This is a genomic window from Sphingomonas sp. BL-S-25 (assembly GCF_055521555.1).
Genome location: NZ_CM145486.1, coordinates 57,672 through 173,014, shown reverse-complemented (window position 1 = coordinate 173,014; position 115,343 = coordinate 57,672). Strand labels below are relative to the sequence as shown.

Sequence of the window (115,343 nt, the reverse complement as noted above, 5' to 3'; positions counted from 1 at the left end):
AGCAGGTGGGCCGAGGCGTGGAAACCTTGTCAAAGAGAGCCGTAGACCCGGTCCGAATCAGTTTCGGCCGGGAGGCGGACGCGTATGTCCAGGGCCTTCGGGCCTAAAGGCGTTCGCGCCTGTCTCTTTGCAGGTTTCCAACTTCCGGCTTTCGGGCCGGCACCGCCTCGACAACAGGGGCGGTGCCGCCGGCTGGAGCCGACCGGCACCGACGCGAACGGGGGTTCGAGCGTTGGGTGTTCAGCGACGGAAGCGCGATTACCGCGCACACATAGCGAATATGTCGGTGATTTCGGCGGGGCTGCTGTTGGCCGCCTGTGGTGGCGGTGGTGGCGTAAACTCGGGCGGTTCTACCGCACCGCCAACAGCAACTCCGACCCCGACACCGACACCGGCACCCAGCCCAGCACCATCGCCGACATCGTCCGCAGAGAGCGCCGAATACAAGGCGTCGAGCGCGGTGGTAATCGCCAAGGCGGCCTACGCCTATGACCGTGGCATCACCGGCAGGGTTGTGACGATCGCGGTAATCGACACGGGCATCAACCGCGCGACGCCAGAGTTCGCCGGCCGCATCTCCGCCGACAGCACGGGCTTCGAACAGCGTGTCGCGCGGTGCGGCACCTGTCCGGTGGAGACGGTCGCGCCCTATGCGATCGACGACAAACAGGGCCACGGCACGACCGTCGCCTCGGTCGCGCTGGCGGCGCGTAACGGATCGGGGCCGCAAGGCGTCGCGCCCGAGGCGACACCGCTGGCGCTCAAGATTGTCGGTCCCGACCTGTCGGGCCAGACCGCTGGCAGCACCGGGCTGATCCCGGAGAGCGAAAGTGCGAACCCGATGCTGATCGCGCCGGCGATCCGCTATGCGGTCGAGAAAGGTGCGTTCGTCAGCGTCCTGTCACTCAACGGCGTCGGCACGGGGCAGATCGCGCAGGACCAGCGCGCCGCGATGGATCAGGTGCGCATCGCCGACGGGCTGCTGATCAACTCGGTCGCCAACGCGACGGGGCAGGACAGCTTCACCGGCCAGTTCGCGGAGAACTTCGTCGGCACCGACCACGCCAACAAGGACTGGTTCCTGTTCGCAATAGGAGTCGACCAGAATGGCAGCCCGCGCAGCGCCAACGGCAACGCCGGCCCGCTCGCCGACCGGATGCTTGCCGCCGGTGGCAACAACGTCCAGGTCGTCGACAAGGACGGCAACGTCGTCAGCGTCACCGGCAACAGCTTCGCCGCACCCGCGGTCGCCGGGGCGGCAGCGCTGCTCAAGCAATATTGGCCGCAGCTCGGCGGCAAGGCAATCAGCCGCATCCTGCTCGATACCGCCACCGATGCGGGCGCGCCGGGCGTGGATGCCGTTTTCGGCGCGGGCACCCGCGTCGTCCTTCGCCGCCGCCGATGCCGTGCTGACGCGCTTCGCGTCGTTGACGACGTCGGCGCCGTTCGGTGGATCGGCCAAAGCGGGAGTGCTGACTGGACAGGTAAGCGCCATGACGGTGTTCGACCGCTATGGTCGCGATTACAGGATGACGGGTTCGACCGGCGTGCGCACCCGTGGGTCTGGCCTGCTTGCCGGCGTGATGGTCGGGCAGACGGATGTGCCATGGCGTGCATCGCAGGTTGAGGCCGCCCGCTTCGGCTTCGCGACCAACGTCGGCGCTTATTCAGGAACGCGTTCTTCCATGCCGGCCGTGGTCACCTTCGCGCCTGCCGCCGGGCAGCAGGTGACGTTCGGCACCAACGTCGCGGTCGGGAACGGCAACGGGCTGGCGGGTTCGCCGCTGCGCGGCATCGCGTCGATGCCGGTCGGCAGCATGTCCGCGTGGTCCGGCGGGGGTTGGTCGGCGTCCTTTTCGAGCGGCGCGTCTCGGGACGGGCGCTTGCGCCAGCAGGTCATCGGTTTCGCCATGCCGCTGGGTCTCGGGTTCGAACTGTCCGAGCTCGCGGAACGCGGTCAGGTGCTGGGCATGCGCGGCGACGCGACGCTCGGTCTGACCGGCGCCCGCACCACGCTCGCGACGCTGACCTATCGCCGCAGGCTTGCCGGCATCGATCTGACCGCCCGCGCCACCGCATCCTCGACACGGGCGCAGGGCGGTTCGGACCTGCTCCGCTTCAATGGCCCGCTGATCGGCAGCGCCTTCTCATTGGAGGGGGGGCGTAAACTGTTCGGTGGCCGCGCGACGTTCGGCCTGTCGTCGCCGCTACGGGTGGAACGCGCCTGGGCGGTGCTGCTGGCGCCGGTGTCGTTCGATCTCATTAGCCGCGCGTTGATCACGCGCGCGGTCGCCGTCGATCTCGCCCCCGACGCCCGCGAGCTGGATCTGGAGCTGGGCTGGTCGATCGCGCTGTCGCCGACGTCCTCGCTCCGGTTGGGCCTCGCGCGCGCCTGGGACGCCGGACACGTGGCCGGAGCGACCGACACCGCCGGCTTCGTCGCCATCGCAATCCGCTGAATGACCCGAGGGAGTAGACCAATGAGCAAGACGTTCGCCGCTGCCGCCATCGTGCTGGCGACCGCATCTGCGCCGGCATCGGCGCAGACGCTTTTGGACAAGGTCATCCAGCGGATTGCAGCGCGGAAGCCCGCACCCGCGACCGTTCCGCGCGATGCGACGACGCAGGAGATGGCTGGCGGCGCGGCGGCACCGTCAGCCGCGTTCCCGCTCGACGTCGCTGGCGTCCGCCTAGGTATGTCGGCGGATGCGGCGCGTGCCGCGCTGGTGAAGGCGGGCTATTCAATCCCGTCGACGGGCGGCATCAGCTATGGTCCCAGCTTCGTGGCCCAGGTTCGCTCGGAGGCGGCAAGGCGGCGAACGGGCGCCGCCTCGTCACCGGCCATGACCGATCGCGTGGTGACGCAGCTGAGTGGCTACGGACCCAACCGCGAAACGATCAACGTGAGCCTGGTCGCGATCTCGTCCGGCGGTTCGAGCGTCACCGACGTCCAGTTGAGGGTGTCTCAGGACGTGATGACTGGCGACGCCTTTCTTCGTCAGGTCACGGCGAAGTACGGCCAGCCGGATGGCAGGAGGGATCAGGGCATGACGCTCGCCTGGTGCACCGCGCCCCTGAAGCCCGTCTGCGGCTCGATCGCGCCCTTTCAGCGTCGACCGGGGGCGCTGCCGAATCTGACCGCGTCGGTGATCTTGAACAAGAATGCCATCAGGCTGGCGGACGGCACCGATCAGGACCGCGAGCGCGAGCGGGCCTATGCTGCCGCCGTCGAGCGCGCGGCGCCGAAGACCGACCGCGTAGCGTTCTAAGGACCACCAGCAATGATCGCTGTGATCGGTGCCGTCGCGATCGTCGCGCTGCTGATGCTGGTCGGCGTGCTGAACGCCACCGGCTTCTTCCGGGCGCTGCCGCTCCTGCTGCTGCTGTGCGTCCTGTCATTCGTTGCCGCGATGGTTGCGAAGGTGAACCTCGGCCCTGAGTGGACGGCGTGGGCCGGGATCGGCGCGCCTGCTGCGCTGCTGCTGTGGGCGGCGTGGCGGCCGGGATCGTCGCGCGCGAAGCTGTGGGTCATGAGCGGGGCGTCGTTTGCCATGAACAGCCTGAAGTGGTTAGCGCTGATCGCCTGCGGGCTGACGCTGCCGGCTAACGGGTTTCACCTCGACGTGTGGCTGACGCGTGGCTGGCCGTGGGCGGTGCTTGCCGCTGTCGCCTGGGCCGTGCAGGTGTTGGTAGACTGGGTGACCGTCCGATCGATCAAGCGGGAGCCGGGCGCGTTTGATCGGGTCGAAACGTTGTAGAGCAAATCGCGTCGACTTGATGCAGGGGAAAGAGATATGTCGATCATCATCGCCGCGCTGCTGCTGGCAGCCGGAACCGCATGCGACGGCTCGACGACGCGGGATGTCGAGCAATGCCTCGCCGCTGAGCTCGACCGCGCCGATGCCGAGCTCAATCGATATTATGCGGCGGCAACGAAGCGATTGAGGGAGCAACAGGATATGGCCGCGTTGGCGAAGCTGCGCCTGGCCGAACGGGCATGGATCGCATACCGGGACGCTGAGTGTGACGCGGTCTACGAATCGTGGGGTCGCGGCACAATCCGCGGTGCCATGAATCTGGGCTGCCGGATCAGCCTCACCGAAGCTCGCACCACGACGATTTGGCGCAACTGGCTTACCTACGCCGACAGCACGCCGCCCATTCTGCCGAAGCCGAGGGCTAGTGATTGACCGCCCTTCGGGGCAGCTCGCGAGTATCACTACGGATATCCGACGCGCATTCACTGCGAATTATGGCCCCGCTTTCGTGTCGATGTGGTCCCAGCTGGACCGTCGATCGGGTGGGGACGGGTCTAGTCCGAGCAATTGGTCGATCAACGGCGATACGCCCATGACATTCGATTGCAGGCTAATTACCCATGACCTCGGCGATCGCGTCGGCCACATCTTCACCGGCGATAAGAGACGCTAGTACAGCCTCCCGCTGCGACGGCAGCAGCGCTGTCGGATTGTCTTTCGCGTAGTCCCACAGCAGACGCTTCGCCTCCTCCCGGCTTCGCTTCGGTCGGTTCCGCGAAGCGATCTCCCGCTCGTGCTCACGGACGAACGCATCGAACTCGGGTACGGCGCCCGTCCAGTCGAACGCCATCACCTCTGCCCGCTTCTCTCGTGGATCGAACTTGTCGGAATAGGCATCGCCGACCTCACCCGTGCCGGCGTTCAGCACGAGACTGGACAAATCCGGGTAGCCGAGTTCGTCGGTAAAGCCTCGAAGCACGAGAAGGCGGCGACCAACGGCCCGGGGAATCAATGCGGCTATGATGTCATCGTTGGGGTTGCGGGCTTTGGCCTCATCGACGAGGGCACCGTAAGTGGTGGTGCGGCACTCGCGGGCCAGGTCGAGCAGGATCGGGTAGAACGCCTTCGTCACCCGCATGTCCCTGATCGTCATCGCCATACAGCTCACTCCTGAAGGAACTCCTGATCCACCATTGCCGATAGATATGATGCTGTCGACGGGCGGCAGAAGCGAGCGAACGCGGCCGACATGCCGAGAGCGGGTAATCCTAAGATTGCCATATAGCGGCAGCTGATCGTATCGAGATCGGTATATGACCGAGGCGACCATTCATGACCGCGTCCTTCGGCTCTACAGCCAGGTGAACAAACTTTGGTTGGAGCATCAAGACGACTTGTTCGGCGGTGCATGTGGCTTCAGCGTGCTGAGCGGTCCGCCGATCGAACGCCCGCCGGTAATGATTATCGGAGCCAACCCGGGATTCGGAGCCGACGACGACCGACCCAGCGTAGAGGAAACATGGCCGCCTAAATCGTACATCCAAGATGCCGAATGGTCTTTAGCACGCAAGATCAGGGACATCTTCGCGCAGGCCGGACGGTCATCGGATCTCGATCGCGCCGTCCAGACCAACTTCCTCTTCTTCAAGAGCAGCACGATCAAGGTCGCCGACAACAGCCGCTACCCATGGGAGGCTGTCGCATTCGGCGTGCGGAAGAAGCTCGAGCGCTGGTGCGGCCATGAGGTCGAGGAGCTTATCAGCGTCCTTCAACCCGAGATCGTCTTAGGCGTCGTGGACAAAGGGTAGCCATAGCTTGATTGAAGCGAGCACGACGAAGCCGAGGTAGGACTCCTTGGTTTTGTCGTATCGGGTGGCAACGCGGCGCCAGTTCTTGAGCTTGCTGAAAAGGCGCTCGACGAGATTGCGGCAGCGGTATTTCACACGATCGTGCGGAATGGGGATGTGCCGATTGCTCTTGGTGGGGATGACCGCTTCGACACCGGCTGCGGCAAGTTCCGCGCGGATGGCATCTGCGTCGTAGCCCTTGTCGGCGAGCAGCGCTTCGATGCGGTCGCCGAGCATCCGGAACAGCGGGCCAAAGCCCTTTACATCGTGCGTCTGCCCCGGCGTCAGGACGAAGCCGAGCGGCCGGCCGTGTCCGTCGCAGCGGGCGTGGAGCTTGGTGGTGAAGCCGCCGCGCGACCGGCCAAGCCCCTGGGCCTCTTGATCCCCTTTTTTAGCCCGACGGCGCAATGATGCGCCCGGACCACGGTGCTGTCGATCATGTCGGCGCTGGTATCGCGTTCCACCATCTCGGCCAGCGTCTCCAGCAGGGCATCGAACACCCCCGTCTCCACCCAGCGCCGATACCGCCGGAACACGCTGTTCCACTTGCCATAGTCGTCTGGCAGCAGGCGCCACTGCGCACCTGATCGCGCCATCCACATCATGCCTTCGAAGTACCGACGGTTGTCGCCCGCAGGCCGACATCCGCGACCATGTTCGGGTGGAAGCAACGGGCCGATCAGCGCCCACTCTTCGTCCGAAACCCCAACACGCTCGCCCAACGCCGCCTCCAAAACGCAGCCTTGAATCAACCTGCGAGCCTCAGGTCAAGCTTTGTCCACGATGCCTAGTTCTTGGTATAGCTCGCTTCGACGTGCATGCCCGTGATGCGAGCACCGTGCTGATGGATCGATCGCGTCGGCGGCGGCTCCTTGTCGCAGGACAAATAGCGGGACGGCCGGCCATCGGCATTCTGCACCCGACCGGGGCGCGGGTCGCCGGCGCGGACTGGTCGCGGGTTTCCGCAGTGCTTGCGGAACGGCTCGGGTAAGGATCGGCGGCGTCGAACCGACCGATGCCATTTGCTGCAAGGCGCGCCACTTGAGGTTGAAGAGTGTCGGCAATCGGAAGCGCTGCAGCTGACGCCGGCGGAGATGTTCGACGGCGTCCTTCACGTCGATGGCGTTCTCGCGACGATCGGTCGGTGGGGCTCTATGGAGAAGCGCCTCGTCAACCCGGAGGCCGTGCGGGACCTGCTAGGTCGTGTTGACAAAGTGGATTCCCAAACGACCTGATCTCTGATTCAAGGCTGCTCTTTGCAGGGGGCGGCGATGGCGCGTGGCGATCTGACGGACGAGGAATGGTCGGTGCTCGAAGGGCTGCTGCCGTCCGAGCGAGGCCGAAAGGCGCGCCCTGCCCATGACAATCGGCGATTTCTAAACGGGATGCTGCATGTACTGCGGGTTGGCTGCCCCTGGCGCGACATGCACGAGCGCTACGGCAAGTGGAACTCGGTCTATGTGCGGTTCCGGCGTTGGGCGGAACAAGGCGTCTGGGATGCGATGCTGGCCACGCTGGTCGAGTTCGGGCTGACCGACGACTGGCAGCACATGATCGACAGCACCACGGTTCGCGGCCATGTTTCGGCAGCGGGCGCTAAAGGGGGACTCATAAGGAGGCTTTTGGTCGATCACGCGGCGGCTTTACGTGCAAAGTCCACGCCCGTTGTGACAATCAGGGACGCCCTCTTGGCTTCATCCTGACTGGCGGGGAGGCATCGGATTATAGCGCTGTCGATGACCTCATGGCGTTGCCTGTCGACAAGCCCAAGGCGCTGCTGGCCGATAAAGGGTATGACGGCGATGCGGTCCGGGCGAACCTGTTGATGCGCGGCATCCTGCCGATCATCCCGCCAAAGGCCAACCGGCGCGAACACATCGCCTGCGACTTCCGTCGATACCGAGACCGTAACCGCATCGAGCGCATGTTCGGCCACCTCAAGCATCAACGCCGCATCGCCACCCGCTACGACAAAACCGCGCTGTCGTTCGCCAGTTTCCTCAATCTTGCCGCTATCCGCAGGTGGTTGCCTAACTTTGTCAACAGCGCCTAGCCGAATACCAGGACGAGCAGCGTGGTGGTTCGCTGCAGATGCTGGCACGCGGCAATAGAGATATTCTCGGCACGAACCGCGGTAGTAGGGACGCATGAACTCGGCTACGCAGAGCGAGCATTCGCCCACGGGTAGGTGAGCGTCAATTTAGGCGAACTGTCTCACCAGGCCGTGGCAAGCGGGATTGATTTTAGAATAATCGTAAGAGTGGGGGTGCGTTGATGATCGGGCGAGGGATCTGCAAAAGCAGTCGGCTAAAGCGCTTAATAGCTCTCTGTTCGCTAACCTTGGGGTTGGCGATCTCCGCATCCGCGCAAGCCCAGGATAATTCAGAGCCACGTGATGAGGATAGCGACCCTAACGTTTTTAGCACGGTGCCAACGGGGCCAAAAAGGCCTTGGGGAATATTTTTGATAATGTGCAGATCTTCCATAGATCTGAGCATTTTCGATTACATTAAGAAAGATGGGCAATCCGCCGGGTACTGTGCTGGCTTTATCGACTCGAAATTGGGCCGTCTAAGCGGTGCGCAGTTGGCGTCATTCAATGCGAAGGCATCTCGTATATCAATAGCGGATTTGAGTCCGACTTATGATATTATGGCGGTTCTACGGTCATCTGCATTCGCCAATAATGGCTATGAATACAGCTCACGCGTTGCACGCTCTAATACGGTCGAAGAATTGCTTGACTATGTTATCGATGATCTTCTGTATAAAAACGGTGGCCGCTGACATAATGACTTAATGTTGTTCACCGCGGCGTAACGCCTCTTACGCCCTACGCTGTTGCCTAAAGATCATGCGTGAATGCTAGTTGGGTGCATCGTATAGCTCAGCGATCTTAGCCCCGTCAGGTCGGCTAGCTTACGCATACGTCAGCACGGATCGGGGCTAGCCCAGTGCGAAGCGCCGAGGAACGTCGGTATTACGAGAGGATGATGTATCGAACCGCGCGCCAAGCCGTGGCGGCCGGCGCGCGATTGAATTCATGCGTCGGCAGAAGCCTTGGCCCGCGGCTTACGCGCCGTCTTCGCGGCTTGTGCAGGGGTGCTTGCGCTGCGTGCAGCGCGGCCCTTGGCACCCAGGCCGATCTTGTGCGCCATCGCGCGGCGCGCCTCCGAGTAGTTTGGCGAAACCATCGGGTAGTCAGGCTTCAAATTGTAGCGCGCGCGATACTCTTCTGGTGTCATGCCGTGCGTTGAGAGATGGCGGCGGAGCGTCTTATACGGCTTGCCGTCGATCATCGAGATGAGGTGATCATCCGATGAAAGCGATTTGCGGACTGACACTGCCGGAATGTACTCCGGCTCAGGGGGCGGACTTTCGCCGGTTGGTGTCGCGCCGGAGTCAGCGAGTTCGCTCAGCGTTGCATGCATAGTGCGCAAAAACGCTGGCACGTCTTCCGATGCGATGCGATTGTTTTGATTGCTCAGCCAAGCAATGGTCAGTTCCGTCGCAAGCTCGACGGCGTTCAGAGTGATTTCTTCAGACATTGGCGACCTCCCTATTATCGTTCTGGCACGCGCACTCTCGCAAGATGCGCAGAAGCATTTTGTGTGTGTATCAGCCACGCATTTAAATCAAGCAGTTGCTTATTCCGCGTGGATCATCTTTGGGGGAGAGGGTCATCACCAAGAACGTACACCTAAGGGCCGTTGACCAAATTATGTAAGCTTAAGCTCAAAAGGGGTGTGAGTGAGCCACGGCCACCTTGCTCTTCATATCTTTGCGGATGGTAAAGCTTGCAATTCGCTGTGAGCGGTATTCCTGGGATCGTTCGGTATCACTGCAACCCGGCTCGAGCAGATTGATACTCATAATGGACGATTCTCTGATGAACGACGGGTAGGGTCCGGCGTTGAAAGGCGGTGCTTGGTGAGCAGTTCCGCGTTGTTGTGGAGGTCTTCGATGCCAAATCAGAACCATCCGGTCGAGAGTCCTTGGGCGGGATCGGTGCCGTTTGCAGTTGGGCAAGCGAGCAACGTGAGGATACCGATTCCGGGTACTAATGGTTTTGCGGTCGAGTTCAGGCCGCGCCAATTTAAAGGCACATCTACATCGACCTTATTTTTCCAAGATGCTAAAACAAAGCGTCATTTAAGGCTCGATTACGGGTTCAACCTCAGAAGTAAGACGATCGACTATCACTGGAATCACAAAGGCGTGGCCGCCATTTTCGGGATTACCAATCATCAGACCACAGGGCGGTGGGGGCGGGCCGGCTATTACGCTGCCAAAGCTTTTCGTTTCGCGGGCCGGCCCTTGTTGATCATTGGAGTTGCCGTCGATGCCGTGTCGATCGTCCGGGCGAGCAAGCCGCTGCAACGTGCGACCGAGGTGGTAACCGCTTGGGCAGGGGCGTGGGCAGGGTGCAAAGTGGTCGGTGGGGTCGGAGCTCTCGGAGGATCTGCCGTCGCTCTCGGGCCAGGCACCGCTATCGGCGCAGTCGGGGGATGCATCATCGGCGGGCTTGGCGGCTATTTCGCTGGTGAAGCGGTCGGTCGATACGTCTATCAGTGGGCCGAAGGCACAATATTCACGCCGTTGCCGGAAATTCGTCAGTGACTGCTTCTTTGGTGATCTTCCATGCCGGTCCCGCGCCTGCTTATGCGGAATTGGGTAAGACTGGCGATCCAGGCTGCGGTTGGCTGGAATGGCCGGAAGCGGAACGATCAGACGACGATGTTGTCCCACTGGTGGTTCGTCGAGTCCTCGCTAATGCGCTGTCGCGGGTTGGTTTGGTAACTTTCGTTGTCGACGAAACGTATCCGGCCATGCGCGTGTCCGAAATCCGCCAGGGCGTCGTGTCAAAGATCTTCGGGCGCAAGTTTCATCAAGGATCGTCTCGCGATCCGGCTGCCATCGAGCAACTGTTTGAAGATCCGCTCCAGGCGTGGTGGCTTGGAAGCGCGGCAGCTGTGATCACGGCGTCCGATCAGATGCCATCCTTAGAGGTGCGTGATTGGAGAGCGTTGGCGGACGATAATTGGGTCAGCGTAGCGAGGGGGCATCCGGAAATCGACGCTGTGTTTCGCGCCGGGACTGATGGCGAAATGGCGGGGTGGTGGAGCCGGACTTCAGATTTGCAAGATGAGTTTACGATCGCGATCGAGGAAGCATCGAGACACATCTAGATCGGTGATCTCCCTTGGCCGCGATCTAATCGCGCGTTAGAACGGCACGGAAATGGAGAAGCTGGGCACGAAATAGCCACGGCTGTGCCTGCTGCCCGGATCGTTCGACCAGCGCGTCTGGAACTGCCCGGCTAGCTCGAAATCCATCTTCGGAAGTCCTTTCGGGATCACCCCGTTCAAGTTGATACCGCCTGTCAGCCGTAGCCGCGTATCGCGGCGGCGGTCGCCGCTGGCGACGCGAATGTTGGGAAAGAAGGCGCCTGCCAATTCTCCTCGACCGAACAGGCGAAACCCACGAGCCAGCGGTCGACTATACACATCAATCTGCGCTGAAGGTGCAAAGCGCCGCCTGCCGTGATCGGTCGACTAGATGTTCGCCGCCTCAATGCGGCCTCCCCAGTAGAATCCTGCTTTGGCCCCGTTACAGGAAGCAACCGAATCGGTCTCGCGGGGGCTGGACCTATCGCACATGAGCCCGCGGAGATCGCGATAGCGAACGCCGCCTGCGACCTGATGTTCATCGCGAACCCAGGCATCAAGCAGACCGGATTGTGCATTGGTGTAGCGATATCTGCCGTACACGCGCAGCGAGTCTTCATCGTCGTTTGCCCTACGGTAGATTCGTCGCCTCACTTGCGCGAACGACAGCGGAGTGTCGCCGACCGTGGCCTCGGCATAGAAGCTGCTTTCGGCGGGTTCGCCATCAAACCATTGCGGTCCATAAGCGATGCCGCCTTTCAGCTCTAACTGAGGCAGCCGATCGTCCCGCTCGCGCCGGAGCGCGAAGCTGGCGCCATATTCGCTTTCGTCCACTTGATCCTTGTCGACCGAGCCTGGAAGCCTCTGACGTGACCCCGGCTTTCATCCAGCGGCGACCAGAGACCGACCGTTGTTGTCGCGCCCCGCCCACGCCATCACGCCGGAGCGGTAATGAGTTCGCAACGCAGCTGCCACGAGTGTTAAGGCTCAGCCCTCTCCGCGTTTATCCGGATTTCAGTTGAAATTTGTTCCTCCTTTGTTCTAGCCGACCGGCGTTGCGTGAATCGGTACTAGGTGGCGGAGCTAAAGCATGACCGATGATCTTCCCTCTCGTCCGCCCCCCCCCGTGGGGTCGAGCGTTGGGCAGTCCCCGGCGGGTCCGGGGCCGGGTCGGTCTTTTCCCTGCGATGAAGGATCGTCGATCGCGACGGACGACTGGGGGTGGAGCGGTTGCCGGAATGGGTGGCGGGAATGAGTGACCCGGTCGAACGCATGAATTGGCTCGCGCATCGCTGGCCGGTCACGCTGGAAACATTCCACTACGGGACCTGGCTGGTCCATGTCGGGAAGGTCGAGGGCCACCGGATTGCACAGGCGACCTCACGCGAGGAATATGACACCTGGCTCGCCAGTGCGCGGCCGCTCTGCCTCGCCCGGTTCATCGCGTCACGGCCCGCGCTTCACCCCGCTGTCGCCCTGGTCACCGCGGGCACCTACCGGCTCGGGCGCATCCCGGCCGAATTATGGTGCGGTTATGACGTGACGCCCCTGCTCGACATGCCGGTTTCCACGCTGCTCTCGGCCAAGGTTCGGGCGATGTTCCCGGCCTGGCCCGGCGCCCTCATCCGGGTGGTTCGCCAGGACCAGCTGGGATCGCTCGACCTGCAGCCCGCCCCCGATCTCCAGGGGCCGAGGCTCAAGGTGGTGGGATAGCGATGGGCCGATACGATCGCGAGGGCGGACAGGTGCCGACCACCTTGTTCGAGTGCGCGGCGTTTCACCGCACGGTCGAGGTGAAATGTCCCGGCTGCGATCGCACAGAAGTCTTTCATGCGGCTGCCTTGTGGTGGCTGTTTCACCGCAAGCGCTGGCGTGATCATCTCGACTTGGTAGCGCCCCGGATGCGCTGCACCAGCTGCGGCAGGCGCGGCGTACCGGTGCGACCGAGCCGCCAGCCGCCGACAATCGTGCATCTGCCGCTTCCTGAGGATAGCGAATGGAAGCGCGCGGTCAGCCGCTTCCGATCATAACAGGCCGGCTTGAGCTGCTGCGGCGGCAGGCTTGCGCCAGGGCTCGCTGGTGCGATCGACGACGATGAGATCATCGGGAAAGCAGCGTTCCTGAAACCCGACGATCTCGTCGGAGCTGCCGTGCAGCCATCGATCATGGTCGTCGCGGTGCAGCAGGACCGGCATGCGATCGTGAACCGGGCGGATCGCCTCGTTGCAGTCGGTCATGACGCCCGAATAGACGGGCCCCCATTCGGCACTGTCGCGCCACAGCCCGGCCCAGGCGAAGACCGGCTCGTCCGCAACCGAGAACCATGTCCGGGTCTTGGTACCCTTGGCGCCCTCGGCTTCCGCGAAGGCGGTGAGAGGGATGAGGCAGCGCCATTCGGGCTTTCGTGCCAGGCCGATCCACATGTTCTTGTGCAGGTCGGCGATGTTGTTGACCGGCTTGGGCTTGGCGGTCGGGCTCATCGTCTTGAGCCGGAGTGGAAACCCCCAGGTCATCGACTGTATGATCCGACGACCCTCCGCCTCGCGGATGACCATGCCGGGATAGCCGGGATAGACTTCCTCGCCGGCATTGGACTGGACCGGCGTGTCGACCCCGAAATGGGCGGCCACCTCGGCTGCGGACTTCCGGACGGTGTAGAGGTTGCACATGTCGTCCAGGCTAGCCTGTGTCGGGTCGAATGCGCAACGCGCAGCCTTCGACTTGCGCGATCACAGCAGTCCCAGCTGCTCACCCTCGGGCGGTGGTCCGCCGCCGCGCCATGGGTCATCGGTCACGATCCGGTCGATCCGGTCGGCGTCGACCGGCGCGCGAAACTGGAATCGGATGACATCCTGGATGCCGCCGTGCAGCCAGCGATCATGTTCGTCGGGCTCGAGCAGCACGGGCATGCGATCATTGGTCGGCGGGATCGCTGAATTGGCTTCCATCGTCATGCCAGCGTAGCTCGGGCCGATATCGGGAATGTTGCGGCAGAAACCGGCCCAGGCCATGATCGGCCGGTCCTTGAGTGAGAACCAGGTACGCGTCCTGGCACCGGCGTCGCCATCGGGATTGCCGAAATGGGTGATTGGAATGACGCAGCGGTAGCGCGGCTCGACGACCATCTGTTCCCACATCGGATTGGTGAGATCTGCGACCAAGCCGATAATGTCCGCTTCCTTTCCCTGCAGCCTCAGGTCGCGAATATGCCTTGGGAAGCCCCACCGCATCATGCGCAGGCGGCGCCGTTCGTTCGCCACGAACATGACCAGCCCCTGCCTGCCTTCGGTCACATCCGGCGGGACCGAGATTGGCTCGTGCAATTCGACACTGAGGAAAGCGGCGACCTGTTCGACCGACGCGCGGAGGCTATGCAGTCGGGACATGGCACTGGCCTTCGGTTGGACTGCTGAAGCTGTGCGCCATCAAAATACCGTATCAAAGCGCGTAGTTGATCAGAAAACCTTTCTGATGCTGAAGCTGACAAATCGTCCGAGCGGATCGAGATATCCCGGTTGATAGCTGAGCGGCGTTGATTCCAGTCGATCACGAACCGCCTCACGCGCGTTGAAAAGATTCGTAATGCCCAGGGAAACGCGTGTTCCCTTCAGCCAATCGGGTGCTGCAGAACCACCGAAACGATCGGCAAGGTTGGCGAAAAAATGGAGGTTAACGGTCGTTAGATCGGAAAAAAACAGGTCCCCGTCACCGGCGCTGCGGATCATGGTTCCGCTTTGCCACGCCAACGTCATCCGCGCACCCAGCCCGGTTTTGAATGCACCTGCCTGGAGTTCGACTGTGTGACGCCGACGTCCGCCACGTAGGTCGAGCGCCGAGCCGTCGAGCAAGTCCAGGACAGGAAGGTCCTGGCGCGTGATGACCTCGTCCTGAAAGCGCCAGCTGTGATAGACATTCACGTAAAGTCGGCTGGACATGTTCTCCAGGCGCCGCGCGATCGCGCTGCCCGGTTGGGCTAAAACGACCGGCCGATCGGGATATGCTCGCCTCGCGTCGCTCTCGTCAGAGAAAACGCGTACAGGGGCCGCCCGCATTCCCAGCGGGACCTTGCCCAATGGCCGCACGAAATTGAATCCCCATCGCAACTGCTTCTGGCGGGCGCCCCCAAAATTGAGCGGCCTTGCGTCAATGCTCAACAGCCGACCGTCGGCGTCGCGCGTGAAGCGATCGGGAAACGCGGCTTCGATCTGAGGGGTGATGATTGGGAAGGACGTGATCGGCTCATCGATCCGGGTCGATACATAGTCGGCGCTGAGCGTCAGATCGATCGCGGCAAACGGTTTTGCGGTAAGCCCGACCCTGACCAGATGACGATCATCGGACACCAGGTTCGGGTTTCCTCCAAAGACGCCAACGATGTCGACAACCTCCCGGCGAGCGAAATCGAAGGTACGGAGCCCAGGGGTGGCGACGACAGGTGCGCCGAGCTGCTCCATCGTTGGCGCGCCCTGCTCATGCGTGGCTGACGCGATGAAACTGATCGCCTCGACTGGTGACCAGTTGACGCCATACCCAATGGTGCGCAGCGCCCCAAGATCGGAAAGTTGTTCGATCGCCATATTCACGTTGAGCGACAGGTTTCCGAGAAGGCCCGAGGTCTTGCCTCGTCGGCTCGCAAGCGGCAGGTCCAGGTTGGCGCGGGCGGTGAACCGGTCGCGCGCAATGTCCGTGCGTTGCACTGTGCCGCCGCGCACGGAACTTCCGTCAAGATCGCGTCGCTCGGCTCTGCCCCCTATGCTTGCCGAAAGCGGGCCTGCCGGCAGGTTCAAGATCGGCCCGCTCATCACGAGATCAGCATTCGCGAAGGCGCTGACCGACCTCGCCACTTCAGCCTCGGTCGCCTCGTCTAGTCGGGTTGAAATATCACTAGTCGTGCGGTCGTAATTGCTGGTGAAGGTCCAGAACCACTTTCCTGCGGCGCCGTGCAGCGAAGCTCCCAGGTGGGCCGTGCGACTTTCGGTGTCGCGCCGCCAAGGGGCTGCCACGCCAGGCCCTAACAGGCTGCCGCTGGTGTTCAGCTCCCAGCGACCGTTGAGCGTCCCCGCGATGTCGCCGAACAGGGGGCGGCTGACGACGCCGTTTAGCGCCAGCCGTTCGGTCTCCGGCAGCAAGGTCCGAAACCTGCCAGCTTCGACCGAAGCGGCTTGGCGGATATCGCGGTCGGTTTCGAGCAAGGCGGTCGACCGGCCGTAGTCTGCGGCTAGGTCCAGGCGTGTATCACCCCGGATCGTGAAATAGCTTGTCCGGATATCGACGGTGTTATTACCTCCCTCGGTCGGCACCGCATAGCCGAGCTGGCCAAGCTTTGAACTGAACCGTTCGAAGGTCACGATGTTGACGACCTTCTGATCTGCACGATAGCCGTATTTGAGCGCCACTTCCTCGGGAAACACCTCCATCCGTTCGACTGCCTCGGTTGGAATCTGGGCAATTTCGGAGAAGCTCGACAGGCGTCGCCCATTCAGCAAGACGACGGGGCCACCCTCGTCTCGTCCGCGGCGGCTGCTTACCTGCGGCCCCAGCTCCTGGATGAGTTCACCAATATTGTTTGCGCCATAAGCGCGGACCTCTAACTGGCCGAAGGCCAGCTCCGGCGGTATGTTGCCGACCACGGATCCCCGGGGGCGTTTTGCCGACACAAGGATTTCTGACTCGTCGGTAGCCGGCTGAGTTTCTCGGGGCGCCGTGCTTGGCACGGTGTCCTGAACATCCGGCGTCGACGGGCGCTTGCTTGTGAGCTCCGCGTCCAGCTGCCGTTGCACGTCGGCAGGCAATGGATTGCCCTCCATGTCGAGAAACTCTGTCTTCGCCGGAACCTCACCAGGGTGCGGAGCAGATTCCTGTTCAACGGGGCGCGGATCGGACCCGGTGCGATTCGAGGTCGATTGTGCCTTCGCGGTGATGGGCATGAGAGCCACGACCCCGGCCAAGAGTACGACTTTCAGAGCGTTCGGCCGCGTCATTGCAGGTGGAAGCGATCGTGTCATGGAAGCTGTGGTCGTCAAGGGAGGAGCCGAGCTGGAGGTGTTCCCTTGCCGCCGTAGCGGGGATCCGTGTCCAGCCAGGATAGGAAGGCTGCGTTCAGCGCGTCCAGACCTGCTGCACTGCGATCATGTCCGGTGCGAGCCAGCAGCCAAGCGTCCAAGGCCTCTCCTCTACGGAACGCTGCTGCAAGATCCGCGATGATCGATGCGCTTCCCGTATGCTCGACGAGAAACTCATATAGCGCGGACGTCATCGCGTAAAATTGCCGCGTGTCGCCGGATATAGGCTCTCTTGTCGAAAAGGGTTGAGACGACAATCCGTCAGAGCCCACCGGCGCTTGTCCAGTGGTAGGGAATTCGGGGTGTGTCATGGAAAAGTATCGTCGAAGGGACGGCAACAGATCATCGGTCCGATAGCGAACGGCTTCGCGACGGCGTGCGATACGCAAGCTTTCATTCTCGAAGGCAATTCCAGCCATTTCGTCCAGCCAGTCCGGTGCGTCTCCGCCATATTGGCTGGTCCTGGTACTAGGCACCAAGTAGCGAATGAATAAGTCGTGTCCGACTTCATGTCCCATCAAGTACAATGGTAGAAGTATCGGACCGCGACGATCTTCTCGTTTGAAGGTCCATGGATAGAGGACGACACCGTCGACCTCGGATCCCCAGGCGCATGTTGTGAACCTGGCGTCGATGAGCGCGATCCGTATATCAGGTAGCGCTAGCGCAATTTTAGCGGTTCGATGGATCTCCCGAGCAGCATCGAAGGCTCTGATACTGTCTTGGGGGTCTACGAGCACATAGCCGAACTCGGCGTTGGTTCTTGTTGCTCCATCGGGACGGCTAGGCACCTGAGGAGCAAGGCACGCCAATGCGCCGAGCACGAAAGTGGCAAGTGAGAGCGGCATTGCTAAGGCTTGCGCGTTGCAACGAAGGGTGCCGACGCAACCCCTTCGACCGTTACCTCCCCGGCTAGTTCTTGCTTGGATGGATCGAAGTCCAGGTCAAAGCTCACCTTGGGCTTCAACTCAAGGGTGAATGAGGCAGCGCGATCGGTAATGACAAGGTCGTTGATCGGATGCCATTTTGCTCCCTTCGACGTCATATAGCGTCCAGACCAATTACCGTCCCGCTTCGTGAATTCGAAGGTCCACTCCGTTTGAAGAAACTCGCCTGTCCAAACGCCTTCCAAATGTGACTCGGCCAGCGCATGCGATTGAGCAGCAGTCGGCGGATAAGAAGACGAATAAGCAAGGGCGATCAGGCAAGACGCTAAAACACTAAGCATAGGGTCACCAAGGCTAACTGCAAAAGTTCATGTTGGGGGAGGAACCGCGACTGAAACGCGATGTGCCGCCCCCAACCCCAAAAAATTACCAGTTCCCGCCGGAGTCCTTGATACAGATCGCGCCTTCCAGCGGCCCGTCAGGTCCGTCGATGATAATGGGGATGCAGTTCGCCTGCTTGGTGGTCGGCGTCGTGGCTTGTGCATAAACAGACACCGGTGCGAGCGAAGAAAGCACGAGTGCGGCAAGTACGGCACGTTTCATGATCGTCTCCAAATGGTGAGATGTGTATGCCGATATTTCAGCTAGCTTTGCGCCCGATCGCATTGAATATTCTAAACATTACCGGGTCAAGAATTTACTGGGCCGAATCCGAACGATATTATTTTTGGCGTCCCGTCGGGCGGGAGTGGGATGTGTCGATGTGACAGGCTTGCGTGCCGAGTCCGCGCCTTGAGTGCCAACTTTCGTTCATAGAGCCGGCGGTAGCGCGCTCCGACGCTGATCTCAGCCGTCGGCGTATTGCTAGGGGAGGCGACCATAGCTCGCTGGAGCGTTTCAGCGGCAATCGCCTGCTTCACAAGATCGAGCGTGTGAGGGGCGGCCCAGACGATCGCACTGCTCGTCGCTCAGTCAGAACTGTCCTGGCAACTCACCCTTCAGATAAACGAGGAGGGCGAGTCACATCTCTTGCGGCAAGGGAATCTCGTTTATGGTCCCAGCCATAACGCTTGGTCTCTAATGCGAACAATCTTTGCTTGACACTGTGCCAATGAACTGTGCCAATGGGCTGTGCAGGCGCCGCCTGCATGTCAGTGATATCAAGCACTTAGCGATGGCTGGAATTGGCTGGGAATCCTGCCGCCCCAGCCAGGGTTTGTCAGTGACTTGCGATTGATCGCAGCGTTTGCTCGGCGATCATTCCGCAGCGTGTTCCGCAAGTCGGCGATGGAAGCAGACCGCATTCGCCCGTATAGCGGCGGCTTGCCGATACGGCCCAAAAACCATCCCGATTCCAGCCATCCGCGCGCCGTGATGCTGGCCTGAGCCGGATTTTCGCCCTAGCACTGGCCGCGGACGGAAAGGGAGCGCGCGTGCCGATACTCGACTGGATGACCCGCGGCGAAGACGTGGTGGCGGCGGCGCGGGTGCCGTATCGGATGCTGGAGCCGGTGCCGGCGCTGGACGGCGGTGACGCCGATCCGGCGAACATGCTGATCCAGGGCGACAATCTCGACGCACTCAAGGCGCTGCTCCCCTATTATGCGGGGCGGGTGAAGTGCATCTATATCGATCCGCCCTATAATACGCGCAGCGCCTTCGAGCATTATGACGACAATCTCGAACATGCGCAGTGGCTGGCGATGATCTATCCCCGGCTGGTGCTGCTGCGCGAGCTGCTGGCCGAGGATGGCAGCATCTGGGTGTCGATCGACGATAATGAGGGGCATTACCTCAAGGTCGTGATGGACGAGGTGTTCGGGCGGCGGAATTTTCTCTCTACAATAATCTGGCGTAAAAATTACTCGCCAAAATCTACAGCTCGTCATTTCTCTGAAGATCATGACTATATTCTTGTCTACGGCCGAGACGGCAACGCCTGGCTCCCAAATCTGATGCCGCGAACTGAGAAACAAGATAAAGCCTATAAAAATTTGGATAATGATCGTCGCGGCCCGTGGAAAACGAGTGACCTGTCCGCACGTAATTTCTACAGCAAGGGAATTTACGCGATTGTCACTCCGGGCGGTCGATTAATCGAGCGGCCACCAGGTGGGAATTATTGGCGGGTGTCTGAGGAAAGATTTTGGGAACTCGATAGAGAAAGCAGGATTTGGTGGGGTTGCGATGGCAATGCCATACCGCAAATTAAGCGCTTTCTTTCTGAGGTGAAGCAAGGCGTCGTTCCGCAGACATTCTGGTCTTATGAAGAAGTCGGGCATACCCAGGATGCTAAAAAAGAAGTGCTTGCTATATCCTCATCTGACGTTTTCATCACTCCGAAGCCCGAGCGGCTAGAGCGGTTTCCACACGAACTGACTCGACGGGGATTCCCATTTGCGGCCTGATGTGATTCAGACTTCCTGCTGGTGGCAGGAGGCCAGCATGGATGGCACGCACGCTCTCACAGGATCTTCGGGACAGGGTTGTGGCCGCGATTGAGGGCGGCCTGAGTTGCCATGCCGCGGCGGCGCGCTTTGGTGTCAGCGTGTCGAGTGCGATCCGCTGGCGTCGTCTTGCGTTGGAACATGGCCGTGCCGTGGCCAAGCGACGCGGCGGCGACCGGCATTCGGGCAAGATCGAAGCGCACGGCGACTTCATCCGGGAACTGATCGCCGAGAAGGGCGACATGACCCTGGTGGAGATTCAGGTGCGGCTGATCGAGCGCGGCGCCAAGGTCGGGATCGGGACGGTGCATCGCTTCTTCGTCCGTCACGGGATTACGCGCAAAAAAAGACTGGGCACGCGATCGAGCAAGACCGTCCCGACGTCCTGAGGCAACGCCAGCGCTGGTTCGACGGCCAGATCGACCTCGAGCCCGAACGCCTCGTGTTCATCGACGAGACTTGGACTGCGACAAACATGACCCGCAGCCACGGGCGCTGCGCCAAGGGCGAGCGATTGCGGATGGGCTTCCCACATGGCCATCGCAAGACCACAACGCTGGTCGCCGGCCTGCGCATGACCGGCATGGTCGCACCTATGGTGCTGGACGGGCCGATCAACGGCGATTGGTTCGAAGCCTATGTGGCGCAGGTCCTGGTGCCAGAGTTGCGGCCCGGCGACGTCGTCATCATGGACAACCTCTCCAGCCACAAGCGGGCCGCCGTGAAAGAGCGGATCGAAGCGGCCGGAGCAACCCTGCGCTTCCTCCCGCCCTACAGCCCCGACTTCAATCCCATTGAAAAGGCCTTCTCCCGCCTCAAGGCCATGCTGCGCAAGGCGGGCGAACGAACCGTCAGCGGGCTGTGGGGGTTGATCGGCAGGCTCGTTGACATCTTCCAGCCCGCCGAATGCGCCAACTACTTCAGCTCATGCGGATATGAACCGGAATGAGTGGAAACAGCTCTAATCCAACGCATCCTCCACATCGCCTCCAACCCCGGTGACCTCGTCCTCGACAGCTTTCTCGGTTCCGGCACCACGGCGGCGGTTGCGCACAAGATGGGACGGCGGTGGATCGGGATCGAGATGGGCGACCATGCCGAAACGCATTGCAAGCCGCGGCTCGACAAGGTGATTGCGGGCGAACGGGGCGGCGTGTCGGCCGCGGTCGGCTGGCAGGGCGGGGGCGGATATCGCTACTACCGGCTGGGCCCGCCGGCGTTCGACGCCAGCGGACGGATCGATCCGGAGATCGGGTTCGACGCGCTGGCCGCGCATATCTGGTTCGCCGAGACGGGGCAGCCTGCCGCGTCTGCCGGCGCTGGAGACGCCATGCGCTCCCCGGTGCTGGGGGTGCAGGACGGCATCGCCTATGCGCTGCTCTACAATGGCGTGCTGGGCGACCGGCGCCCGGCCGGCGGCAATGTGCTGACGGCGCCCGTCATGGCCCATCTGCGCGAGGTGCTGCCCGGCCATGCCGGGCCTTGGGTGATCTATGGCGAGGCATGCCGGATGAGCGCGGCGAAACTGGCCGGCGCGGGCGTCACCTTCAAGCAGACCCCCTATGACGTGAAGGCGCGCTGATGCAGCTCAAGGCCTATCAACGCCGCGCGCTCGATGCGCTCGACGCGTTTCTCGAAGCGGCGGTGACGCGTCCGCATGCGGTCGCCTACAACATCGCCTGTCAGGTGGGGGAGCCGGGCTTCTACGCCAATGCCTATGAGCCGCTGCGCACCCTGCCGCGCGTGCCCTATTGCTGCCTGCGTCTGCCGACCGGCGGCGGCAAGACGCTGCTGGGCGCGCATGCGGTGGGCATCGCGCACCGGCACCGCGTGGACGGTCCGGAATATCCGGTGGCGCTGTGGCTGGTGCCCTCCAGCACCATCGCGGATCAGACGCTCGATGCGCTGAAGACGCCCGGCCATCCCTATCGCACCGCGCTGGAGTCGGCCTTCGGCGGCAATGTGCGCGTGCTCGGCATCGATGAGCGGCGGCAGATCACGCCGCAGGACCTCGCCACCGCCGCGCACGTCTTCGTCGCCACCGTACAGGCGTTTCGCGTGGCTCAGGCGGCGCAGCGCAACGTCTATAAGGACGACGAGAATTTCGAGAGTTTCTTCAAGGGCCGCGCGCTGCCCGACGGACTGATGCGCAATGCCGACGATCTGGCGACGCGCCCCGGGGAGGTAAGCTGGTCCTTCGCCAATGTGATGCGGCTGGTGCGTCCGGTGATGATCGTGGACGAGGCGCATAATTTCGTCACCGGCCTGTCGGAGGAGACCGGTGCGCGGCTGGCCCCCTGCGCAATCATCGAGTTCACCGCGACGCCGGTCCGCTCCAACGTCATCGTATCCGCCACCGCCGACGAGCTGAAGGCGGAGCAGATGATCAAGCTGCCGATTCATCTGACGCAGCATAGCGGGTGGGAATCGGCGATCGTCCATGCGCTGCAACAGCGCGCGGGCCTTGCCCGCATCGCGCGGGAGGCAAACGAGCCGATCCGCCCGATCGCGCTGTACCAGGCGCAGGCGCAGACCGCCGGTGCGGAGGCGACGGTCGAGGTGGTGAAGACCAAGCTGATCGAGCATGGCGTGCCCGAAACCGCCATCGCCATTGCGACCGGCAACCAGCGCGAGCTGGACGGGATCGACCTGTTCGCACTCGATTGTCCGATCGAGCATGTCATCACGGTCGAGGCGCTGCGCGAAGGATGGGACTGTTCCTTCGCCTATGTCTTCTGCTCGGTCGCCAACATCCAGTCGGCGACTGCGGTGGAGCAGCTGCTCGGCCGCGTGCTGCGGATGCCCTATGCCACGCGCCGCCCGGTCGAGGAGCTCAACCGCGCCTATGCGCATGTCACCGGCGTCGGTTTTCACGCGGCCGCCAATCGTTTGAAGGACAGTCTGGTCGCGATGGGCTTCGACGAGCGGACCGCGCGCGACGAGATCATTGCGCAGCAGGCCGCCGATGCCGCTGCCGCGGTGCTGCCGCTGGCCGATCGCCCGCGGATTCCGCCGGTGCTGCTGCAGGTCCGACCCGACCTCGCCGCGCTGCCGCTCGCCGTGCGCGATGCGCTGACGATGATCGGCGAAGGCGACGCCGTGTCGGTCATGATCAACCCGGACGCGAGCGACGCGGTGCTGGAGCAGCTGGGCGAACTGCTCGCGCCTCTGGCCGGCGGAGAGGATCCGCGCCCCGCCATCGCCGCGCATGTCGAGCGTCGGCAGGCGGCCGCAACGCCCTCGCAGCGTGGCCTGAGCTTCATTGTGCCCGGCCTGGCGCTCGAACAACATGGCGAGCTTGATCTGGTCGAGCCGACGACATTGCTCGATCTGGCGGGCTGGACGCTTGCCGGCATCGACCCGGACCTGCCCGATTTCCAGCTGGCCGAGACGCCCGACACGGTGATCGTCGATGTCGACGAGGGGCAGGTCCGCATCAGCCGCGAGGCGGCGCAGATGACGCTTCAACTGGAGGATGAGACCAGCTGGACGCCGGCGCATCTTGCCCGGTGGCTCGATCGTCAGGCGCATCAGCCGGACGTGTCACAACCGGTGTTCCTCGAATATTGCCGAAGCGTCGTGACGCATCTCGTCGAGCATCGCGGCATGTCGCTTGCCGCGCTGGTGCGCGCCAAGGATGTGCTGAAGCGCGCGATCGCGCTGCGCGTCAGGGAATTGCGGACGCGGGCGGGGCAGGCCGGCATGCAACTGGTGCTCGGCGATATCAGGCCGACGCTTGGTCTGGGCGAGAACGGCTTCGCCTTCGCCGAGGGGCGTTACCTGCCGACCAGGCCCTATGTCGGCAGCTACCGCTGGCGAACGCATTTCTACCCGCGACCCGATGATATCAGGGAGGGTGGCGAGGAGTTTCGCTGCGCCGTCGCGATCGACGATCATCCGACGGTCAGGCACTGGATCCGCAACATCGCGCGGGGACCGCATGCCTATTGGCTGCCGACCTCGACCGATCGCTTCTATCCGGACTTCGTTGCCGAATTGACCGACGGCCGCTTGCTCGTGATCGAGTATAAGGGCGCGCACCTGGCCAATGATCCGGACACGCTGGAAAAGGCCAATATCGGTGCGCGCCTGGCGGAAGTGAGCGGCGGGCGGGTCCTGTTCTGGATGGCGGAGCGGTCGAACGCGCCCGACTTTGCCGCCCGGCTCGATGCCGTGATCAGAGGGACGGCGTGATCGCCGGTTCCGCCTGATCCGATCCTGACACGAGCGGGTTGTGCCCGCTCAACTGCGGCGTCGCCGCCACCAGGCGAGGACGCGCTCCCACCAACGCCGGCGTTCGGTCGGGCCTGCGCGATACGCCGTGCGCGCCGGCACCAGGATCGAGACCGCCGTCCCCTTGCCTGATGCGCCTGTGATGGTCAGGCGCCCGCCGATGCGAGTGGCACGCTCGCGCATGCCCGTCAGGCCGAAATGGCCGGGGCGCTCGCCGCGCTCCAGCACCGCGTCGGGCATGCCGCAGCCGTTATCGCGAATGGACATCGACAGTCTGCGCCGGTGCCAGGCTAGGCCGATGTCGATCGACCCAGCGCCCGAATGATGGACTGCGTTCCGGATCGCCTCCTCGGCGATCCGCTGCAATTCCTCCCGGACCAGCGGGTCGAGGTTGCGCGGCTCGCCTTCGATGATCAGGCGAGTTGCCATTCCCGTTCCAGCGGTCAGGTTCGCCGCCAGCGCTTCCAAGGCCTTGGAAAAGTCGGCCGCGGATCCGGTGCCTCGCAGGTCACGCACCCGATCCCTGCCTTCGACGAGGACGCCCTGGGCATGAGCCAATGCCTGTTCGAGCGGCCGGCGGGGCGCCGCACCGTCCGGGAGGGCGTTGGCGGCAATCTTCACGTGAAGAAGCAGGGCCTGAATCCCCTGCAGCAGCGTATCGTGCAGTTCGCGAGCGATCCGTTCGCGTTCCACGAGCTGGACCTCGAAGCGGCCACGCATGCGCCGCGACACCTGCCTCAGGCGCAGGAAAAAGATCAGCGCGAGCAGCAGCACGGCCAGGAGGCCGAGGAGCAGCTTGAACCAGATCGACTGCAGGAAGGTCGGCGGGATGGTGAGGTCGAGCGACGCACCCTCTTCGTTCCAGACGCCGTCATTGTTCGAGGCGATCACCTGGAACCGATAGGTGCCGGGCGCGAGATTGGTGTAGAAGGCCTGGCGCCTGCCGCCTGCCTCCACCCAGTCGGTATCGGCGCCGACCAGGCGATAGCGGAAGCGGACGCGCTCCGGCGCGGTCAGGCTCAAGGCCGTATAGTCCAGCTGCAGGCTGGAGGTGCCCGCCGGTAGCTGGACCGCTCCCGGATCGCGCACGCGTGCGCCATGATGGGTGAGGGCGACGATGCGGACCGGCGGCGGAAGCCGGTTGTGCGGAATTTGCGCCGGGTCGATCGTCACAAGGCCGCGGGTCGTCACGAACCACAGCGTGCCATCGCCGCCGCGCACCGCGCCATTCCTCGAATATCCGACTGCGGCGGGTCCGGGCATTCCATCCGCGAAGCCGAAGATCCGGGGGGTCAGGATATGGCCGGGATTCACGAACGCCTTTTCGAGCTCGCCAGCGCTCAACCGCACGACGCCGGCTCTGGTCAGCAGCCAGATCGTACCGTCGGCGGAGTCCGTTATGCCGGCGATGCCGCTGAGCCAGTCATAGTCGCGCGCCAGGACCGTGATGCGGCCCTTTTCGAGCATGGCCAGGCCAGACGCCGTCCCGATCAGCACCCCTGTGCCGATGCGGTGCAGGACGTTGATATCGCGGCCGGGAATATCGGCGGATTTCCAGATCAGGTGCGTCCCACGAGACGTCACCCGGTGCAGCCCGTCGCGGCGAAGATGGACGAGGATGCTGCCATCGGGCTCTGCGAGCATGACGGTTGCGATCGCCGATCCGGCATAGGGTGACGCGGCCCATGTGTCGCCAAACCGACGTTGCAGCCCTCCGAGCCGGCTGAACCAGATGCTGCCGTCGCTTCCGACGATGCAATCAAGATAGGCGCCCTTTGTGGCATTGGGGATGACGGCCGGGGGGCGGTCGGGCGAGATGATCCTGAGTGCGTCGTTGGCCCCGACCCAAAGGCCCCCGCGGGTGTCCTCGCACAGCGTCTGCGGGTTATCGATGCCCGAGGCGAGGCGTCTGGCCGTCCCGCCGGCGGGGACCCTGTAGATGGCCTCCGAGTCCGCCGCATAGATCGACCCGTCGCGTCCCGAGACGACGATGTACCCAAGTCTCGATTTGCCGGGAATGTCGAACACGCGGGTCATTGCCGGGGTGCTGAACCGGTCGATTCCGTTGGACGTGGCGATCCAGATATTGCCCTCGCGGTCCTCGATCATCGCCTGGGCCTGGTCGGAGGACAGGCCATCGGTTTCGGCGAACCAGTCCTCCCGCGGGTTGCCCCCGCTCGTGACCGTGTCGGGCCGGGCGATGCGGAACACCCCCGATGTCGTCGCGCCCCACAGGTTGCCGTCGCGGTCGAAGAATATCCGGCGACGCTGTCGTCCCGGCTTGGCGGATGGAATCCTCGCGTCCTGGTTGGCCGCGGCGATCGTTCCCGCCGCCGCCACGATCCTGGTTCCCGTGGTCGAATCCGACGCCCAGATCGTGCCATCAGGTGCCTGGCCGATCCCGATATCCTGCCGCTGCGGCGCCAGCGACTGAAAGCGATTGGATCCGGGCGCGAGGACCATCAGGGGGCCGCCCGTCGGGCTCGCCCACAGGGACCCGTTCCGCGCCGGCATCAGCGCGCCGGTGGTGCCCCATGGAAAGCCCCAATCCGGGCCGATCGTCTGCCAGCGCTTTCCCGCATATCGATAGAGGGGGCGGGGGGTGGTTCCCGTGGATGCCCACACGGCGCCGCTTCGATCCTGCACCAGTTGCCAGACCCACCGCTCGCTGCTGGCAGGCGAAACATCGACGAGACGGCCGCGCCGCAGCACCGCAATCCGGCCCGACTGATAGCCGATCCACAGGTGACCGTCCCGGCTGGCGAGGAGCGCCGACACCGCTTCGTCCATGGCCTTGTGATGATACAGCCCGGGCATCCGCTCGAACCGGATCCCATCGAACCGGAACAACCCGGTGTCGCCGCCGACCCAAAGAAACCCGTCCGGCGTCTGCGCAAGCGCTCGCACGCCGTAGGGCGCCCCGTCGGTCATCGTCCAGCGCCGGTGGTTCAACTGCGCAAGGCCGAGGCTGGGGTCGAGCGCCTTCGCCGGCGGCCCCGCGATCAACGACACAAGGACGAGCGCGCCGAGCAGAAACAGTTTCGACAGCTCTCGCACGCTCTACCCCCGCTGAGCCCCGACCGGAGTCGCGGTTATCGCCCGCCAGGCAGCGGAATGAACAGGCCTAAATCTATTTTCCGCGACACGATCTCTTTGAGTCAGTGCGCTGACCCATTTGCGTTGGTCGGCGTTGCGGACGGCGGGCGGGACTCGCCGGCGGGATCGAAGGCCCGTACTCCAATCGCCCGTTGATCGCGCTGCGCCGACGCGCTATCGGCGGCGGCACATCAAGAGTCGGGTCGACGCCCGACACCAACCTGCTCCCCGAGCAAGGTGGTGCCTCCATTTTCAGGGAGGGATGTGGCCGGACCGGCAACCAAACGGGACTCAGCCAGGCGTCGATCTGCTCTCCGGTAGGAACCAGGAAGGACAGTGACGCGATGCCCCGGACCGAACAGCAATTCGCCAGTGACAATTATGCCGGGATCTGCCCCGAGGCGTGGCAGGCGATGGAGGCGGCCAACGCAGGATCGGCCACGGCCTATGGCGAAGATGCGTGGACGCAGCGCGCGTCGGACGCCTTCCGCACGCTGTTCGAGACGGATTGCGAGGTGTTCTTCGCGTTCAACGGCACGGCGGCGAACTCGCTCGCACTGGCGTCGCTGTGCCAATCCTATCACAGCGTCATCTGCTCGGCGCAGGCGCATGTCGAAACCGACGAATGCGGCGCACCGGAGTTCTTCTCCAACGGCTCGAAGCTGCTGGTGGCGCAGACCGAAAGCGGGAAACTGGACCCGGACGCCGTCCGCCGCGTCGCTGGAAGCCGGAGTGACATCCACTTTCCCAAACCGCGGGTGGTGACGATTACCCAGCCGACCGAAACCGGGCAGGTCTACACCGCGCCCGAAATCCGCGCACTGTCCGAAGTCTGTCGCGAACTCGGGCTGAAGCTGCACATGGACGGCGCCCGCTTCGCCCATGCCTGCGCGACGCTGGGATGCTCGCCGGCCGAGATCACGTGGCGGGCGGGCGTGGACGTACTCTGCTTCGGCGGCACCAAGAACGGCATGGCGGTCGGCGAAGCCGTGCTCTTCTTCGATACCGCGCTGGCGCAGGACTTCGACTATCGCTGCAAGCAGGCGGGGCAACTCGCCTCCAAGATGCGCTTCCTGTCGGCGCCCTGGGTCGGGATGCTGGAATCTGGCGCCTGGCTCGCCAATGCGCGACACGCCAACAGCTGCGCGCGTCGGCTGGTCGACGGTCTCGCGGATCTGCCCGGCATCGAGTTGATGTTCCCGGTCGAATCCAACGCGGTGTTCCTGAAGGCACCGGAGGTGGTGCTGGAAGCGCTGCGTGCCCGAGGATGGCGCTTCTATACGTTCATTGGCGGCGGCGCCCGCTTCATGTTCGCCTGGGACGCCGACCCCGACCGCGTCGATCAACTGGCAGCGGACATCCGCGCCGCCGTGCACACGGGCGCGCAGACCGGAACCGCCGAGCTTCAGGCAGCCTGAACGCGCACGACCGATCGGACGCCTACGCGGCGCGAGGCAGTGGCGTCCGTTGGTCCGTGCGGTCGTGACTTGGGTTAACGACATAGCTGCTGAGATCGCAAAATCGATCGATCAGCAAAGCGGATCAATCGATTGCAAAATTCGATTTCCTGAAACGACCCCTCTGCGTCCATGACGCACATGTCCCGTCGAACATCGGCCCGCATCGCGAGAAGCCGGTCGGCGGGGACGAACATTAGGAGGGGGATTGAAGATGGGTCTCACCAGAACGCGGCTGTCTGCTCGGGTCAGCCTGGTAACGCTCGCCATTGGATTGTTCGCCGCATCCGGCGCGATGGCGCAGACCGCCGAGACAGGCGCTGGCCCCGTCGTCCAGACGCAGGAGGACCCGGTCCCGGTCGAGGACACGCAGGATCTCGATCCGGCGACGGTCGAGGAAATCATCGTCACCGGCACCAATATTTCCGGCGTGAAGCCGGTCGGCAGCGAGGCGATCACGCTGGACCGCGAGGCGATCCTGGCGACCGGTCAGACCAATGCCGCCGACGTCGTCCGCACGCTGCCGCAGGTGCGCAACCTCGGCGAGTTCCGCGAAGGCGGCACCCAGGGCGGCAACAACAACCAGCAGGGTAACGCGATCAACCTGCGTGGCCTGGGCCAGGCCTCGACCCTCGTGCTGATCGACGGCCACCGCATCACCAATACCGGTGCGTCGCAGACCTTCACCGAGGCGAACGCGATCCCGCTCGCCGCGCTGGAGCGGATCGAGGTGATCGCCGACGGCGCCTCCGCCGTCTATGGCTCGGACGCGGTCGCCGGCGTGGTCAACTATGTCATCCGCAAGGACTATCAGGGCCTCGAAATGTCGGTCCGCGTCAGCAACAACAATGGCGGGCTCGAAGTCAGTCCCTCCATCACCGCCGGCACAAACTGGGAGATTGGCGGGGTCGGCCGCGGCAACATCCTGATCAGCTACGAGTTTTCGCAGCGCGACGCCTATCGCCGGGGTAAGAACCCCTATCTGCGCCAGGATCTCAGCCGGTTCGGCGGCGTCGACGACCGACTGAACGGCACGACCGCAACCGCTGGCTTCAACGGCAACCTCGTCGTCGCCAACGCCGATCCGGATGGTCCGTTCGGCCCGCTTCAGCCGCCGCAGAACAGCCTGTTGCCGCGCGCCGGTGCCAACACCTATTACGGCCTCCCTGTCGGCACCAACCGCGACCTGAGCGTCTCCGACCTGCTGCTGAACCAGCCCAATCTGCTCGATTCCGCCGACTTCAACGACTATACCGGCGACCTGCGCCGCCACCAGGTGGCCGCCTATATCACCCAGAAGCTGGGCGATGCGGTCGAGCTGTCGTTCCAGGGCACCTACAACAACCGCCGGACCCTCTCCTCGACCGCGCAGGGGGTGATCAGCAACGTCCAGCTGCGCCGATTCCTCTACGATCCGGTCACCAACACGCCGACAACGACCCCGAACCCCTATTATATCGAGGGTCTGGCCGCCGATGCGCTGACCGTGCAGTACAACATGATCAAGAGCGTCGGGCTGAACAACTGGACCGGCGAGAATGAGTCCTACAATCTGACCGGTGGCGTGAAGGTCAGCCTGCCGTGGAGCTGGCGGGGCGAGGCCTTCTATACCTATGGCCGCGACAAGGCGTGCAACTATTGCCAGCTCGGCACGAACATCAACCTGACCGCGCTGCAGTACCAGATCGACATCGGCGCCATCAATCCGCTCGATAATGTCTCCGGCCTGTCGCCAGCGCAGATCGCCACCTTCACCGGCGACAATATCCAGCGCAGCGGCAGCGGCATCGACGATCTGCTGGTCAAGTTCGACGGACCGCTGTTCGCCGTGCCTGCGGGCAAGGTCCGCGCGGCATTCGGTGGCGAGCGCAACAAGGTCTATAACTACAACATCAACGGCGCCAACCGGCCGTTCAACAACGAATTCCAGCTGGACACCGATGCGAGCACCAGCCGCGGCGCGCGCACCATCCTGTCGGCCTTTGCCGAAGTCTATGTCCCGCTGGTCTCGGACGACATGGACTTGCCCCTGATCCGCACGCTGACGATCAGCGGCGCGGTGCGCTACGACCATTATTCGGACGTGGGCGAAACGACCAACCCGAAGCTGAGCGGCACCTGGGAAGTGTTCGACGGGCTGACGATCCGCGGCTCCTGGGGCACGTCGTTCCGCGCGCCCAACCTGCCGGACGTGAACCCCCGCGCCATCTCGTCGGGCGGCGTGTTCAACTATTTCTACCTGGGGCAGGATCCCCGCATTCCGCAGGGGCCGATCCTGGCGGCCTATGTCAGCGGCGCCAACCCGAACATCCGCCCGGAAGAGGCGACCACATGGCAGGTGGGCGCCGACCTGGAGCCGCTGCGCGGGCTGCGGCTGTCGGGCACCTATTACAAGATCAACTATAACAACCGGATCGCCAGCCCGGACGTGTTCGGCGCATTCCTCAACCCGACCACCTATCCGAACTATCTCGGCTATTCGGACTTCATTTTCCCGATCGACAATCCGGCGGGCTGCGTGAATGGCAATCCTGCGACCTATGACCCGGTGCTGGCCGAATATGCCGGCCGCACGATCCTCTATGGCGGCGGCATCCTCAATCCCTGCTCGGTCGAGATCCTGCTCGACGCGCGCAACACCAATCTGGCGGCGACCAAGCAGGACGGCATCGACGCCACGATCAACTACATCTACGACTTCGACGGCGGCGCGATCCTGTTCAACGCCAGCGTCAACAAGGTGCTGAACAACGACCAGCAGGTGAAGCCGGGCGATCCGTTCATCGACCGGACCGGCTTCTACAGCTCGCCGATCGAATGGCGCGGCCGTGGGTCGATCGGAGTCAATTATCGCGGGTTCAATGCGATGCTGTTCGCCAACTATACCGGCTCCTACACCAACGACCAGGCGGTCGACCGGCTGGGCCAGGCGGTGCTGCCGGTGCGGATCGACTCCTACACGACCTTCGATCTCAACATCGGGTACAGCACCGAGTTCACCGGGCGCGATCGCAGCTTCATGAAGAGCCTGCGCGGGTCGCTCAACTTCCAGAACGTGACCGACAAGGCGCCGCGGCTGGTCTATACCAACAACGCGGTGTTCAACGGGGCCTATTCGAACCCGTTCGGGCGCACCGTGACCTTCCAGCTGTCGGCGGGCTTCTGACCGCAGAGCACCGGCGGGCAGGTGCGCGCCGGTGCCGACCGATAGAGAGACCAACGGAGAGAATGAACATGCGGACTTCCTCGATCACGGCGCTGCTGCTCGGCGCCATCGCGATCGCGTCGCCGGTTGCGGCCTTCGCCCAATCGACCCAGGTGAAGATCGACAGCGGCGAGATCCGCGGCAGCACCGAGGAAGGGGTCGACAGCTGGAAGGGCATTCCCTTCGCCCAGCCGCCTCTGGCCGAACTGCGCTGGCGCGCGCCGCAGCCGGTCAAGCCGTGGAAGGGCGTGCGCGAGACCACCCAGTACAGCAGCGACTGCATGCAGATTCCCTTCCCGAGCGACGCCGCGCCGCTGGGCACCACGCCGGCCGAAGATTGCCTCTACGCCAATGTCTGGCGACCGGCGGGCGCCAAGGGCAAGCTGCCGGTGATGGTGTGGATCTATGGCGGCGGCTTCGTCAACGGCGGCGCGTCGCCCCCGACCTATGCCGGCGCCAACCTGGCGCGCGAGGGGATCATCTTCGTCAGCTTCAACTACCGCCTGGGCCGCTTCGGCACCTTCGCCCTGCCGCAGCTGACTGCCGAAAACCCCGACGGAGGCAGGCTCGGCAATTATGCGGCGATGGATCAGGTCGCGGCACTGCAGTGGGTGAAGCGCAACATCGCTGCCTTTGGCGGCGATCCGTCAAACGTGACGATCATCGGCGAAAGCGCGGGCGGCATGTCGGTGCACAACATGCTGACCTCGCCGCAATCTCAGGGCCTGTTCCAGCGCGCGGTGGTCATGTCGGGCGGCAACGGCCGGACCGAAGAGGCCAAGACGCTCGCCCGGGTCGAGCAGGTCGGCGAGAATTTCGCCCGCCGATACAATATCGATCCCAAGGCGCCCGATGCGCTCGCCAAGCTGCGCGCGCTGACCGCCGAGCAGGTCACCGACGGGCTGAGCATGATGGCCCGCGGTTCCGGTCCGGAGACGGTGGCCGGGCCGTTCCCCGACGGCAAGGTGCTGGTGGACCTCGACGAGGCCTATAAGTCAGGCAAGTTCGCTCGGGTGCCGGTGATCGTCGGGGCGACCAGCGCGGATATCGGCGGCAAGAGCGGCTTCATGGTCGCCGGCGCGCGCGAGGCGTCGGGCGTGTTCGCCGACCAGAAGGTGCCGGTCTGGTATTACCGCTTCTCCTATGTCGCTGAATCGGTCGCCCAGCCGGGTGCGCAGCACGCAGCGGAGATCCCGTATTTCTTCGACAATACGAAGATCAAATATGAGTCGGCGACGACGGCGCGCGATATCGAGATGGGCAAGCAGGTCAGCCGCTATCTGGTCAATTTCGTGAAGACCGGCGATCCGAACGGATCGGGTCTGCCCGCCTGGCCGAAATTCACCAAGGCCGGCGACGAGATGATGGATTTCTCCGAAGCCGGGAAATCCGTGCCGCAACGCGATCCCTGGGCGGCCGATATCGACCGCGAAAAGGCGCGGATGGAGGCTGCGCGCGCATCGGGTCATTACAGCAGCCTGATCACCCCGATCGGCGAACTGCTTGACGACCCCGCGGCCAATGCCGTGCTGAAGAAGCACCTGCCCGAGTTTGTCGGGAACCCGCAGATCAACATGGCGCGCGGCATGACGCTGAACGCGATCAAGGGATATATGCCGCAGGTGCTGACCGACGCGAAGCTTGAGGCGCTCGACGCCGATCTGGCGAAGCTTCCCCGCAAGACCCCTTGACCCCGGAGCCTGGTGCCGACGCGGCCTGGCCGCCTCGGCACCATTTTTTCCGGACCGGCATGCGCCGGGCGGCGACTGAGAGGATGATAGGATGACCAAGACGATCGCCACCCGGATGCTGGCCAGCGTCGCGATCCTGGCGGCCGGTGTCGTGCCGTCCGCGGCGCCCGCGCAGCAGCAGCAGCAGCAGGCCGCCACCGACCGGCCATGGATGAACGCCCGGCTGGACCCCGATCGCCGGGTCGCGTTGCTCCTGCCTCGGATGACGCGGGACGAGAAGCTGACGCTCGTCTTCGGCTATTTCGCCACGGATTTCCCGATGCGCCAGCACAAGGCACCGGCCGAGGCGCGCAACGGATCGGCCGGCTATGTCCCCGGCGTCCCACGTCTGGGCATTCCGCCGCAATGGCAGGCGGACGCGGGCATCGGCGTCGCGAGCCAGGGCGGGGCGCCGCGCAAATGGGAACGCACCGGGCTGCCCTCGGGTCTCGCCACTGCAGCAACCTGGAACCCGGCACTGGCCTTTGCCGCAGGGGCGATGATCGGCGAGGAGGCACGCGCCTCCGGCTATAACGTCATGCTGGCCGGCAGCGTGAACCTGATGCGCGAGCCGCGCAACGGCCGGAACTTCGAATATGCGGGTGAGGACCCGCTGCTCGCCGGCACGATGGCCGGGGCGCACACCTCGGGCGTGCAGTCGAACAACATCATTTCGACGGTGAAGCACTTTGCCGTCAACGACCAGGAAACCGACCGCAACGCCGGCAATTCGGTGATCGACCCGGTCGCCGCGCGCATGTCCGACCTGCTGGCGTTCCAGATCGCGATCGAGAAGTCCGATCCCGGATCGGTGATGTGCGCCTATAACCGCGTCAACGGGATCTTCTCGTGCGAGCAACCTTGGCTGCTGACCCAGGTGCTGCGCAGCGATTGGGGGTTCAAGGGCTATGTGATGTCCGATTGGGGCGGCACCCATTCGACCGCGCCCGCAGTCGCCGCCGGGCTCGACCAGCAGTCGGGCTATCCGTTCGACAAGCGGCCTTATCTGGGCGCGGACCTGAAGGCGGCGCTCGAAGCCGGCGAAGTGAAGGAAGCGGCGCTCGACCGGATGGTATCGCGCATCCTGTACGCCATGTTCCGCCACGGCCTGTTCGACCACCCGATCACCGCCGCCCCGGACGACCTGCCCGAGGCACTGCTGGCCAAGAGCGCGGCGACGGCGCAGCGTGATGCGGAGGAAGCGCTGGTCCTGCTCAAGAACAGTGACGCGGTCTTGCCGCTGACGCCGTCGGTCAAGCGGATCGTCGTCATCGGCGGCCATGCCGACAAGGGCGTGCTGTCCGGCGGCGGCGCCTCCTCGGTCCATCCGCGGGGCGGCAATGCGGTACCGGGGCTGAAGCCGACCTTCTGGCCCGGCCCGGTCGTCTATTATCCCTCGTCTCCGCTCGAGGCGATGCGGCGCCAGGCACCCGGTGCCGACATCCGGTTTATCGACGGCACCGATCCCGCCGCGGCGGCCGCGGCAGCGCGCGACGCAGATGTCGCGATCGTGTTCGCGACGCAGTGGGCAGGCGAATCCTTCGATGTCTCGCTGACGCTGGCCGACGGCCAGGATGCACTGATCGACCGTGTCGCCGAAGCCAATCCGAAGACGGTGGTCGTTCTCGAAACCGGCGGACCGGTCTTCACCCCCTGGGCGGACAAGGTCGCGGCGGTGGTCGCGGCCTGGTTCCCCGGCACCTCGGGCGGCCCCGCGATCGCCAATGTCCTGTACGGCAAGGTCAATCCGTCAGGTCATCTGCCCGCAACCTTCCCGCGCAGCCTCGATCAGCTTCCGAAGCCCAGCGCACCGAACAAGGGCGACACCGTCTATAACGAAGGCGCCGCGGTCGGATATCGCTGGTTCGATCTGAAGGGTCATGAGCCGGCTTTCCCCTTCGGCCATGGCCTGTCCTACACCAGCTTCGGCTATTCGGGGCTGAGCGCCAAGGCGTCGCAGGGAACGGTATCGGCGAGCTTCACCGTCCGGAACACCGGGGCGCTTCGCGGCAAGGATGTCGCCCAGCTCTATGTCGCGGGCGATGGCTGGGAAGCGCCGAAGCGGCTGGGCGCGTTCCAGAAAGTCGATCTGGCCCCCGGACAGTCGCGCCGCGTCACGCTGAGCGTCGATCCGCGGCTGCTGGCGATGTTCGACGGCGCCTCGAACCGCTGGAAGATCAGGGGCGGCACCTACCGCGTAATGCTCGGCACCTCGTCGCGCGACATCGTCCAGACGGTGTCGGTCAAGCTGCCGGCGCGCGAGCTGCCGGTCGGCTGGCGGCCCAAATGACGGTCCTAGTCGGCGGGTGTCGCGCCCGGGCGCTTGTCGGCCTGGGCATGGCGCGCCTGTGCCATGAAATGCCGCGCGAAGGCCGCTGCCGCCGGCGGCAGGGTGCGGCCTGCCGGATAGGCCAGGCCGATCGTGCGCGACACTATCGGCTCGCGCAGCGGGCGCAATTTCAGCCGGTTCGGCTGGAGCATGGTGGCGGCGGATTCGGGCAGGGCGGTGATGCCCAGGCCCGCCTCGATCAGCGCGCGGACCGTCGCGAGCTGGGCACATTCATATAAGGGCTGCGCGGTCACGCCGGCCTTGATCATCGCGGCGTCGGTCAGTTCGCGCACGCTGCTTCTGGGGGCCATGGCAATGAAGGGGTGTTCGCCAAAGATTGACCAGGTCGCCGTGGTGCCGTCGTCGAGCGGGCCGCCCTCGCGCACCGCCAGCACGACCGGATCCTCGAACAGGGGCTCAAAGATGAACTCGCCGCGATCGGGCGGGGTGGTGATCGCCAGGTCGATCTGCCGCTCCTGCATCTGCTGGTACAGCGTGCCGGACAGCTGGTCGCGGATGATCAGTTCGACATGCGGGTTCGAGTTGCGGAAGCCCGCCATGGCCAGCGGAAGCACGCCTGCGGCGATCGAGGGCAGGGCGCCGATGATGACCCGGCCGCGTTCGCCAGCAAAGCTGAGCGCCAGCTCGGTAAAGGCGTGGTCGAAATCGGCGGTCAGCCGCTCGACGATCGGCAGCAGTGCCTCGCCGGCGCTGGTCAATGTTACGTTGCGCGAATTGCGGTCGAACAGCCGAACCTCGAGATTTTCCTCCAGCAGGCGGATCGTCCGACTGAGCGCCGGCTGCGAGATGTTGGCCACCCGCCCGGTCTCGCTGAAGCTGCGATTGTGCGCGACCTGCATGAACAGGCGAAGGCTGGTGAGACTGGGTTTGCGGGGCATCGGCGATCCAGCTGCTATACAGGATATCAATCAGGCTTATTCATGCAAATCGTGATCGTTCCATGTCAAGCACATGCAATGCCTGCACGGACACGATCATAATCAAAGTCGATCGATGATTCTGATCTTTCGATAAATGTTGATCGCCAATCCGGCTACTCAGCTTGGAACGGTGACGGAAATTCGGAGAGACGGCTCCATGTGCGCTATGAGTATCGAGGGGCGGGGGGCGGCAGGATGCTGACATTGCTGAAGGGGATCCGTGTCGTCGATCTGACCACGGTCGTGCTCGGTCCCTATGCGACGCGCCTGCTCGGGGATCTCGGCGCGGATGTCATCAAGGTCGAACCGCTGACCGGCGACATCTTCCGGTCGGTACGGCCGGGCCACAGCAAGACGATGGGCGCGGGCTTCATCAATTCGAACCGCAACAAGCAATCGATCGCACTCGATCTGCGCGATGCCGAGGCGCTGGCCGCGCTCCACGCGATCATCGCGGGCGCGGACGTGGTGGTCCACAATATGCGTCCGAAATCCGCCGATCGGCTGGGGGTCGGGTTCGAACAGCTTCGCGCGATCAATCCCGGCCTGATCTATTGCTACGCTCCCGGATTTGGCCAGGACGGGCCACTGGCCGATGAATCCGCCTATGACGACACGATCCAGGCGGTGTCGGGCCTTGCCTGGCTGAACCAGAATGCTGCCGGCGAGCCGCGCTTCCTGTCGACGATCATCGCCGACAAGGTCGGAGGGCTGCACCTCGCCATCAGTGTGCTGGCGGCACTCGCGGCGCGCAATCGCGACGGCAAGGCGGTGTCGATCGAGACGCCGATGTTCGAGAGCCTGGTGTCGTTCCTGATGGTCGAGCAGCTTGCCGGGCGCAGCTTCGATCCGCCGCTGGGCGGGATCGGCTATGACCGGCTGCTGTCGCCCTATCGCAAGCCCTTCCGCACCGCCGACGGCTTCGTCTCGATCATCCCGTACAACGCGGCGCACTGGATCGCCTTTCTCCGCCTGATCGGCCGCGACGACCTGACCGACGATCCCCGCGTGACCGACAGTGTCGAGCGGAGCCGCAATATCGACATGCTGTACGCGCTCATCGAGGCGGCAACGCCGGAGCGGACGACAGCCGACTGGATCGCGCAGCTGAAGGCGCGCGACGTGCCCTGCGCGCAGGTCAACCGGCTGGAGGAGTTGTTCGATCACCCCCATCTCCAGGCGGTGGGACTGTTCGGGCGCGAGGAGCACCCGACCGAAGGGACGCTGAATGCGGTCCGCGCGCCCTTCCGCGTCGCCGGGGAGACCGACGAGCCGGACCGCGCGACGCCGGTACTGGGCCAGCATTCGCGCACGGTTCTTGCCGAAGCGGGATTGGACCCGGCCGCGATCGACGCGCTGTTCGAGCGCGGCGTCGCCTTGGATGGAGCGATGGAGGGCACGGCATGAGGCTTGGTTACGCAGCGGTGTTGGCGGCGCTCGCTGCCCCGGTCGCGGTCCATGCACAGGTGCCTGCGGTCGCGCAGTTGCGCGCCGATCTCGACAAGGCGGTGGCGGCGCGGGAAATCCCGGGCGCCACGGTCGTCATCATGCGCGGCGACCGGGTGCTGGCCGATGTCACGACCGGCTGGGCCGATATCGACAAGAAGCAGCCGCTAAGGCGCGATGCGATCTTCCGTTTCTATTCGATGTCGAAGCCGATCACCTCGGTCGCGATCATGATGCTGGCCGAACGGGGCAAGCTTCGCCTCGACGACCCGGTCTCGAAATATCTGCCCGAGCTCGCGAACGTGCGGGTCTATGTGTCGGGTGGGGTCGATGACATGGTGACCGAGCCGGTGCATCGGCCGATGACGATCGCGGACCTGCTGACGCATCGATCGGGGATCACCTATCATTTCGCCGGCACGACGCCGGTCCATCAATATTATCGGAAATATGGCGTCATGCGCGACACGCCGGTCGGGCGGATGCCGGGCGACGGCCCGCCGGCCAGGTCGCTCGACGAGCTCGTCGCGCGGCTCGGCAAGGCACCCCTGCTGCATCAGCCGGGTGAGACGTTCGCCTATAGCTATTCGACCACCGTACTCGGCGCGGTCGTCCAGCGAGTGACCGGCGAACGGCTCGACCGCTATCTTCAGCGCACCATTTTCGCGCCACTGGGCATGAAGGATACCGGGTTCCATATCTCCGATCGCCAACTGCCGCGTTTCACCACGCTGTACGGGCCGGGCATGGCGGTGGTGGAGCGGCCCGAGACGTCCGACTATCGCGACGCCGCACGACTGCTCGATGGCGGCGGCGCGATCGCCGGCACCGCGAACGACTATCTGCGCTTTGCCCGGATGCTGGCCAATGGCGGCACGCTGAACGGCAAGCGCCTGCTCAGCCAGCAATCGGTCGATGCGATGTTCGTGCCGCGCACGCCGATGGCCGGCATGGGGCCGCAGGCGATGCAGTTCGGCTATGGCTTCTCGATCGGCGACACGGCCAGCGAGGCGTCGGGCATGCAGCCCGCCGGCACGGCAAGCTGGTCGGGATCGGGCAATACCTATTTCTTCGTCGATCGCCGGCGCAAGGCGGTCGCCCTGCTGATGACGCATGTCCTCGGCAATCCGGTCGGCGTCCGGGCCAGCGTCAATCGTGCCGCGATCGGGCTGATCGGCAAATGACGCTCGCACTTGCCGGCCTGGCCACGATCCTGCTGGTGCTGGCGGCGATCCTGTCGAAACGGCTGTCGGCGATCGTTGCCTTTCTGGTGATCCCGCTCGCCATGTCGCTGCTGCTGGGGCAGGGCGCCAATGTCGGCAAGTTCATGCTGGACGGCATGACGACCGTCGCCGCGATGGGCGCGCTCTTCCTGTTCGCGATCCTGTTCTTCGCGATCCTCGCCGATGCGGGGTTGTTCGCGCCGATGGTGCGCGGGATCGTCCGGCTGACGCGCGATCACCCGCCGTTCGTGACGATCGGCACCGCGGTGCTGGCGACGGTGGTTCAGCTCGACGGGTCGGGGGCGGTGACTTTCCTGGTGGTCGTGCCTGCGCTGCTCCCGGTCTATGACCGCTGCGGCATCGATCGGCGCGTGCTCGCCTGCGTCACCGCGATGGCGGCCGGGGTCGGCAACATGCTTCCCTGGGGCGGCCCGACCATTCGCGCCGCAACGGCTTTGCAGATGCCGGTGATGGAGCTGTTCGGCCCGATGCTGCCCGTCTGGGGTATCGGCACCGCGACCGTGCTGGTCTTCGCCTGGTGGCTGGGCCGCGGGCAGTTGGGGCGGACGCCGGGCGGCACGGGGGTGATCCTGTCCAATCCCGTCGCCACGGAACCCGTGCAGCCACTCGGCTGGCGCTTCTGGGCGAATCTGGCGATGGCGGTCGCGGTGCTCTCGGCGATGCTGATCGAGATCCTCCCATCGGCTCCGGCCTTCCTGATCGGCACGGTGCTGGCGCTGATCGTCAATCACCCGCGACCCGACGACCAGCGTCAGGTGGTCGAAAGGCATGCGCCGCCCGCAATCACGATGGTCGCGATCCTGCTCGCCGCCGGCGCCTTTACCGGGATCATGAAGGGCACCGGCATGCTGTCCGCGCTTGCCCAGGCCGGCGCGGCGCTCTTGCCGGGCGGATCGGCGGAACATCTGCCGGTGGCGCTGGCGATCACCTCGATGCCGCTCAGCCTGTTGTTCGATCCCGACAGCTTCTATTTCGGTGTCCTGCCGGTGCTGGGCGAGATCGCCCAGCATGGCGGCGTGCCGCCGGTCGAGATCGGCCGCGCGGCGATCCTGGGCCAGATGACGACGGGCTTTCCCGTCAGCCCGATGACCCCAGCGACCTTCCTGCTGGTCGGGCTGGCCAGGATCGAGCTGGCCGATCACCAGCGTTTCACCATCCCCTGGCTGATGGCGATCACGCTGGTGATGACGGTTGCCGCGCTGCTGATGGGAGTGATCCGGCTGTGACTGCGGCGATCGAACTGGTCGAAGTCTCCGCGCGCGACGGGCTGCAGAATGAGAGCGTGCTGCTCAGCACGGCGCAGAAGATCGAACTGATCGAGCGATCGGTCTCAGCAGGCGTCCGCCGGATCGAGGTCGCCAGCTTCGTCCATCCCCGCCGCGTGCCGCAAATGGCCGATGCCGAGGCGGTGTGCGCAGGATTGCCTGCGCTGGACGGCGTCACCACGATCGGACTGGTGCTGAACCGCCGCGGGGCGGAGCGTGCGCTGCTGACGCGGGTCGACGAACTTGGTGCGGTGGCCAGCGCCAGCGACGGCTTCGGTATCGCCAATCAGGGAAGGAGGTCGGACGAGACGGTCGAGGATGCGATCGACATCGTGGCGCTCGCCCGCGATGCGGGGCGGCGGGCGCAGGTGACGATCTCGGTCGCCTTTGGCTGTCCGTTCGACGGTGAGGTTGCACCCCAGCGGGTTGCAGCGATCGCGCGTCGTCTCGCCGAGGCTGGGCCGGTCGAGATCGCGCTGGGCGACACGATCGGCGTCGCCACGCCGGCGGATGTCGCACGCGTCATGCGCGCGGTGGGCGCTGCCGTGGGGGATTTGCCCATCCGCTGCCATTTCCACGATACCCGCAACACTGCCGTCGCCAATGGCTGGACCGCGCTCCAGCATGGTGCGGCAACGCTGGACGGAGCGATCGGCGGCATCGGCGGGTGCCCCTTCGCGCCCGGCGCGACCGGCAATGTCGCGACCGAGGATCTGCTCTACATGCTCGGCCGGGGCGGGGTGGTGACCGGCGTCGAACTCGATCGCATCGTCGATACGGCGCACTGGCTGTCCGGCGTGATGAGCCGGCCACTGCCCGGCCGTGTCTCACGCGCGTCGGCCTTTCCCGGGACGAGGAAATGAGGCTGGGCAGGGGAGCGGTCGTGGCCGCATCACTGCTGTGCGCCGCCCCGGTCGCGGCCGCACCCTGCGATGCGCTTCGCCAGTTACGCATCGACGGTCTGACGTTGCTCTCGGCATCGGTCGTTCCGGCGGGCGCGTTCAAGCCGGCCCAGATGCCCGGGCCGGCACCGGCTGCGATCACGCTCCCCGGTCATTGCCGCGTCCGCGCGGTGGCGACCCCGGTGCGCGGGTCGCGGATCGGCTTTGAGCTCTGGCTGCCCGAACAGGGCTGGAACGGCCGCTTCAAGATGTACGGCAATGGCGGATATTCCAGCGCGCTCCCGCTCGGTCAGCTCGCCCAGGGGCTGAAGGCGGGCTATGCCGTTGCCGCCACCTATACCGGGCATCAGGGGGACGATCCCGAATTTGCGGTCGGGCTGCCCGAGAGCATTGTCGATTGGGGGCACCGCGCGGTGCACCAGACCGCGCGCCATTCTAAAACGCTGCTCCGCAACTTCTACGGCCGCCCCGCCGCCCATGCCTATTTCGAGGGTTGCTCGACCGGCGGACATCAGGCGCTGATGAGCGCGCAGCGTTATCCCGGCGATTTCGACGGCATCATCGCCGGCGCGCCCGGCAATAACCGCACGCGGCTCAATATCGGCTTCCTGTGGCAATTCGTCGCCAATCGCCGGCCCGGCACTGCCGAGCCCATATTGACCGCCGCCAAGCTGCCGCTGCTGACCAGGGCCGCACTCGACCAGTGCGGAACGCCAGCCGAGCGGGCGCAGGGCTTTCTCGAAAACCCGTACTCCTGTCATGTCGATCTGGCGAAGCTGCAATGCAGCGCCGACGGGAAGAGTGACTGCCTGACTGCCGAAGAAAGCGTCGCCGCGGCGCGCCTGTATCAGGGTGCGACCAATCCCCGCACCGGTGAGCGTCTCTACCCGCCCTGGCTCCCGGGCAGCGAACGCGGATGGGCCGGCTATTGGGCCGATCCGCGAGATCCGAGCCAGCCGGCGCGCGCGGGGTTCTTCCGCTTCTGGGCCTTTCATGATCCCCGATGGGACTGGCGAAGCTTCGATTTTGATCGCGCACTTGGACGGATCGATCCCGCCCTCCGCCGCGCGATCGACGCGGTCGATCCGAACCTGTCGGTCTTTGCCCGGCGCGGCGGCAGGCTGATCCTTTATCATGGGCTGGCCGATCCGGTGGTCAGCCCCTGGGATCTGCGCACCTATTACGAGGCCGTCGATCGGCGCACCGTCGGCGGCGCTGCGTCCTTCTCTCGGCTCTTCTTCGCCCCGGGCATGGGCCATTGCGGCGGCTGGCCGACGCCAGATGCTGCGGCAACCCAGGCCGCGCTGGAGCAATGGGTGGAGCAGGGGCGAGCACCGAGCCATCTGGCCGCCGGGACCCGCAATCTATGTCCCTATCCCGCGATCGGTGGAGCGTGCCGCCCCGAATGATAGCGATCCACTTTCGCTATTGATCTATTCCGAAGTTCGATTTCCCAAAAGCTTCAGTTAGCCGCTAGCCACGAATTGTGGGCCATCGGTGCCGAAGAGCGCCGGGACCAAATGGGGGAAGGGGTGCCATGTCGGCGAAATCGCATATCCGTGGCCGCGACGCCGCACGCGGTCGAACACGACCCACGCGGGGCAGGCATCGGTGCCGCCTGTCGGTCATATGACAGAAAATATTCGATGCAGAGCCGCCGGCCGTGCTGGGTGGAAGCAGCGCGATCGTTATGCGTAATGCTAATCTCTCTGACCCGATCGTGCAGCTCGCGCTCACGAAAACCTTCCGTTGAGGATCGAGATCATGGACATGTTTCGCACGTTGATCGCCATATCGGCGCTGTCTCTCTCCACTGCGGCCGGTGCGCAGACCGTGACGATCGACGCCGGCAAGGTGTCGGGCAGCACGTCGGACGGCGTGTCGAGCTGGAAGGGGATCCCGTTCGCGGCCCCGCCGCTGGGCGAGCTTAGGTGGCGCGCGCCGCAACCGGTTGCGAAGTGGAGCGGCGTGCGCGCCGCGACCGAATATGGCCATGACTGCATGCAGGTGCCGTTCCCCAGCGATGCGGCGCCGCTCGGCACCCAGCCGGCCGAGGACTGCCTGGTCCTCAACGTCTGGAAGCCCAAGGATGCCAAGGGCAAGCTGCCGGTCGTCTTCTGGATCTATGGCGGCGGCTTCGTGAATGGCGGCGCGTCGCCGCCCACCTATTCGGGCGCGAACCTGGCCAAGCAGGGCGTGATCTTCGTCAGCGCGAACTACCGCGTCGGCCGCTTCGGAACCTTTGCCCATCCGCAGCTGACCAAGGCCGACCCCGATGGCGGGCTGCTCGGCAATTACGGCCATATGGATCAGCTCGCCGCGCTGAAATGGGTCCAGCGCAACATCGCTGCATTCGGCGGCGATCCGACGAACGTGACGATCATCGGCGAAAGCGCCGGCGGCATGTCGGTCAACAGCCTGGTGACCTCGCCGATGACCAAGGGGCTGTTCTCGCGCGCGGTAATCATGTCGGGCGGCAACGGTCAGGGCATGGGTCCCGGCGGCCTCGCCGCGACCGAGAAGATCGGGCTCGACTTCGCTGCCAAGAACGGCATCGCCGCCGACGATCCGCAGGCTCTGGCGAAGCTGCGCGCGCTTTCGGCCGATCAGGTCACAGACGGCCTGAACATGATGGCGCTGTTCGCGCCGTCGGCTGGTCCGCGCACCTTTGCCAGCCCGTTCCCAGACGGCAAGCTGGTGGTCGACGCGGCCGAGGCCTATCGATCGGGAAATTTCCCCAAGATTCCGATCATGGTGGGCGCGACCGACAATGATATCGGCGGCCCGACCGGCTTCATGGTGGCGGGCGCCCGCGAGGTTGCGCGCTCGACCGCACAGGCCGGCGCGCCGACCTGGCATTATCGCTTCTCCTATGTTGCGGAATCGCTGAACAAGACCGGCGCCGCCCATGCGGCGGAGATCCCGTGGTTCTTCGACACGGTCGCGGTCAAATATGGCGACAAGACCACGCCGCGCGACCTGGCGATGGCGAAGACGGTCAGCGCCTATATCGTCAATTTCGCCAGGAAGGGCGATCCCAACGGCCCGGGCCTCCCGGCCTGGTCGCGCTTCGACCGCGCCGGCGACCAGTTGCTCGACTTCGAGGGGGGCGGCAAGGCGGTGCTGAAGAAGGACCCGCTCGGCCCGACCATCGACGCCGCCCCGGCACCCACCCGCTGATTCGCAGGAGCAATAGATGCGCAAGTTGAAGCTCGCAGCCCTCATCCTGGCCGGCGCCGCGGCGATGACCGGCACGATGCAGCCGGTCGTCGCCCAGCAGGCGGCACCGGCGACCAAGCCCTGGCTCAATACCAGGCTGACCGCCGAACAACGCGCCGACGCGCTGCTCGCGGCGATGACGCTGGAGGAAAAGGCCGGCCAGGTCTCGCAGCAATTCATGTTCGGCGCGCCCGACCAGTTCGCCGCGCAGGTCCGCGATTCCAAGGTCGGGTCGCTGCTGTTCGTCACCGATCCGGCGGTCATCAACCAGCTCCAGAAGATCGCGACCGAGGAAACGCGGCTGAAGATCCCGCTGATCTTCGGCTATGACGTAATCCACGGCTTCCGCACCATCTTCCCGGTGCCACTGGCCAATGCCGCATCCTGGGATCCCGCCAATATCGAACGCGCCCAGTCGGTGGCCGCGGCCGAGGCGCGCGCGGTCGGCATCCACTGGGCCTTCTCTCCGATGCTCGACATCGCGCGCGACCCCCGCTGGGGCCGGATCGTCGAGGGCCCGGGCGAGGATCCGTTCCTGGGCGCCGCCATCGCCCGCGCGCAGGTTCGCGGCTTCCAGGGGCCGGCAATCGGATCGCCGAACCGGATCATCGCCGGACCGAAGCATTTCGCCGGCTATGGCGCGTCGGAGGGCGGTCGCGACTATGACGGCGTCTATCTGTCCGATGCCCAGCTCTACAATGTGATCCTGCCGCCCTTCGCCGCGGCGGTCGAGGCCGGCGCCGGCAACGTCATGAGCGCCTATATGGACCTCAACGACGTGCCTGCGGTCGGCAACAAGTGGCTGCTGACCGACGTGCTGCGGCGCCAGATGGGGTTCAAGGGCTGGGTCGTCTCCGACGCCAACGGCACCAAGAACCAGGTCGTCCAGAATTTCGCCAGGGACAATGCCGACGCCGCGGTGCGCAGCATCGCCGCGGGCAACGACATGGAGATGTCGATCGGTCCGGCCGCCTCGGCCGAGACGCTGGCCGCCTCGGTCCGCTCGGGCAAGCTGCCGGTGGCGACGCTGAACACCGCCGTGCGCCGCATCCTGATCGCCAAGTTCAAGATGGGCCTGTTCGAAAGCCCGTTCGTCGACGAGGCCAAGGCCGCCGCCACGCTGGCCGATCCGGCGCACCGCGATGCGGCACAGACCGCAGCGGAACGTGCCCTGGTTCTGCTCAAGAACGACAACAACACGCTGCCGCTGACGCCCGGCGCGCACAAGCGGATCGCGGTGATCGGCGCGCTCGCCGATTCCAAGCGCGACATGCTCGGTCCCTGGTCGTTCCAGTACGACCTGCCCGAGACGGTCACCCTGGTCGAGGGGCTGCGCACCCGGCTGGGCAGCGGCGTGAAGGTCGAGACCGCACCCGGCATCCAGTTCCGCCGCAACGTGCCGTCGATGTTCGAGATGCTGAGCATCCCGGGCCAGGCCAAGAAGGAGCCGCGCTGGGACGAGGCGCGCGCCGACAGCGAGTTCGACCGCGCGATCGACCTGGCGAAGAAGTCGGACCTCATCATCCTGACGCTTGGCGAGGCCGAGGACATGAGCGGCGAGGGCGCCTCGCGCTCGGACCTGAAGCTGCCCAATGGCCAGCTTCGCCTGTTTCAGGCCGCCGTCGCGACCGGCAAGCCGCTGGTGATCGTGACGATGAGCGGCCGTCCGCTCGAACTGGGCGAGGTGATCGAGAAGGCACCGGCCATCCTCCACGCCTGGTATGGCGGCACGCGCGGCGGCAATGCGATCGCGCGCGCGTTGTTCGGCGACGTCAATCCGGGCGGCAAGCTTCCGGTCACCTGGCCGCGCGCCGCTGGGCAGGTGCCGATCTATTATGCGCACAACACCACCCACTCGCCCAAGGAGCAGGGCAAGCGCTACTGGGATATCCCGGCGACGCCGCAATATGAGTTCGGCTATGGCCTGAGCTACACCTCGTTCGAGATCGGTGCGCCGGTCGTCTCGGGAACTGTAACCTCGACCGGCAAGGTGACGGTGACGACGACGGTCGCCAATACCGGCCAGCGCCTCGGCGACGAGGTGGTCCAGCTCTACATCCATCAGCGCGCGGGCCGTGCATCGCGCCCAGTTCGCGAGCTCAAGGGCTTCCAGCGGGTGACGCTGCGCCCCGGCGAGCGCCGGACGCTCAGCTTCACCCTCGACGAGTCGAGCGTGAAATACTGGAATGCGGCGGTGAAGGACTGGGTGGTCGATCCGGGCACCTTCGACGTCTGGGTCGGATCGAGCTCCAACGCCGATGCGCACGCGACCTTCACGGTCGGCGGGCAGCCGCGCACGGTCAAGGGCTGGTAAACGGGGGCGCCGCCCGATGGGCGGCGAACGAGGAAAGGGAGGGCGGGGGTGGCCCGTCCTCCCTTCCTTTCGATTACCGCTCAGCCCTTGATGAAGGCCAGCAGGTCCGGGTTGATCACATCGGCGTGCGTGGTCAGCATGCCGTGCGGGAAGCCCGGATAGATTTTCAGCGTCGCATTCTTCAGATATTTCGCCTGAAGCTCGGCGCCGTTCTTGTACGGCACGATCTGGTCGTCATCGCCCGCCAGCACCAGCGTCGGCACGGTGATCGCCTTCAGGTCGTCGGTCTGGTCGGTTTCCGAGAACGCCTTGATCCCGGCATAATGGGCCAGCGCGCTGCCTTCCATGCCCTGGCGCCACCAATTCTGGACGGTCGCGGGCGACACCTTCGCGTTGGGGCGGTTGAAGCCGTAAAAGGGGCCCGAAGCGACATCGAGGAAGAACTGCGCGCGATTGGCGGCCAGTGCCTCGCGAAAGCCGTTGAACACCTCGATCGGGGTGCCACCCGGGGTGGCGTCGGTCTTGAGCATCAGCGGCGGGATCGCCGCGACCAGCACTGCCTTGGCGACGCGGCCCTGCGGCTGGCCGAACTTGGCGACATAGCGGGCGACTTCGCCGCCGCCCGTCGAATGGCCGATATGGACCGCGTTGCGCAGGTCGAGATGCTCGACCACCGCCGAGGCGTCCGACGCATAATGGTCGATGTCATGCCCGGTATCGACCTGCGACGAGCGGCCATGCCCGCGCCGGTCATGCGCCACGACGCGATAGCCCTTGTTGAAGAAGAACAGCATCTGCGCGTCCCAGTCGTCCGCCGACAGCGGCCAGCCATGATGGAACATGATCGGCTGGGCATTCTTGGGGCCCCAGTCCTTGTAATAGATCTCGGTGCCGTCCTTGGTTTTCAAGAAGCCGCTGGTCATGTTGGTCTCTCCATTCTTGACGCGAACTTGGGGGGAAAGGCGGGGGGATGCCGCCGCCATCATCGGCAGCAGCGACGCAAGGGTGAGGCCGGCAGAGCCGGCGACCACCGAGCGACGGGTCAATGGGAAGGTGTAGTCGGACATCGAAACGCTCCCCTGTTGCGGATCCGATGGGGATCCCACCGGGTCTGTTCGGAGAGCGGATGCCTTGTTCGAATGAGAAGGCGGCCGTCGGACCGGCCGGTTCCTCATCGCTCCAGAACATCTGTTCCCGATGACGCGATCAGATGTGCCGCAGCGAGAGCGGGCATGAAATCATACTAAGGTTGGAACGGGTCGATCGAATGGATCGATCAACGCCAAAAGCGAAGGGCCGCACCTCGCGGCACGGCCCTTCCATTGTCTTTGCCCGGATGCGGACAGCTCAGCCGAGCTGCTCCCCCGCTACGGGGGTCTTGCTCACCAGAACTGCCGCGCGCGGCATGGGACAATGAGACATCAGACCACCTCCTTTCCGTTGTTGAACGATAGGCAAGAGGTGGGAAGTCGGATGGCGACGCGCAAGAGGCAAGTCTTTGCGAAATAAGAAAATCCATCGCCCCTATCGCTTGTCGAGGTGCGCCTATTTCAGCTTGGGTACCATCACCGGCGCGCCATAGCCCAGCGCCTCCAGCCGCTTTGCCTGGGTGGCCGCATCACCCACCACCACGATGATCATGTGATCGGTGTCCATATAGCTGCGGGCGATCGTCTGGACGGTCGCCTTGTCCAGCGCGGCAAGCTGGGCGTTCTCGATGCGGATCACGTCCGCCGGAAGCCCGTAATCGCCGATGATACCGAGCAGCCGGACCTTGGCACCCAGCGTCTCGAACTCGCGCGCGCGGGACTTGGCCAGCGACCCGCGGGTCAGTTCCAGGTCCGCGTCGGTAAAGGTCTTGCCATAATCGCGGACGATGTCGCGCATCAGAGTCGCCGCCTCCAGCGTGACATTGGCGCGCACCGGGCTCGCGACGCTGAACCGCCCGCCCGTGGCCATGCCCTCGAATGCCGAGCGCACGCCATAGGTATAGCCCTTGCCCTCGCGCAATTCCTGCGTCAGCCGCGATGCGAAGCCGCCGCCGCCCAGGATGAAGTTGGCGGCACGGGAACGGAACCAGTCGGGCGCGCCGCGCGCCGGCCCCGGCCGCACCATCAGGATCGACGACTGTTTCGCGCCGGGCACATCGTAGAAATAGACGCGCGTGCGATCGGGTGCGGCAAAGGCGACGCTGCCGGCGGGCGGCAGGGCAGGGCCGGTCCAGCTCCGCGCCAGACCGGCAAAGGCGGTCTGGACATCGGTCTCGCTCACGGCGCCGGCAACCCGGATGCGGGCCGCGCGCGGCGACCAGGTGGCGGCCATGAAGCGCTTGAGATCATCCATTGTCAGCGCGCCGAGCGATGCCGGCGTGCCGCGCGCATCGTTGGCCAGGATGCCGTCGCCATACATGGCCCGACGCGCGGCCATGTCGGCCAGGTAGCTCGGCTCCGCGCGCGACGCCTGCAGACCCGCGACCGTCGATGCCTTGGCCAGAGCGAGTTCGCTCGCGTCCCAGCGAGGCTGGGTCAGCATCTCCTGCACCAGCGCGACCGTCTGCGGGAAGTTTCGCGCCAGCGTCGATACGCTGACCACGCTGCGCTCCTCGCTGACATCGATCGAGACTTCCGCGCCCAGCGACTTCATCGCATTCTCGAACTGCTCGCGCGTCTTCGCCCGGGTGCCGCGGGTCAGCATCTCGCCGACCAGCCACGCCGCTCCGGGCTTTTTGGGATCGTCGCGCAACTGACCGGTGTCGACCGCGATCTCGAACGCCACCACCGGCAGTTCGCGATCCTCGATACCCGACAATGCCATGCCGTTACCCAGCACCGTGTTCCAGATCGCGGGGGTCGCGACTACCGGCGCCGGACCTGCGGGCGGCTCGACGGTGCGGTCGAACGAGGAGGGCGTCCGCGCGACTTCCGCACGGCCGGCATTCTGGTCAACCGGCTTTTCCGCGCCCTGGACGATCGCTTCTTCGACCACGGTCGCGGTGGCTGCGTTGCTGAGCGCCAGCCTGGGCTGATCCTTCGGCACGAAACCGACCTCGAGCCGTGGCTTGGCGCCGACATAGCGGTCGAAGGCGCGCATCACATCGTCCACGGTGACGGCGCGCAGTTGTGCCAGTTCGACCTCCGCCTGATCGGGCCGGCGGCGAATGGTCTCGGACTCCGCGATCGTCTCGACCTTGCCGAGCACGCTGCCGATGCGGTCATAGAGTTGCGATTCGCGCACCGCCTTCAGCCGTTCGAGCCGCTCCGGGCTGAGCCCCTCCTTGCGGAACCGGGCCAGGCCGGTATCGATCGCGCCGACCACCCGGTCGAGCGGGATGCCGTCGAACGCGCGGACCTGCAGCATCGCGACGCCGGCCATCTGTTCGTCCCAGACATTGCCGTCGACTTCGTCGCTGACCTTGGTCTCCTCCACTACGCTGCGATAGACCGGGCCGTCGGGACCCTGGGTCAGTGCGTCGAGCAGCAGTTCGACCGCAGCATCCTCCGGCGCGCCTTCGGGCACGGTCGGCCACAGCAACGTGACCTGCGGCAGGGTGGCGAAGGCGTCGAGGTGCATCAGCCGCTTGGTGGCGGTCAGCGTCGCGCCGCGCGGCTGTGGCACCTCCACCGGCGCGCCGCGCGGGATCTCGCCGAAATATTTCTCGACCCAGGCGCGGGTCTGCTTCGGGTCGATGTCTCCCGAGATCACCAGCGTCGCATTGTTGGGCACGTACCACCGGCGATAGAATTGCCGGACATCGTCGATCGTCGCCGCGCCCAGATCGGCCAGCGATCCGATCGTCGTCCAGCTATAGGGATGGTCGGCGGGATAGAGCGCTGCCTGCGCGATCGGGAAGAGCTGGCCGTAAGGCTGGTTGTCGTAGGACTGGCGCTTCTCGTTCTTGACGACCTCGATCTCCTTGGCGACGACCGCCGGAGTGACCGTGTTGATGAAATAGCCGAGCTTGTCCGCCTCGGCCCACAGCATCTTCTCCAGCGCGTCCTTGGGAGCGGTCTGAAGATACACGGTGTGGTCGAGGTTGGTGTAGCCATTGGCCCCCGATCCGCCGACGCGCGCCGACAATCGGTCGAGCCCGCCGGGTCCGAGATTTTCCGAATTGAGGAAGAACAGATGCTCGAACAGATGCGCGAAGCCGGTGCGCCCGGCCACCTCGCGCGCCGACCCGACATGCGCGACCAGCGCCACCGCCACGACCGGATCGGACCGATCGACATTCATCACCACGCGCAGGCCATTGGCGAGCGTGATCGTCTCGGTCGGGATCAATGTCGATGCCGGTGCGGGCGTCGGTGCCTGCGCTGCCGCAGGTGTTGCCATCACGAGCGCCGCCGCCAGCGCCGCCAAACTCACCGAAACCCGCCCCATCATCACTGCACCCTTCGCCACTATCCGCCGACCCTAGCTTTCGGCCCCCGGACCGTCGAGCCACGGATCGCGGCTCTGCTTTCCTGACGAGATCGGTCGCGGCATCCGGACATGAAGGGGAAGATGCGTGCGTTACCAGTTCCCCTCCCGCTTGCGGGAGGGGCTAGGGGAGGGCCTGTCCCCGTAAAGTCTCGCTAATGTGACAGCCCCTCCCCCAACCCCTCCCGCAAGCGGGAGGGGAGTAAAAGGCGGGGAGTGAGTTACGGCCCGATATCGGCCCCGCCGCTGCGCGCGCGGCGCATCGTGCCGAGGTCGAAGCCGAGCGCCTTGGCGACCCGGTCGTTCCAGCCATAGGGATCGGCGCGCACGATCGCGGTACCGTCGGCGTCCAGCACCGCGGTCTGGTACAGCAGTCGGACCGGGATTTCCTTGGGCAGCTTCACGAAGCTTTCCTTGCCGGTCGCGCGTGCCTTGTTCCATTCGTCCAGCACGCCATTGTCGCGCGCCAGCATCTCGGCAAAGCCCAGCGCGTCGAACACGCGGACACAGCCATGGCTGCGCTGGCGCTGGACCTCGTTGAACACCTGCTTCGCGGGCGTATCGTGCAGATAGATGGCATGCTCGTTGTTCATGTCGAACTTGACCAGGCCCAGCGAGTTTTTCGGGCCCGGCTGCTGGACGATCCAGCCATCCTTCCACACCATGTTGTTCTCGCGCAGATAGGCCGCGCCCTTGCCGGCGATTTCCTTTTCCTGGATCGACCGCGGCACCGTCCAGGTCGGGTTGGCGACCAGGCGGAAGATCGGGGAACCGAGCTGCGGCGTCTCGGTATCGGGTTCGCCGACGATGACCTTGCGCTCGTCGACCACCTTGCCGTCGCGCCAGTAGCGCAGCCGGGCGGTCGCGATGTTCACGTCGATCCGGGTTGCCGGCGGTTCGCGCTCCAGCCAGCGTAGCCGTTCGAGATTGACGGCGATCGCGCGTGCGCGGTCTGCGTCGGACAGGTTGAGGATCTCGATCGCATCGCTGCCGATCAATCCGTCGGGATTGATGCCATAATCGGCCTGCATCCGCTTCACCGCGGCCACCATCGCCGGGCTATAGCTGTGCCCCTGGGCCTGCGCCCGATCGAGATAGTCGAACACGACCAGCTGCTGCGCGATCGCGGGAATGCGCGGATCGGTCGAACCGGGCTTCAGCGGTTCGCCCGAATCCGGGATGACCGGCGTCGCCTGTCCCTGAGGTGCCTGCTTCCCGCGCAGTGCTAGATAGGATTGCGACAGCTTGCGATACCCGTCGTCCTGCGGCGCGAGGCTTTCGAGCCAGGCATCGACCTTTCCGTCCTTCAGCGCCTGCGCCAGTCCGGGCTTCAGGTCGGGGTTCGGCCGCGGGACGGTATAGACCTCGAACAGCTTCTTGGGGTCGGTCGCGCCATGCACCAGCGCCTCGCCATAGGCGAGCGCCGCCTTGGTCAGCGCTGCGTCGTTCAGCGTGTCTATGCCTTGGTCGAGCGGAAGCCGGTCGAGGCCATGTTCGGCGCGCTTGCCGATCACCTCGCGCAGCTGCTTGGCGGTTGTCTCGTTCCACCCTGCCTGTTGTTGCTGCGTGCTTGCGTTCGACTGTCCCGAACTCGAGCTTTCCGTGCTACACGCTGCCAGTGCCATGGAAACTGCCACCAGCGACGAGCCGATCAGACCGAAGCGCACCCGTTTCTCCTCTAATATCAGGCATTAAACGCGGCAGGAGCGATCGGGCTCCGCAGCCGCAACGATTTCTGCCACTGAGGATGACGACGATGGATCGCTTGGCGGGGGTGCCGCATTGATGGACGGCATGACCACCCCACCACCTTCGCCGTTCAGCATCCGCCTGTTCCGCGCCGTCTGGATCGCCAGTCTCTGTTCCAATTTCGGCGGGCTCATCCAGTCGGTCGGCGCGTCGTGGATGATGACCGGGCTCGGCGCCTCGCCACAGATGGTGGCGCTGGTCCAGGCGTCGACCAGCCTGCCGATCATGCTGTTGTCGCTGTGGGCCGGCGCCGTTGCCGACAATCTCGATCGCCGCCGCGTGATGCTGGCGGCGCAAAGCTTCATGCTCCTTGTCTCCGCACTGCTCGCGCTGGGCACCTGGCTGGGCTGGATCACGCCCTGGCTGTTGCTGGTCTTCACCTTCCTGATCGGGTGCGGCACCGCGATCAACGGGCCGGCCTGGCAGGCATCGGTCGGGGACATGGTGCCGCGCAGCGTGCTGCCCAGTGCGGTGGCGATGAACAGCATGGGCTTCAACATCGCGCGCAGCCTGGGTCCGGCGATCGGCGGCCTGATCGTCGCGGCCGCGGGTGCAGCCGCCGCCTTTCTCGCCAATGCGGTCAGCTATGTCGGGCTGATCGCGGTGCTGCTGCGCTGGCAGCCGAACCTGCCGCCGCGGCGGCTTCCCCGCGAAAAGCTGGGCCTCGCGATGGCGGCGGGCATCCGCTATGTCCGGCTGTCCCCGCAGATCCGCGTGGTCCTCCTGCGCGCGGCCGCATTCGGCCTGGCGGCAAGCGCGCTGCCCGCGCTGATGCCGCTGGTGGCGCGCGACCTGATCGGCGGGGGGCCGCTGATCTATGGCGTGCTGCTCGGCGCGTTCGGACTGGGCGCGGTCGGTGGTGCCTTTGCCGGCGCCAAGTTGCGCGGCCGGCTGAGCACCGAGACGATCGTCCGCTACGCCTCGCTCGGCCTCGCAATCGGCGCGGCGGTGACCTCGCTCGGCATCTTCTGGCTGGCGCTGCCAGCGCTGGCGCTTGCCGGCGGCGGGTGGGTCCTGGCGCTGTCGACCTTCAACGTCAGCGTCCAGATGGCGTCGCCGCGCTGGGTCGTCGCGCGTGCGATCGCCTTGTACCAGATGGCGGCGTTCGGCGGCATGGCGACCGGCAGCTGGTTGTTCGGCTCGATCGCCAGCAGCCACGGCGTGGTCGAGGCGCTGCTGGCCGCCGCGGCGGTCCAGCTTGCCGGTATCGCACTCGGGCTCGTCTTCCGGCTGTCGCAGATCAGCGACCTCAATCTCGATCCCCGCAACAGCTGGACCGAGCCCCAGACGGCCGTGCCGGTCGATGCGCGCAGCGGGCCGATCGTGATCACCGTCGAGCATCGCATCGCGCAGACCGACATCACCGCCTTCCTGCGGGTGATGGCCGAGCGCCGGCGGATCCGCAGCCGCGACGGCGCGCGCGAATGGACGCTGCTGCGCGACCTTGCCGAGCCGACCCTCTGGATCGAGCGGTTCCATTTCTCGACCTGGCTCGAATATGTCCGCCACAACGAGCGGCGCACCTATGCCGACGGCGCCAACAGCGACGCGCTCCACGATCTTTGGATTCCCGGCACCGATGCGGTTGTCCATCGCCGGATCGAACGCCAGACCAGTGCCTTCCCGTTCCTGCGCGCGTCGGATGCGCATGAATTCGATCCCGTAACCGATCCGTCGGGCTCGAACTGACGGCGCGCAACTCCGGACGGCCGAAGCAGTTGAACCGCGATGACCGCGCGCAAGACTGTCGCAGCCCCGCCGGCGCCGATGGAGGCGCGTCTCGTCGCGGCATTGCCCGATGACGAAGGCTGGCAGTTCGAGCCCAAATGGGACGGGTTTCGCGCAATCGCGGTTCGCAACGGCAAGGCGATCGACCTGTGGTCGCGATCGGGAAAGCCGCTCGATCGCTATTTCCCCGACATCATGGAGATGCTGGCGGCGCTGCCCTGCAAGTCCTTCACGATCGATGGTGAACTGATCATTCCGCTCGGCGACGCGCTGTCCTTTGCCGCGCTCCAGGCGCGGCTGCATCCCGCCGCGTCGCGTGTGGCGAAGCTGGTCGCGGAGGCGCCGGCGCAATTCATGCTGTTCGATTGTCTGTCGCTCGACGGCAAAAACCTGTCGGGACGGCCTTTGAGCGATCGCCGCGCCGCGCTGGAGGCGTTTCATGCGGAAGCGGGTAGGGGTGACCTGTTATTGTCGCCGGCCAGCCTCGATGTCGCCGACGCGCGGCGCTGGCTGGCGCGCAGTGGCGGCGCGCTGGACGGCGTGATCGCCAAGCGTCTCGACGAGCCCTATCGCTTCGGCGAGCGCGCGATGGCGAAGGTCAAGCAGCTTCGCACCGCCGATTGCGTGGTGGGCGGCTATCGCAGGACCGACAAGGGCGAGGTGGCCTCGTTGTTGCTGGGGCTGTTCGATGACGACGGGCGGCTCGACCATGTCGGCTTCGTGTCCGGCCTGTCGCGATCGACACGTGCTGAACTCGGCCCGATCCTCGAGGCGCATGAGGGCGAACCTGGCTTCACGGGCAAGGCCCCGGGCGGGCCCAGCCGCTGGAACGGCGGCGAGGCGCATCCCTGGATATCGCTGCGGCACGAGCTGGTCACCGAGGTCGAATATGACCAGGTCACCGGCGACCGCTTCCGGCACGGCGCCCGGTTTCATCGCTGGCGCCCCGACAAGGAACCGGCATCCTGTACCTTCGAGCAGCTTGCGCGCGAGCTGCGCCCCGCCGAGCTCGAGACGCTGCTGCGAGCCTGATCGACGGGGCGCTGCGCGGCCGCTCAGTGCTTGAGCGAATCCGGCACCGCGCCGCCATTCTTCTCGAGCTGCTCCATGACCGCCTTGTGCAGCCAGATGTTCATCTCGGCCGACCCGTCCTTCGCGCCGGTATAGCCCAGCTCGGTCGCCAGCGCCTTGCGGTTGTCGAGGCTGGAATCCAGTTCCAGCAGCTTCATCAGGTCTACGATCGAGCTGCGCCAGTTGAGGTCGGTCTTCCCGCGCTTCGCCTCATAGGCCACCAGCGCATTCTCGACATTGACCGGCGCGCCGCCCTGGGCCGCGGACGCTGCCTCGACCTGCTTGTTGACCGTATCCTGGATCATCTCGAAAATGCCCATCATCGCCTCATTGTACGAGTGTATCATGACTGTCGTTGCAGCCTGCGGATGGCTGCACAATGAGCAGGCGAGCCGCTTCGTTCCGGAACGATCCGTCGCTTGCGATGAATTGATGGCACGATTCCATGCCTTTTGCGTTCCGGTGCCATGAATGACGACAAGCGGATCGTGGCCGTAGGCCTGTTGACGAACAGCGACCTTGAACGACTGGGTGCCGGATTCGATCGCGCATTCCCGGTTCAGGAGGGCGACGACTTTGCCGACCTGCTGCATCAGCTCGAGCTGGTCGACTGGGACTCGGGTGCGCCGGCCCGTTCGAAGGGCCGCGAATAAAGCTTCCCTGCCAATGGGATACCGATCGACGCGACCGCGTTGATCGCCCAACCAGGGAGGCCAGATGAACCAGATCGCTCAATCCGCCACGCTGTCCAGGGGCGGCACGTCCTGCGCGCTGACATTCCTGCGTGGCTTCATCGCGAACCCCGAAGCGGTCGGCTCGCCGCTCGCGACCTCGCCCAATACCGTCCGCCGGATGCTAGATCCCGTCGACTGGACGCGGGCCGAGACGGTCGTCGAATTCGGGCCGGGCGTCGGCACCTTCAGCCGCGAGATCCTGCACCGGCTTCCCCGCGCCGCCCGGCTGATCGCGATCGATACCGAAGTCGAGTTCGTCGACCATCTGCGACGGACGATCGACGATCCCCGGCTGGTCGCGGTGCACGGATCGGCGTGCGACGCGAGGCAGGTCGTCGACCGGCTGGGCGGGGGCGGAGCGGACTGCATCGTGTCGGGCATCCCTTTCTCGACGATCGACCCGGTCACGGGCGACGCGATCGTGGCGTGCGCTGCGCAGATGCTGCGCCCGGGCGGCCTGTTCATGGCCTATCAGGTCAAGCGTACGGTGGAGCCGCTGCTGCATCGCCACTTCGCCGAGGTCGAGCGCGCCCGCCAGTGGCTGAACCTTCCACCCTTTCATCTCTGGTGGGCGCGAAAGAGCGCTGACTGACGCGACCGATCGCTAGTCCGTCAGATCCTCGTCCACAAAGATGTTGACGGTGTCAAAATTGCCGATCGCGATCCGCGCCGACCAGGTCGCCGGGTCGCCATCGGCTACAAAGCTGTCAAACGCCGTCCAGCCCGCCGCTCCATGAACCTGTGCCGCCTTGCCTGCCGCGAGGGTGAGGGCAAGGCCGCCGGCGACGTCCCACAGATTGGGTCGCTCGAACCACGCCATGTCGAGCAGTCCGGCCGCCACGAAGGCGCATTCGATTGCCGCAGACCCGGTCTTGCGGCCGTCCCAGCCGCGTGCCGACGATCGCTTCGTCCAGGGTTCGCCGCCCAGGCGTCGGCGGATCGCCGGGTTCGGGCTCGCGTCGATCGGGACGCCGTTGAACCGCAGCGGCGTCCCGGGGCCGGCGTGGTAGACGCCGGGCTCCAGCGCGTGGCTGGTGCTGCACCACAAGGCGCCGACGACCGGCCGGCCGCGATACAGCACCCCGACCGACGAGGCGAACATCGGGAAGCCGTTGATGAAGTTGGCGGTGCCGTCGATCGGATCGACCGCCCACAGGAAATCGCTGCCCAGGCTCGGACGGTGGTCGATTTCCTCGCCGACGATGTCGTGATCGGGAAAACGGTCCGCCAGCCGCTCGCGGATCAGCTCCTCGACCCGCCGGTCGACCTCCGACACCGGGTCGCGGAAATCGCCCTCGCGATCCTCGATGCTCTTGTACTTGATCCGCAGCATGCCGCCGAGCGCCGCGCGGATTTCCGCACCGCCCAACTGCGCGAGCTCGACCGCGACGTCCTCGATCTCCGACAGGAGCTGCGGGTCGAGCATGCTCATGCCCGATCCTCGTTCGGGGTCAGGACGCGGACAGAATTGCCGCGGATGCGCACCGCGACCATGCCGGTCAGATTTTCGTTGGGCGAGCGGTCGTCGAGGCGGAACGGGCGGTCCTTGACCACCAGCCGCACCTCGTTGGCGCGGCATGTTCCGATCGGGCAGGGGGCCGCATCGGGATCCTCGGCCCAGCGGCCCAGCATCTCGCGCTGGTCCGGCGTGACCAGGACGATATCGAGCATTCCGTCATCGGGCGGCGCATCGCCCGCCAGCGCCAGCCGCGCCCCGACATAGCGAAGGTTCATCACCTCGATCATCAGGCACTCACCCTGCCAGGACCAGTCGTCGGTCTCGATCCGGCAGGCAAAGGGTTCGGCATCGCCCAGCGCTTGGCGGAACGCCTTTCGGCCATTGGCGCGCTTTTCCTCGGGCGTGTCGGGCTCGTCATCGACCTGCTCGAACGAGTCGGTCAGTACGCCCGACCCGATCGCCTCGACGAAGCATCGCAGACCCCAGGGGCCGTCGGCTTCGCACCGGTCGAGCCGGGTCCAGCGGTCGATCGACCAGCGATGGGGAATGTCGCGCCAGTCGCCATCGACGCGCAGCGAATTGGCGATGTTGTTCGATCCGCCCATCGGCAGGATCCCGATAGGTCGCTCGACCGCCTCCAGCTTCGACACGACATCGGCGACGGTCCCGTCGCCGCCCGCCGCGACGATCAGGTCGAACGGTCTGGCAAGCGCCTCGGCAAGGTCGTCCTCGCCGTGCGAGCAATAGGCGGTCTCGATCCCCGCCTCGCGCAGCACCGCCTCGATCTCGGCCCGCGGAACGGGGTCGGTGCCGGCATTGTCATTGTGGACGAGGAGGGCGCGCATCGGGGCTCCGGATTGCGGATGGTCGATGCCAATGCCTCGCCGCCGCGTTCCGTTCCGTCGGCATCAGCGCGCGGTGCGCTTCGCCTCCGCCGCCTCGACGATGCGCAGGACATTGCCGCCCCACATCTTGGCGAGATCTTCGTCCGAATAGCCTGCGCGGCGCAGCATTTCGGTGACCTTGGGGAGGGCAGAGATATCCTCCATCCCCCTGATCCCGCCACCGCCGTCCCAGTCGGCACCGAAGCAGACGTGGTCGACGCCAGCCACCTCGATCACGTGCAGCACCATCGCCATATACCGCTCGAAATCACTGTCCCACAGCGGCGCCGTCGCATCGAGTTCGCGCCAGCGCCGCGCGAGCGCGGCCTGCTCTGCGGGCGGCAATTCGCCGATCCGCTCATAGCGATCGAACAGTTCGCCCCGCTCGCCCGCAAGGTTCAGCTTCGACATGTAGATGGTGCTGACGCAGATCGCGCCGCCCTGTGCCGCCAGCTTGCGGATGCGATCATCGTCCAGGTTGCGCGGATGGTCGAACGCCTGGCGCGCGCTGGTGTGCGACAGCAGGATCGGCGTGGTCGAGAGGGTGAGCAACTGGTCGAGCGTCTGGTCCGACGCGTGGCTGGCGTCGATCACGATGCCCAGCCGGTTCGCCTCCGCTACCCATTGCCGCCCGAGCGGGCTCAGCCCGTTCCAGCGGGGCTTGTCCTCCGAAGAGTCAGCGAACTGGTTGTTACGGCTGTGCACCGGACCGGCAAGGCGGACGCCGCGATCGTAGAAGTCGCGCAGCAGCGAGACATCCTCGCCCAGGGGATAGCTGTTCTCGATGCTCTTGAAGCCGATCAGCTTTCCCTCGCGGTTCAGCCGGCGCGCATCTGCTGCCGTCCGGGCTGGTCCGATCCGGGTGGGGAAGGCGGCCAGCGTGCGATCGATCAGGTCGGATCGCGCGCGGGCGTGCGCCAGCGCGGCGGCATAGCCCTGGGGCGTCAGCGGCCCCTGATCCGTGAAGATGACGAAGAACCCGCCGTCCAGCGCGCCGTCCTCCATCCGGGCCATATCGACCTGGACGAGATCGGTCGCTGGGTCATGGCGCTCGCCGAAGCTCCAGCCGGGCCGGGCGAAATGGGTCGGCGTATCGAGATGGGTGTCGAGGGTCAGGAAGCCGGCATGCGGTGTCGGGCCGGCGGGACGCGTCGACGTCGCGCATCCCGCCAGCAGCAAGGCGGCCAGCGGGACGAGCGCGCCGCGGGTCACTTGGCCGCCACCGGCGCAAAGTCGAGATCGTGATAGTCATAGCTGAAGTCGGCCAGCGGACTGACCGCCTTCATCGTCACCCGTGACACCTTGCCGTCGGCGTCGAGCGCGAAGGTGACATAGGCGGGCTCGATCGATGTATCGTCGAACCTGGTCACGAAAGTGTCGTACTGCCAATGCTCCAGCCGGCCGGCCATGCGCGGGGTCGACTTGAAGTCGATCGTCAGGCCGTTTGCGGCATTTCCGACGACGATGTTGCCATACCAGGGATCCTTGTAGGTTCCGGCGTAGCGATCGAGGCCGAGCGACGGACCGACCTTGGCCGGGGACGCCTGGCGCTGCGCCAGTGCCGCCTTCCCGCCCGCGATCCGCTGTTCCATGAACGCCGCCCAGCGGGTCGGCCAGTCATGGTTCGGCAGGTCGAGATAATGGTCGAGCAGTTCGTACATCAGCCCGCGCATGAACCCGCTTTCCTCGGAATTCATCACGATCGCGAAGCCGACATCCTGATCGGGCAGCAGCACGACCATGGTGATCGAACCGAACACGCCGCCTGCGTGCGAGATCATCCGGGCGCCGCGATAGTCCGAGATATTCCAACCAAGCGCGTAACTGTTGAACTTCGGCATCGCCAGCGCCAGCGGCTCGGGAAGCTGCGGGATCGGCATCGGGATCACCGGCTTCCACATCTCCAGTGCGGACGCCTCGCTGAACAGCTGGCCTCCACTGGGAAGCTTGCCGTGGCGCAGTTGGATCTGGAGCCAACGGGCGAGATCGGTCGCGCTGAGCGCCAGGCCGCCGGCCGGCGCCGCGTTGCGGCCCAACTCGGCGCGTTCGTCGAGCACCTGCTGGTCGCCGTCCCCGCGCAGCGCGCCGCCCAGGCGCGCATGCGGGTGCGACCGGTCGGGCCGGGAGAAGCGCACGTCGCTGTCGGCGGTCGCATCGGTCATGCCGCCGAGGCGCAGCACATTCTCGACCATGAACCGCTCCCAACTCTTGCCGCTGACTTCCTCGATCAGCTGGCCGGCGACCATGTAAAGGATGTTGTCATAGGCATAGGAAGCACGAAAGCTGGTCGCGGGCTTGATGAAGGCGAGGCGGCGGACCGATTCCTTGCGCGACAGGTCGCTGCGCGGCACGAACAGCAGGTCGCCTGCGCCCAGGCCCAGGCCGCTGCGATGGACCAGCAGGTCGCGCACGGTCATCTCGCGCGTGACATAGGGGTCGTACATCCGGAACCACGGCATATGGTCGATCACCCGGTCGTCCCAAGCGATCTTGCCCTGGTCGACCAGCATGGCGAGCGCGGTGGCGGTGAACGCCTTGCCGGTCGATCCGGTCTGGAACAGCGTATGCGGCCCAACCGGCGCCGACGCGCCGAGCTTGCGCACGCCCCAGCCGCGGATCATCGTCGTCTTGCCCTTTTCGACGATCGCGATCGCAACGCCGGGCGCGCCGGTCTGCTTGCGCAGGCTCTCGACTCGCTCGACAAAGCCCTTGGGCGGGTCGGCCGCCGCCGGCGTCGCGATCAGGACGAGCAACGCAGCGGGCAGGAAACGCATCATCATCAGGCGAGGTCTCCGGGGAGGGGAGGGGTGGTGCCGCGGAACAGCCGGAACAGCCCGATCGTCAGCAGCGGCAGGACGAACACGATCAGGAACAGGGCGGCGAGCAGCCGGTATCCGCTGCCGATCAGTGCGACGAGGCCGATCCGGTCGGCGACGAAGACACACAGCAGCAGCAACAGCCCGGAGATGATGGCACGCGCGCCGGTGCCGAGGTCATGACCGCGCCGCGCGCGCACGACGCCCGAGATGCGCTCGTTGATCGCGTGCACCGAACCCGCGCCGCTTTCGAGCAGCGCCAGGAAGATCATCAGCTGGAACGCCCAGTGGAAGAGCGGCATGTCGAGCTGGCGCAGCAGGAAGTCCGACGGCAGCGTCTCCGATCCGATCGCCGGGTAGAAAGCCACCATGCACACGAAGAACAGGATCGCTGGCAGCATCGTCAGCGGTCCGGCGATCAGCCCGGCGATGACCGCATCGCGCTGGCTGGTCAGGTGGCGCAGCACCGGCAGGATCACCACGGCGCCGACGATGTTGTAGCTGGCGTAGGTCAGACCGCCGGTCGCCCAGCCGTCGCTGGGTGCCGGGGTTGCGAAGCCTGCGGCGATCCGGTCGCCGAAGCTGAACAGACCGAAGATCAGCAGCAGCGCATAGACGGCGTAGAGCAGGATCGAGACATATTTGAACACCCGCTCGACCGCATTGCTGCCCAGCGCAGCGACGATCACGATCGATATCGCGAGCAAGGCGGAGCCGATGATCGCCGGCCAGCCGAACATCGCGGTGCCGATCGCGCCGGCTGCGGCGCCGAACACGGCCAGGATCAGCACGACGAACAGGATATAGGCGCCCTCGAACACCAGCCAGGCCGGGCCGAGCAGCGACTTGAAGAAGGCGCGATAGTCGTACGCCCCGACCTTCCGGGCATAGGCGAAGGTGACCACCGCGACGACGCTCCACACCAGCATCGCGAAGATCATGCCGGCGATGCCGCCCCAAGGGCCGCTTGCCAGGAAATATTCGGCCAGTTCGCGGCCGGTGGCATAGCCGCCCCCGATGATCACTGCCTTCAGCGCGAAGCCGGGCAGCAGGAAGCGCTGGAACCAGCTGGATCCGGTGGCGCCCCCAGCGGCGTTCATGCGGAGAGACAGTTCGCGACCAGCGCGTCGAAGCCGGCACCCTGGCGGACCGGATCGCCCACGGGCAATCCCAGCCGCTCGCTCTCGCGCGCCATCAGTGCGATTGCCTCGGCCTCGTCCAGGTGCGACGTGTTGAAGCTGAACCCGCCGCAGCGGATCGCCGGGTTGGTGCGGCGTCCCAGGCGTATCGTGAGGTCGACGATCTCCTCCACCGCAGGCACGGTGAAGCCGGCGGTGCCCAGCATTTCGTCGCGGCCGGGCTCGTGACAGACGACGAACACGTCCGGCTGGCTGCCATGGAGCAGGCCGAGCGATACGGCGGCAAAGCCGGGATGGGCGATCGATCCCTGGCCCTCGATCACGTCCCAATGATCGGGCGCGGCGTCGGGCGAGACCAGCTCCGCGGCGCCCGCCTCGAAATCGGACACCACGGCATCCATCGGCATGCCGCCGCCGGCGATCATGATCCCGGTCTGGCCTGTCGCGCGGAAGTCGACATCGACGCCGCGCGCGGCGAACGCCCGCGCCAATGCCAGCGCGGTATATTTCTTGCCGAGCGCACAATCGGTGCCGACGGTGAGCAGCCGCTTGCCGCTGCGCTTTCGCCCGGTGCCGATCGGGATCGATGCGGGCGGCTTGCGGATGTCGATCAACTGCCGGCCCAGCCGCTGCGCCGCCTCGGCCAGTTCCGGCACGTCGCCCAGCCGGACGTGCATGCCGCTGACGATGTCGAGGCCGGCTTCCAGCGCCTCGACCAGCGCCGGCCGCCACGCCGGGGGAATGATCCCGCCGGCATTGGCCACGCCGATGACGAGCGCCCGGGCGCCGGCGGCGACCGCCTCGGCAGGCCTCATCCGCGCAAGGCCGGTCGTCACCGTCGCTTCGGGCAATGCAAATTCACCGACGCACTTGTCGCCCGCCCAGTCCCGCAACCCCTGCGCCGTCTTGGCGAAGCCGGCGATGGTCGTGTCGCCGAGGAACAGCAGATAGGGTTGGGGAAGCAGCAGGGTGCCGGTTTCGGGGACGACGTGCGCGTTCATCGGATCAGGGCCCACAGGTCAGAAGCGGAGGTCGAACGCGACACCGACCGTGCGCGGCTGGAGCGGGTTGATGCTGATATAGCTGGGTCGATTGAGGCCGTCGGTCAGGATTGCCCGCACAAGCTCGCCCTTGTTGTTGAACAGGTTGCGGGCATAGGCGCGGACGCTCCAATTGTCGCCGATATTGATCGCGCCGTTCAGGTCGACCGACGTATAGGGCCGAGCGCTCGCGTTCAACGGATCGCTCTCGACCAGCGAGAAGCGACTGCCGGCGTGGCGGATGCCGATGCCGAGATCGCTGGTCAGGTTGCCGCCCAGGTCGAACCGATAATCCGCGCGCGCCGATCCGCTGAACTCCGGAACGGAGGGAAGGCGGTCACCGTCCACGCCGCTAATCTCCGGCGCGTCATCGGTCAGCCTGGCATCGGTATAGGACCCGTTGAAGGTCAGCGTCAGGCCGCGGACCGGACGGAACAGCAGCGATCCCTCGATCCCCTTGCTGACCGCGCCGCCGCCATTGGCCTGGCCCGACACGCCGCCGAACGCGCGGACCACCTGGATATCGTTCCAGTCCATGTAGAACAGCGCGACGTCGATCGACACGGCGCGGTCGGCCAGATCGGCCTTGAAGCCGACCTCGTAATTGGTCAGCGTGTCCGATCCGACCGTTGGCGGCACGTTCGGGACGACCACGTTCGGACCGCCGGGACGATAGCCCGACGCGACACGAGCGTAGAGCATCGCGGTGTCGGTCACATGGAATTGCGGGCTGACGCTGAAGGTGAACACGTCCTCCTTCGAGGCGCCCGGGTTGTTGGCCTGCGGCACGATCGCGCCTTCACTGATCTGGCGGAAGGTCTGTTCGTTGCGAGCCCAGCGCACGCCGCCGGTCAGCTCGAACCGCTCGCCGAAGCGCAGGGTCGCGTTCGCGAAGGCAGCATATTCCTTGTAGTTCGCCGGGAGGGCGATGGTCGCCAACGGATCGAGCGCCGGGATCACGTTGCCCATCATGTCATAGGAGCGGACCAGCTGATTGTTGGTACTGTCCTCGTTGGTGTAGAAGCCGCCGATCAGCCATTCGAACGTCCCGCCGCTCTGCGAGGCGAGCCGGACTTCCTGGGTGAACTTCTCGAGGCCCAAGTCGATCGTGAACGGCGTGATGCCGGGCGGGAGCGCGCCGCCGGTCAGCTCGGGGAACACGGCGCCGAACGAATAGCTGGCATCCTGCAACTGCATCGCGTTGCGCGTGCTGTAGGTGGTCGCCGACGTCAGGCTGACGGGACCGAAATCATAGTCGACCGTCGCCGCATAATATTCGATGTCGGTCGTGAATTTCTCGGCGATGTAGTTGTTGTTCGACTGTCCGTCGCTCAGCCTTTTGCCGGTAAGGTCTGCGGCGTAGAGGCCATTGCCGTCGGCATCGATCGACTGCCACATGCCGCTCAGCCGGATGCTGAGGTCGTCGGTCGGCTGGAACAACATGCTGACCCGGCCGCTGATCTGCTCATAGCTGTTCTGATCGTTCAGCGCCGCGTTGTTGACACTGTTCACGAAGCCAGGGGTCTTGCGCCAGGCGAAGCTGCCGGTGACGCCGAGCACGCCCTGGACCAAAGGTGCATTGACCATCGTCTGTCCGGCCCAGCCGGGATGTTCCGCACCGTCGATGAAGAACAGCTCGCCGCCGCCGCGGACGCTGAAGTCCGAGGTGCTCGGCGCGACGGTGACATATTTGACGAGACCGCCGATCGAGCTGGCGCCGTACAGCGTGCCCTGGGGACCGCGCAGCACTTCGACCCGCTCGACGTCATAGGGCAGCAGGTCGAGCGAGAAGACGCCGGCGCGGTTATAGATGCTGCTCGATCCGACGGGGGCATCGTCGAGATAGATGCCGACGGTCTGCGCCGCGGACAGCGGGGCGACGCCGCGAAGCGTGATGGTCGACTGACCCGGGGTGCCGGCGCTGCTGACCTGCATGCCGGGTACGTACCCGGCATAGTCGGTCAGCGAGGCGGCGCCCTGTTGCTGGAGATCGTCGCCCGTCACGACGCTGATCGAGATCGGAACGTCCTGGAGATTCTGTTCGCGCTTCTGCGCGGTCACGACGATCTCGTCGGTATCGCGGACCGAGTCCTCGGCCGTCTGCGCATGGACGGCAAGCGGGAAGGCGAGGGCGCCCATTGCGGTGGAAATCGCCAGTGCGGCGCGAAACATATGGCCGGTCTTCGTCATCGTCATCTCCCCCTAGAGATTGCGAAAGGTTATCCGCCCCAGGTCTGGGCGAGGAGGCGGCGGAAATTGCCGCCGAGCACAGCCGCGATATTCTTGTCCGAATAGTTGCGGCGGATCAGTTCTTCGGTGAGGTCGTAGATCTTCATCGGATGATCGAACCCGTCGGTGTCGATCTTGTCGCGAAAGCCGTAGCTCGACTTGTAGGACGCCTTGAGCAGGGCATAGGCCTCCGGCTCCATGTCGTCATAGCCGTTCAGGTCGGCGTCGGTGCCGACCCCGACATGCTCGATCCCGACCAGCTTGGCGACATGATCGACATGGTCGGCGATGTGGCTGATGCCGGTGGGCTCGCGGTCGCGCACGAACATGCGCACGCCGGTGATCCCCATCACGCCGCCCTTCGCCGCCAGCGCCTTGATTGCCTCGTCGCTCTTCAGCCGGGGATGATCGACCAGCGCGCGGCAATTGCTGTGGGTGATCGCGATCGGCTTGGGCGACAGGGCGATCGCATCCAGCGTGGTGCGCGGGCCGCAATGCGACACGTCGACCAGCATTCCGACCTTGTTCATCGCCTCGATGATCGCCACGCCGAAATCGGTGACGCCGCCATCGACCCGCTCGGTCGATCCCGATCCCAGAAGGTTCTGCGCATTATAGGTCAGCTGGGAACAGCGCTGGCCGATCTGGTAGAACAGCTTCACATCGTCGGGCGTGCGGAAATGCTCGGAATTCTGCACGCCGAGGATGACCGCGACCTTGCCCTGGGCCTTTGCCTTGTCGAGGTCTGCGGCCTTGTCCACCAGGGTGAAGACATCCGGGTTGCGCGAGCAATAGCCGAGCGACTGGCCCATGAAGGCGAGCGCATCGGCATGGGCGCTGGGCCCGCCGATGCCATAGGAATGGTGCATCCCGGTGATGCCCCCAGCCTTGAAGTCGGCGCGGTCCTGCGGCGTCATCGGGGCGGCGTAGAAGTCGGGGGTCAGCGTGATCTTCAGCACGCCGAGCATGTCGATCACCAGCGACTGGTGCACCAGATCGACTGTCCGTTTCGAATAGGTTTTGGGCGACGCGGCATTGAGCCGATAGGCGCCGCTATTGATCATCGGGAAGGCCGCGGCAGCACTTGCTGCCGCGCCGCCGAGCATCCGACGACGCGATATCACCGGCAATGTTGTCATCGCCTTGCTCCCTGTTCGGACTGACCCTTCGAGAGGTCGTTCTCTGATTGGGATGCTACTGTCCTAATCAGAGAAATGTCAACGCGTGTTGCAAAACTATTTCAGGGCGCGGCGCGACCCCACACCCGTTCGTCGCAATGGATCCTGCCATCCGCATAGCGGATGGAAGGTGTCCGATCCGAGGCGAGGAAGATCGGGCCGTCGAGATCGACCACGTCGCAAAACTGACCCAGCAGATAGGCGGGCGCCATCGCCAGGCTGGACCCGACCATATTGCCGACCATCACGTCGAGCCCGCGTTCGCGCGCCGCATGGGCGATCGCGATCGCCTCGGTGAGGCCGCCGCACTTGTCGAGCTTGATGTTGACCGTCTGGAAGCGGCCGACCAGGGCGGGTATGTCGGCGAGCGTGAGCGCGCTTTCGTCCGCCGCGATCGGGATCGCGGAGACAAAGCCGTCGAGATCGGCTTCGCGGCCGCGCGCCAGCGGCTGTTCGAGCAGCTTGACGTCGGCCGCCACCAGCGCTTCGACCAGCGCGGGAAGATCGGAGATCGCGAAGCCCTGATTGGCATCGACCCCGATCCAGCAATCCGATCGCGCCGCGCGGACCATGGTCACGCGGTCTATGTCCAGCGCGAGGTCGCCGGTCAGTTTCAGCTTGAGTGCGCGGGCGTCGGGATACTCCAGCGCGCCCTGCGCCATCGCCTGTGGTGTGTCGGCGCCAAGGGTGAAGGTGGTAAGCAGCGGGCGCGGTTCGGGAAGCCCGGCAAGGTCCCAGACCGGTCGCCCGGTCTGGCGTGCCTCCAGTTCCCAAAGCGCGCAGTCGAGCGCGTTGCGGCCGCCGCACGGCGGCAGCGCCGCCTGCAGCGCCTCGCGGGTCATGCCGCTCTCGATGCCCTCGCGAACGCGCTCGATCGCGGCGAGCATCGCAGGCACGTCGTCGTCCAGATAATAGGCGCCGCTGGCCTCGCCGCGGCCCTGATGGATGTCGTCGGACAGGGTGGCGACCACCACCGCGCTTTCGGTGAAGACATGGCCGGAGATGTGAAACGGCTTCGACAAGGGAAGCCGTTCCACCGCGACGTCGAGGGTCCGTGCCGTCATTTCAGTACGCCGCGCCGAAGCCGATCAGCTTGAAGGCGAGGGCGACCCACAGGACGACCACCGCGCTCAGCACCAGCAGGACGCTCCACAGCTTGGCGAACCAGCCGCGCTTGCCGGTCCAGACCAGCACCGCGTTCCACAGCGAGATGCCGACCAGGCCGAAGAAGCCGATCGCACCCAGCACCTGCACCAGATAGATCAGCCAGTCGGTGCTGCCATGCGACTCGAAATTCTCGATCCCGCTGATGACGATCACCCAGCCGACCAGGACCGCGATCACCAGCCACGAGAAGGCGCGCACCAGGCGATAGGCCTTGCGATCATTGCCGCTCAGCGCGAGCGTGGCGCCATAGCGGCGGCGGGTCAGCGCGGCGACCGGCCAGGCCAGCGCGGTCAGCAGGATGATGCCGATCCCGACCAGGAGCAGCGGCATCAGCCAGGCGCCGTCGAGATACCAGGGCGTCCGGTCGAAGACCATGAATGGCGAGATATCGTCGACCGACCAGCGCACGATCTTGCTGTCGACCACCTTGGCGGCAAGCCGCTGGTGTCCGTCGGCGGCCTGCCACACGAAGGGCTCGGTCTCGATCCACTTGCGCGGCGCGCCGCCGCGGGTGGTGGTCATTGCGATCAGCGGGCGGCCATCCGCGTCCAGGCCGATCGTCGCGTCGCTGACAAAGCTGACGATGGAGGCGAAGTTCGACCCGATCTTGCGGCTGTTGGTCCAGGTGCCGACGAGCATCTTGGCATGCTCCTTGGCGGTGGGCAGCTCGACCAGCGGCTTGGGGTTCTCGACCGGCAGATAGCGATCGGCGAACTGGTCCATCAGCGCGCCGCGGATCGCGCCGGCCGCACCGTCCTTGCCCGGGCTGTTGACCGAGATGAAGACCCCGACCTTCTCCTTGGGCCAGATCAGCAGGTCGCTGTGGAAGAAGACGGTGTCGCCGCCATGCGCGACGGCGGTGTGGCCGTTGATGTCCTGTTCGTAGAAGCCGAGCGCCATGCGGTTCACGCCGGGCAGGATGTTGCCCGCTGGCGTGTGCATCAGCCGCGCGGTCTCCGGCTTGATCAGCGGCCCGCCGTCATTGAGATGGGCGATCATGAACTTCGCCATGTCGCTGCCGCTGGCGGACAGCGATCCCGCCGGAGCGAGCGAGATATATTCGAACTTTTCGGCCTTGCCCGATCCGAGCATGTAGCCCTGTGACATGAAGGGCTGGAGGTTGGCGGGCAGCGGCTGGCGGAAGGTAGAATGCGCCATGTTCAGACGCTGGAAGATATTGCGCTCGATATAGTCGTCGAACGGCATTCCCGACACGCGTTCGACGATATAGCCGGCGAGCGCGGTGGCGTAGTTGGAATAGGCGGGGGTGGTGCCCGGCGCGAAGATCCGCTCGGGCACGCGCTTCTTCAGTTCCTCGCCCAGCGGGGTGACCTTGTCGAAGCTGAGAAGGCCCTTGATGATCTCCTCGAAGCCGGCGGTGTGCGTCATGATCTGGCGCAGCGTGACCGGCTTGCCCTGATAGTCGGGAATCTTGAAGTCGAGATACTGGTTGACGTCGGCGTCGAGGTTCAGCTTGCCCGCCTCGACCTGCTGCATCACCGCGGTCCAGGTAAACAGCTTCGAGGTCGAGCCGGGGCGGAACAGGGTCGTCGCCGGGTCGACCGGCTTGCGCTTCGCCACGTCCGCATAGCCGAAGCCGCGCTGAGTCACGACCTGGCCATCCTTGACGATCACGACCACGGCGCCGGCCACATCCCCGCGCGCGAGCGCATAGGGCATATAGCCGTCAAGCCAGGCGTCGGCATCCGTCTTGGTCAGGTTGCCGGCATAGCCGCTGCCGGTCGTCGGCACCGTGGCCGTGCTTTCGGTAGCGGCCGGCGCGGGGGCCAGCGGCGTTCCCGGTTGCGTGAAGGCGGGGACAGCGACGGCCAGAGCCAGCACCCCCGCTGCGACTGTTTTCCATGATCGCTTCCACATGACCCTTCCCCTCTTTCGATCTTCCCCGAAGCGTGGATCGCCCTTGTGATTGCGCCCCTGCGACCGGACGGCTACGATGCGCCTCCTATGAAACGCCATAGTCCTGATTGGGACATCATGATCCTGTTTAGAAAATTGTCAAACGTTGCTGTTTTAGGAGGCGAATGCTGATGGCGACTCGGCTGAAAACCGAGCATCCGACGCTCGGCACGCTGCTTCGCGCGATGCGCGCCCGCAACAACTGGACGCTCAAGGAAATGAGCGATCGCAGCGGCATTCCGGTATCGACGCTGTCCAAGGTGGAGCATGACCGGCTGACGCTGACCTATGACAAGCTGCTCCAGGTCAGTCAGCGGCTGAACATCCGCATGTCCGAGCTGTTCGCGGAGAATGATCCGGGGCCCGAGCCGCAGATCACCGCGCGGCGCAGCATCGGCGACATCGATCGCGCGATCCGCGTGAACACCGCCAATTACGACTATTTCTACCTGTGCACCGAGCTGCGCCGGAAGCGGATGATCCCGATCATCACCCGCGTTCGCGCCAAGTCGGCGGAGGAATTCGGCGACCTCGTCCATCATCATGGCGAGGAATTCATCTATGTCGTCGCCGGCAGCATCGTCGTCCACACCGAGTTCTACGACTCGGTGACGCTGGAACAGGGCCAGTCCATCTATCTCGATTCGAACATGGGCCATGCCTATGTCGCCGCGCCCGGGTGCGACGAGGCGGTTGTGCTGGGCGTCTGCTCCAGCGCCGAGGACGGGCTGATGGATTCGCTGATGACGCTTCACGGAGAGTGACGGCGGCATCGTGACGCTTTCGGGACGGACGGCGCTGGTCACCGGCGCCGCTGGCGGGCTGGGCCGCGAGATCGCGCTGGGGCTGGCCGGGGCAGGGGCGCATGTGCTGCTCCACGGGCGGCGGCCCGAGCGTCTGGCGCGGCTGATGAATGAGATCACCGCGACGGGCGGGTCGGGCGAGCCGTTATGCTTCGACCTGGCGGACGAGGCGGCGGCCGTCGCGGCGCTGGCCGATTGCCCACCGGTTCACATCCTCGTCAACAATGCCGGGGAGCGCGACCGCCGCCCGATCGACGCGCTGGATCGCGATGCGGTGCGGCGGATGCTGGAGATCAATCTGGTCGCGCCGTTCGATCTGGCGCGCGCGCTCGCGCCGCGGATGGGCGAGCGCGGGCGGATCGTCAACATCAGCTCGATCGCCGGACCGATCGCGCGGGCCGGGGATGCCGCCTACACCATGTCGAAGGGCGGGCTCGACGCGCTGACCCGTGCGCTGGCCGCTGAGCTGGGGCCGCGCGGGATCACGGTCAATTCGGTGGCGCCCGGCTTTTTCGCGACCCAAGCGAACTCGGAGATGGTGGCCGATCCCGCGATCGCCGAGCATCTCCAGCGGCGTACCTCGCTCGGTCGCTGGGGTCGGCCCGAGGAGATTGCCGGCGCGGTGCTGTTCTTCGCTTCCGACGCCGCCTCCTATGTCACCGGCCAGGTGCTGGCGGTCGACGGCGGCTATCTCGCCCATTTCTGATCAGCGACCGCGCGCGATGCGCCGCCCGGCGAGCACCATGCCGACCGCGCCGACTGCGACCAGCGCGCCGGTCGACGCGATCCGGTGGCGCCGTGCGCCGGTGAACAGGCTGAACCGGCGCCCGCGCTGACGCCCCTCGGTCCGGCCGTCATCGCCCTGCGGCTCGAACAGATTGCCCTCGACCTCGCCGACCGGTTTGTCCTTCTCCACCAGCAGCGGCACCATCTGCGTCGCCAGTCGATCGAACAGCGCGGGAAAGATCGTGGCACCCAGCACCTGCAGCTTGCCGATGCCGCCGACGGTCACCGCCCTGCGCGGATGCTGTGCCGCGTCGAGGATCGCCTCGGCCACCACATTGGGGGCATAGAGCGGCTGGGGCAGGCGCGCGCGAAAGCCGCTGTGATTGCGGCCATGTTCGGGAAAGGGCGTGCCGATCGCGCTCGGCTTGATCAGCGTGATCGACACGGGCGCGCCCCGTCGCTTCGCCTCGATCCGCAGCGAGTCGATGAAACCCTTCACCGCATGTTTTGACGCGGTGTAGGCGCCCAGCATCGGGCTGCCCATGTCGCTGTTGATCGACCCGATGGTGATCAGCGCCCCGCCGCCCGGCCGTGCCTCAAGATGGCGCAGCGCGATGAGCGACCCATGGACGACACCCCAGTAATTGGTCTCGAACACCTGACGGTGCTCGTTGATCGGCAGGTCGAGCAGTTCGGCATAGACGCCGATCCCGGCATTGTTGACCCAGCTGTCGAATCGGCCGAACCGCGCGATCGTCTCGTCGGCCAGTCGCTGGACATCCGCCTCGACCCCGACATCGGCAGCGACGAACTCGGCGGTCCCGCCACCCGCGCGAATCGCGTCGCAGACCGTGCGGAGCGCGGCTTCGTCGCGCGCGCACAGCATCACCTTCGCGCCGCGCGCCGCGGCCAGCCGGGCGGCGAGGAGGCCATGGCCCGACGTCGCGCCGGTGATCACGATGACCTGTTCGGAAATGGGTTTCAGCCGCAGGGCCACGTAATTTCTCCTGTCCGTGTCGGGGGTTGCGCAGGCAACGTGACCGATGGTCGGAAGGTCCGTGTGTGCCGACAAAAGGGAACGGGCCCGTGCCGTCGCGGGTTCGACAGGGTGACCGACATCGATGAAAGGACCTCCGCGATGCCCGATCGCCCCGACACCGCCGCGCTGCTTGCGTTGTCCGACGCCCTCGCGGATGCCGCCAGCGTCCATCGCACCGCCGCGAAGATCGCCGAGGACCCGCAGCTCTCCGAGGTCCTTGCCCGCCGCGCCGACAAGCTGGCCGATCTGGCGATCGAGGTCCGCCAGGGGCGCGACGGCGAGCCGGGATCGATGCTCCGCCTGGTCGATCAGCTCAAGCTGGCGGTCGACCGGCTATGGGATGATGACGATGCCTCGGCCGGCGCTGCCAGCCGGGATGCGAAGCGCGGGCTGATGAAGCTGATCGACGATCATTTGCTCGATCCTGAGCTCTCCGATACCGCGCGCGCGATCTTCCTCGACGTGCGCGGACGGATTGCGGGGGGCAAGATGCTGCCGACCGCCAGCGCGCCGGGGCTCAGTTCTCTGGCGACCTGACCCCGACCGGCTCGTCCGCGCGGTCGAGCTCGCCCTTCAGCACCGCCTCGTCGACGCCCTTTAGCGGGGTGCCGGAGACATAGGTGCCGCGGGCCAGCAACTGCGCCCCGATCGGCAGGGTGACGAGCAGGAACAGGATGGCGAGTGCCCCGCTGTTGCCGCCATCGATCCTGCCCGACAGCGCGACGCCCAGCAGCAGCAGCGCGGTGCCGAGCGTGCCGGCCTTGGTCGCGCTGTGCATTCGCTGCAGCGGGTCGGGCAGGCGGATCACGCCGATCGCGGCGACCAGCAGGAAGCCGGTGCCCAGCACCATCAACACCATCGCCGCGATCGTCATGACTCCTCCTTCTGCTTGCGCTCGAGGAACACCGCGAAGGCGGCGGTCGCCACGAAGTTGATCAGCGAAATGCCCAGCGCGATGTCGAGAAACGCGCCGCGCCCGGTCGCCACCGCGGTCAGCGCAGCAAAGCCCACCGCGACCGCGGTCAGCATGTCGAGCGCGATGAACCGGTCGGCAAAGCTTGATCCGCGCACCATCCGCCACGCCGCCAGGATCAGCGCGCCGGTCAGCAGGACGGCCAGGACCGCAGCCAGGGTCTCGATCTCGATCATGCCTCCAGCTCCGCGATCCAGCGTTCGTACAGCCGCTTGAATCGGGCGGCGGTCGCCTCCGGATCCGTGGTGTCCAGCACATGGAGATACAGCCGCGCGCGATCCTCGGACACATGGACGCAGGTCGAGCCGGGCGTCAGCGAGGTGAAATAGGCGAACAGCGCCACTGCCCAGGGGCGGCGCACCGACACCGGCACCACCACGATCGCCGGGTTGGTCCGCACGCGCGGCGCCAGCACGATGCGGGCAACCGACAGCGAGGCGGCGACCAGATCCCACAGGAACACCGCCACCAGCACCAGCGCGGCCCTTGCCTTGCGAACCATCGTCATGGCGCTCCCGTCAATGCGCGTGCCGACAGCATCGCGACCGTCCACAGCCATTGCGGCAGGATGCCGATCGCCACCGTCGCACCGCTCAGCAACGCCATCGCCGCGATGCCGCTGCGCGGGATCCGATGGAGCGGCCGGCGCGGATCCTTCCAGCAGGCATCGGTCCACAGGATCGCCATCGACACGATCGTCAGCAGCCCCGCGACGATCGCGATCGCCCCCAGCCAGCCCATGCCGGCGTCCAGGCTCTCGCGGATCACGATCAGCTTCGCCCAGAAGCCCGAAAAGGGCGGGATGCCGGCCAGCGACAGCACCGGCACCGCGAAAAGCAGTGCGAACAGCGGCTCGCGGCGGACCATGCCGCCGGTCCCGCTCAGGTCCCAGCTGCCGCTGGCGCGCCGGATGAGCCCGATGCCGAGGAACAGGTTCGCCTGCACGATGATAGAGTGCACCATGTAGAAGACCGACGCAGCCACGCCCTCGCGCGACGCCAGCGCCAGCCCGACCGCCATATACCCGACCTGCGCGATCACATGATAGGCGAGCAGCCGCCGCATATCGGTCTGCGCCAGTGCGCCGAGCGCGCACACGATCATCGTCACAGACGCGATCACGCCGAAGACCGGCGTCAGTTGCGCGGCGGACAGCGAGCCGGAGGCGGTGCCGAACATCGCGGCGAACACCAGCAGCAGGGCATAGAAGCCCATCTTCGTCAGCAGGCCGGCGAACACCGAGGCGACCGTGGTCGGCGCGGTGTGATAGGAGGCCGGCAACCACAAATGGAAAGGCGCAAGGCCAGCCTTCAGCGCCAGCCCGGCCAGCAGCAGCGCCGAGGCGACGGCGAGCGCAAAGCCCGGCGGCTGCCCGGCCAGCGCCGCACCCGCCTCGCGAATATCGAGCGTGCCGGTGATTCCATAGATCATGCCGACGCCGAGCAGGATGGCGGTCGCGGCCAGCATCGCGAAGCTGGCATAGCGGATCGCCCCGTCGATCTGCGCCGGCCGCCGGTCGATCGTCAGCAGGCCCAGCGCCGCGACCAGCGCAAGTTCGAACCAGACATAGAGGTTGAACAAATCGTCGGTCAGGAACGCGCCGTTCACCGCGCCCAGCAGCGCGAGCATCAGCGCGTCATAGCCCGCGCGCCGCCGGCGCGGCCCGATATCGCCGATCGAATAGAGCGCGGCCGCGACCGCGATCAGCGCAGTCACCGCGACCAGCGCGACGCCGGGCCAGGACGCGGAAAAGCTGATGCCGAAGCCGCGCGGCCAGCCACCGAACACCGTCAGCGGCAGGTCGCTCCGTGCCGCCGTCCGCCACAGCAAGGCGAACGAGGCGAGCGCGAGCAGCAGGGTCGTGCCCATGCCGATGGCCCGCGCGATCACCGGCCGCTCGCGCAGCATCATTGCCAGCGCCGCGCCGAGAAAGGGCACCAGGACCGGTGCGATCAGGAGAAGGGCGTCACGCATCGACCGGATCGCGTTCCTTGGGCGGGCCGAGCGCCTCGGCGGCATCGCCGTCGCGGGCATCGACGCTGCCCTGCGTCCGCCAGGCGCGCAGCACCAGCACCGCCAGCATGACGGTCAGCGCGAAGCCGATGACGATCGCGGTCAGGATCATCGCCTGGGTGATCGGATCGGCCGACTCGCCCAGCGTCTTTCCGCCTTCCTCGATGATCGGTGGCTGCTGGCTGCGGATCCGTCCGGTCAGGAACAGCAACAGATTCGTCCCAGTCGCCAGCAGCGACAGGCCCAGCAGCATGCGAACCAGATTGCGCGACAGGATCAGGAAGATCGCGCAGCCGAACATGCCGGCACCGACCAGCGCATAGAGGATCGTCATCGGCTCGCCTCCCGCTGCAGCCCGAAGAGGAAGGCGAGCACCGCGCCCAGCACCACCAGATAGACGCCCAGGTCGAACAGGATCGTCGTGCCCAGCTTGGGCAGGATACCGGCGCCGTCCCACCATAAATGGGTGAGATAGGGCTTGCCGCCGAGCATCCCCGGCAGTCCGCTGATCAGCACGCATCCCATACCGATGCCGACCAGGGTCAGGGGGCGTGCGCGGAGCGATCGTTGCGCGCGGTCGACGCCATAGGCGAGCGACAGCACGGCAAAGGCGAGCGCCGCGACCAGCCCGCCGACAAAGCCGCCGCCCGGCTGGTCATGCCCGCGCCACAGGATGACGATCGATGCCGCGAGCAACAGCAGCGCCAGCCCGCGCCCGACGATCGCGAACGAGAAATGGACCGGTGCGGGCGCGCCCGGCGGCGCCTTGCGACCGCGCGCGGCGAGCAACGATGCGGCGAGGATGGCGGAGACCGCGATGACGAAGGTCTCGCCCAGCGTGTCGATCGCACGGAAATCGACCAGAATCACGTTGACGACATTATGCCCCTGCGCCGCGACATAGCTCATCCGGCCGAAGAACTCGCCTGCCGCCGATTCATGACCACGCGCCGCCATGTCGAGAAAGCCGAAGAACAACAGTCCCGCCAGCACCGCGGCGGTGACCGCATCGCTGCGCCGCATCGCCGCGGTCCGGGTCGCCGGCGTGGCGATCGGGATCGCCAGCAGCAGCGCGGTCAGCAGGACGACGATCAGCGCCTCGACGGTGAACTGGGTCAACGCCAGATCGGGCGCGCCGTTCATCATGAAGGTGATCGCGACGGCGAATCCGGTCAGGCCCGTGGCGACGAGCCCGGCGACCAGTGACTTTGTCCGGGTCGCGGCAATCGCGCCGCCCAGGCCGACCAGTGCGACGATCGCCGGAGCGATGCGGATGTCGCCCAGCTCCGGAATGTTCGGCCAGGCATCCGCCATGCCCACCGACCAGAAGATCAGCGCAGCCATGCCGATCACGACGGTTAGGAGATAGCGGCGCAGGTCGCCATGCTGGATCCACGCCGTCAGCCCGCGCGCACCCGCCACCAGCCCGCGCAGCCCGCGCTCCCACAGTCGCTCGATCGCATAGGCGTCGAGACGGTCGACGCCGCGCAGCCGGATGTGGATCAGCTTCCAGAAGCGGATGATCAGCAGGCCGATGCTGACCGCGACGAAGCTGAGCATCAGCATCGGCGTGATGCCGTGCCACACCGAGATATCGACCTCGACCGGCCGGCCATAGACGGCGGCGACGGCGGGGCGCAGCGCCACGCGCGTGATCCAGTCGGGATCGAGGCTGATGATCAGGCCGGCCAGCGCCAGCAGCAGCGGCGGCGCGACGACCGACAGGCTTTCACGATGCTTGATCTCGACCGGCTTGTCGCGACCCAGGAAGAAGGGGCGCAGCGTGATGACGCCGGCCACGCCGACCATCACCGCATTGACCAGCACGGCGATCGCCAGCGGGACCAGCTCCCAGCTGCTTTCCAGCTGCGCCTCGAACAGGAATTCCTTGGAGATGAAGCCGAGAAAGGGCGGGATGCCCGCCATCGACAGGCTTGCCCCGGTGCAGGCGAGTGCGGTGATCGGCAGCACCCGGACCAGTCCGCCCAGCGAGCGCAGATTCTGTTGCCCGGTCGAATGGATCACCGATCCGGCGCAGAAGAAGAGGGCCGCCTTGTACAGTGCGTGCGCCATCAGGAAGCCGACCATCGCCACGGTCGCCGCGGGTCCGTCCAGCCCGACGAGCAGGGTCAGGATGCCGAGCGACGCGATCGTCGAATAGGCGAGCGCCGACTTGAAATTCTCCGCCCTGAGCGCCTGGAGCGCGGCGACCAGCATGGTGATACAGGCGACGGTGATGACGGTTGCGCGGCCCCAGCTGGTCGCGGCGAACACCGGTTCGAACCGGGCGAGCAGATAGATGCCCAGCTTCACCATCGTCGCGGAATGGAGATAGGCCGATGCCGGCGTCGGCGCCTGCATCGCGTTGGGCAGCCAGAAATGGAACGGGAATTGCGCCGACTTGGTGAAGGCGGCGATGAGGATGCAGGCGACGATCGGCCCGCCCAGGGGGCTGGCGGCGATCACATCGGCCTGGCGCACTGCCTCGGCCATCGAATAGGTGCCCAGCACATGGCCGATCATCATGACCGCGGCCAGCAGCATCAGCCCGCCGAACGCGGTGACCTGAAGCGCCATCGTCGCGGCGCGGCGTGACCGGGCGCTGCGTCCGTCGAACCCGACCAGCAGGAACGACAGCACGCTGGTCGCTTCCCAGAAGATCAGCAGCACCAGCAGGTTTTCCGCGAGCACCGTGCCCAGCATCGCGGTCATGAACAGCAGGATCAGCGTGAAGAACCGGCTGCGCTCGACCCGCGGTTTTCCGGTCAGATAGCCGCCCGAATAGATGATCACGAGCGCGCCGATCCCGGTCACCAGCAGGCAGAACAGGAAGGAGAAGCCATCGAGGCGGAGCGTGAAGTCCAGCCCCAGTTGCGGCGCCCAGGAGATTCCCTGGCCGCGAACCCATCCACGCTCGACGATCGGCGCGACCGAGATGAATGCGGCGAGCAGCCCGAGCGGCAGCAACGCGATCAGGAACCCCGCGCCGCGCCCCATCACCCGGGCGAGCAGCGGAACCGTGCACGCACCGAAGAAGGAAATCAGCAGAACAACGATCATCTGCCCCACCAATGCCCGAAAGCGCGATCGGATGCAGCCCCCGAGTCGTTTTTATGCCCGCTGGGTCTGATTGGCGGTGGGAACTGGACTCGTCTCCATGCCGTTCAGCCTGCCCATGAGCGAAGCGTCCCACGGTATCGGCGATATCCTCGACCGCCTCGACCAGGCGGCATCGGGGTCCGATCGCGTCAGTGTCGGCGATATTCGCGAGGCATTGGGCCAGCGGGGACAGGGCGCCTTCCTGCTGTTTCCCGCATTGATCGACATCACGCCCGTCGGATCGATCCCGGGCGTGCCGACGCTGATGGCGGCGACGATCATCCTGGTCGCGGTCGAGATATTGATCGGCCGAAGCGAACCCTGGCTCCCCGCCTTCGTCGAACGCCGTCACCTCAAGGCGCGTACCCTGTGCAAGGTCACGAGCAAGCTGGGGTCGACCGGCCGCCGGCTCGACCGCTGGTTTCACGGCCGGCTATGCTGGATGACGCAGGGAACACCGCTGAAGATCGCCGCGGTTCTGATCATACTGCTCGCCTTGTCGGTTCCGCCGCTTGAACTCATCCCGCTGGCGACAACCGCGCCCATGTCGGCAATCGCTGCCTTCGGTACGGCGCTGCTGCTGCGCGACGGGGTGTTGATGATCGCGGCAATGGCGATCACCGCCGCTGTCGTCGTGCTGGGCGCCGTCCTGCTGCTGTGAGCCTGTCCTGTCTGCGGGGATCGGAACCGCAACCATGACGTTGTGCCTCGATGGAACCGACCCCCCGCGAAACCCCGTCCACGCCCCGCAATCGCCGGGGCCTGATCCTCATCCTCGTCGCGATCTTCGCGATCGTCGGCGTGATCTTCATCGGCATGAACCTGTCGCACGTGCGCGAGAGCGAGCGGGGCGAGGCAGTCGGCAACGAGTCCGGCGTGCCGGGCCCGGAAAACACCCGGTAGCGCAACCGGACGGCACCCAAACTTCCGGATGATTGGCGGCGGTCGCGGGACGAGGCACGAAACGCCCGAAGGGCATGGACGTTAACCCATGTCAGTTTGCCAGCTGGAGGCGCCCCGCATGAGCCACACCGTTGCCGAGATCATCATCGAGACGCTTTACGAGGCTGGCGTGCGCCGCTGCTATGGCGTGGCCGGGGATACGCTCAATCACGTGACCGACGCCATCCGGCGCAGCGACATGCGCTGGATCCATGTGCGCCATGAAGAGGCGGGCGGGTTCGCCGCGGGGGCCGACGCGCTGCTGACCGGCGAACTGGCCGCCTGTGCCGGTTCGTGCGGGCCGGGCGGGCTTCACTTCATCAACGGCCTGTTCGAGAGCCATCGCAACCGCGCGCCGGTGGTGCTGATCGCCAGCCAGATCGTCCGCGACGAACTGGGCTTCGACTTCCCGCAGGAGGTCGATTTCAAGGCGGTCTATTCCAGCAGCAGCGTATTCTGCGAAGAGGTCCGCACCCCCGAACAGGCGCGGCGGATGACCGCGATGGCGGCTCAGGCGGCGCTGGCGAAGAAGGGGGTGGCGGTGCTGATCGTGCCGGTCGATGTGTCGCAGGCGAAGGTCGCGGACAAACCCGCCTTCGCGGTCCATCGCACCCGGCCGCGGACCCGTCCGTCCGAAGACGAGCTGGCGCACATCGCCGAGGCGCTGAACCGCGGCAAGCGCGTCGCCATCTATGGCGGATCGGGGTGCGAACATGCCGGCGAGGCGGTCGTCGCGCTGGCGAAGCGGTTGAACGCGCCGGTCGCGCATACGTCGCGTGCCAAGGACTTCCTCGAACATGGCAACCCGCACAATGTCGGCATGACCGGCATCTTCGGGTCGGAAGCGGGCTATCACGCGCTGATGTCGTGCGACACGCTGCTGCTGCTCGGATGCGACTTCGCCTGGCGGCAATATTATCCGTCGGACGCGACGATCATCCAGGTCGATATCGACGGCAGCCATCTCGGTCGCCGCCATCCGGTCGATATCGCCGCGACCGGCGACGTGGTCGACACGGTCGAGGCGTTACTGCCAATGATCGCGCAGCGCGAGGACCGCGCCTTTCTCGACGAATGCCTGGATCATCACGAAAAGGCGGTCGCGAGTCAGCGCAAGCATGCGGTCGAGGACGATGGCCGCGCGATCCATCCGCAATATCTCACCGAAATCATCGCCGCCGCCGCCGATGCCGACGCGATCTACACCGCGGATTGCGGCTCGCCGATGGTGTGGTGCCTGCGCCATGTGCCCTCGACCGGGGCCAATCGGCGGGTGATCTCACTGACGCACGGTACCATGGCCAATGCCATGCCGCAGGCGCTTGGCGCAAAAGCGGCGTTTCCGGAGCGCCAGGTCATCTCGCTGTCCGGAGATGGCGGCATCGCCATGCTGCTGGGCGACCTGCTGACGGCGGTTCAGGAAAAGCTGCCGATCAAGGTCTGCGTGTTCAACAACAGCTCGCTGGGCTTCGTCGAGCTCGAGCAGAAGGTCGACGGGGTGCTCGACGCCTATACCGATCTGGTGAACCCCGATTTCTCGCGTGTGGCGGAAGCGATCGGTTTTCACGCCCGCCGCGTCGAGCGGAGTAGCGACCTGCCGGGCGCGGTGCGTGCCTGGCTTGATGCGCCCGGACCCGCACTGCTTGATGTCGTCACCGACCGGTTCGAACTGGTGATGCCGCCAAAGATCGAGATCGGCCAGATGTTCGGTACCGCGCTCTATTCGGCCAAGGCAGTGCTGGCCGGCCGGGCGGGCGATGTCGTCGGGCTGGTCCGCAACGCGGTCGATTGAGGCGCGGTGCTTCATGGGTCACGTTCGCGCGGGGCACCGAGTGATCTACATCTTCCGCGATTGGCTCGATCCGCATCTGCAAGCGGGGCGCGGTCCCGGCGCTCGCCGACTGGTGGCCCTGCTCCTGCGCGCTATGCTGGCGCGGGGCCGCTGACGGGCTCAGCGCCGCGCGAGTTCGCCTAGGAGCGCCGCCTCGAATGCGGCGGGATCCTCGACCTGAGGCGAATGGCCCAGCGCCGGCAGCCGGACCAGCCGGGCGTCCGGAAAGCGCGTCACCGCTTCCTCGGCCGCCTTGGGCACCGTTCGCACCCGGCTGCGGATCGCCTCGGGCGCGGTATTGGCGCGGAAGGCAGTCAGGTCCTTCTGGCCGATGATCAGCGAGACCGGGGTGCGGATGCGCGGGATTTCGGCTGCCACCGGCTGGGTCAGGATCATGTCCGACAGCCGCGCCTGCGCGTCGCGCACGACATCGCCATCGTCGCTGGCATATTGCCCGGCCAGCATCGCGACCCAGCGATCATAATCGGGGCGCCACTTGCCGCCATAATAGGTGCGCTGCTGATAGGCCCGGATCGACCCGGCGTCGGTCTTCGCTTCCTCGGCGCGCAGCGTGCCCAGATCGCTATAGGGCACGCCCTCCGCGATCGTGTCGTTGAGACCCAGCGGATTGACCAGCACCAGCCGGTCGAGCCGCTCCGGGTGAAGCAAGGCAAACCGCATCGCCAGGATCCCGCCGGTCGAGTGGCCGACGAGCGTGACCTTGCCGACGCCCGCCCGGTCGAGCAGCCCGCGGGTCAGCTCGGCCATGGCGTGGAAGCTGTACTGATAGCCACTGGGCTTGGACGATTTGCAGAAGCCGATCTGGTCGGGGACGATCACCCGGTAACCCCGCGCGGCCAGCGTGCGTGCGGTCGCCTCCCAGGTCGAGGCGCAGAAATTCTTGCCGTGCAGCAGCACGACCGTGCGCCCATTGGCGGCTGCGGTCGGCGCGATGTCCATATAGGCCATACGCACCGGCGCGCCCTGCGACCGCGTCTCGTACCAGGTGACCGGGAACGGATAGGCGAAGCGCTCGAGATTGGCGCCCAGCTTCTCGGTCTGCGCCAGCGCGGGGGTCCCCATCAGCATCAGCGGAAGCGCGAACGCCGCTGTCATCGATCTCGTTCTCTGCATGTTCGGACAACGCGGCAGTTACGCGAGCGCTCCGTCAGCCTTCCTCGATGATCGGCACTTCCAGGCGCAACGTGTCGAGCAGCCGCTCGATCGCCGCGACCTCGCCAGCGCCGCCGCTCGGGCGCACCGTCCAGTTACAGTGCGGATGCGTTGTACGATCGTATAATTTGATTGGACCGACCAGCAATCGCCAGCGCCGCTGGGTGCCGCCGATCTTGCGCGCCAGCGTGGTGGCGATGCGGTCCTGAAGCTGGCTTGCCGTGGTCATCGCGGCCAAGTGGCGCGAATGGCCGCGAATTGCAATCAGACGCGCTCGACCAGCATGGCGACGCCCTGGCCGACGCCGACGCACATGGTGGCGATCGCGTAGCGGCCGCCGGTGCGGGCCAGCTGCTCGACCGCGGTCATCGCGATGCGCGCGCCCGACATGCCGAGCGGATGGCCCAGCGCGATCGCGCCGCCGTTCGGATTGACCCGCGGATCGCGCCAGTCGACGCCCAGCTCGCGCAGCACGGCGATGCCCTGGCTGGCGAAGGCCTCGTTCAGCTCGATGATGTCGACCTGATCGATCGTCACGCCGGTGCGCGTCAGCAGCTTGCGCACCGCCTCGACCGGGCCCATGCCCATCACCCGCGGTGCCAAGCCGCTGGCGGCGATGCCGACGACACGGGCGCGCGGGGTCAGACCGTGACGCTGCGCCGCCTCGGCCGAGGCGATGACCATCGCAGCTGCTCCGTCGTTCAGTCCCGATGCGTTGCCCGCGGTGATCGTGCCGCCCTCGCGCACCACCGGCCTGAGCTTCGCCAGCGCCTCCAGGCTGGTGCGGCGCGGATGCTCGTCGGTGTCGACGATGCGCGGGGCGTCGTTCTTCACCGGTATCTCCACCGCGACGATCTCCGCCGCCAGCCGGCCCGAGGCCTGGGCGGCGAGCGCCTTTTCCTGGCTGTGGAGCGCGAACGCGTCCTGCTCGTCACGCGCGACCTGCCAGTCCTCGGCGACGTTCTCGGCAGTCTGCGGCATGGTGTCGACGCCATAGGCGGCGCGCATCGCCGGGTTGACGAAGCGCCAGCCCAGCGTGGTGTCCTCCAGCTTCTGCGACCGGTCGAACGGCCCGCTCGACTTGCCCATCACATAGGGCGCGCGCGTCATGCTCTCGACCCCGCCGGCCAGCAGGAACTCGGCGTCGCCCGCACGGATCGCCTGCGCCGCCATGCCGATCGCATTCAGGCCGGAGGCGCATAGCCGGTTGACGGTGATGCCCGGTACCGCATCCGGCAGGCCGGAGAGCAGCACCGCCATGCGCGCGACGTTGCGATTATCCTCGCCCGACTGGTTCGCGCAGCCCAGGATGACGTCGTCCAGCGCGGCCCAGTCGGCACCGGTATTGCGCCGCGCCAGCTCGCGCAACGGAATCGCCGCAAGATCGTCCGCTCGAACCGCAGACAGTGCGCCGTTCAGACGACCGATCGGCGTGCGAACCGCGTCGCAGATAAAGGCGTCGGGCATGAAACTCCCCTTGGACAAACTGTCTTTTTCGGCCCGGCTCTATCGATCCGCCCCGGCGATGGGAAGTCAGCCCGGGCGGCAAAGCTGGTTGGCGAAACTGAGTGTGCCATAGTGCGGCAATCCTTCGATCGACGCTCCGCGGGGGCAGGGCGGACACTATCCAGCAGGCGATATTCGAACGCCTTGCCGCCGAGATCGATCGGTCCGCGCAGGCCGCTGAAGCGGTGCGGCCCGTCCTTAGCTCAGACATATCGCGGCAACATGTGCCCGGCATCAGGGGATTGCCGGCGCACACCTCCCCCCTCGCGCGCCGGCAACCCCCATCATCGGACGAGCCGAAAGCGTTGCACGGGCGGCGGGCTGCGCTATCGTGGGCGGCTGACAGGGGAAGATCATCATGCGTCCGACATCGATCCTTTGGTTCGAACGACTCTATCTGGCGGCATTCGCGCTTAGCCTGGTCTCGATCGCGCTGAGTTGGGAAAGCGGCGTCGCGATGATGGAGGCAAATCCCAACACCCGCGCGATGGGCGCGGGCGTGCTGGTGTTCGGATCGGCCGCCGTCTGCATCGGGACCCTGTTGCTGTGGTGGTTCGCAGCACGCCGGCGCAGCGCCACCGCAAAGTGGCTGATCTCGATCTGGTTCGTGATCTCGACAGTGATGCTCGCGCTGACGCTCTTCCGCAGCGGCTTGCGGTTCGACATCGTGTCGGCAGTCGGCTGGGCGGTCTATCTGTTGCGCGCCTGGGCGCTCAGCTATCTGTTCAAGCCGGACGCCGAGGCGTGGTTCGCCGGCGCGCCCGACGGCGCCGCGTCAGCCGAAGCGTAACAGCTGCTCGGCCAGCTCGGGCCGGCAGATCAGTAGGTCCGGGATCGCGCGTTCCTCGAGATTATAGACCATCGGCGTGCCGTCGATGCGAGAGACGTGCAGCCCGGCCGCCGCGGCGACCGCCACCGGTGCGCAATTGTCCCACTGATATTGTCCGCCGGCATGCCAATAGACGTCGGCTTCGCCGCGCACGACCGCCATCGCCTTGGCGCCGGCGGAGCCCATCGGCAGCAGTTCCGCCCCGATCGCCTCGGCGATCCGGGTCACCTGTTCGGGTGCGCGCGTGCGGCTGACGACCATGCGCGGCGGATGATTGGCGGGGGCCAGCGCGGGGGGATGGCCGGTGCACAGGGTGATGCCGAGCGCGGGCAGGGCGACCGCACCCACCCCCGCCACGCCGTCGATCGCGAGCGCGATGTGAACCGCCCAGTCGCCGCGTCCCTCGCCGAACTCGCGCGTGCCGTCGAGCGGATCGACGATCCAGACGCGGCGATGGTTGAGCCGTTCGAGATCGTCGGCCGATTCCTCCGACAGGATCGCATCGCCCGGTCGCTCGGCGCGCAGCCGCGCCAGGATCAGGTCGTTCGACTGAAGGTCGCCGGCATTGCACAACGCCTTGCCCGACAGGCCGCAGGTCTGGACCGCCAGCAGCAGCTTGCCTGCCTCGGTCGCGATATCTGCGGCGAGTTCGGCATCGGTCATCGGGGTGATCGTCACAGGGTCGGGCTCCACACGCCCATGATCTGCTCGACGATCAGCTCGGCGGCAGCCTCGGGCGAGGTTCGGGTGGTATCGATGCGGATCTCCGGGTTCACCGGTGCCTCATAGGGGCTGGTGATGCCGGTGAAATTGGCGATCTGGCCGCTGCGCGCCTTGCGGTACAGTCCCTTGACGTCGCGGCGCTCGGCCTCGTCGAGTGGCGTGTCGACGAAGATCTCGAAGAACTCGCCCTCGGGCATCATCTTGCGCACCAGTTCGCGCTCGGCGCGGAAGGGCGAGATGAAGGCGGTCAGCACGATCAGGCCGGCATCGGTCATCAGTCGAGCCACCTCGCCGACGCGGCGGATATTCTCGATCCGGTCGGCATCGGTGAAGCCGAGATCCTTGTTCAGCCCGTGGCGGACATTGTCGCCGTCCAGCAGGAAGCTGTGCTTGCCCAGCGCGTGCAGCCGCTTCTCGACCAGATTGGCGATCGTCGACTTGCCCGAACCGGAGAGGCCGGTGAACCACAACAGGCGCGGCGACTGGTTCTTCTGGCGCGCATGCGCCTCGCGGTTGATCTCGGTCGCCTGCCAATGGACATTCTGCGCACGGCGCAGCGAAAAGTTGAGCATGCCCGCGGCGACGGTCGCATTGCTGATCTTGTCGATCAGGATGAAGCCGCCCAGCGCCTGGCTATCGCCATAGGGCTCGAACACGATGCCGCGATCGGTATAGACCTCGGCCACGCCGATATCGTTCAGGCCGAGCGTCTTGACGCTGAGTTCGGCCAGCGTGTTGACGTCGATCGCATGACGCGGCGGCTGGACGGTGGCGCTGACCGTCTGGGTGCCGATCTTCAGCCAATAGGCGCGCCCCGGAAGCAGCTCCTCCTGGTCCATCCACACGATCGTCGCCTGGAACTGGTCCGCGACCTGGGGCGGCGCTTCGGCGGCGGCGATCAGGTCGCCGCGCGAACAATCGACCTCGTCGGCCAGCGTCAGCGTAACCGACTGGCCGGCGTCGGCTTCCGCCAGGTCCCCGCCCAGCGTGACGATCCGGGTGACGCTGGTGGTCCTGCCCGAGGGCAGGATGCGCACCTTGTCGCCGGGCTTCACCGTGCCCGAGGCGATCAGGCCCGAGAAACCGCGAAAGTCGAGATTGGGACGGTTGACCCATTGCACCGGCATGCGGAACGGCTTTTCCCGCTCGGCATCGACGTCGAGCTCGACCGTTTCCAGATGCGGCATCAGCGCCGGGCCGGCGAACCAGGGGGTGTTGTCCGACAGGGTGGTGATGTTGTCGCCGCGAAAGCCCGACAGCGGGATCGCGGTGAAATCGGCGATGCCGATCGAGCTCGCGAACTCGCGATATTCGGCGACGATCGCATCGAACACCGCCTGGTCATAGCCGACCAGGTCCATCTTGTTCACCGCCAGCACGATGTGGCGGATGCCGATCAGGTGCGCGAGATAGCTGTGCCGCCGCGTCTGGGTCAGCACGCCCTTGCGCGCATCGATCAGGATCACCGCCAGATCGGCGGTCGAGGCGCCGGTGACCATGTTGCGGGTATATTGTTCGTGGCCGGGCGTATCGGCGACGATGAACTTGCGCTTCTCGGTCGCGAAGAGGCGATAGGCGACATCGATCGTGATGCCCTGTTCGCGCTCGGCGGCAAGGCCGTCGACCAGCAGCGCGAAGTCGATCTCCTGCCCCTGGGTACCGACGCGCTTGCTGTCGGCCTCCAGGGCGGCGAGCTGATCCTCGAAGATCATCTTGCTGTCATAGAGCAGCCGCCCGATCAGCGTGGACTTGCCGTCATCGACCGATCCGCAGGTGATGAAGCGCAGCAGCGACTTGTTCTGATGCTGGGCAAGATAGGCGGAGATGTCCGACGCGATCAGCGCATCGGGGCGATAGGAGACGGTCATGCGGTCCTCGCGGGGAGGGCGGAGCGGAGCAGGCGAGGCCCGGGGACAGTTCCCCTCCCTGGAAGGGAGGGGTTAGGGGTGGGTCGCTCTCGGATGTCGGAGCAGCCGAGCGATACACCCGGCCCCCGGCCGACCCACCCCCGGCCCCTCCCTTCCAGGGAGGGGAGACTGGCGTACTGCGCTCTGGACAAGTTCAGCATCGCGGCCATCAGAAATAGCCCTCCTGCTTCTTCTTCTCCATGCTGGCGCTCTGGTCGTGGTCGATCGCGCGGCCCTGGCGTTCGCTGGTGGTGGTCAGCAGCATTTCCTGGATCACCGCCTCCAGCGTGTCCGCCTCGCTTTCGACCGCGCCGGTAAGCGGGTAGCAGCCCAGCGTGCGGAAGCGGATCGAGCGATCGACGGGAACCTCGCCGGGGCGCAGGCGGAAGCGGTCGTCATCGACCATCAGCAGCATGCCGTCGCGCTCGACCGTCGGACGGGGCGCAGCGAAGTAGAGCGGGACGATCTCGATTCCCTCCGCCAGAATATATTGCCAGATGTCGAGTTCGGTCCAGTTGCTGATCGGGAAGACGCGGATGCTCTCGCCCTTGGCCTTGCGGGCATTGTAGAGGTTCCACAGCTCCGGTCGCTGGTTCTTCGGGTCCCAGCGATGATTGGCCGAGCGGAAGCTGAACACCCGCTCCTTGGCGCGGCTCTTCTCCTCGTCGCGCCGGGCGCCGCCGAACGCAGCGTCGAAGCCGTATTTGTCGAGCGCCTGTTTCAGCCCCTCGGTCTTCCACAGGTCGGTGTGGAGGCTGCCATGATCGAACGGGTTGATCCCGAGCGCCTCGGCCTCTGGATTGTGATGGACCAGCAACTCCATGCCGGCGGCAGCGGCGGCACGGTCGCGAAGCTCGTACATCGCCTGGAACTTCCAGGTCGTATCGACATGGAGCAGCGGGAAGGGCGGGGGCGAAGGATAGAAGGCCTTCTTCGCCAGATGCAGCATCACCGCCGAATCCTTGCCCACCGAATAGAGCATCACGGGCCGTTCGGCCTCCGCGACGACTTCGCGCAGGATATGGATCGATTCGGCTTCGAGGCGTTGCAAATGGGTCAGCGACATTGCGCGTCAGTTAGTGTCACAAACCGCCGCGCAGCACGCCTTTTTTGTTGGCCCCGCTACAGCCAGCCTATTTGCCGTAATGCTCGCGATACCATTGGACGAAGGCATGGACGCCATCGCGGACGCTGGTGCCGGGAATATAACCGGTCAGCGCGTTGAGCAGCGACGGGTCGGCCGAGGTTGCGGGCACGTCGCCGGCCTGCATCTCCATCATGTTCAGCTTGGCCTTCATGCCCAGCGATTCTTCCATCATCTCGATGAAGTCCATCAGCGGGGTCGGCTGGCCGCCGGCGATGTTGACGACGCGGTAGGGCGCGACCTTCGACAGACTGTCGATGCCGGGCACGCGATTGGCTTCGCCGGGAACGACATCGGCAAGGCGGGTGATCGCCTCGACCAGGTCGGCGACATAGGTGAAGTCGCGCGCCATCTTGCCATGGCCATAGACGTCGATCGCTTCGCCCTTCAGCGTCGCCGAGACGAACTTGAACAGCGCCATGTCGGGGCGGCCATAGGGGCCGTAGACGGTGAAGAAGCGGAAGGCGGTGGTCGGCACGCCGAACAGGTGCGAATAGCTGTGCGCCATCGCTTCCATGCTTTTCTTGGTGGCAGCGTACAGGCTCATCTGCTCGTCGGTCCGCTGGATCTCCCCGAACGGCATGTCCTCGTTCGCGCCATAGACCGACGAGGTCGAGGCGAGCATCAGGTGGCGCGGCTGGATCCGGCGCGCCAGTTCGAGCACGGTCCACGAACCGACCAGATTGCTGTCGACATAGGTGCGCGGCGCCTCGATCGAGTAACGCACGCCCGCCTGCGCCGCGAGGTGGATGATGATCTCGGGCTGAGCCAGGTCGGCGGCCCGATCGAGCGCCGACTGATCCTCGAGCTGCCCCTTCACGAAGCGGAAGTCCTGATGCTCGGACAGCTTCGCAAGCCGTGCTTCCTTCAGCCGGACATCATAATAGTCGGTCACGGCGTCGAAGCCGGTAACCTGATGCCCGTCGGCGAGCAGCCGGCTGGCGAGGTGGAAGCCGATGAAGCCGGCAGTGCCGGTGATCAGAAATCGCATGATGCCTTCCCCAACGTCGGCAGCCCTCCCGCCGGTCAATCGCGCCTCGGATAGATGCGCGACCCGCGGACGGTCAACCTGGACTTTGCTGCATATGCGAAGTCACTTGATTGGCGGCAGTTCCTCGTCTGCCAAATTCTCTGGAACAGGGATCAGGCCACGCGCTTTCATTTGCGCAATCCGTTCGATCTCGTTCCGACAGATGCGGAGACGGGTCGCTGAGTCGGGATGGGTGGGGGCATTTAGAAATTCTAGCGGGTGCGATCTGGCATAACGTTCCCAGAAGGTAATCGCGGACTGTGTGTCATATCCGGCACGATCCAGCAGATAGATGCTCAGCCGATCTGCCTCGACTTCCGTCTGGCGTATGAGACGCCCGCTTCTGCCGAGACTGGATAACAGCCCCCGCTTCACCCCGGCTTGGTTCAAGCGTTCCCTATGCCTCAGGATATTGTGAGCGAGCTCGTGAGCGACGACAACCGCAATATTCTGTTCGTCCTCGGCAAAGATCATCAATCCGGTCGATATTTCCACGGATTTACCGTCGGCTCGTGACTGAAGGCTAGGCGATACGACCGTCTGAAATCTGCTCGCGCAGCCGGTCTGAAGGACGATATCGATCGTCATGATCTCGAGTTTACGCTGAACCGTGAGCGTAAGCCTGTGATCCGCCGACGCTTGGTCCAGTTGATCCAGAACTCGCGCGATTCGGTCATAGGTCTTCCGCCTGCCCGAGGCGGGCCGGGCGACATCGCGGGAATCGACGGCCAGGAGTGCGTCCCCAACCTGCAGTCCCGCCCGAGATGCGGCGCTGTCTCTGGCGACGGTCAGTACCAGCGGGGGGGCACCGAATCCGAATTCGGCGCGAACCTGATCGCGGTCCTGCGCCGGATATTGCGACAGGTCGTGAAGGGTGAATCCCGGTATAGGGGTCTGTCTACACAAGGCGCCTGCGCTGACCGTCAACCGATAGGCGATGTCACTGAGAATCTGATCGAACTGCTGCTGGCTCCGATAGTCGGATGCAGTCGCCTGCGCTGGAGGCAGGGTAATCAAGATCGCGCAGGCGAACAGGAACCGGAGCGGCATGATTTGCAGCGTAACTAATGATGATTCGGCCGGCAAGCGCATGACGCTGCGGCTGTCCTCGCTCAATTTCTGGTGCACCGCGGCGAAATTATTTCGCACACGCACATGATCGATTGACGGTGCAGTGCGTTTGTGGGAATAGGTAACCAAGATCGTCGCAGGGTAAAGGGAGTTCAGCATGAAGATTATCCGTAAAGTCCTTGTAACGGCTGCTGCTGTTTCGATGGTGGCGGCTTCGGCTGCTGGCGCTGCGGTCCGTCCGTCGGACTCTCTCGTGTCAGCCTCCTCTGCATCGAAGATCGCGCCGCTTCAGGGCCGGCAGGGTGCGGACCTCGAGCAGGCGAGCAATCTTGGACCTCTCGCCATTTTCCTGATCGTGTTTGCGTCTATCGCTGTGACGACGACGGTGGTTGTGGTCGCCAGCGAAAGCCCGTAATTCCTTCGATCGAGCCCAATGAAAGGCTGCGCTTGGGTTCAAGCGCAGCCTTTTTCGTATCCTGATCCTATCTTCACGCTGGTGGGGGCGATGCAGCAATGATGGGTGAACGAGCGCAGGGCAGCGCGGTTCTCAGCTATCCAGTTGGTGCTTTGATACGCCAGCCGGTATTCGCCCTGCCGTTGCTGTTGCTGGTGGCCGCGTTCCTTACCGGGGGAGCGGCCAATGGCCAGCCCGGTCGAGACATGATCGTCGGGCTGGTCGCCGCCGCGGTCCTGCTGGCATCTCTTTTCGGCGTAATCCGGGCGGGCTTTCCGAGGCACACCTGGTTGCCACTCATCCTGCTTGCCGCGGTTCTCGCCGTTCCACTGGTGCAACTCATCCCGCTGCCGTTGGAATTGTGGACGGCATTGGGTGGGCGAGAGTCGTCCGCACGGACGCTTCAGTTGATTGGCGCCGAGTTGACGGCGCGCCCGCTTTCGCTCGATCCCGAACTGACGGCCCTGGCCGTCCTGGCAATCATCCCAGGCGCCGCCATGATGGTCGCGGTCATGCGGCTCGACTCGGGTCAGCGCGAAGTGCTGATTTGGGCGTGCATCGCCTTGGCCGTCGCCAGTCTCGTATTCGGCGTTTTCCAGATGAGCATGGGCGCTCGCGCACCGGCCGTCACGCTGTATAGTCGAGCGCACTTTGGCCAGCCCGTCGGTGTCTTCGCCAATGTAAATCATCAGGCGGACCTGCTTGTGCTCGCCTTTCTGTTCGCCGGAACCTTCGCTATACCGCTTCGCGGAGCCGGTGCCCCCGTCCGGTCGGGCAGGCCGGTCTGGGTGTACGCGGTCATGGCGACGCTTGCATTCGGCGTGGTGGCATGCAGTTCCCGGTCAGGGATCGCTTTGCTGGGTCTTGCGACGCTGGCGATCGTCGCCCGGCACCTGTTTTCCGGCGCGAATGCGAAGTGGATCGTCGGTATTGTGATCGCCTTGCTGGCGACGGTCACGCTGCTGGTCATCTACAACCCTATATTCGCGCGATCCTTCGCCGACTTTTCGAGTGCAGATGACGGCCGATTCCATTTCTGGCCGAATATTCTGTACGCGATCGACAGCTTCGGGCGATGGGGAGCAGGCGCAGGGACCTTTGACGGCGTCTATCGTTCGGTGGAGACGCTGGACACGCTGTCTCCGCGTTTTCTCAATCACGCGCATAACGACTATCTCGAGCTATATCTCGAAACAGGTCTCGCTGGCGCAGTTGTTCTTGTCGCTTTCCTCATCTTCTTGGCGATCCGGATGGCCAGGCCTGACACGGACCCGCTCTCGCGACGTCTCGCCTATGCCGGTGGCGTAGGAATCATTATCCTGCTGCTGCACTCTGCCGTTGACTATCCGCTCCGTACCCCGCTGCTCAGCGTGGTGTTCGGCATGTGCTGCGGCCTCCTGATCAAGCCGGTTACGGCAGATCGAGCCCGCGACGGGGCGGGCGCCCGCCCATGGATCTTGCGCGCCGTATTCGCCGGCGCCGGCGCGATCCTGATGTACGCGACCGTCATTTACGGCGTCGCCGCGTCAGCGGTCGCCGCGAAGGACAGCCGTACCGCGCTTGCCGTGCGCCCGGCGTCCGCGGCGGCGTTATCGCTGGCGGCGGAGCAGGCGCTGGGGAACAATGATCCTGCACGAGCGCAAGGCTATGCTCGCGAAGCGCTACTGCATAATCCACGGGATGTCGTAGCTCTGCGGGTCTACGGGATCGCGGTGACCTTGCGCGGGCAGCCCGAGCTTGGGGCCAATCTGTTGCTTCAATCGGGGGCGCTGGGATGGCGCGACGGCATTACCCAATTGTGGTTGATTCGCGCGGCCGTCGCCGATCGGAACTATGCGACCGCGGCGCAGCGCATCGACGCCATGCTTCGGACCGAGACCATGCGAGAGCAGATGCTCCCGCTGGCCCACTATATCGCACGCGACCCGAGTGCGGAATCCGAGCTGCTGGCTCGACTGGTGGAAGATCCGGCATGGCGTAGAAGTTTCTTCAGGGACCTGAATTTTATCCCGGCCGACGGGATTGCGGCTCATCAGCGGCTGATCGAGGCCCTGATCAAGCGGGAGGGGCACGCCCGTCGCAGCGAGGTCGCGCCTTTCGTGAACTTGCTGATCCAGAAGGGTGACATCGCGGCGGCGCAGCGGCTGTGGCGGGTCGCGATGGGCGCGAAAGCGCCGCCAGCCGGCACCTTCGTGTTCGACGGTGACTTCGATCAAGATCCTGCTGCGGATGACATGCAGCCTCGCTATCCGTTCGAATGGCAGTTCGATGTGACCAATGGCGGCAGCGCGGCGCAGGGCCCCGCGCCGTCCCAGGCCGACGACAACGCGTTGATGGTGCAGGCCAGCAGTCCGTCGATCCGGTTGGCGCGTCAGCTTGTCGTTCTGCCACCCGGCGCGCATGTGCTGCATTATGATGTTCTCGCGGCGAGCGGCGCTTCTCCCGCAAACTTCCGGTGGCGTCTCTATTGCCAGCCGGGCCGCGAACTTGCCCTGCAGCCCGCACCGGCGGATGGTGAAAAAAGCGGCGTCACCCGCGCTTTATCCTTCGCGGTTCCCACGAATTGCCCCGCGGTTCGTATCGAACTTCATTCGCGAGGTGCCATAACGGGACAGGTCGAAGCGTGGTTCGATCGGGTGGGAGTCCGCTAGCGACTAGATCGGGATGATTTCCAGGGCGACGCGTTGCTGCGGTGCGGCATAATCACTTTATCGTTAACGCGTTTTGATTTATATGTGCAGCTATTCAGGGGATCGAAGAGGGGCGCGCCGAGTGAATCTCGAATACGGGACCTTAACCGCCAACGGTCGAACAAGCTTAGCCGAGGTCGGCTTCAAGCGCAGTTCGCGTCGCCTCGTACGGATCCGGCTTCGCATGGCGTTGCTGGCATTCGACGTGGCGGCGATCCTGGTCAGCTTTGGTCTGGCGTTTTTCGCCTATCCGGTCGGGAATGACGATGCGTGGGCCATCGCTACCGTACTTGCCCCGATCTATGCGATGTGCGCGTTTGGTGCCCGGGCCTATGCCAATGAAATACTTGCAAATACGCCACTAGGCGTGGCCCGCAGCCTGCAGGCATTGCTGGTGGCTGTAGCGGTGCTGCTGTTCGCTGCCTTCTATCTGAAGGCGAGCGCGCAGATGTCGCGTGGAATTTTCGCCATCGGCATCGGCGGTTCCTTCGTTACATTGACGGCCGCCCGGATCGCCTTTGGTGCCGTTGCCAGTCGGATCCTGAATGGCAGCGCATTCATGGTCGTGCTGATCACCGACGGTCGGTTCGGCATCAATCCGAACGATTATTCGGTCGTCCTGCCGACGTCGGCCTTCGACCCCAATTCGCACGATCCGGATATGTATGACCGCCTAGCGCGTGAGCTGCGTGACGCCGACCGGGTGGTCGTCAGCTGTGCGGAGGAGCATCGGCTCGCATGGGCTCATGCGCTGAAGGGGGCCAATGTCCAGGCGGAGATCATTGCGCCGGAACTGGCCTCGATGCGGCCGATGGGGGTTGCCCGGTTCGGCGACGCGCCGACCCTGGTCGTCTCGCGGGGCCCGCTGAAGCTGCCCAGCCGAATCATCAAGCGGGTATTCGATATCTGCGTTGCAGGGCTCACCCTCCTGATCCTGCTGCCGGTATTCCTCGTAACGTCGCTGCTGATCAAGCTGGAGAGCCCGGGACCGGTATTCTTCGTGCAGACCCGCATCGGCCGCGCCAACGAATTGTTTCGCATGTACAAGTTCCGGTCGATGCGGACGGACCTGGCCGATCATCACGGTGGTACCCTCACTGCAAGAGGCGGTGATCCGCGCGTGACGCGTGTGGGCAAATGGCTGCGCAAGACCAGCATCGACGAGCTGCCACAACTCCTCAACGTCCTCAAAGGTCAGATGAGCATCGTTGGGCCGCGTCCGCACGCCCTGGGCGCGCGAGCGGCGGAAAAGCTGTATTGGGAAGTCGACGGGCGCTATTGGCATCGTCACGCGGCGAAACCTGGCCTGACCGGCCTGGCGCAGGTGCGGGGGTATCGGGGCAATACCGAGGAAGAGCACGACCTGACCAACCGGCTGCAGTCTGACCTCGAATATCTCGAGCGTTGGTCGATCTGGAAGGATCTGTTTATCATTGCGATGACCTGCAGGGTCCTGCTGCACAAGAACGCGTTTTGAGCCCTATCCTGCGAGGCGTACGGGTCGTTATGGCGGTGGGAATCGGAGAGCTGCAGCTCATGGAGCCGCCGAGACATTGCCATAGCGTTAAGGACGCGATCGTGAATGCTGCGTTGCAACATTTATTGTTGTTGCCGGCGCGGAGGACTTAACTATTGGCGGCGAAACAATGGTTCGGTGCCATCTCGGGGTGCAGGTGTCCGTGCGAATGATAGGGCGTCAGAAATGATGAAGGCGGCAGGCCAAAGGGAGCGGCGCAATAGGCGTGGCGCTGTATCCAAGCCGCGAACGCGCTCCGTTTGGTGGATCGATCCGGCTAAATGCCTACTGTTCCTGGTTTTACCGATTTTCTTGCTGAGCACATGGCTCGGCGCGTCCGAGATGCATCGATTTGGGTCTCAGAATTTCCTCTCGCTTCAGACAGTTGCTTTAGGCGCTCTTTCAATTTTGATGTTAGCAGCAGGGTGCAAACTCGGTGAGATGGGTGCTGGGTCGCCAACGCCCGCCGCGCCCGATCCTGTTGTGTTCAAGCGTGTTTTATTTTGGCTGACCGTAATAGTCCTATCCGCCCAGCTTATTTACATCGGTAGCGCATTGTTGAACCCGCAACTTGTTGCGATGATCCAAGGCGAACGTGGTGCAATCTATGGTCTGAAAGACGATCTAGTCAAAATTCCTGGAATAACCTCGATTGTCAACGTTTCACCTCTGTTGATGGCAATGCGTGCGTATGCACAAATGGATACTCGAGATCAGAAACTTCTACCTATCCTACGCGACCCTTTGTTCATGGCACTATGCGTAGCGGCCATCCTGCGGGGTTTTGTTGCGGCAGAGCGCTTCGCAATTATTGAATCTATGATCGGCTTTGCCATTCCTTGCATTGCTATGCGTAGGAAGAGAATACCTCTTTTGGGCCTCTTGCCTCTTGTGGCGGTTGTAGCCATCTTCATATTGTTTGCGCTTGGAGAATATACGCGGTCTTGGCCATATTATATGGATCAGTATGACTCCTTCTGGCAATTTGCTTGGCTTCGGCTACTCGCATACGTCGCTGTTGCGAGCAACACTGGTGCGGGTCTAGTCCTAACTACCGACCCCATCGCGGTCCCTTATTTTACGATGGGATGGATATTTAGGCTTCCGATCTTTCCTGGATCGTACATAAGTCCGATGGAGGAGTACTTCCGATACTTTGGGAATGCTGAGTTCAATAATCCTGGGGGCTTGTTTTCTGCGTATATAGATTTCGGTTATTCTGGGATTTTTTATTACGTTTTAATGGGTACGGCGATTGGATGGTTTTACGGACAGTTTCGTCATCGAACCATCGTGGGGGTGTTGATGTATCCTGGAATGTATGCGGGGTTGGTCGTCGTTATTCAGGCAATCTATTGGGGGAATTCCCGATACTTCACTCTATTTCTCGTTTCGGTCGGTGTTGTATATTTGCTCAACTCGTCTGCCTCTCGAGCATCGCCCAAACGCGGACTACGGCGGGCCGGTCCGCCCTCGCGAGTTATCGCAAGGTGACTGTCCGCGAACCGCTGGCGCCTGTTTCATTTTTTCTGTGGCTCGATCTTTTTCGATGGGTTGCGGCTTGGTTTGTAGTTCAGAGCCATGCTGGTGGGATCTTTATCCTGCCGCTCAGCTACATTCCGTCGGACGAACGTCCGCTGCTGGCTTACCCCTATTCGTTTTTAGGCGGTTTCAGTCACTATGCGGTTATCGTCTTCTTTGTGCTCAGTGGTTACTTGGTGGGCGGATCGTGGCTTCGCGACAAAGCTAAAGGCCGCGCTTCCATTTCTATTTACATGTCGAAGCGTATTGCGCGGCTTTGCATCGTCCTTTTCCCGACGTTGATTATAAGCGCCTTGCTGATGCACTGGGGTGTAGCTATTTATCCCGGTATCGACAACCTTGGCATCTACGGGGCGACGCGATTAGCGAGCGCTCAGCCTGAAGTGTTGGCGTGCAATGCGGTATTTCTCCAGAATGTGTTATGTGATCGCGCTGCTGGAAACGTGTCCCTATGGTCTTTAACGCACGAGTTCTGGTATTATGTGGCCTTCCCGTTACTCATGGCGGGGCGGAAGAGTGCAGTCATCGGCATCTTTCTTCTTGGGGCGCTCACCTACATGCAGGTCTCTGCTGCTCCAATACTTCCGTATTTCCTTATCTGGCTGATGGGGGTGGCGGTGGCGGTTGCGCCTCACCGAGCGCTGTCCATTCGCATCACAGTGGTCCTTTTTTTGCTCGTAGTCGTTCTAGCCCGGTTGGCGTTTAAGGACGACGGCGGCTTCTGGATCGACATGGGAGTGGCGTTCTTGCTTGGTGCGCTGCTCCTTGCGATGAAGAGTTCGCAGAACTTGAGGGCTCCGCCGTTTCCACGCCTTCATAGCGTTCTGGCCGGGTTCTCCTATACGCTTTACTGCGTTCACGTGCCGGTAATGCTTTTCCTATCATCCATTTGCGTCGCCTTGATTGGACGTGGATATCGTACCATCGCCAGCACTTGGATTGATCACGCTATTCTGGTGGGCGGCATTTGCACGACCTTGGTCGTCGCGTATCTCTTTTCGCTTGTGACGGAAGCGCACACCGATCTATTGCGTAAGTGGTTACAGGTGTGGATGGATAGTTCTGGCCGAACGTTCCGTGCGAAACGGGTTCCACGGAGTTGAGGGCCATGCCATCGATCGTTTTACCCTCGAACCGCGTTCGCGACAGCCGGCGGCGCGCGGCGTTTCACTGGCGGGCAGATCGGTTCGCGGACGCGGGATGGTATTTCGTCTCGTGCCCACAGGCGTGAGCGTTTCTCTATTCCCGACCCGAGATGTCAGCATTGTCGGTCCACAAATGGAGTTGCTGTCGGACCGGCCCGGCGTTCGATGAGAATCGCACCCGGGCTGCTCCAGTTGATCGTCCTTGCTGCGACACGGAACATCATTAAGAAGCCGGTAATGGCCGCATATTGTGCCCAGTCGTTATCGAGCGCACATCTTCTGCCCAACGGGCTGCGCGCCGACCTGCTGGATCGATCATTGCCGACTCCGTTCGGGTACGATGAGCCTAAGAATTTGGCATCGCTGGGGGGCGGCGCTTTTCGACGACCAGCGCGGAATTTTTTGTATGATTAGAGTACAATATTGTCTTGTTTCAGCGCGCAGATCGTAATTATTAATAGTGAACCGGAGGCGCGTCTGGCGCGGAAGTTCGTGCACTTGGTGAAGGCGATTAATGAAGACCGCTATCCTATTCTCGAGCCACTTTTACCATCAGCCCCGTCGCGGCGGTTTCCACTGGATTGCTGACGAACTGCGCCGGCTCGATTGGAACGTGCGATTTGTGACGGTAGATTTCAGTTGGCTGACCCAACTGAAGGGAGATCGACGGACGCGACACGGGCAGGCGATCGGAATTAATCGCCTCGTTAGAATCGAACCGAATTTGGAAGTCGCCGTGCTCAAGACCTTGAGCCACCCCATTGGGCAGGGAGTGGGTTTCAAAGCGCGCTTGCTGAATCTGATCACGCGCGAATACCCAGGGCGTGGGATTCAAAGAGTGAAGAGTTGGGCGGATGGGGCAGACCTTGTCCTATTCGAGAGCAACGCGTCTCTTTTCTTTGCAGCCACGATCCGCGAGATGAGCGACGCTGTTCTGATCTACCGCGTTTCAGATAATCTCAGCGCCATTCGCCGGGTGCCGTCCCTGCTTGAAGCCGAACGTAGAGCGATCTCCGAAGTCGATCTTGTCAGTCTGGCGAGTCCGACCCTCGCGTTGCGGTACCGAGATAACTGCAAAGTACGGATCGACCCCATGGGATTGGACAAGGCGCAGTTCGATACGCCGCGGCCGAGCCCGTACCCCAGTGATGGCCGTACGAGGGTGATTTGTTCGGGGACATCAGGCCTCGATGCGGAAAGCTTCCTGCTCGCAGCGAGCAGCTTTCCAGAATGGGAATTTGTTCTCATCGGCGACACGCCACACGCGTTGGATCTCCCCAATATCCGCAAAATCGGTGAGATTCCGTTTGCGCAGGTCGTACCGCTGGTAAAGCATGCCGATATCGGATTTGCCCCATATATTGTCAGGCCGGGATTCGAGTATCAGGCGGAGCACTCAAACCGCTTGCTGCAGTACACCTATTCTCGGTTGCCATCGGTGGTTCCGGACGCGCTGCAGTCCGACGAGCGCCCACATTTCCTGGGCTATCGTGCGAAAGATCCCGGTAGCATCGCCGCGGCGTTCTCAGCCGCAGAGCGTTATGATCGCTCGTGTATCCCCGCACACGAGGTATTGAGCTGGCACGAACTGGCGGCACGTCTCGCGGACACTAAGCGGTCCGATTAACCGTCATTGGACGTCCGGGAGGACGGGTAGCAATACTTGGTCCAGCGCCATCCGTGGCGATGTGGCCACGCGATAGCGTTCTGGAAGATTTCCCACCGCGATGAGCATGATAATGACCTCGTTGTCAGGGAGGTGAAGCAAATCACGCATCCGCTTATCCTGACCGGCGTCCGACGACCAGTTGAGTGGACACGTGCCGAGCCCCAGATAGGTAAGTGCGTACATCAGGCTCATCGCGAAAAGGCCGCCATCCACCCAGCATTGATTGCGTTCTCTAGCCCCGCGAAAGACGCCCAGGTAGGAAGTTACGATAAGGACTCCCGGAATCTGGTGTCCGAAGCCGCGGTTGCCCCCTTGAACGGCCAACACCTGATCAAGCAACGCCCGGTCGTCCAGATATCGGACGCGGCCGCTTTGCCTGTTGCAGACAGACGGCGTGTGCAAGGCTAGCTGCGCTGCTTCCCTGATCAGCTTGGGGTCGACCAAGCTGTTCTCGAACATTCTGACGCTTCGCCGAGCCTTAACCAGTAACGGAAACGGCCCTGCTGCCTCGGTTTGCGTCCGCGTGGCGGTCAATTCGATGAACCCGCCCAGCGCCCCGTTAGGATCTGGCGCGCCCAAGTCCCGGATGTAAGACAACGTGTCGGGCAAGGCGAGATCTGCGCCGTCGTGAAATGAAAGGTAGTGACTGATCGCATGGCGAGCCATTTGAGGGGCTGCGTCAGAGGTGTCGAGTTTGCGCCGCTCATACTCAGTCAACAAAGCCCGTAATTCACTCAATGGGGCTGCGCCGAAGCCACTACGGACCTCCGGCATCGCGAGACCCTTCTCGATAGAATGCGCTTTCTGGAACAACCGAGCGCGCAATTGGCGGTCGTTCATGGGTGAAGCGTTAGAGGCGGCGCTGCGAAAATAGCGGCGCGCATCATATATTTCATTGAGCACAAGTAGGCCGAAAGCCCGCACACGCTTTAAGATGCGTACCAATCCCATATCAATGTTTCCGCGCAGGAGATTTGATCAACCCTAGCAGTACCGTAACCTGCGGACGCGCAATCGCGACCAAGGCTAACAGATACAGTGGTAAGGACGCGACGATTATCAAGAAAACCGTCACGATATCGGAGGCTGGCACAAACCGGGTGATCGCAAAGGGGGCTAGCAGAAGGGTGGCGCCAGCCAGAAAGGGTCGCAACCAGGCGGCAAACAGCACCGCTGGGGAAGCTCCTAGAAGTGCGCGTGCCACGATGAGCGCCAGTACAATTCCTATTGCCCCACCCAACAACGCGTACGTTGTCACAACCGCTTGAACAGAATAGCGAGCCATGAAAGCCGCCGGCAGCACCGCCACAGCGAACATGAGCAAGGATCGGAAAAAGACAACTCGTAGGTGACCTTGCCCGCTCAATGCCTGTGTCACGATGCCGATCAGAACGGCCAGTGGGCCGTTAACACAGAGGATCTGGACAACTTCAGCACTCGCATCCCCGTTTGTTCGGCCGATCATTAGCGGAAGCAGGAACGGGGCCACTGCTATCAAGCCGAAATAGGCGGGAGCGGCTATGGCGCTTCCGACTGCTACCGCATCATTCAACCGGTCTGCAACACCCGGTACGCCACTTTTGATGCGAGCGAAGATTGGCATGATCAAGAAGCGGAAGGGTGTGATGACGACGGCGTCGACAAGCGTAAAAAGCCGAGCGGCAATCTGCAAAGCACCGCCCGATGCCGTCCCGAGCTGAAGCACTGTCGCATACTGCAGCACTGGCATTGTGGCCGCTGCTAGAAGGTGTCGACCCGACAGTGCGATCACCCCGCTCGCCACCTGACGTAGCCAGAGATGGTCGAATTGTGCGGAAGGCCGCCATCTTGAAAGCAGGATCGTGAGAGTCGCCGCGAGTAGGGCGTTGATGGTCGTGAACCCAACCATCGCCCAGGCACCGGCGCCTACCGAGATCAAGCCTACCGCGATCACGCCGGAAAGAACAGCCGAGACAGCGGTGCGAAGACCTAACGAACGTGTATTAAGTTCCTTTCGGAGCAACCCTTCAAAAACTGCTGAGCAAGACCAAAACAGGGGGCACAAGCTGAGGACCAGAAGATAATAGAGAGCATTTGGATCGTTGATGCCAGAGGCGATCAGAGGTGCGGTCGCGCATAGAAATGCTGACATGACAACGCCGGTACCCAGCGACGCCCAATGAAGCGTCGACCACCTGGCCTGACTTCCATCGCTTTCTTGCACGACGAAGTCAGGCACTGTGGTGGTCAGTATCGCCTGTAAAATAAGTATAGGCGACTGGGCAGCGGCGACTGCTCCAACTTCACTCAGCGTAAGCCACCGTGACAAGATAAGAAATACAACAGCGTTTGCACCTACGCGCGACCATTGCAGGACGCCCGACCACAAAAAGGTGATGATGCGGTCACGATTCACTGTTTAGCCTACAAATTTTGTGCAGCGAGAAGTTGATACTTTAGGTAGGCTATGGACTCTTTGCGACGAGGTGCCAGTAAATTATAAACACTATCCCAATCCGGCGTGATATCGGCCAATGTTAGATCGGGCGGTGGAGCTGGGCGATCGTGTAGAAATGTGGACAAACCAACCCAGTCCAGAGCCTGTTCAAGTTTCATTCTCTTGGCGGGATTGACGTGCGCAAAAAATGGGCGCCGAAATATAATAGAGAAAAGTATCCCATGGAAGAAATCAGTGATAACAGCCGAAGAATGCTTTATCAGCTGCATCCACTCGGCTGGCCCAATCCCGATGTAGTTCGCATCTGCTTGTCGGTGGTGACAACCAATGCATACTACCTGGAGGCCTTCGCGTTCTGCGAAACTCCTGATGGCATTCATTTCCGAGTCAGTCGGCCAAGAGTAAACTGCGAGATAAGGTCTGTCGTGGAGGGGGGGTAGGTCCTCGCTCTCAAAATCCCATATCAGAGTAGGGTCGAGAACGGGTGTGACTGGATGTCCAACTAATTCCTCGACCGCAGATGCCGTGAAGGTGTCGCGAATTCCTAGACCGGAGAAGCGCTTTAGAAGCGGCCCAACGGCAGGGGCATGTTCACGGAGATCGGTAACGGTCGAGGAGCTTGCGGCGTAAGCGCAAAGCTTTGTGCGATCGGGGCTTAGAAAGTCGAAGTAGAACGATGTATCGAAGCGCCGCATATGATCGACTTTCCAGACCTCGTCGCTGCCGACGAACGCGATGTCGTATCGGCCATCCAGATTTTTCAGCGCAGTTCGCTTGAAAATGGGCGCCCCACTGAATTTCAATTTATTTCTAAGAAAGCTGGCAAATCGACGGATGCGTTCGATGTGAGCGACAGAACGTCGCCGGCCTAGGAAGAGAAATTTCCCATATTGCAACAAGGCCCGCGGGGGAGTGTAGTTGATGACCTCGACGTCGGCACCAAGCTGGGTCAGCCGGCGACTCAATGCGTAGCATTGCAGCGTGGCGCCGTAGTTGGGCGTGTTGTGAAACGTAAGGATGCCCGCCTTAGGGCGTCGGGCTGAGCCGGTCGGCCCGGACGCATGCGAGCCGTGCGATTTGGTTGTCACGAACTTCCCCCGATTGGTTGAGAACTCATACCGTCACTTTGCTGCAGTGCAAACAAATCGTCGCATAACGGTGCAAGTTTCGTCGCAGGACGTTGCGCAGTGCGGGGTGCAGGGCATATTCTGGGGCCATGTCCGCGCTACCGAACGTGACTCGCCGCAAGCTTCTGGCGAGTTCTTTGTTGCTGTGTTCCTCCAAGGCCTTGGCCGTTGGACGGGCGCTGAACGCTGGCGATTTCGGCGTCCGGGCTGTGCCGGGATTCGACAATCGCGCCCCGTTGCAGGCCTTTCTGGACGCTTTGGCACGGGGCGGATACGCCGACGCTGTAATTCCGCCCGGCCGATACTCGGTTTCCGGCCCGTTGGTGCTGCTGTCGCTCCAGGTTCGCGACCTTCGCCTCATCGGGGAGCGGGCGCAACTGGTTTTCGAGACGGATCGACCGGTCGAGAAGGGGGCCATGCTGGTCCTCGGATCTCGCGACGGGCAGGGGGGGCGGATCGAATTGTCCGGACTTTCCGTGCGGCTGTCCCGGCCGACGATAAGAACGGCTGGAAATGACATGATCCGGCTCCGCGGATTTGCCGACTATGCCGTCGAGGGACTGGAGATCGGCTCCGCGGACAATATGGGGCTGACGATCGGGCGGGGCGATCGACGCGGCTTCCTTCCGGATCGCATCGTTGTTCGAGACTGTCGGATAGGTGGGTGGAGAGAGGCTTCACCTCACAGCCACGCATCGATCGGCGATACCGGAATATGGGTTGTGACCCCTGCGATCGAAACCGAGATTTCAGGTTGCGTGATACGAGAGACCGGCGACGACGGCATCTATGTCGGTCACTCGGCGGCACCGGGAATTCGGCGGACGGTCATTCGCAACAATCAGATCTCGAAGTCGGGCGCCCGCGGCATTGCCCTCTCGGTCCCGGGGGCAGAAATCGATGGGAACGTTATCGATACGACCAACATCTGCGGAATCGCATGTGAACGGATGAACGGCAATGACGGCTCAGGGGCGACGGTCACGCGCAATGTCATTCGCCGGGCCGGCCAGTTGGAAGCAGGGGATACAGGCATCAACATGATGCCGAAGGTTCATGGCCACGCCATTTTCATCTACCAGCCTGGGGGCCACATATCTTGCGCTGACAATATAATCGACAGTTCGCGGGGCTCCGCGGTTGGCTTGCTTTCGCATGCCGATGGTAATTTCCAGGGGCTTCGCGTTTCCGGGGGAACGATGTCGCATATTTCCGTCGGGGTTAGCGGGGCTCCGGTGCAGCGGCCCGGTGGGGTTTTCATGCGCGGCGGATCTGCCGATCGGACGTGCGATGACGTGCATGTTTCCGGCGTCACCATCAGCCGCAGCATTGGGCCGCTGCTGAGATGGCAAACGAGTGGCACTTCTGATGATCGCAACGTGTCGATCAGCAATACGCGGTTGATCGGCTGCGGATTGAACCCGAAAGACGCGTTGGTACAGACTACGCATCGACGAGGCGGGATATTGCGCGACGCCTTTGTGGACGTAATTTCGGATCGCGGTGGGCTATTGCGACGTCAGGGTCCGAGCGACGCGAAGGTGAGGGTCGAGGTTCGGTCTTAGGTGTTGCAGTGCAGCAGGGCGATTTCTACTAGATGGTAAATCATGGTGGGGGTCGCATGCGGATTGTTCATATTCTCACACGTTGGATGCGAGCGGGATCCGAAGAAAATACGCTTCTCACTTGCCTTGCCCAGACGCGGGCAGGGCACGAGGTAACGATACTTCACGGTGACGAGTTCGATGCAGCCTACCGTGACTCCGCGCCGGCTGAAGTCCGGTTTGTCGAAGTCGCGTCAATGCGTCATCCGGTCGCGCCGCTTCAGGATCTGCGCGCGGTGTCCGATCTCGCATCGATTCTGCGCGGTATCAGGCCTCACGTGGTCCACACGCACCAGAGCAAGGCAGGGATATTGGGCAGGCTGGCGGCAAGGCGCGCGAAAGTGCCCTACATCATTCACGGCGTCCACATCCTTCCATTCGTGAATGTGGGAGTGGCGAAACGGATGATGTATGTTTCCGCCGAAAAGTTGGTCGCTGGTCACACCGATGCTTTCATCAATGTCAGCCGCGGCATGCGCGATGAATGCCTGAAAGCGGGGATTGGGCGCCCGGAGCGGCACTTCGTGGTGCATTCAGGGTTTGATGTGGAACGGTTCAGGTCCGCGCACATTCCGGCTGACTGGCGGGGTATGCTCGGGATCGGACCAGATCAGCCGAAGCCGACCATCTTGTTGATGCTGGCGGCACTCGAAACTCGGAAGCGCCACTGCGAGTTTGTCGTCGAATTCGAGCGAGTTGTGCAACGGTTTCCCGACACCCACCTCGTATTGGCGGGAGAGGGTCCGGCAAGGCCTATGGTCGAAGATGCGATCGCCCGGAGTGCGGCCCGGTCGAAGATCCACTTGCTCGGCTATTCATCCATACCTGAGCAATTGATCGCGCTCGCGGACATCTGTCTGCTGGTGTCGATGCGTGAGGGTTTGCCGCGCGTGGTAATGCAGTATCTCGCTGGGGGGCGGCCCGCCATTGTCACCGATATCCCGGGGCTTGATGAAATACTGCATCACAACGTGAACGGTCTGGTAACCGACGCCACGGATCTGTCCCACACCGCAACTGCGATAATGAGCCTCCTGGAGGATCCAGCGCGGCTGAAACGTCTCGCACGCGCGGCCCGCGAGACCGATCTGGGTACATGGGACCGTGACCGGATGTGCGACGCCATCGCCGAGATTTATGGCAAGGTGGCAATGTGAAAGCGGCGCTACCAGTCTTCATAAATGGCCGGTTCCTGACCCAGCCGCTGTCGGGAATGCAGCGTTATGCCGGCGAACTTCTAACCGCTCTCGATGAAGTGATTGCGGCTGACCCGGATACCGCGAGTGGAATCGAGCTGTCAGTTCTTGCTCCATCTGGAACGCTCGCCCGGCGGCCCAAATGGAACCATATCGAACTCAGGCAGGTCGGTCGTCTGAGTGGTCACGCATGGGAACAGATTGAACTCGCGGGATATGCGCGAACTGGCCTGCTAATATCATTGACGTCAGCCGGACCACTTCTGCATAGCCGGCACATCGTCGCTATGCATGATGCTAACGTATTCGCCAACCCGCATTTCTTTTCGAATACATACGGTAGGTTTCATCGAATTCTACGGCCTCGTCTGGCGAAGCGAGCCAAGAGATTGATAACAATCAGTCGTTTCTCCGCATCGGAACTGTCCTTACATTGTGGCGTTCCGGAATCTAGGTTTTCATTAATATATGATAGTCCCGAACATATCCTGAAAGTGGCGCGAGATGAAGGCGCGCTGTCCAGGTTTGGACTTCGACCAAGAAAATATCTACTGTCTGTCGGTAATCAGAGTCCCAATAAGAATATATCGCTTGCGATAAAGGCAATTGAACTAGCTCGCACTGACTTGCCTTTGGCCGTGGCTGGTGGTGGGGTGTCTGTTTTGGCGTCGCATCGTATTCAGGCCAGTGCGAGGGTTAATTTGCTCGGTCGTGTTAGCGACGAGGAATTGCGAGCGCTTTACGAAAACGCGGCTGCGTTCATATTTCCCTCACAATATGAAGGCTTCGGTGTGCCTCCGCTAGAGGCGATGATACTCGGTTGCCCGGTTCTATCATCGTCTACATCGGCGATGCCCGAGATATTAGGAGATGCTGCGATCTACTTCCGACTGGATCCAGCAGATCTAGCTGACAAGATTGATCTGATAGCTTCTAGCCCTTCAATGCGGCAAGATCATATCCAAAAAGGATTTCTCCGAGCGACAAAATACTCATGGGTTAATGGCGCCAAGGACCTGCTCGCAATGGTCTGTACTGAGCGCGACCAATAATACCAACAATCGCGGTCGTTGGCTCGCCATGGATTCCCAAGTCGGCGGAAATGTAATCTATGGTGATGCGGCGTTGGGGTAAGCGTGGCCTGAAGGCCGCCTTGTCAGGCGGATTTCTTGGCCTGTGAGGCTTTTCCGGCGGCGCGTCGTTTGGCGATGGCGCCGATAGCGAGCTTTGCGTCGAGTTCGTCGATCGTATCGGGATCGAAGGCGTGGCCATAGCAGCCACGGTGCCACTCGGTGGCGTCCTTGTGCTCGGGGTGTTTGGGATTGGCGATGGCATCGAGGAACGCCTCGAACCCGGGCGTACCGCCGCAGTCCTCAGGCGGAGCGCGGCGCTCGCCGTCGACATATCGGGGATATTTGGTTGCGGGCTGCCCGTCTTCTATCGCTTCGACGGTGACGATGTGCTCCCAGCTGTCACCCATGTCGTAGGTGTAGAGGAAGCGGCGGACTCCGCGGTCGAGCAGGGTCTTGAGCTTGGTGTTCTTCGCCGCGAACAGGCTGTCGTCCTTCCACTCGGGGTCGGGCACCCCGTAACGCCTGTCGTCGGCCTCGAACTCCCAGAGATGATAGTCGAGCCAGCCCATCGCGCCCTGGACGACGTCGTGGAGCATCTTGAGGTTGGCGTCGACGGGCACCTCGACGCGGCGCCAGATGAGCGGGTTGGTATCGGCGAGCGCGACGTGCAGGCGCGCGATGGTCTCGGTCATGCCGCCATGCTGACTGGGGTGCCGCCGGCTGTCCAGTTCCAGGGCATGAGTTCGTCCCAGCGCGAGGCCGGCCAGCCTGAGGCGATCTTCTCGATGACGTCGGCAATATAGGCCTGCGGCTCGAGGCCGTTGAGCTTCGCCGTCTCGATGACCGAGTAGAGCGCGGCGGCACGCTCGCCGCCCGCCTTGGAGCCGGCGAACAGCCAGTTCTTGCGTCCGATGGCGACGGCGCGCATCGCGCGCTCGGCGATGTTGTTGTCGATCTCCGCCGCGCCCTCGTCGAGGAAGCGAGTGAGCGCATCCCAGCGTCTGCGGCCATAGGCGAGCGCCTTAGCCATTGCCGATCTGGGCGACAGGCGGCACAGCGCATCGTCGATGGCGGCGCGCAGCTGCTCGATCTGCGGCCGGCTTCGTTCCTGCCGGTGCCGCCGGCGGACATCGGGCGGGCTTCCCCGGATCGCCTCCTCGACCCGGTAGAGCCCGGCGATCCGTTCGAGCAGGTCCGCGGTGAGCGGCGTCGGGCTGGTCTGGTGGCACTCGAAGATCTTGCGCCGGAAGTGCGCCCAGCAGGCGACCTCGCGTACCCGGCCGTTCGCGTAGAGCCGGTCATAACCGGCATAGCCATCGGCCTGGAGCAGACCGGCAAAGCGCTTGAGCTCGGTCTGCGGATGGATGCCGCTGCGGTCGGGCGTGAACCGGTACCAGACCAGCGCCGGCCCGACGCCGCCCGATGCGCGGTCGTCGACGACATAGGTCCACAGCCGCGCCTGCGCGGTCTTGCCCTTGCCGGGCACCAGCATCGGCACGGGCGTGTCGTCGGCGTGGAGCTTGCCGGCCTTGAGACCTTCGTCGCGGATGCGCGCGACGATGGGATCGAGCAGCTGGGCGGCCTGGCCCGCCCATCCGGCCAGCGTCGAGCGATCGATCTCGATCCCTTGCGCCGCCATCATCTCGGCCTGGCGGTAGAGCGGCAGGTGATGGTCGAACTTGTTCACCACCACATGGGCGAGCGTGGCGAAGCTGGCCTTGCCGCGCGCGGCCGCCTTGGCCGGAGCCGGCGCCTGGACGATCCGCTCGCACGACCGGCAGCTGTACTTGGGCCGCAGCGTGCGGATCACGTGCCACTGTACCGGCACCACGTCGAGCATCTCGTCGCTGTCTTCCCCAAGCGGGCGCAGCGTACCGCCGCAATCGGGGCAGGTGCAGCTTCCCGCTTCGGGCTCGATCCGGCGTTCGACGCGGGGAAGGTGATCGGGAAGCCGGCGGATCGGCGCGGGACGTTCGCCGCGGGTTGCCGTCGCCGGCTTGCCGGCAGCAACGGCCTCGGCCTCGCCTTCCAGCTCTTCGAGTGCCAGCTCGAGCTGCTCGATCTGGAGCGCGAGCTTCTCCGAAGACTGGCCGAATGCCATCCGCTTGAGTTGGGCGAGCTGGAACCGCAGCGTCTCGATCAGCGTGTCACGCGCGGCCAAAGCGGCTTCGAGCTCGGCGATCCGGGCATCCTTGTCGATGGGAGAATAGGCTCGATCCGACACGATGAATCCTTACCGGATGCGCCAGTCCAACGCCACAAAAACCACGGGAATCCGAGGCTTTTATCCCGCCAGCAGCGGCGCTGCCGCGCGTTCCGGCCGACGCCAGTCGATACCCTCCAGCAGCATCGACAGCTGCGCAGGCGTGAGGCTCACCTTGCCCGTCTTCGTCATCGGCCACACGAACCGGCCCCGGTCCATCCGCTTCGAGAACAGGCACAGCCCCTGGCCATCGTACCACAAGAGCTTGACCAGATCGCCGCGCTTGCCCCGGAACGCGAACAGCGCGCCTGAATGCGGGCTCGCCTCCAGCACCTGCTGCACCAGCACCGCCAGGCCATCGAACCCCTTCCGCATATCGGTCGCGCCGCACGCCAGGTACACCCGGGCCGACGCAGGAAGCGGGATCATCGCCCGAGCACGGCGATCACCCGCGACAGCGCTTCCGCATCGACCGCGCTATCGACGGTGATGCGGATGCCCGACCGCAGCTCGATCGCGATCTGCCCCACGCCCGATGCACGCGAGGGCGGCGGCAGTATCACGGGTTCGGTGACCTCGACCTCGGCGAGACTGACCTGCTGCGGTTGCCGGGTCGGGCTCGCCAACGCCCCAGACATCGCCTGGCGTCGCCACGTGTAGAGCAATCCGCTGCTGACCTCATGGCGCTCAATCGCCCCGCGCACCGAACCGCCAGGACCAAAGGCATCGCCCAGGATCAGCAGCTTCTGCTCCACCGTCCAGCGCCGCCGGCCTGAAACGCGCCCCACAATCTCAATCTGACCACTCATACGAGCACTCGTATGACTGCTCGCTACCACCGCAAGGCGGCCTTCACGCCACGGTTACGCGTTGGGGTGCGGCTCGATAGGTTCAGCGATCAGGTTGCGGGAAGATTCCGACGGCGTAGTGCTGCGCCGATTGTCGCGGACGATGAAGCGCGCGAACCAGGCACTGCGGCTGTTGGCTTTGACCGAGATTTACGATGGCGGCAGCCGGAGCCCTGCTGCTCGGATCGGTGGCGACGTGATCCCCGCTTTTTCCTCCAGTTGGAGCTAGGGCTGAGACTCATATATTACATCTTCAGTGCGATCTGCCCCGAACAGGGCAAAGGCGCTGCCGTTCTGCAACACCCAGACGATAACACTGCGCCTTGCCTAGGCTCAGGACCCATTTATTCAGCCAGAAGATGACGGTTGCGGCGATGCAGATGGCGGACATGAAGGTGTGCGCGCATCGATCGTAGCGGGTGTGGATGCGGAGCCAGACCTTGAGTTTGCCGAACATGATCCCGCTGATGATCCGCCGATCATCGACCTGCGGACCCCCGTGCGACAACGGAAAATACCGCTCGATCCGGCGCATCTGTGCGTCGCAGCACCCGACCAAATGTCATTGAAGTTGACCAAGCAACCTCTCACTTGTGTCGAGAATACCAACAATCACGATTATTGCCCATAGCTATACTGATAGGTGTAGGCGTACTCGTAGCTGTAGCCATAGCCCAGTCGTTTGGCGTCGAATTTCGTCAGTACTACGCCAATCAGGTTGGCGCCGGCGACGTCCAGTCGTCGCACTGCAGCCTTCGCTTGGCCACGATGAGACCGGCCGGCTTGAGCAGCAAAAACTGTCGCGTCGACATGGCGCGCCAGCAATTGTGCATCTGCAAGTCCAATCACGGGCGGGCCATCGATTACGATAGTGTCATATGAGGCGCGAGCATTGATTAGAAGTTCCGCTAGTGCCGAGGAGGCAAGCAGTTCCGTAGGGTTTGGAGGGATGGGACCGCTTGCGACAAAGTCGAGATTGCCGAACCCGGAACTCTGTACCGCCGCGGATAGATCTGCCTGATGGGCCAGCACGTTGCTCAGGCCAATTTTAGCAGATTTGCTCAACAGCTTGTGCATGGTCGGCTTGCGAAGATCGCCATCAATCAACAGAACTCGCTGACCCAAGCTAGCGAACTCGCGCGCGATGGCGATCGAGCTCGTCGATTTTCCTTCCTCCGGACGGCTGCTGGTGAACAGGAGGGTGCGGGGTTGTCCTTTGGTACTTGCGAAGCTGATGCTGGTGCGCAGTGAGTGATAAGCTTCGGAAATTGGAGATTTCGGGTCTGAGAGTTCTTCCAACGGCGCATGACCCTCCGGCACGACGGGCGTGACGCCGAGAAGTTGTAGTCCCAATTTCCGCTGGACTTCGTCCGGGGTCCGGATGGCATCGTCGAAATGCTCACGCAAAAACGCGATTGCGGCACCCAGTGCGAGCCCACCAAACAAGGCGAAGCCCAGATTCATCAAAAGATCGGGCTTTGCTGGCTTGGATGGCGGCTGGGCGCTATCGATAACCGATATGTTGCTGGTTGTGACGCCCGCGGTAGCGGCCAGTTCCTTGTACCGCTGCAGCAGCGCCTCGTACAAAGCCCGGTTGCTGTCGACTTCCCGCTTCAAGATGTTGTACCGGACCCGCAAGCCCTGCTCGGAGAGCGCGTTGCCGCTTAGGCCCTGGACGCTGGCCTCTAGAGCGCGTTCCTGGTTGAGCAGGACTTCGTATGCATTCTTGATGCTTGTGCGGACGTTGGCGGCTTGGATGGCGATCTCACGATCGATTGCAGCTAACTGCGTGCTCGACTGCTCGACGCTTGGATGATCGGGGCGGTATCTCGCCCTCAACTCGTCAAGCGCGGCAAGCTGAACGCCCCGCCGGGCAAGCAACTGCTGCACGATCGGGCTGGCCTGAACTTCAGGCAGCGCCATCAAAGACGTGGTTTGCGCCTGGCGCCAGCGTTGTTCGGCCTTTACTCGTTCAGCTCGAATTCCCGCATAGCTGGTATTAATGTCTCTGAGCGTCGATGTGGTAAGCGAACTGGATCCGGTGCTAGCGCCGTCTTTGCTCTCCGGTGCCGACGTCTCCACCAACCCTTGATTGCGGGCATAGGTTAATAGAGCCTGCTCAGACTCTTCGAGCCGCTCTTTCGTCTGGCTGATCTGCGTTTGAAGAAACTGCCTAGCATATGCAGAAGAATCAAATCTGCGCTCCAGATTTGAACGGATATAGTTATCCGCATAGCTATTTGCCACTAGCGCTGCAATCTGGGGATCCGGGGCTGAAAATGATATGGTTGCCACGCGTGAATCCGTGGGAACCTTTATCGAAAGGTTGCTCATCAATAAGGAGACCGCCCGCCGCTGACGGGCGGGTAGGAGCTGGCGCCCCGTTTCGGTGCTTGCGCCGGCTCCCATAGCCTCCTGGAATCGGTCATTCTTGTTTAGGTTCAAAGAGTAAGCGACACGTTCGGCCAGTGCGCGGCTGCGAAGTATCGAAGCTTGGGTTTCCAGGAATCGGCTAGTTTCTGCCAACGGTATCGCCGGCTCGACGTCAGATTTTTCGAGAATACTTGCAGTTTGCTGCTCAATCTGGACCGTAGACGATGCATTGTAAATTGGTGTCGTCAACATTGTAACTATGACGGCTGTAAGCAACGCAAGGACGAGAGTGATCGCAAAAATAATACGATTACGATAGGCGGACGCCATCAAGCCGCGAAGATCGATTTTTGAGCTTTCTTCGAAATAGTCTTCGTCAAAACTCTCATCTGGACGGAAATTGTCCCGGGAGTCGCTATCAACGCGGTTCACAAGCTCTGACTGCACGATCTGGATACCAATCTGCTCGAAGATGACGAGGGGGCTTCACGTCACCGAAACGGGCGGAAAATCGCCACAGCGGGAATTGCCTGAAGAATGTCTCGCCATGCGCTGCGAAGTCCCGAGAAACCAACTACGACAGTATCGTTTCCGAGTATTTCGGGATCCGGCATCTCGCCGCGGCGGATTGCGCGAATGTCGAACTTGGCCGCGTAAAGTTCGCCATTTTGCCGCCTGAAGACTGCCACCTCTTCGGGATTGGCGACATTATTCGGACCTCGTGCTAGCGACAAAGCTCCCAAAAGGGTGGTTCGACCTCGAAACTCGTAAATGCCTGGCTGCACCACTGACCCGTCCACGACAACCCGCTGCGACGCGGCAGTCGCGACATGAACAGTCACCTTGGGGTCGTTGACATACCGAAGCAAGCTGCTGCGGATGCGCTCGGATACCTCATCGGTGGTTGAGCCCACGGCTTGGATCGGGCCTATCAGCGGCAGCGGGATCCGTCCTTGCGAGTCAACCTCGACGTCCGCCACCGAAAGCTCCGGTTCGCGATATACGGTTACCGATACGACGTCGGCAGGCTGAAGACGATAGTCTCGAAGGACGACATCGGTCGGTGCTGGCGGTATGATCGTATACGCTTGGGCGCCTGACGGCAGGTTTGACGGCTTAGACGCGCAACCCGATAGGCAAATCGCCACTATGATCGCAAAGGGATGTCGTTGGCGCCAAGGGCGCTCGACCGGAGATCGGCGGCTCTTAACGCTTCTGTGACCAACATTTGCCATTTTGATCCGCCTACCTGCCAGCCCCCGAGGCACCCGATGCTTTTGTAGCGGGGCATGATCGCTTAAGTGAAGCCTGCCCCAGGTACCACTGCTGTATAAAGGGCGGTTTCCGCACTGCAACAAAATAAAGGCGCATTGGTATCGGCGTGGGTTGCCGAAGCGCAACGGGCGGACCGATCGGCCCGCCCGCGCTTCACTTTGACGGTCACCCGTCCGGATTACTTCACATGCTTCGCGATGTGCTTGTTCATCTCGAACATGGTGACCTTGTCGGCGCCGAAGATGGGCTTCAGCGTGTCGTCGGCCAGGATCTCGCGCTTGTTCTCGGGATTCTGGAGATTG

96 protein-coding genes, 3 pseudogenes and 1 riboswitch (1 of these 100 only partly in view) are annotated in these 115,343 nt (G+C 64.2%); of the genes and pseudogenes, 46 read left to right on the top strand and 53 right to left on the bottom strand.

Annotated elements, in window-relative coordinates; all coding sequences use genetic code 11:
* Positions 1-460: 460 nt before the first annotated feature.
* The 5 genes from ACZ1H8_RS00810 to ACZ1H8_RS00790 are packed head-to-tail and all read left to right on the top strand — an operon-like array spanning position 461 to position 4,190.
* Positions 461-1,627, top strand: a complete 1,167-nt coding sequence (locus ACZ1H8_RS00810; RefSeq protein WP_465179508.1) for a S8 family serine peptidase — start codon at positions 461-463, stop codon at positions 1,625-1,627.
* Positions 1,584-2,459, top strand: a complete 876-nt coding sequence (locus ACZ1H8_RS00805; RefSeq protein WP_465179507.1) for a hypothetical protein — start codon at positions 1,584-1,586, stop codon at positions 2,457-2,459. Before ACZ1H8_RS00810 ends, ACZ1H8_RS00805 begins: the two co-directional genes overlap by 44 nt.
* Before the next feature lie 21 nt (positions 2,460-2,480).
* Complete coding sequence (locus ACZ1H8_RS00800) at positions 2,481-3,269, top strand: hypothetical protein (RefSeq protein WP_465179506.1); 789 nt, start codon at positions 2,481-2,483, stop codon at positions 3,267-3,269.
* A 12-nt stretch (positions 3,270-3,281) separates the two neighbouring features.
* On the top strand, positions 3,282-3,758 hold the full coding sequence (locus ACZ1H8_RS00795) for a hypothetical protein (RefSeq protein WP_465179505.1): 477 nt from the start codon (positions 3,282-3,284) through the stop codon (positions 3,756-3,758).
* A gap of 36 nt (positions 3,759-3,794) precedes the next feature.
* Positions 3,795-4,190 carry a lysozyme inhibitor LprI family protein gene (locus tag ACZ1H8_RS00790; protein WP_465179504.1) on the top strand — a complete coding sequence of 132 codons (396 nt, stop codon included), beginning with the start codon at positions 3,795-3,797 and terminating at the stop codon, positions 4,188-4,190.
* 178 nt (positions 4,191-4,368) lie between these two features.
* Here the strand turns inward: ACZ1H8_RS00790 and ACZ1H8_RS00785 are convergent, their stop codons facing one another.
* Positions 4,369-4,917: a hypothetical protein gene (locus ACZ1H8_RS00785; RefSeq protein ID WP_465179503.1), complete on the bottom strand. Its 549-nt coding sequence runs from the start codon at positions 4,915-4,917 to the stop codon at positions 4,369-4,371.
* Positions 4,918-5,071: 154 nt separating this feature from the next.
* On the opposite strand from ACZ1H8_RS00785, the gene ACZ1H8_RS00780 reads away from it, so the two are divergent.
* Positions 5,072-5,566 (top strand): hypothetical protein, encoded by a 495-nt coding sequence (locus ACZ1H8_RS00780; RefSeq protein ID WP_465179502.1) that lies wholly within the window; start codon positions 5,072-5,074, stop codon positions 5,564-5,566.
* Here ACZ1H8_RS00780 and ACZ1H8_RS00775 read toward each other — a convergent pair.
* Positions 5,543-6,276 (bottom strand): annotated as a pseudogene (locus ACZ1H8_RS00775) (IS5 family transposase). The gene ACZ1H8_RS00780 and the pseudogene ACZ1H8_RS00775 overlap by 24 nt on opposite strands.
* Positions 6,277-6,876: 600 nt before the next feature.
* Here ACZ1H8_RS00775 and ACZ1H8_RS00770 point away from each other — a divergent pair.
* A pseudogene (locus ACZ1H8_RS00770) lies at positions 6,877-7,658 on the top strand (IS5 family transposase).
* A gap of 988 nt (positions 7,659-8,646) precedes the next feature.
* Here ACZ1H8_RS00770 and ACZ1H8_RS00765 read toward each other — a convergent pair.
* The gene (locus tag ACZ1H8_RS00765) at positions 8,647-9,153 is read right to left on the bottom strand and encodes a Ros/MucR family transcriptional regulator (protein WP_465179501.1); all 507 of its coding nucleotides are present in this window, start codon (positions 9,151-9,153) and stop codon (positions 8,647-8,649) included.
* 415 nt (positions 9,154-9,568) lie between these two features.
* On the opposite strand from ACZ1H8_RS00765, the gene ACZ1H8_RS00760 reads away from it, so the two are divergent.
* Together ACZ1H8_RS00760 and ACZ1H8_RS00755 are read left to right on the top strand one after the other, a co-directional pair.
* Positions 9,569-10,225 (top strand): hypothetical protein, encoded by a 657-nt coding sequence (locus tag ACZ1H8_RS00760; protein ID WP_465179500.1) that lies wholly within the window; start codon positions 9,569-9,571, stop codon positions 10,223-10,225.
* On the top strand, positions 10,222-10,794 hold the full coding sequence (locus tag ACZ1H8_RS00755) for a hypothetical protein (RefSeq protein ID WP_465179499.1): 573 nt from the start codon (positions 10,222-10,224) through the stop codon (positions 10,792-10,794). Before ACZ1H8_RS00760 ends, ACZ1H8_RS00755 begins: the two co-directional genes overlap by 4 nt.
* Before the next feature lie 36 nt (positions 10,795-10,830).
* Here the strand turns inward: ACZ1H8_RS00755 and ACZ1H8_RS00750 are convergent, their stop codons facing one another.
* Positions 10,831-11,061, bottom strand: coding sequence for a hypothetical protein (locus ACZ1H8_RS00750; protein WP_465179498.1), 231 nt, complete (start codon positions 11,059-11,061; stop codon positions 10,831-10,833).
* A gap of 99 nt (positions 11,062-11,160) precedes the next feature.
* Complete coding sequence (locus ACZ1H8_RS00745) at positions 11,161-11,607, bottom strand: hypothetical protein (protein WP_465179497.1); 447 nt, start codon at positions 11,605-11,607, stop codon at positions 11,161-11,163.
* 417 nt (positions 11,608-12,024) lie between these two features.
* On the opposite strand from ACZ1H8_RS00745, the gene ACZ1H8_RS00740 reads away from it, so the two are divergent.
* On the top strand, positions 12,025-12,486 hold the full coding sequence (locus ACZ1H8_RS00740; protein ID WP_465179495.1) for a hypothetical protein: 462 nt from the start codon (positions 12,025-12,027) through the stop codon (positions 12,484-12,486).
* Between the two features lie 2 nt (positions 12,487-12,488).
* Positions 12,489-12,803: a hypothetical protein gene (locus ACZ1H8_RS00735; RefSeq protein WP_465177461.1), complete on the top strand. Its 315-nt coding sequence runs from the start codon at positions 12,489-12,491 to the stop codon at positions 12,801-12,803.
* Here ACZ1H8_RS00735 and ACZ1H8_RS00730 read toward each other — a convergent pair.
* From ACZ1H8_RS00730 to ACZ1H8_RS00705, 6 genes are all read right to left on the bottom strand, one after another.
* Positions 12,798-13,442 (bottom strand): SOS response-associated peptidase, encoded by a 645-nt coding sequence (locus ACZ1H8_RS00730; protein WP_465179494.1) that lies wholly within the window; start codon positions 13,440-13,442, stop codon positions 12,798-12,800. The genes ACZ1H8_RS00735 and ACZ1H8_RS00730 overlap by 6 nt on opposite strands.
* Positions 13,443-13,502: 60 nt before the next feature.
* Entirely contained in the window at positions 13,503-14,159 is a 657-nt protein-coding gene (locus ACZ1H8_RS00725) for an SOS response-associated peptidase family protein (RefSeq protein WP_465179493.1), read from the bottom strand.
* A gap of 69 nt (positions 14,160-14,228) precedes the next feature.
* On the bottom strand, positions 14,229-16,700 hold the full coding sequence (locus ACZ1H8_RS00720) for a TonB-dependent receptor (RefSeq protein WP_465179492.1): 2,472 nt from the start codon (positions 16,698-16,700) through the stop codon (positions 14,229-14,231).
* A gap of 92 nt (positions 16,701-16,792) precedes the next feature.
* Positions 16,793-17,683, bottom strand: coding sequence for a hypothetical protein (locus tag ACZ1H8_RS00715; protein ID WP_465179491.1), 891 nt, complete (start codon positions 17,681-17,683; stop codon positions 16,793-16,795).
* A gap of 2 nt (positions 17,684-17,685) precedes the next feature.
* The gene (locus ACZ1H8_RS00710) at positions 17,686-18,063 is read right to left on the bottom strand and encodes a hypothetical protein (RefSeq protein WP_465179490.1); all 378 of its coding nucleotides are present in this window, start codon (positions 18,061-18,063) and stop codon (positions 17,686-17,688) included.
* Between the two features lie 85 nt (positions 18,064-18,148).
* Positions 18,149-18,325, bottom strand: coding sequence for a hypothetical protein (locus tag ACZ1H8_RS00705; RefSeq protein ID WP_465179489.1), 177 nt, complete (start codon positions 18,323-18,325; stop codon positions 18,149-18,151).
* Between the two features lie 830 nt (positions 18,326-19,155).
* Here ACZ1H8_RS00705 and ACZ1H8_RS00700 point away from each other — a divergent pair.
* The 4 genes from ACZ1H8_RS00700 (at position 19,156) to ACZ1H8_RS00685 (ending at position 24,363) form a co-directional block, all read left to right on the top strand.
* Positions 19,156-20,130 (top strand): site-specific DNA-methyltransferase, encoded by a 975-nt coding sequence (locus ACZ1H8_RS00700; protein WP_465179488.1) that lies wholly within the window; start codon positions 19,156-19,158, stop codon positions 20,128-20,130.
* 41 nt (positions 20,131-20,171) lie between these two features.
* Positions 20,172-21,118, top strand: a protein-coding gene (locus ACZ1H8_RS00695; protein WP_465179487.1) for an IS630 family transposase whose coding sequence is annotated in 2 segments (ribosomal slippage) — positions 20,172-20,508 and positions 20,508-21,118 — 948 coding nt in all. Because the reading frame shifts where the segments join, the coding sequence is not laid out codon by codon here.
* Entirely contained in the window at positions 21,119-21,751 is a 633-nt protein-coding gene (locus ACZ1H8_RS00690; protein WP_465179486.1) for a DNA methyltransferase, read from the top strand. It abuts the gene before it with no gap.
* Positions 21,751-24,363, top strand: coding sequence for a DEAD/DEAH box helicase (locus ACZ1H8_RS00685; protein WP_465179485.1), 2,613 nt, complete (start codon positions 21,751-21,753; stop codon positions 24,361-24,363). The genes ACZ1H8_RS00690 and ACZ1H8_RS00685 overlap by 1 nt, the downstream gene beginning before the upstream one ends.
* Positions 24,364-24,411: 48 nt before the next feature.
* On the opposite strand, the gene ACZ1H8_RS00680 is transcribed toward ACZ1H8_RS00685, so the two are convergent.
* Complete coding sequence (locus ACZ1H8_RS00680; protein WP_465179484.1) at positions 24,412-27,459, bottom strand: sensor histidine kinase; 3,048 nt, start codon at positions 27,457-27,459, stop codon at positions 24,412-24,414.
* A gap of 222 nt (positions 27,460-27,681) precedes the next feature.
* Positions 27,682-27,792: riboswitch (SAM-I-IV-variant riboswitch) on the top strand.
* 50 nt (positions 27,793-27,842) lie between these two features.
* Here ACZ1H8_RS00680 and ACZ1H8_RS00675 point away from each other — a divergent pair.
* From ACZ1H8_RS00675 to ACZ1H8_RS00660, 4 genes are all read left to right on the top strand, one after another.
* A complete protein-coding gene (locus ACZ1H8_RS00675; protein WP_465179483.1) occupies positions 27,843-28,916 on the top strand; it encodes a threonine aldolase family protein in 1,074 nt (357 codons plus the stop codon).
* Positions 28,917-29,169: 253 nt separating this feature from the next.
* Positions 29,170-32,121 carry a TonB-dependent receptor domain-containing protein gene (locus tag ACZ1H8_RS00670; protein WP_465179482.1) on the top strand — a complete coding sequence of 984 codons (2,952 nt, stop codon included), beginning with the start codon at positions 29,170-29,172 and terminating at the stop codon, positions 32,119-32,121.
* Positions 32,122-32,189: 68 nt separating this feature from the next.
* The gene (locus ACZ1H8_RS00665) at positions 32,190-33,851 is read left to right on the top strand and encodes a carboxylesterase/lipase family protein (RefSeq protein ID WP_465179481.1); all 1,662 of its coding nucleotides are present in this window, start codon (positions 32,190-32,192) and stop codon (positions 33,849-33,851) included.
* Between the two features lie 91 nt (positions 33,852-33,942).
* Positions 33,943-36,180, top strand: a complete 2,238-nt coding sequence (locus tag ACZ1H8_RS00660; RefSeq protein WP_465179480.1) for a glycoside hydrolase family 3 C-terminal domain-containing protein — start codon at positions 33,943-33,945, stop codon at positions 36,178-36,180.
* 5 nt (positions 36,181-36,185) lie between these two features.
* Here ACZ1H8_RS00660 and ACZ1H8_RS00655 read toward each other — a convergent pair whose 3' ends face one another.
* Positions 36,186-37,118, bottom strand: a complete 933-nt coding sequence (locus ACZ1H8_RS00655) for a LysR family transcriptional regulator (RefSeq protein WP_465179478.1) — start codon at positions 37,116-37,118, stop codon at positions 36,186-36,188.
* A 237-nt stretch (positions 37,119-37,355) separates the two neighbouring features.
* Here ACZ1H8_RS00655 and ACZ1H8_RS00650 point away from each other — a divergent pair, with 237 nt between their 5' ends.
* The 7 genes from ACZ1H8_RS00650 to bglX all read left to right on the top strand — a co-directional run bounded on the left by ACZ1H8_RS00650 (position 37,356) and on the right by bglX (position 47,550).
* Positions 37,356-38,567: a CaiB/BaiF CoA transferase family protein gene (locus tag ACZ1H8_RS00650; RefSeq protein ID WP_465179477.1), complete on the top strand. Its 1,212-nt coding sequence runs from the start codon at positions 37,356-37,358 to the stop codon at positions 38,565-38,567.
* Positions 38,564-39,790 (top strand): serine hydrolase domain-containing protein, encoded by a 1,227-nt coding sequence (locus ACZ1H8_RS00645; protein WP_465179476.1) that lies wholly within the window; start codon positions 38,564-38,566, stop codon positions 39,788-39,790. Before ACZ1H8_RS00650 ends, ACZ1H8_RS00645 begins: the two co-directional genes overlap by 4 nt.
* Complete coding sequence (locus tag ACZ1H8_RS00640) at positions 39,787-41,076, top strand: CitMHS family transporter (RefSeq protein WP_465179475.1); 1,290 nt, start codon at positions 39,787-39,789, stop codon at positions 41,074-41,076. The genes ACZ1H8_RS00645 and ACZ1H8_RS00640 overlap by 4 nt, the downstream gene beginning before the upstream one ends.
* Positions 41,073-41,978 (top strand): hydroxymethylglutaryl-CoA lyase, encoded by a 906-nt coding sequence (locus ACZ1H8_RS00635; protein WP_465179474.1) that lies wholly within the window; start codon positions 41,073-41,075, stop codon positions 41,976-41,978. Before ACZ1H8_RS00640 ends, ACZ1H8_RS00635 begins: the two co-directional genes overlap by 4 nt.
* Before the next feature lie 20 nt (positions 41,979-41,998).
* Positions 41,999-43,426: a tannase/feruloyl esterase family alpha/beta hydrolase gene (locus ACZ1H8_RS00630; protein WP_465179472.1), complete on the top strand. Its 1,428-nt coding sequence runs from the start codon at positions 41,999-42,001 to the stop codon at positions 43,424-43,426.
* 355 nt (positions 43,427-43,781) lie between these two features.
* Positions 43,782-45,197, top strand: coding sequence for a carboxylesterase/lipase family protein (locus ACZ1H8_RS00625; protein ID WP_465179471.1), 1,416 nt, complete (start codon positions 43,782-43,784; stop codon positions 45,195-45,197).
* Positions 45,198-45,213: 16 nt separating this feature from the next.
* Positions 45,214-47,550: a beta-glucosidase BglX gene (bglX, locus tag ACZ1H8_RS00620; protein WP_465179470.1), complete on the top strand. Its 2,337-nt coding sequence runs from the start codon at positions 45,214-45,216 to the stop codon at positions 47,548-47,550.
* 80 nt (positions 47,551-47,630) lie between these two features.
* Here the strand turns inward: bglX and ACZ1H8_RS00615 are convergent, their stop codons facing one another.
* From ACZ1H8_RS00615 to ACZ1H8_RS00605, 3 genes are all read right to left on the bottom strand, one after another.
* Complete coding sequence (locus tag ACZ1H8_RS00615) at positions 47,631-48,473, bottom strand: alpha/beta fold hydrolase (protein ID WP_465181453.1); 843 nt, start codon at positions 48,471-48,473, stop codon at positions 47,631-47,633.
* Positions 48,474-49,095: 622 nt separating this feature from the next.
* Positions 49,096-51,951: a M16 family metallopeptidase gene (locus tag ACZ1H8_RS00610; RefSeq protein ID WP_465179469.1), complete on the bottom strand. Its 2,856-nt coding sequence runs from the start codon at positions 51,949-51,951 to the stop codon at positions 49,096-49,098.
* 239 nt (positions 51,952-52,190) lie between these two features.
* Entirely contained in the window at positions 52,191-53,636 is a 1,446-nt protein-coding gene (locus tag ACZ1H8_RS00605; protein WP_465179468.1) for a L,D-transpeptidase family protein, read from the bottom strand.
* A 127-nt stretch (positions 53,637-53,763) separates the two neighbouring features.
* Between ACZ1H8_RS00605 and ACZ1H8_RS00600 the strand changes: the two genes are divergently transcribed.
* Both ACZ1H8_RS00600 and ACZ1H8_RS00595 read left to right on the top strand, forming a co-directional pair.
* Positions 53,764-55,407, top strand: coding sequence for an MFS transporter (locus tag ACZ1H8_RS00600; protein ID WP_465179467.1), 1,644 nt, complete (start codon positions 53,764-53,766; stop codon positions 55,405-55,407).
* Positions 55,408-55,446: 39 nt separating this feature from the next.
* Entirely contained in the window at positions 55,447-56,478 is a 1,032-nt protein-coding gene (locus ACZ1H8_RS00595; protein ID WP_465179466.1) for an ATP-dependent DNA ligase, read from the top strand.
* 23 nt (positions 56,479-56,501) lie between these two features.
* Here the strand turns inward: ACZ1H8_RS00595 and ACZ1H8_RS00590 are convergent, their stop codons facing one another.
* Entirely contained in the window at positions 56,502-56,864 is a 363-nt protein-coding gene (locus ACZ1H8_RS00590) for a DUF3597 domain-containing protein (protein ID WP_465179465.1), read from the bottom strand.
* 120 nt (positions 56,865-56,984) lie between these two features.
* On the opposite strand from ACZ1H8_RS00590, the gene ACZ1H8_RS00585 reads away from it, so the two are divergent.
* On the top strand, positions 56,985-57,170 hold the full coding sequence (locus ACZ1H8_RS00585) for a hypothetical protein (protein ID WP_181402174.1): 186 nt from the start codon (positions 56,985-56,987) through the stop codon (positions 57,168-57,170).
* Between the two features lie 64 nt (positions 57,171-57,234).
* Entirely contained in the window at positions 57,235-57,843 is a 609-nt protein-coding gene (locus ACZ1H8_RS00580) for a class I SAM-dependent methyltransferase (protein WP_465179464.1), read from the top strand.
* A gap of 12 nt (positions 57,844-57,855) precedes the next feature.
* Here the strand turns inward: ACZ1H8_RS00580 and ACZ1H8_RS00575 are convergent, their stop codons facing one another.
* The 10 genes from ACZ1H8_RS00575 to ACZ1H8_RS00530 form a co-directional block, all read right to left on the bottom strand.
* A complete protein-coding gene (locus tag ACZ1H8_RS00575) occupies positions 57,856-58,683 on the bottom strand; it encodes an inositol monophosphatase family protein (RefSeq protein ID WP_465179463.1) in 828 nt (275 codons plus the stop codon).
* Positions 58,680-59,555: a diacylglycerol/lipid kinase family protein gene (locus tag ACZ1H8_RS00570; protein WP_465179462.1), complete on the bottom strand. Its 876-nt coding sequence runs from the start codon at positions 59,553-59,555 to the stop codon at positions 58,680-58,682. The genes ACZ1H8_RS00575 and ACZ1H8_RS00570 overlap by 4 nt, the downstream gene beginning before the upstream one ends.
* Before the next feature lie 63 nt (positions 59,556-59,618).
* The gene (locus tag ACZ1H8_RS00565) at positions 59,619-60,806 is read right to left on the bottom strand and encodes a dipeptidase (RefSeq protein WP_465179461.1); all 1,188 of its coding nucleotides are present in this window, start codon (positions 60,804-60,806) and stop codon (positions 59,619-59,621) included.
* The gene (locus tag ACZ1H8_RS00560; protein ID WP_465179460.1) at positions 60,803-62,374 is read right to left on the bottom strand and encodes a serine hydrolase; all 1,572 of its coding nucleotides are present in this window, start codon (positions 62,372-62,374) and stop codon (positions 60,803-60,805) included. The genes ACZ1H8_RS00565 and ACZ1H8_RS00560 overlap by 4 nt, the downstream gene beginning before the upstream one ends.
* Positions 62,374-63,510 (bottom strand): YkvI family membrane protein, encoded by a 1,137-nt coding sequence (locus tag ACZ1H8_RS00555; protein ID WP_465179459.1) that lies wholly within the window; start codon positions 63,508-63,510, stop codon positions 62,374-62,376. Before ACZ1H8_RS00555 ends, ACZ1H8_RS00560 begins: the two co-directional genes overlap by 1 nt.
* Positions 63,507-64,550, bottom strand: a complete 1,044-nt coding sequence (locus tag ACZ1H8_RS00550) for a DUF1611 domain-containing protein (protein WP_465179458.1) — start codon at positions 64,548-64,550, stop codon at positions 63,507-63,509. Before ACZ1H8_RS00550 ends, ACZ1H8_RS00555 begins: the two co-directional genes overlap by 4 nt.
* Positions 64,551-64,568: 18 nt before the next feature.
* Entirely contained in the window at positions 64,569-66,779 is a 2,211-nt protein-coding gene (locus ACZ1H8_RS00545) for a TonB-dependent receptor (protein WP_465179457.1), read from the bottom strand.
* Positions 66,780-66,808: 29 nt separating this feature from the next.
* Positions 66,809-67,957 carry a dipeptidase gene (locus ACZ1H8_RS00540; RefSeq protein WP_465179456.1) on the bottom strand — a complete coding sequence of 383 codons (1,149 nt, stop codon included), beginning with the start codon at positions 67,955-67,957 and terminating at the stop codon, positions 66,809-66,811.
* A gap of 101 nt (positions 67,958-68,058) precedes the next feature.
* On the bottom strand, positions 68,059-69,060 hold the full coding sequence (locus ACZ1H8_RS00535; RefSeq protein ID WP_465179455.1) for a dipeptide epimerase: 1,002 nt from the start codon (positions 69,058-69,060) through the stop codon (positions 68,059-68,061).
* 1 nt (position 69,061) lies between these two features.
* Positions 69,062-71,041 carry a serine hydrolase domain-containing protein gene (locus ACZ1H8_RS00530; protein WP_465179453.1) on the bottom strand — a complete coding sequence of 660 codons (1,980 nt, stop codon included), beginning with the start codon at positions 71,039-71,041 and terminating at the stop codon, positions 69,062-69,064.
* Positions 71,042-71,211: 170 nt separating this feature from the next.
* On the opposite strand from ACZ1H8_RS00530, the gene ACZ1H8_RS00525 reads away from it, so the two are divergent.
* Together ACZ1H8_RS00525 and ACZ1H8_RS00520 are read left to right on the top strand one after the other, a co-directional pair.
* Positions 71,212-71,844 carry a helix-turn-helix domain-containing protein gene (locus ACZ1H8_RS00525; protein ID WP_110153275.1) on the top strand — a complete coding sequence of 211 codons (633 nt, stop codon included), beginning with the start codon at positions 71,212-71,214 and terminating at the stop codon, positions 71,842-71,844.
* A gap of 10 nt (positions 71,845-71,854) precedes the next feature.
* Positions 71,855-72,589 (top strand): SDR family oxidoreductase, encoded by a 735-nt coding sequence (locus ACZ1H8_RS00520; protein WP_465179452.1) that lies wholly within the window; start codon positions 71,855-71,857, stop codon positions 72,587-72,589.
* On the opposite strand, the gene ACZ1H8_RS00515 is transcribed toward ACZ1H8_RS00520, so the two are convergent.
* Positions 72,590-73,606 carry an SDR family oxidoreductase gene (locus ACZ1H8_RS00515; protein ID WP_465179451.1) on the bottom strand — a complete coding sequence of 339 codons (1,017 nt, stop codon included), beginning with the start codon at positions 73,604-73,606 and terminating at the stop codon, positions 72,590-72,592.
* Positions 73,607-73,747: 141 nt separating this feature from the next.
* On the opposite strand from ACZ1H8_RS00515, the gene ACZ1H8_RS00510 reads away from it, so the two are divergent.
* Positions 73,748-74,185 (top strand): hypothetical protein, encoded by a 438-nt coding sequence (locus ACZ1H8_RS00510; RefSeq protein ID WP_146233769.1) that lies wholly within the window; start codon positions 73,748-73,750, stop codon positions 74,183-74,185.
* Here the strand turns inward: ACZ1H8_RS00510 and mnhG are convergent.
* The 6 genes from mnhG to mbhE are packed head-to-tail and all read right to left on the bottom strand — an operon-like array spanning position 74,166 to position 79,694.
* Complete coding sequence (mnhG, locus tag ACZ1H8_RS00505) at positions 74,166-74,522, bottom strand: monovalent cation/H(+) antiporter subunit G (protein ID WP_465179449.1); 357 nt, start codon at positions 74,520-74,522, stop codon at positions 74,166-74,168. The genes ACZ1H8_RS00510 and mnhG overlap by 20 nt on opposite strands.
* Entirely contained in the window at positions 74,519-74,797 is a 279-nt protein-coding gene (locus tag ACZ1H8_RS00500) for an MrpF/PhaF family protein (RefSeq protein ID WP_465179447.1), read from the bottom strand. Before ACZ1H8_RS00500 ends, mnhG begins: the two co-directional genes overlap by 4 nt.
* A complete protein-coding gene (locus ACZ1H8_RS00495; protein WP_465179446.1) occupies positions 74,794-75,129 on the bottom strand; it encodes a Na+/H+ antiporter subunit E in 336 nt (111 codons plus the stop codon). The genes ACZ1H8_RS00500 and ACZ1H8_RS00495 overlap by 4 nt, the downstream gene beginning before the upstream one ends.
* Positions 75,126-76,595 carry a proton-conducting transporter transmembrane domain-containing protein gene (locus ACZ1H8_RS00490; protein ID WP_465179445.1) on the bottom strand — a complete coding sequence of 490 codons (1,470 nt, stop codon included), beginning with the start codon at positions 76,593-76,595 and terminating at the stop codon, positions 75,126-75,128. Before ACZ1H8_RS00490 ends, ACZ1H8_RS00495 begins: the two co-directional genes overlap by 4 nt.
* On the bottom strand, positions 76,588-76,968 hold the full coding sequence (locus ACZ1H8_RS00485) for an NADH-quinone oxidoreductase subunit K (protein ID WP_219997924.1): 381 nt from the start codon (positions 76,966-76,968) through the stop codon (positions 76,588-76,590). The genes ACZ1H8_RS00490 and ACZ1H8_RS00485 overlap by 8 nt, the downstream gene beginning before the upstream one ends.
* Positions 76,965-79,694 (bottom strand): hydrogen gas-evolving membrane-bound hydrogenase subunit E, encoded by a 2,730-nt coding sequence (gene mbhE, locus ACZ1H8_RS00480; protein ID WP_465179444.1) that lies wholly within the window; start codon positions 79,692-79,694, stop codon positions 76,965-76,967. The genes ACZ1H8_RS00485 and mbhE overlap by 4 nt, the downstream gene beginning before the upstream one ends.
* A gap of 115 nt (positions 79,695-79,809) precedes the next feature.
* On the opposite strand from mbhE, the gene ACZ1H8_RS00475 reads away from it, so the two are divergent.
* The 3 genes from ACZ1H8_RS00475 to ACZ1H8_RS00465 all read left to right on the top strand — a co-directional run bounded on the left by ACZ1H8_RS00475 (position 79,810) and on the right by ACZ1H8_RS00465 (position 82,467).
* Positions 79,810-80,394: an exopolysaccharide biosynthesis protein gene (locus ACZ1H8_RS00475; protein ID WP_465179443.1), complete on the top strand. Its 585-nt coding sequence runs from the start codon at positions 79,810-79,812 to the stop codon at positions 80,392-80,394.
* A 50-nt stretch (positions 80,395-80,444) separates the two neighbouring features.
* On the top strand, positions 80,445-80,636 hold the full coding sequence (locus tag ACZ1H8_RS00470) for a hypothetical protein (protein ID WP_465179442.1): 192 nt from the start codon (positions 80,445-80,447) through the stop codon (positions 80,634-80,636).
* A gap of 118 nt (positions 80,637-80,754) precedes the next feature.
* Positions 80,755-82,467 (top strand): thiamine pyrophosphate-dependent enzyme, encoded by a 1,713-nt coding sequence (locus ACZ1H8_RS00465; RefSeq protein WP_465179441.1) that lies wholly within the window; start codon positions 80,755-80,757, stop codon positions 82,465-82,467.
* A 159-nt stretch (positions 82,468-82,626) separates the two neighbouring features.
* Here ACZ1H8_RS00465 and ACZ1H8_RS00460 read toward each other — a convergent pair whose 3' ends face one another.
* The 3 genes from ACZ1H8_RS00460 to pcaF are packed head-to-tail and all read right to left on the bottom strand — an operon-like array spanning position 82,627 to position 85,146.
* A complete protein-coding gene (locus ACZ1H8_RS00460; protein WP_465179439.1) occupies positions 82,627-83,622 on the bottom strand; it encodes an alpha/beta fold hydrolase in 996 nt (331 codons plus the stop codon).
* 52 nt (positions 83,623-83,674) lie between these two features.
* Entirely contained in the window at positions 83,675-83,908 is a 234-nt protein-coding gene (locus tag ACZ1H8_RS00455; RefSeq protein WP_465179438.1) for a hypothetical protein, read from the bottom strand.
* Between the two features lie 35 nt (positions 83,909-83,943).
* Positions 83,944-85,146: a 3-oxoadipyl-CoA thiolase gene (gene pcaF / locus ACZ1H8_RS00450; RefSeq protein ID WP_465179437.1), complete on the bottom strand. Its 1,203-nt coding sequence runs from the start codon at positions 85,144-85,146 to the stop codon at positions 83,944-83,946.
* A 397-nt stretch (positions 85,147-85,543) separates the two neighbouring features.
* Here pcaF and ACZ1H8_RS00445 point away from each other — a divergent pair, with 397 nt between their 5' ends.
* The gene (locus ACZ1H8_RS00445; RefSeq protein ID WP_465179436.1) at positions 85,544-85,975 is read left to right on the top strand and encodes a hypothetical protein; all 432 of its coding nucleotides are present in this window, start codon (positions 85,544-85,546) and stop codon (positions 85,973-85,975) included.
* Here ACZ1H8_RS00445 and ACZ1H8_RS00440 read toward each other — a convergent pair.
* The 5 genes from ACZ1H8_RS00440 to ACZ1H8_RS00420 form a co-directional block, all read right to left on the bottom strand.
* On the bottom strand, positions 85,961-86,677 hold the full coding sequence (locus ACZ1H8_RS00440; RefSeq protein WP_465181452.1) for a 3'(2'),5'-bisphosphate nucleotidase CysQ: 717 nt from the start codon (positions 86,675-86,677) through the stop codon (positions 85,961-85,963). The genes ACZ1H8_RS00445 and ACZ1H8_RS00440 overlap by 15 nt on opposite strands.
* Before the next feature lie 11 nt (positions 86,678-86,688).
* Positions 86,689-88,605 (bottom strand): sulfate adenylyltransferase subunit CysN, encoded by a 1,917-nt coding sequence (gene cysN, locus ACZ1H8_RS00435; RefSeq protein ID WP_465179435.1) that lies wholly within the window; start codon positions 88,603-88,605, stop codon positions 86,689-86,691.
* 208 nt (positions 88,606-88,813) lie between these two features.
* Positions 88,814-89,710, bottom strand: a complete 897-nt coding sequence (gene cysD / locus ACZ1H8_RS00430; protein WP_465179434.1) for a sulfate adenylyltransferase subunit CysD — start codon at positions 89,708-89,710, stop codon at positions 88,814-88,816.
* Positions 89,711-89,777: 67 nt separating this feature from the next.
* Positions 89,778-90,779: an NAD-dependent epimerase gene (locus tag ACZ1H8_RS00425; protein ID WP_465179433.1), complete on the bottom strand. Its 1,002-nt coding sequence runs from the start codon at positions 90,777-90,779 to the stop codon at positions 89,778-89,780.
* 102 nt (positions 90,780-90,881) lie between these two features.
* Entirely contained in the window at positions 90,882-92,048 is a 1,167-nt protein-coding gene (locus tag ACZ1H8_RS00420; RefSeq protein ID WP_465179432.1) for a M48 family metallopeptidase, read from the bottom strand.
* Here ACZ1H8_RS00420 and ACZ1H8_RS00415 point away from each other — a divergent pair.
* From ACZ1H8_RS00415 to ACZ1H8_RS00390, 6 genes are all read left to right on the top strand, one after another.
* Positions 92,047-92,304, top strand: coding sequence for a hypothetical protein (locus ACZ1H8_RS00415; protein ID WP_465179431.1), 258 nt, complete (start codon positions 92,047-92,049; stop codon positions 92,302-92,304). The genes ACZ1H8_RS00420 and ACZ1H8_RS00415 overlap by 2 nt on opposite strands.
* 98 nt (positions 92,305-92,402) lie before the next feature.
* Entirely contained in the window at positions 92,403-94,994 is a 2,592-nt protein-coding gene (locus ACZ1H8_RS00410; protein ID WP_465179430.1) for an O-antigen ligase family protein, read from the top strand.
* A gap of 223 nt (positions 94,995-95,217) precedes the next feature.
* A complete protein-coding gene (locus tag ACZ1H8_RS00405; protein ID WP_465179429.1) occupies positions 95,218-96,510 on the top strand; it encodes an exopolysaccharide biosynthesis polyprenyl glycosylphosphotransferase in 1,293 nt (430 codons plus the stop codon).
* Positions 96,511-96,735: 225 nt separating this feature from the next.
* Positions 96,736-98,043, top strand: coding sequence for an O-antigen polymerase (locus ACZ1H8_RS00400; protein ID WP_465179428.1), 1,308 nt, complete (start codon positions 96,736-96,738; stop codon positions 98,041-98,043).
* Complete coding sequence (locus tag ACZ1H8_RS00395) at positions 98,040-99,194, top strand: acyltransferase family protein (RefSeq protein WP_465179427.1); 1,155 nt, start codon at positions 98,040-98,042, stop codon at positions 99,192-99,194. The genes ACZ1H8_RS00400 and ACZ1H8_RS00395 overlap by 4 nt, the downstream gene beginning before the upstream one ends.
* A 556-nt stretch (positions 99,195-99,750) precedes the next feature.
* Positions 99,751-100,863 (top strand): GumK N-terminal domain-containing glycosyltransferase, encoded by a 1,113-nt coding sequence (locus tag ACZ1H8_RS00390; RefSeq protein ID WP_465179426.1) that lies wholly within the window; start codon positions 99,751-99,753, stop codon positions 100,861-100,863.
* A 3-nt stretch (positions 100,864-100,866) separates the two neighbouring features.
* Here the strand turns inward: ACZ1H8_RS00390 and ACZ1H8_RS00385 are convergent, their stop codons facing one another.
* Genes ACZ1H8_RS00385 through ACZ1H8_RS00375 form a run of 3 tightly spaced genes read right to left on the bottom strand, consistent with a single transcriptional unit; the run spans position 100,867 to position 104,430 of the window.
* Positions 100,867-101,856 carry a nitroreductase family protein gene (locus ACZ1H8_RS00385; protein ID WP_465179425.1) on the bottom strand — a complete coding sequence of 330 codons (990 nt, stop codon included), beginning with the start codon at positions 101,854-101,856 and terminating at the stop codon, positions 100,867-100,869.
* A 1-nt stretch (position 101,857) separates the two neighbouring features.
* On the bottom strand, positions 101,858-103,300 hold the full coding sequence (locus tag ACZ1H8_RS00380; RefSeq protein ID WP_465179424.1) for an oligosaccharide flippase family protein: 1,443 nt from the start codon (positions 103,298-103,300) through the stop codon (positions 101,858-101,860).
* An 8-nt stretch (positions 103,301-103,308) separates the two neighbouring features.
* On the bottom strand, positions 103,309-104,430 hold the full coding sequence (locus tag ACZ1H8_RS00375; RefSeq protein ID WP_465179423.1) for a polysaccharide pyruvyl transferase family protein: 1,122 nt from the start codon (positions 104,428-104,430) through the stop codon (positions 103,309-103,311).
* Between the two features lie 128 nt (positions 104,431-104,558).
* Here ACZ1H8_RS00375 and ACZ1H8_RS00370 point away from each other — a divergent pair, with 128 nt between their 5' ends.
* Genes ACZ1H8_RS00370 through ACZ1H8_RS00360 form a run of 3 tightly spaced genes read left to right on the top strand, consistent with a single transcriptional unit; the run spans position 104,559 to position 108,321 of the window.
* Entirely contained in the window at positions 104,559-106,034 is a 1,476-nt protein-coding gene (locus tag ACZ1H8_RS00370) for a right-handed parallel beta-helix repeat-containing protein (RefSeq protein ID WP_465179422.1), read from the top strand.
* A gap of 32 nt (positions 106,035-106,066) precedes the next feature.
* Entirely contained in the window at positions 106,067-107,230 is a 1,164-nt protein-coding gene (locus tag ACZ1H8_RS00365; RefSeq protein WP_465179421.1) for a glycosyltransferase family 4 protein, read from the top strand.
* Positions 107,227-108,321, top strand: coding sequence for a glycosyltransferase family 4 protein (locus tag ACZ1H8_RS00360; RefSeq protein ID WP_465179420.1), 1,095 nt, complete (start codon positions 107,227-107,229; stop codon positions 108,319-108,321). Before ACZ1H8_RS00365 ends, ACZ1H8_RS00360 begins: the two co-directional genes overlap by 4 nt.
* A gap of 104 nt (positions 108,322-108,425) precedes the next feature.
* On the opposite strand, the gene ACZ1H8_RS00355 is transcribed toward ACZ1H8_RS00360, so the two are convergent.
* The 8 genes and pseudogenes from ACZ1H8_RS00355 to ACZ1H8_RS00320 all read right to left on the bottom strand — a co-directional run.
* Positions 108,426-109,034, bottom strand: a complete 609-nt coding sequence (locus tag ACZ1H8_RS00355) for a plasmid pRiA4b ORF-3 family protein (protein ID WP_465177755.1) — start codon at positions 109,032-109,034, stop codon at positions 108,426-108,428.
* Positions 109,031-110,566, bottom strand: coding sequence for an IS66 family transposase (gene tnpC, locus ACZ1H8_RS00350; RefSeq protein WP_465177756.1), 1,536 nt, complete (start codon positions 110,564-110,566; stop codon positions 109,031-109,033). The genes ACZ1H8_RS00355 and tnpC overlap by 4 nt, the downstream gene beginning before the upstream one ends.
* A gap of 60 nt (positions 110,567-110,626) precedes the next feature.
* Positions 110,627-110,974: an IS66 family insertion sequence element accessory protein TnpB gene (gene tnpB / locus ACZ1H8_RS00345; RefSeq protein ID WP_465177757.1), complete on the bottom strand. Its 348-nt coding sequence runs from the start codon at positions 110,972-110,974 to the stop codon at positions 110,627-110,629.
* Positions 110,971-111,354: an IS66-like element accessory protein TnpA gene (gene tnpA, locus ACZ1H8_RS00340; RefSeq protein ID WP_465177758.1), complete on the bottom strand. Its 384-nt coding sequence runs from the start codon at positions 111,352-111,354 to the stop codon at positions 110,971-110,973. Before tnpA ends, tnpB begins: the two co-directional genes overlap by 4 nt.
* 388 nt (positions 111,355-111,742) lie before the next feature.
* A pseudogene (locus ACZ1H8_RS00335) lies at positions 111,743-111,853 on the bottom strand (IS5 family transposase); the annotation flags it as partial.
* 158 nt (positions 111,854-112,011) lie between these two features.
* Complete coding sequence (locus tag ACZ1H8_RS00330; RefSeq protein ID WP_465179419.1) at positions 112,012-114,198, bottom strand: GumC family protein; 2,187 nt, start codon at positions 114,196-114,198, stop codon at positions 112,012-112,014.
* A gap of 59 nt (positions 114,199-114,257) precedes the next feature.
* Positions 114,258-115,001 (bottom strand): polysaccharide biosynthesis/export family protein, encoded by a 744-nt coding sequence (locus ACZ1H8_RS00325; RefSeq protein WP_465179417.1) that lies wholly within the window; start codon positions 114,999-115,001, stop codon positions 114,258-114,260.
* Positions 115,002-115,219: 218 nt separating this feature from the next.
* Positions 115,220-115,343 carry the 3' end of an SWIB/MDM2 domain-containing protein gene (locus tag ACZ1H8_RS00320; RefSeq protein WP_110149184.1) on the bottom strand. It continues 140 nt past the right edge of the window, so only the last 124 of its 264 coding nucleotides appear in the window; its start codon lies off the right edge, out of view — the gene reads right to left on this strand; the stop codon is at positions 115,220-115,222.

Coding starts and splice junctions, on each gene's coding strand:
- ACZ1H8_RS00475 (WP_465179443.1), top strand. CDS start 79,810: ATGAGCGAAGCGTCCCACGGTATCGGCGATATCCTCGACCGCCTCGAC.
- ACZ1H8_RS00385 (WP_465179425.1), bottom strand. CDS start 101,856: ATGGGATTGGTACGCATCTTAAAGCGTGTGCGGGCTTTCGGCCTACTT.
- cysD (WP_465179434.1), bottom strand. CDS start 89,710: ATGTCGCTGACCCATTTGCAACGCCTCGAAGCCGAATCGATCCATATC.
- ACZ1H8_RS00625 (WP_465179471.1), top strand. CDS start 43,782: ATGGACATGTTTCGCACGTTGATCGCCATATCGGCGCTGTCTCTCTCC.
- ACZ1H8_RS00590 (WP_465179465.1), bottom strand. CDS start 56,864: ATGATACACTCGTACAATGAGGCGATGATGGGCATTTTCGAGATGATC.
- ACZ1H8_RS00560 (WP_465179460.1), bottom strand. CDS start 62,374: ATGATGATGCGTTTCCTGCCCGCTGCGTTGCTCGTCCTGATCGCGACG.
- ACZ1H8_RS00540 (WP_465179456.1), bottom strand. CDS start 67,957: ATGACAACATTGCCGGTGATATCGCGTCGTCGGATGCTCGGCGGCGCG.
- ACZ1H8_RS00525 (WP_110153275.1), top strand. CDS start 71,212: ATGGCGACTCGGCTGAAAACCGAGCATCCGACGCTCGGCACGCTGCTT.
- ACZ1H8_RS00740 (WP_465179495.1), top strand. CDS start 12,025: ATGAGTGACCCGGTCGAACGCATGAATTGGCTCGCGCATCGCTGGCCG.
- ACZ1H8_RS00650 (WP_465179477.1), top strand. CDS start 37,356: ATGCTGACATTGCTGAAGGGGATCCGTGTCGTCGATCTGACCACGGTC.
- ACZ1H8_RS00550 (WP_465179458.1), bottom strand. CDS start 64,550: ATGAACGCGCACGTCGTCCCCGAAACCGGCACCCTGCTGCTTCCCCAA.
- ACZ1H8_RS00405 (WP_465179429.1), top strand. CDS start 95,218: ATGGCGTTGCTGGCATTCGACGTGGCGGCGATCCTGGTCAGCTTTGGT.
- pcaF (WP_465179437.1), bottom strand. CDS start 85,146: ATGCCCGACGCCTTTATCTGCGACGCGGTTCGCACGCCGATCGGTCGT.
- ACZ1H8_RS00760 (WP_465179500.1), top strand. CDS start 9,569: ATGCCAAATCAGAACCATCCGGTCGAGAGTCCTTGGGCGGGATCGGTG.
- ACZ1H8_RS00415 (WP_465179431.1), top strand. CDS start 92,047: ATGAAGATTATCCGTAAAGTCCTTGTAACGGCTGCTGCTGTTTCGATG.
- ACZ1H8_RS00325 (WP_465179417.1), bottom strand. CDS start 115,001: ATGGCAAATGTTGGTCACAGAAGCGTTAAGAGCCGCCGATCTCCGGTC.
- ACZ1H8_RS00425 (WP_465179433.1), bottom strand. CDS start 90,779: ATGCGATTTCTGATCACCGGCACTGCCGGCTTCATCGGCTTCCACCTC.
- ACZ1H8_RS00555 (WP_465179459.1), bottom strand. CDS start 63,510: ATGAACGCCGCTGGGGGCGCCACCGGATCCAGCTGGTTCCAGCGCTTC.
- ACZ1H8_RS00600 (WP_465179467.1), top strand. CDS start 53,764: ATGACCACCCCACCACCTTCGCCGTTCAGCATCCGCCTGTTCCGCGCC.
- ACZ1H8_RS00510 (WP_146233769.1), top strand. CDS start 73,748: ATGCCCGATCGCCCCGACACCGCCGCGCTGCTTGCGTTGTCCGACGCC.
- tnpA (WP_465177758.1), bottom strand. CDS start 111,354: ATGAGTGGTCAGATTGAGATTGTGGGGCGCGTTTCAGGCCGGCGGCGC.
- ACZ1H8_RS00800 (WP_465179506.1), top strand. CDS start 2,481: ATGAGCAAGACGTTCGCCGCTGCCGCCATCGTGCTGGCGACCGCATCT.
- ACZ1H8_RS00725 (WP_465179493.1), bottom strand. CDS start 14,159: ATGTCCCGACTGCATAGCCTCCGCGCGTCGGTCGAACAGGTCGCCGCT.
- bglX (WP_465179470.1), top strand. CDS start 45,214: ATGCGCAAGTTGAAGCTCGCAGCCCTCATCCTGGCCGGCGCCGCGGCG.
- ACZ1H8_RS00500 (WP_465179447.1), bottom strand. CDS start 74,797: ATGATCGAGATCGAGACCCTGGCTGCGGTCCTGGCCGTCCTGCTGACC.
- ACZ1H8_RS00640 (WP_465179475.1), top strand. CDS start 39,787: ATGACGCTCGCACTTGCCGGCCTGGCCACGATCCTGCTGGTGCTGGCG.
- ACZ1H8_RS00645 (WP_465179476.1), top strand. CDS start 38,564: ATGAGGCTTGGTTACGCAGCGGTGTTGGCGGCGCTCGCTGCCCCGGTC.
- ACZ1H8_RS00365 (WP_465179421.1), top strand. CDS start 106,067: ATGGTAAATCATGGTGGGGGTCGCATGCGGATTGTTCATATTCTCACA.
- ACZ1H8_RS00400 (WP_465179428.1), top strand. CDS start 96,736: ATGATGAAGGCGGCAGGCCAAAGGGAGCGGCGCAATAGGCGTGGCGCT.
- ACZ1H8_RS00705 (WP_465179489.1), bottom strand. CDS start 18,325: ATGAAACGTGCCGTACTTGCCGCACTCGTGCTTTCTTCGCTCGCACCG.
- ACZ1H8_RS00390 (WP_465179426.1), top strand. CDS start 99,751: ATGAAGACCGCTATCCTATTCTCGAGCCACTTTTACCATCAGCCCCGT.
- ACZ1H8_RS00735 (WP_465177461.1), top strand. CDS start 12,489: ATGGGCCGATACGATCGCGAGGGCGGACAGGTGCCGACCACCTTGTTC.
- ACZ1H8_RS00670 (WP_465179482.1), top strand. CDS start 29,170: ATGGGTCTCACCAGAACGCGGCTGTCTGCTCGGGTCAGCCTGGTAACG.
- ACZ1H8_RS00580 (WP_465179464.1), top strand. CDS start 57,235: ATGAACCAGATCGCTCAATCCGCCACGCTGTCCAGGGGCGGCACGTCC.
- ACZ1H8_RS00785 (WP_465179503.1), bottom strand. CDS start 4,917: ATGGCGATGACGATCAGGGACATGCGGGTGACGAAGGCGTTCTACCCG.
- ACZ1H8_RS00660 (WP_465179480.1), top strand. CDS start 33,943: ATGACCAAGACGATCGCCACCCGGATGCTGGCCAGCGTCGCGATCCTG.
- ACZ1H8_RS00485 (WP_219997924.1), bottom strand. CDS start 76,968: ATGACGATCCTCTATGCGCTGGTCGGTGCCGGCATGTTCGGCTGCGCG.
- ACZ1H8_RS00530 (WP_465179453.1), bottom strand. CDS start 71,041: ATGTGGAAGCGATCATGGAAAACAGTCGCAGCGGGGGTGCTGGCTCTG.
- ACZ1H8_RS00490 (WP_465179445.1), bottom strand. CDS start 76,595: ATGCGTGACGCCCTTCTCCTGATCGCACCGGTCCTGGTGCCCTTTCTC.
- ACZ1H8_RS00535 (WP_465179455.1), bottom strand. CDS start 69,060: ATGACGGCACGGACCCTCGACGTCGCGGTGGAACGGCTTCCCTTGTCG.
- mnhG (WP_465179449.1), bottom strand. CDS start 74,522: ATGACGATCGCGGCGATGGTGTTGATGGTGCTGGGCACCGGCTTCCTG.
- ACZ1H8_RS00420 (WP_465179432.1), bottom strand. CDS start 92,048: ATGCTGAACTCCCTTTACCCTGCGACGATCTTGGTTACCTATTCCCAC.
- ACZ1H8_RS00455 (WP_465179438.1), bottom strand. CDS start 83,908: ATGACCACGGCAAGCCAGCTTCAGGACCGCATCGCCACCACGCTGGCG.
- ACZ1H8_RS00790 (WP_465179504.1), top strand. CDS start 3,795: ATGTCGATCATCATCGCCGCGCTGCTGCTGGCAGCCGGAACCGCATGC.
- ACZ1H8_RS00615 (WP_465181453.1), bottom strand. CDS start 48,473: ATGACCAGCGGCTTCTTGAAAACCAAGGACGGCACCGAGATCTATTAC.
- ACZ1H8_RS00795 (WP_465179505.1), top strand. CDS start 3,282: ATGATCGCTGTGATCGGTGCCGTCGCGATCGTCGCGCTGCTGATGCTG.
- ACZ1H8_RS00570 (WP_465179462.1), bottom strand. CDS start 59,555: ATGCGCGCCCTCCTCGTCCACAATGACAATGCCGGCACCGACCCCGTT.
- ACZ1H8_RS00355 (WP_465177755.1), bottom strand. CDS start 109,034: ATGACCGAGACCATCGCGCGCCTGCACGTCGCGCTCGCCGATACCAAC.
- ACZ1H8_RS00470 (WP_465179442.1), top strand. CDS start 80,445: ATGGAACCGACCCCCCGCGAAACCCCGTCCACGCCCCGCAATCGCCGG.
- ACZ1H8_RS00460 (WP_465179439.1), bottom strand. CDS start 83,622: ATGACAGCGGCGTTCGCGCTTCCGCTGATGCTGATGGGGACCCCCGCG.
- ACZ1H8_RS00585 (WP_181402174.1), top strand. CDS start 56,985: ATGAATGACGACAAGCGGATCGTGGCCGTAGGCCTGTTGACGAACAGC.
- ACZ1H8_RS00665 (WP_465179481.1), top strand. CDS start 32,190: ATGCGGACTTCCTCGATCACGGCGCTGCTGCTCGGCGCCATCGCGATC.
- ACZ1H8_RS00445 (WP_465179436.1), top strand. CDS start 85,544: ATGCGTCCGACATCGATCCTTTGGTTCGAACGACTCTATCTGGCGGCA.
- ACZ1H8_RS00495 (WP_465179446.1), bottom strand. CDS start 75,129: ATGACGATGGTTCGCAAGGCAAGGGCCGCGCTGGTGCTGGTGGCGGTG.
- ACZ1H8_RS00715 (WP_465179491.1), bottom strand. CDS start 17,683: ATGCCGCTCTCACTTGCCACTTTCGTGCTCGGCGCATTGGCGTGCCTT.
- ACZ1H8_RS00595 (WP_465179466.1), top strand. CDS start 55,447: ATGACCGCGCGCAAGACTGTCGCAGCCCCGCCGGCGCCGATGGAGGCG.
- ACZ1H8_RS00675 (WP_465179483.1), top strand. CDS start 27,843: ATGCCCCGGACCGAACAGCAATTCGCCAGTGACAATTATGCCGGGATC.
- ACZ1H8_RS00370 (WP_465179422.1), top strand. CDS start 104,559: ATGTCCGCGCTACCGAACGTGACTCGCCGCAAGCTTCTGGCGAGTTCT.
- cysN (WP_465179435.1), bottom strand. CDS start 88,605: ATGACCGTCTCCTATCGCCCCGATGCGCTGATCGCGTCGGACATCTCC.
- ACZ1H8_RS00655 (WP_465179478.1), bottom strand. CDS start 37,118: ATGCCCCGCAAACCCAGTCTCACCAGCCTTCGCCTGTTCATGCAGGTC.
- tnpB (WP_465177757.1), bottom strand. CDS start 110,974: ATGATCCCGCTTCCTGCGTCGGCCCGGGTGTACCTGGCGTGCGGCGCG.
- ACZ1H8_RS00440 (WP_465181452.1), bottom strand. CDS start 86,677: ATGACCGATGCCGAACTCGCCGCAGATATCGCGACCGAGGCAGGCAAG.
- ACZ1H8_RS00730 (WP_465179494.1), bottom strand. CDS start 13,442: ATGTGCAACCTCTACACCGTCCGGAAGTCCGCAGCCGAGGTGGCCGCC.
- ACZ1H8_RS00685 (WP_465179485.1), top strand. CDS start 21,751: ATGCAGCTCAAGGCCTATCAACGCCGCGCGCTCGATGCGCTCGACGCG.
- ACZ1H8_RS00805 (WP_465179507.1), top strand. CDS start 1,584: ATGGTCGGGCAGACGGATGTGCCATGGCGTGCATCGCAGGTTGAGGCC.
- ACZ1H8_RS00765 (WP_465179501.1), bottom strand. CDS start 9,153: ATGTCTGAAGAAATCACTCTGAACGCCGTCGAGCTTGCGACGGAACTG.
- mbhE (WP_465179444.1), bottom strand. CDS start 79,694: ATGATCGTTGTTCTGCTGATTTCCTTCTTCGGTGCGTGCACGGTTCCG.
- ACZ1H8_RS00575 (WP_465179463.1), bottom strand. CDS start 58,683: ATGAGCATGCTCGACCCGCAGCTCCTGTCGGAGATCGAGGACGTCGCG.
- ACZ1H8_RS00780 (WP_465179502.1), top strand. CDS start 5,072: ATGACCGAGGCGACCATTCATGACCGCGTCCTTCGGCTCTACAGCCAG.
- ACZ1H8_RS00465 (WP_465179441.1), top strand. CDS start 80,755: ATGAGCCACACCGTTGCCGAGATCATCATCGAGACGCTTTACGAGGCT.
- ACZ1H8_RS00410 (WP_465179430.1), top strand. CDS start 92,403: ATGATGGGTGAACGAGCGCAGGGCAGCGCGGTTCTCAGCTATCCAGTT.
- ACZ1H8_RS00710 (WP_465179490.1), bottom strand. CDS start 18,063: ATGCTTAGTGTTTTAGCGTCTTGCCTGATCGCCCTTGCTTATTCGTCT.
- ACZ1H8_RS00545 (WP_465179457.1), bottom strand. CDS start 66,779: ATGACGAAGACCGGCCATATGTTTCGCGCCGCACTGGCGATTTCCACC.
- ACZ1H8_RS00720 (WP_465179492.1), bottom strand. CDS start 16,700: ATGCCCATCACCGCGAAGGCACAATCGACCTCGAATCGCACCGGGTCC.